This window comes from uncultured Odoribacter sp. (assembly GCF_937966165.1).
GTDB lineage: Bacteria > Bacteroidota > Bacteroidia > Bacteroidales > Marinifilaceae > Culturomica.
This window is the reverse complement of record NZ_CALCLB010000005.1, coordinates 1-115,343: the sequence shown is the minus strand read 5'-3', so window position 1 is coordinate 115,343 and position 115,343 is coordinate 1. Positions and strand designations below refer to the sequence as shown.

Genomic DNA, 115,343 nt, shown 5'->3' with positions numbered 1-115,343 from the left:
TACAAAAAAAATTCCTTATATAAGGGATTCCTCCGATCAGAGGGCTTAATTTACGGGGTTTCAACCCGAATTTTATTTCGTAATGCGGATTGATAAAATAAAATCTCTGGCGTTCTATTTTATAATGATAGCGTTGGAGAAATTTTTTACACCTTTCTATGGTAATTCCACAGCTTTTTATGGATAAAAGTTCTTCAATTGTTCCCTGCTCCTCACCTCCCGCTTTTAGTAAGCTTTTATACATAAAACGGGGAAGTAAATGGAAAAAAGGCAAGTGGGACAAAAAACGACTTTTACAAATTTGCTGATGTCCTCCGAAAGGCATATGCCAGGCCGGAAATCCCAAAAATATAATTCCTCCCGGTTTTAAAAATTCTTTTACCAATTCAAAAAAACGAGCTTTATCCGGTATATGTTCAATGACATCATGTACCAAAATCACATCGAAATGTCCTTTTAAATGTTCTACAGTAAAAATGTCCGCCGCAATTAATTCTACACCAGAATGCCGGGCGGGATCCAGCAAACGGGAGGCCTGTGCAATCCGGTCTTTTCCCAGATCAACCCCGGTAACCCGGCAACCTCTTTCTACAAAAGGCTGCAAATTTCCTCCCATTCCGCACCCGATCTCCAGAATACTCATTCCCGGCACTACTTCACGGACTTCCTCAATAAAAGGCAATAAATATTTTTCAGTCGAATACGCTAATTCTTTAAAGTACCGTTCTCCATCTGTATGTCTTTCCTGCATACTCCTAATTTATTTAAAATTAAATCCGAAACACAAAATATTAAATGTAAATGCTACTCTTTTTGTAATTCATCATAAATAGAAAAAATATTCTGTGTTAAATTCGCCCAGGAAAATCTCTGTTTCAATTTCTGCATTTCTGCCGTAAAAGCAGCTTCACGGGCATTTCCATAAAAATCTACAATCGCATCTGCAATTTTCTCAGCAACCGGCTCTACTACATATCCGGCAAGTTTATCAGCAATAATTTCCGATAAACCACCGACGTTTGTCACCAGCATCGGCTTATTGAAATAATAACCAATTTGAGTTACCCCACTTTGAGTTGCCGATTTATAAGGCTGAACAATAAGATCGGCAGCACAAAAATAATTATTTATTTCTGTAGAAGGGATATAGGCTGTCCGCAACACCAATTTATCATCCAATTTATGTTTATCTATTAATTCCTGATAATAAGCTTCATTTCCATAATATTCTCCCGCCACGATCAATTTTATTTTATATGCATCCAAACGTTTATCAGCCATAGCCTCCAACAATAAATCCAAACCTTTGTAACTCCGGATAAAACCAAAAAACAGGAGATACCGGTAATCCGGGGATAAATTCAATTGTCGTAAAGCATCTTCCCGGGAAATAATATCTCCGTAATGATCATAAACCGGATGAGGAGCATATCTTCTTACCGGTTGACGGACAAATTTCTCCAAATCATTGTAAACTTCCCGGGACATAGCAATAAAACCGTCCACTTTTCCGGCAAAATACCGGGTAAGCAACCGATCCCCTATCCGCTTTTCATGCGGAATAATGTTATCTGCTATACAGATCAGCTTTGTATGGTAATTCTTACGGACAATCCGGCAAATCGTACCCAGGGCGGGAGCCATAAAAGGTAACCAATATCTGACAATAATTAAATCCGGTTTTCGTTTTTTCAGCTCCTTTCCCACCGATAACCAGTTGAAAGGATTTACCGAATTTACTTTCCTTACGTTACGGATATTTTCAGGCGGGGCATCCTCCGTATACTGGGTTTTGCCTGGAAAAAGAAAACCGGGATATTGCAATTTAAAATTATAAATTGTCACCTCGTGTCCTTCCCGTAATAATTGAACGGCCAATCTTTCATTCAATGCAGCAATTCCCCCCCGGTAAGGATGGGCAGGACCCAATATAACGATCTTCATATTACTTCTATTTCATTTTAAACCGATTCTTTTTCCAATAATCAAACTTTTCTTCTCTGCTGATCCACTTCGTCCAGAATAATATCATCGACATCCGGATCAAATTTACGGGCAAAAAGAAAATCTTCCCGAAGTTTACTTTGAGCGAACAACATTTCCTTATCCCTCATTGTAAAAATCTTAGGACTTTCTTTCCCTTCCCCCCAATCGATATACCTCAAATCGCTATTCTGCACATTTTTTGCAATTTCAGGAGCAGAACAAAGAATAGAAGGAAACATAATCTCGTCGGGATTAGCTGTGTACAAATGGTATTTCCAATATTCCGGATGCCCGTCCAGATAATCCAATATATAATTCATGCTACTAAATTTCAATCCCCACCAAAAACTTCCTCCATAGGGTTTTATTCCGGAAGGGTGTCTTCTTTTGGCAAAAAAGAACCGGATGGCTTTGGCGAATAAGCTGGGTTTATAACACAATAGTAACCAGAAATGATAAACATTCCGGAATGTAAAAGCATAAGGTTCAATTTTGACCTGTTTTTTTCCGTCTGTTTTACTTAATCCGAACCGGTAAGCACAAAGTCTGTCCATACCTTTCCGTGGCCATACATCCGAAGGCAAGGAAAAATGAAAGAGGAAATCGGTCGTATCGTATTTTTCCAAAAACGCTGTAATTTCCCGATTCGATTTTAAGGGATAATCTTGTCCGCTCAACAATATAACACGTCCTTCCTCCCCTCCTTTCCTGATTTCTCTCATACAATTTAATACGGCTCTCACCTGAGAAATGGTTCCCCAAAGGATATCTTCCCTTTCGGAAACAAAGTGTATATGGGGCCGGTTTAACTTTTCCTGAAAAGGAGCAATGCAAACCTTGCGGTCGACATGTATATAAAAATCAGTTTGCTCTGTTTCCAGCTGTTCCACTAATCGGCACAGCTGTTCCGGATGCTTATGTACCAAAATTATATAATGTATCTTCATGCGGAATAGATCAAATTGAACAAACCTCCTACAAAAATAAGTTTAATTTAAGTTATATACCTAATTTACTTCAGAAAATTGTTTTTCCTGGCTGTAGACAAAGATTCACACATAATAATCACTATCTTCGCTTATTTAAAATCAATTTGTATGGATATCAGCATTTCCGTTATCATTTGTACGTACAACCGGGGATCCCTTTTAAACCGTACTTTTGAGGCTTTGATCCGGCAAACTTTACCGGTAAATGAGTTTGAGGCCCTATTAATCAACAACAACAGTACCGACCAGACGGCAGCAATATGCCTTCGCTTCCGGCAGGCACATCCGGAATTTCCCTTTCATTATTTTGAGGAAAAACAACAAGGGCTTTCGTATGCCCGGAACCGGGGTATTGAGGAAGCCCGGGGTAATCTTCTCGTATTTTTAGATGACGACGCTTTTGCAGAACCGGATTATCTCCGAAACATACAGCAATTTTTTAAAACCCATCCCGATGCAGCAGCTGCAGGAGGCCGTATTTATCCGGAATTTGAAAACCAAAGACCTTCGTGGATGTCTCACTATATGTTATCTTTAGCCTCCACTTTAAATTTGGGCAATCGCGTTCTTCTGTTCCGGAAAAAATATCCGATAGGGGCCAATATGATTCTCCGCCGTAGTACGGTTGAAAAATACGGAGAATTTGATGTAGCTTTAGGACGCAGGGGAAATAAACTGGAAGGAGCAGAAGAAAAGGACCTTTTCTATAGAATCAGGAGGAACGGAGAAAAAATATACTATCTCCCGGACGCCGTTGTATACCATTTTGTTCCGGACAAACGCCTGGAATTCGACTATTTCAAACGCCAGTCCATCGGTATAGGATACAGTGAAAAAGTCAGAGCGAAACGTCATTCTTCCCGGGAGTATTTTAAAAGTACGATTTTGGAAATATGTAAATGGGGGGCGACTTTTATCCTATGCCTGGGATATATGTTCACTTTCCGTTTCAGGGCAGGATGGCGATTGGTCGTATTCAGGTGGTATGTTTCCCGGGGCCTGTTTTTCATCTCTAAATTATAGCCGCCCATGGACAACCAGCCTTTAATATCCGTAATTATTCCGGTTTACAATACAGCTGTTTCTTATCTGGACAGATGTGTTCATTCCGTATTTTTACAGACTTATACGCATACGGAAATAATTCTCATCGACGACGGAAGTAATTCAGAAACACGACACAAACTCAAAGAATTAAAAGAAAAGGATAAACGCGTACAGCTGCTACACCAAAGCAATCAGGGGGTAGTCGCAGCCCGCAAAAAAGGAATAGAAACGGCAACAGGGACTTACTTATTTTTCCTCGATGCAGATGATTATCTTCATCCCTTCTTCTTTATCAAGCTGATTCAAAAAGCCCTTCAGTCGCAAGCTGAAGTTATCGTCAGCAACCACATCCGGGTATTTGCCAAACGGGAAGAAAAACGGGGAAAAAATTCATTCGATACCCTCTCTCCCGAAGCCTATATTAAACTCCTGATCGAAACCCGGGATTTCTCTATCTGGGGAAAGTTATTTCATCGGTCTCTTTTCGAAAGTTCCCCTGATATGCCGGAAATATTGAAAATAGGTGAAGATCTTTATCTCCTGCTCCAACTACTGTTGAATGCCCGCTGCATTGCTGCCGTCGATTTACCAGGTTATTATTACCTGATTCAAGGGTCCTCGGTTATGCATACCTACACTTCCGAAAAAGCGCTGAACAATCTGTTAGCCGCACAATACATTTCCCAACTTTTAGAGTCCCGTTCCTTTCAGCCGGAATATATTGCAGCAATCAATCTTATCTTACTGAAAGGTTCCTTTTTATCCGGGAAATTAAAAAATCCCCGTCATCCCTTTATAGAACGTGTTTATAAAAATTATTTTTCAGTAACTGTAAGTAACCGGTTTATCGGCAAAGCCGCCACACTTTATTTATTCCTCTTTAAAAAATACATCAATTTATCCCCTTTGGCCGGTTTCCTTCTGAATCAATTAGGGAAAAAGAAAATATAAAACAGCCGGGATATTTATACCCGGTAAAAACAAAATTTTAGTTGTCCGCTTTTAAAGAACAAAACAATTCTGTCCATTGCCTCATAATGTTCTCTTTGGAGAATCTGCTTGTACGATCAGCAGCCCGCTTGCCTATCGCAGCCCGTAACTCTCTGTCCTGCATCAGGAGAGAGAGTTTTTGCACAAATTCTTTTTCATTTCCCTCTTCTATTAAAAAGCCATTTTCACCGTTCTGAATCATTTCCCGGGGACCACATTGACAGGCATAGGCAACAACCGGTAATCCACACGCCATGGCTTCAATCAAAACCATAGGCATACCTTCAAAACGGGAAGTCATGACGTATACCGAACTTTTACAATACTCTTCCCGGATATCCGAAACCGGCTCATGAATTGTCACCACACTTTCCAGACCGCTCTCCCGGACCTGCCGTATCAACTCCTCCCTTTCCTCCCCCTCTCCAAATATCTCCAACGTCCAAGCCGGAAATGCAGCATGGATTTGTTTCCAGATAGCAATCAACCGGTCGTATCCCTTTTGATAATCCAACCGTCCTACCGCAATTACTCTCTTTACGTCCCAATCAGCATATTTTTCCGTTTGAAAATCACAAGCATTATGGATGACACAAATATTACCGGCTTTTCCCCACAAACCACGGTCCTCTTCGGTCAATACCACAAATTTATCATACTTCGAAGCCAGATATTTATCCTTCTTCAACAGTATCTTTTTCCATAAAATCCGCCAACCGGAAGTATGCTGAAGCCGGTAAAAACGGGAAAAATGAAATTCCAGTATTTTTTTACTTCCGTCTTTGATTTTATATAAAAAGTCAGCTTCTTTTTTAAACAAAGAAATAACAATATCCGCCCGTAACTCTGTCAATAATTTTTTCAATCTCTTTCGATGAAGGTGTTTTTTTCTCAAACGGACGCCTAACTTATTACCCGTATTGTCACAATAGTTGATCCCCAGATCAAAACACTTTATGCGCCTGGAAACCGGGTAAAAAGGAGAAGCCCCGCCCTGATCCGTAGTGATAATACTCACTTCTTCCCCTAATATATCCGCTAAATAATTGGCCTTATTAATCAGGACCCTTTCCATCCCTCCTGCCGCTGTCAGCGATTGTATGCAATAGACAATTTTCATATTTACCTGGAATGTAGCAATTTATTTATAATACAACGGATATAAAATAACAGGTCAACCGCTTTCCCTCCTAAAAGGTTAAATAAACAGAGGCGCTCTCTTTTTTTCCAATTTCCGGTTAAAGCCATAGGACGTAGTTTTAATGACCGGACCTGATCCAGAAAAATTTTCCGTCGGGGGTAGAAAGCAGGAGAAATCAAACAAACAAGCAAAATATAAAATACTTCCGACATTTCAGCCTTCACTTTTTTCCGGAATCGCTGCTCCCCCTTCTTCTGCTCTGTATACTTTTTCAGGTTTTCTAAAACAAGTACAATATCCTGCAGCTTTTTCTGATTCATGGTAGCCACTGCTGAGGCCGGATGTTGACGGTAAGCATAAAAAACGACCGGTACATACATTGTCTTTTTTGCAAATACAATCAAGCGGGTTATAAAATCTTCGTCTTCCAGGAAAGCAATACGTTCATTAAAAATAACCGTTGTTTGCTCCAAAAAACTTCGTTCAAACAAAAGCAACCAACAATAAAAAGCTCCCTGAAAAACATTTTCATAAAATGCAAATCCGTCTAATAATTGATTGGCAAAGACTTTCCGCTGTTCAAACCGAAGCGAAGCCCTTAAAAAACGATCTTCACTGTCTACCTCTATCAATTCCCCTCTTACTACTTCCAACTGATTGGTTTCTGCCACAGCAAGCAACTGTCCCAAAGCGGCGTCGACCAAATAATCGTCCGCATCCATAAAATACACATAGGTTCCCTCAGCCCTTTTCAACCCGTTATTTCTGGCTGCAGAAACTCCCTGGTTTTTCTGGCTGATCACTTGTATATTGGAATGAAGAGCAGCAAAATTCTTCATCCGCATCAAACTATCGTCCTGAGAACCGTCATCGACCAGAATAACTTCAAAATCTGTTTCCACTAATCCTTGCCGATAAAGGGATTCTAAACATTTACCAATATACCGGCCTGCATTATAAACAGGTATAATTACAGACAATCTCATCTTTCTTTTTTCTATAATTCCTTCCAGATTTCTCCCAATAACTTTTGTTGTTGCTTCACCATTTCCCGGATTTCCGACTTAATTTTTTCAAAATTGGCAAATAAATACTCTAATTTCTCCTGAACTTCCGATACAATTTTCCCTTTTAGCCAAAGTTCTTCTTCCCCGGCTTCGATAATTAAATCTTCCCTTCTCAAGCTTCCCCCTATTACCCCTTTATACTTTACACTATAGGAAAGACAAATCGCCGGAGTCCCCATTTGAAAGGCCGACACAGCGGGGTGCATCCGCCCGGTCAGTACAAATAAACTATTCCCTAAAATAAAACGGGCCCGGGTCGGCAAAATCCTTGCCCTGACTACAATTATTTTAGACTTCAATTCCGGAGAAAGGAGCATCAGCAAATCTTCTATATAACCCACTTCATCTCCATAAGGAGGAAAAGTATGAGCCAATAATACCATTTTTTGTTTTTTCAGGCAAGGTTCTCTCTCCATCATCTGCAGTATCTCATTGAAACGTCTCAGATAGAGGGCCCTGTCCCGGCAATAATACCCGTCCGACTGCATGCCGGAAACAATAATAGTAACGTACTCTTTTGCCACCAAGCCGTACTGTTGTAATACGGCAGCCTCCATACATTTATCCCCTTGCAAGGGCAAATCCGACAAAGCAATATCTGCCATTTGCCGGACCGGTATTCCAAATTCCTGCCGCAAATAAGTAACGGTCCAGGGATCCCGGGCATAAACCGACAAACGGGGCAATAAATGTTTTATTCCCCATCGGTTCAATTTTAAGTAAAAAGGACCTATTGTTTGTCCCAAAAGTACAACTTTCGTATGAAAAGAATTTCTCCACTTCTCCAAAAGGTCAAAAAATACCGCTTTTTTAAAATAATATTCTGAAAAATCGTCCCCTCCCAATGAAATAACCCTATCAAATTGTTTACTATATGTATTAAAAAGTATGCTCTTCCATTTTAACCATTTTTTTTTCAAACCGGGAGAAGCCTTCTGCCACTTTTCCTTCGCCTCATTTTTGAATTCAGTTAATTGTATACCAGGTTCTAATTCAGATAATAGCAATTTTTTATCCGTATATTCATCCGGATAAAAATAAAATTCTACGTTTTCTTTTCCCCATTGCTCAGCCAGCCGTTGAACCGTCACCAATCCCATCATGGCTGTTCCGTAATTATTCAAATTCGAAAAATGTTCCAGTAATATCTTTTTTTTACTCATATTTTCTCCCCGATTTTAATATCCGGATAAACTTTCGTATAAGTTTTTTCCACTTCCTCTGCGGCAGAGGTTTTATCATTTCTTCTATAAAAGGAATAAGAGATTTTTCTTTCCAGTGAGCAAAAAAATACTGTCGGTTCCGGGGTGCTGTAACAGATACTTCCAAAGATGGATTTTTCCTTACCACCTGTCCGTAATCCGACTGCCTCCAATCACATTTATCCGCAATTTTACGAACGATTTCTACTCCCTTTTCCGAATGTACAAAAACAGCGGAAGTTCCCCGCTTATCCTCCCATTCCGGCATAATCTCCTCTATTCCCCAGAAATCTCCCAACGTCAGGTCGCTTCCGCTCCGGAAAGATTTCACCGGACAAGCATAACAGGAAGGACGCAAATACAAATCCCCCAGAAATCCCTGCATAAAACGATTTTCACTGCCCGGTTCAGATATCCATTCTTTGATTTCGGATTGCTGTTCTTTCCCCTCCGTCCCTGCTATTACAAAGTTATAATTTTTCCACCCTTGCTTTTTGTTCCGAAAAGAAATCTCCTTTATTCTCCCGCCCGGAAGTGATTTCTTTTCCAAAAGTTCACCCAAATAATTATCCCATACCCGGGGGGAAGGCGCTCCGTGACAGATCAAGTCGACAGTCAGCAAATACTCATTTCCTTTTCCAAGGTAATTCCGTAAACCTGCTATCTGGCAAGGAGTCCCACTGAATAGAACAGGACGTCCTGCTTTCAGATAAAGCTCCGCCTGACGGTAACTATTCCCTATCCTGCTTTGCACATACTTACTTCCCAGAAAAGGAGTTAACCCTTCCAGGGTTTCCGTATAATCATGAATAACCTCCCACCGCTCATTAAAACGAGCTCCGAAAACCACTCCTCCCCTTGCCAAAACCGCCGCTGCCAACAAATAAAATATTCCGCCGGAAGAACTCCGGAAACGTATATTCTCATCCCGGTTCCTCATGGCATATATTTTTAAAGGCAGCCTTTTCTCTTTCCGGAAAATCACCGGGCAAACTTTCTCACAAAGATGACAATCTACACAAAGAGAAGAATCTGTTTTCGGGTACAAAAATCCTTCCTCATCCTCCTCCAGCCGGATACACCCCTTAGGACAACGTTGTACGCATGTATTACAGCCTACACATTTCTTTTTCTCTACAAATTGAATCATGATTTTCGAAAACGATAAAAAACTTTTTGTACAGGTGCCCGGAATAAATTTCTTTCGTAATTATTCATAACAAATTTCCATACCACTGTTCCGTATAATAAAATATACAAAAGAATTTTCACACTTAATGAAACCCAATTGTCTTCCCCATACAATCCGCTTAACAAAGCGCTTATTACAGCAATAAAAGCTATAGGTACAGTCATCCGGATAATTTCTCTCCAAAATAAAGGAATATTCAAATGGATTTTTTTATAATAATAAATATTCATGACAATTACATTCCCCACCACTAAAGCAAAGGATGTCCCAATAGCATATCCGACACCTCCGTATTCTTTAGCTAAAGGAATACTTACCGCCAAACTGAACAAGGCAATTACAATATAAACCAAAGACCGGAATTTTTGCTGGTTTCGGGCTTGTAAAATTGTAATCCCCAGATTCTGAATCAACGGAATAGTAAGGGGAATCATTATAATTAATCCTATCAAATAAGCATTTTTAAATCCCGGTCCCACCCATAAATGGATAAACGTTTTTCCAAACAACACAAATCCGCTCAAAATTAAAGCCATCACTAAATACTGTATTCTTCCCAGACGGACAAACAGATCTGAAATTTCAGCATCCGACTGATTTTGAGTAACCATTTTCGTCAGTTTAGGGAGAAAAACCCCCGATACCGCCAGAGAAAAATTCATATAATAATTTGTCAGCTGCATGACAATAGCATAAACGGCAGCTACAGCAGCTCCGGCAATAGAAGCCATTACAAAATTCCCGGATCCCCAGTAAATTTTATCCACAATTATTCCGATAAATACAAAAAAAGAATAGTTGACAATTTCCCGCGTCAGTTTCCACTCTATTTTTTTAAAATAAAACCGGATCTGCAAGCGGAAAAAACAATACCAACAATTCAACAACAGGCAAAATATATTCAAAACAGTGAATACTACCACCATAGCTACTGCTTTATATCCCATCAGTAAAAGAGGAATCATAATACAAGGCTGTAAAACAATGCGGATAATATTTACAATTTTCTGAAATACAAAATTTTCATAAGCAACAATAATCGACCCGAATACCCCTAATGGAAAAGAAACAGCCACATTCAGGATCATCAGAAAAATCATAATCCGGGCCTCTTCTATTTCCTGTAAAGTCAAAGATTTTTCAAAAAAAGAAGTTACATTGAAATAAAGTCCCAGACCAGCCCCAAAAGCAATTAAACCGATCAGGCTATATAAAATAAAGAACATCCCGAACAAGGAATAGACTTTGTCCAGGCGGCCTTGAGACTTGAAACTCACTGTATACCGGACAATGGCATTTCCAAAACCGAAATCCAGTATCCCCAAAAAACCAGCGACATTGAAAACAGCAGCATACAGTCCGTATTTGGACTGTCCCATGGTATGCATCATAAAAGGAGTGTACAGTAATGTAATCACATTACTTAAAAGCAATGAAAAATAAGACAAAAAAGCACCTGCTTTTAACTGATTCACCTTCATACCGACTGTTTCCCTTAAAACATTCCTGCTACCTTCTCCCACCCACTTCTGAAATATTCGTCATTTCTTTTTAAAATCTTCTCTTATTTTTTCTACCTCCCTATTTATACAAAAGTAGGAATTATTTGCTGAATCAGATATTTAATTTCTATTTTTGTTCATCTATTCGTTTAATATAAATTATGGTTGTGAAAAAAATCGATATAAATTCCATCTGGCCTTATGTCATTGCCATTGTATTGTTTATCGTAATTGCATTGACTTATTTCAGTCCTTTACTGGAAGGGAAAGTGATCAATCAATCGGATATTTCTTCCTGGAAAGGAGCTTATGAAGAAATCCGACAGTATGAAAGCCAAACCGGGGAAAATGCTTTATGGACCAATTCGATGTTCAGCGGTATGCCTGCAGTAGCCATAGGTGGAGGAATACAATACACTGTCGTCCAGAAAATTTATAATTTATTTTTCCCGTTAACACGGCCTGCAAACGACCTGTTTTTACTTTTATTTGGTTTTTATCTTCTATTACTGGCTTTCCGGGTAAATCCCTGGTTGAGCATTGTAGGCGCCATTGCATTCGCTTTTTGTTCCTATAATTTTGAAATTATCCAAGTCGGGCACAGTACCAAAGTCAATACGATTGCCTTTGCACCTATGGTATTTGCAGCACTCGTATACGCTTACCGGAACAATTATCTGCTCGGATCGGCTTTATTCGGGCTTGCTATAGCCTTTGAAATCATGTCTGCCCATCCACAAATCACTTATTATCTGATTTTTGTATTACTGGCTTATACCCTTGCACAATTTTATTGTGCACTTCAAACCAAAACCTTATCTAAATTCATAAAGACATCTGTCCTTTTGGTTATAGCAGCTTTCCTGGGAGCCGGTACAAATGTCAGTTATTTATGGCCGACCTGGGAATACGGGAAATATACCATGCGGGGAGGTTCCGAATTGAGTTTACAAAATTCGCCGAATACTACTGTCAATAAAGACGGCTTAGACAAGGAATATGCAACTTCCTGGAGTTATGGAATTGAAGAATCAGCTAATTTATTGATTCCAAACTTTATGGGAGGTTCTTCCGGAGGAGCTTTGAGTAAAAATTCAGAGACCTATAAAACCTTAAGCCGGGGAGGTGTAAGAAATGCCGATCAGATGATCCGACAAATGCCTACTTATTGGGGGCCTCAGGCTTTTACTGCCGGCCCGATGTATATGGGAGCTATTTCCATCTTTTTATTCGTCCTGGGCCTTCTCTTGGTGAAAGGCCCTATGAAATGGTGGATTGCCGGCATTTCCGCCTTAGCCTTGTTATTAGGATGGGGGAGGCACTTCCGCCTGGTATCCGACTTTTTTTTCGATTATGTACCCCTTTATAATAAATTCCGGGTCCCTTCTATGATCCTGGTCATCCTGCAAATAACCATACCTCTTTTAGGTATTTATGCATTAAATAAAGCCTTCAAGGGATGTTATGATAAAAAAACGTTTCTCAAAAATTTTAAAATCGCGTTAGGGATTACAGGCGGATTCTGCGCCCTCTTTCTGATATTTCCCGGCCTGGCCGGAAGTTTTACTTCTCCTCTTGACGTCCAATATCCGGATTGGCTGCAAAAGACTTTACCTGCAGACCGGGAAAGCCTGCTCCGGTACGACGCGCTGAGATCTCTGCTTTATATCGGCCTGGGAGCCTTAACAGTATGGCTGGGCTATATCAGAAAATTAAAATTACCTGTAGCAGTCGCTTGCCTGGGTATATTGATACTAGCCGATATGTGGACGATAAACAGGCGTTACCTGAACGACGAACATTTCGTCACCCCCAGAGAATTCAACAATAATTTTACCCTCCGTCCTGTTGACAAAATAATATTGCAGGACAAAGGGGAAAGCTATCGTGTATTGGATTTAGCTGTCAATACTTTTAATGATTCGCACACCAGTTTTCATCATAAAACGATAGGGGGATACAGTGCAGTAAAATTACAGCGTTATCAGGATTTAATCGATTACCATATCTTACCCGAAATGCAATCTTTCATAAAAGATTTGCAGCAAAGTACCACTTTGGAGAATGCTGAAAAAAGTTTAAGCCAACAGCCTGTACTGAACATGCTGAATGCGAAATACGTTATTATCGACCCGAATTCTGCTCCGATCTTAAATCCCTCCGCCCTTGGAAACGCATGGTTTGTCAGTGATTATCAACTGGTAGACACTCCGGACGAAGAAATTTTGAGCTTAAAAATGATAGACCCGGGAAAAACGGCAATCATCGGGAAAGATTTTGCAGAACAAGTAAAAGGAAAAACATTTTATCCCGATTCCACAGCAAAAATAGAACTACAGAAATATACTCCTAACCAATTGCAGTATAAGTCGCAAGCTGCTACAGAGCAACTGGCCGTATTCAGTGAAATTTATTACCCCAAAGGCTGGGAAGCCAGTATAGACGGGAAATCTGCTGAACTTTTCCGTTCCGATTATATATTGAGAGCCATGATTGTTCCTGCAGGAGAACACACCATCACTTTTGAGTATAAACCGGCCTCTTATTATGAAGGAGCTGTGATATCACGTATTTGTACGGGAATTCTGTTACTTCTGCTGCTTATAGCAATCGTCTTTGCTGTAAAAAAAAGACTGCAGGTTAAAAAACAGTCAGAACTCACGGCCAGGGTTTAAACATCTTTCCCCGTATACACGCTTATTCACCGTTATTCATTTTACGTATCTTAAAATGAATAGCGGTAATAAACAAATTCATTACAGGAGAAAGCAGGTTAAAAAAACAATAAGGCAAGTAATCCAGTGTTGCCACTCCCAGTATTTTGGCCTGGGTAGCTCCGCAACTATTCCAGGGAACTAATACAGAAGTAACTGTAGCAGAATCCTCTAAAGCCCGGCTAAGTACTTCTGGTTTCAGGCCTTTTTCCTGATAGAGTTTCTGTAGCATTTTCCCGGGTACGACAATCGCCAGATATTGGTCGCATGCTGTCAGATTGAAAAATATACAGGTTAAAAGAGTAGAGCCCACTAAAGAAGTCTGATTTACAATAAATTTCAAGAAAGTTTCAGTTACTTTCTTTAAAAAACCACAGGCATCCATCACACCTCCGAATGTCAAAGCTGCTATAATGAGAAATACAGTATTCAACATTCCTTCCATTCCACCGGTCGAAAGTAGCCTGTCTACTTCCCCCACTCCGGTCTCCAGATTCATTCCTCCAAAAACGGACTGCATCAACAATTGATACTTATTCTGAAAATTTTGAGTTATCAGGATACGATCCAATAATTCCGGCTGGAAAATACAAGCAAACACTATACCTAAAACAGTACCGGCCAGCATAGCAGGAATAGGAGGCACTTTTTTTATAATAATTAAAATCAGAAGTGCAGGTACAAATAATAAAACCGGAGTTGTATTAAAAGTAGCGGCAATACCCTGTTTGATAAATTCTGTATTGATTTCAGCGCTGCTATTCACATGGAAAATACCGATTATACCGAAAATCAAAAGCGTAAAGATAAATGTAGGACCGGTTGTATATATCATATAACGGATATGGGTAAAAAGATCTGTACCCGCAATAGCAGGAGCCAGATTAGTCGTATCCGAAAGCGGAGACATTTTATCCCCGAAATAGGCACCTGAAATAACAGCTCCGGCAACTAAACCGGATGAAAGGCCAAAAGCATTTCCAATTCCGATAATCGCTACTCCAACCGTAGCAATAGTCGACCAGGAACTCCCCGTTGCCAGAGACACGACCCCGCATAATATAACCGAAGCAAACAGAAAATAAGAAGGATGCATAATGTCTACTCCGTAATAGATCATCATCGGTATTACTCCGCTAATCATCCAACTTCCACTCAATGCACCGATTAAAAATAAAATCAGTATGGAGGGCATGGCAGCATGAATCGTATATAAAATTTTCTCTTGTATCGTCGCCCAACGTATCCGATTCCTCCACCCGATGATTCCGCCGATTGTTGCAGCAATAATCAAAGCTGTCTGATTTGCTCCTCCCAAAGCCTCTTCGAAATACATTACATTGAAAAACAACAACACAATTAAAACAATAACAGGAATGACCGACTGTAAAAATGTCGGATATTTAAAAACTGTCATCTAAACGAATTTAAAATGTAAAACGTTCATAAAGTTAAAAAAAGAAAGCTTTTAAACTTTACTATAAACCCTTATAAAGCCCACCCGAAACGTAAATGAAATTTTCAGCTCGCAAATTTATAATAATTTCAACCGCTACCCTATAGATACGGAATTCATCTGTTATAAAAAGTAGTATTTTAAGTATTTATAAATTTTATTCCGAATTTAAAACCTAACTTTGCAGCTATAAAAAGGCAGAGTTAAAAAATTATTCAGATTGCTGTTATCGACAGTGAAATTTTCTTATATGGAAAGAAAAGATTTTGAAATTATGGCTCCGGTAGGTTCTTATGAATCTTTATCTGCAGCACTGCAAGGAGGAGCTGATTCGGTATATTTCGGAGTAGAAGGTTTAAATATGCGGGCTCGTTCTTCAGCTAATTTTACGTTAGACGACTTAGAAAAGATTGTAAGGCTTTGCAATAAGAAAAAAGTAAAAACTTACCTGACAGTAAATACCATTATCTATAATACTGAACTGCAAAAAATGCATGAAATTATAGACCGGGCTAAAAAAGCGGGTATAAGTGCGGTCATTGCCTCCGATATTGCTGCCATTCTTTATGCCCGTTCTGTAGGAGTCGAAGTACATATCAGTACCCAATGCAATATTACAAACTACGAAGCCGTCCGATTTTACGCCCAGTACGCGGACGTCGTAGTATTGGCCCGGGAAATGGATATGAATCAAGTTGCAGAAATTCATCGAAGAATTGAAGCAGAAAATTTAAAAGGTCCTCACGGACAACGTATGCGGATCGAAATGTTTGCTCACGGAGCGCTTTGTATGGCCGTGTCCGGCAAATGTTACCTCAGTTTACACGAAAAAAATGCCTCTGCTAACCGGGGAGCATGTTTTCAGATTTGCCGGAGGGCCTATACGGTGAAAGATAAAGACGAAGAAATCGAACTGGAAATCGATAATGAATATATTATGTCCCCCAAAGACTTATGTACGGTCGGTTTCCTGAATAAAATGATTGATGCAGGAGTCCGGGTTTTTAAAATAGAAGGCCGTGCCCGTCCTGCAGAATATGTTTTAACCGTATGCCGGTGTTACAATGAAGCCCTGAATGCGTACCTTCAGGGAAGATATACTTCCGAAAATATTTCAGCATGGAAAACCCAATTGGCTACTGTGTTTAACCGTGGGTTCTGGGACGGTTATTACTTAGGAAAACGATTGGGGGAATGGAGTGAAGTATATGGTTCAAAAGCAAGCCGGAAAAAAATAGCATTGGGGAAAGTAACCAACTATTTTTCCAATTTGAAGGTAGGTGAATTCAGACTGGAATCTGCTGATTTACAAGTCAAGGATGAAATACTCATTACGGGAGAAACAACCGGAGTCATTGAAATGAAAGTCCCTGAAATACGAGTAGACCTGAAGCCGGTAGAAAAAATAGAAAAAGGAACTTTATTCTCCATGCCTGTTCCCCGGAAAATACGCCGGGGGGATAAATTATTCAAATGGGTTCAGACAACACCTGACCTCATGCAATAAATTCTTTTATCTCCCGGTCGTCAATTAACTTTTAGAACAAAAATGGCTTTTAATTCAGCAACACCTGAATTTTCCGGCCTTATTCCGGAAAGTCCAGAATGACTTTTTCCATATTGCCCGGATGAATTACTTTAAATGCTGCGATCGGATATATCCCGGCAAAAGCCGGGGGAGAAAGACTTTTGCAGCAGGATTTCCTTTGAATTCCTATGCATTTAACTGACCGTTTTTTTCTTCCAGGCAGTCTATTTTTTTGTTCTTTCGCACGCCAGAACCAGCCATGATTCCAATGATAAGTGTATTCATTGTATTTCATACGTTCGGCAATGATGAAATTTTCCCAAAGTACCCCGGTATCGGTACGGCTTTCAGTTTGCCGGAAATCGTGAATCAATGTATGCGAACATCATTGTCGAAAAAATAAATCTTTTTACTTTGTTTTCGTTCATTTCTGAGATTTCTGTTAAAAGAGGGCAGGCGAAAAATAACATAGCATTGTTCCTGCAAAAGAATATATTTTTCTACCGTCTCAGAATCTGTTCTGCAAAGCTGGCCCAATTCATGATATGATATCAGATTCCCCACACGATATGCCAGTACTTGTAATAAAAGGCGTTTTTCTTCAAGCAAACCGTGGTGATTCACCATCTCTCCGAATGAAAAAGGATACATACAGTATTTTGGCTTTACCGGAAAAGGATCAGCATTCTTTCCTACAGATCTTCATTAATTTACATCAGGCTTCCGACGAAATGCAAAGCATTAGAAGATTCCCTGCCTTTGGAAGGATATAGTCTTATTCTTTCCCCTTTATCTTACAGCTAATTTTTACAAAAAATTTATCAAAAAGAAAGGAATAATTGGGATAACTTTAAATTTAGTTCTATTTTTGAATCACTGTATCTTTATTTCATATAGGAAACATCTTTAAAGCCGGAAGATGAAGGAATAACAAACGTATAAATTAAAATGAAAGAACTAACGCGGGCAGAAGAACAGATTATGCAAGTCTTATGGGACTTGAAAAAAGCTTTTGTAAAAGAAATTCTGGATAAATTGCCTGACCCTAAACCAGCGTACAACACAGTTTCTACGATTGTCCGCATTTTACAGGACAAAGGTTTTGTCAGTCATGAAGTCTTCGGGAAAAGCCATCGCTATTTTCCCCTTATAGATAAAGAAACATACACTCACAAATTTTTGCGGAATTTTGTAGGTAACTATTTTGATAACTCTTTTTCCCGGATGATTTCTTTTTTTGCAAAAAAAGAAGATATTGATTTACAGGAATTAGACGAGATTTTGCAAAATATCAAAGATCATCCACAAGACTAATCCCTTCGTATGGCATTTATTTCCTATATCGTCAAATCGGAAATTATTCTGTTTTTCTTATGGGCTTATTATGAATTAGTATTGAAGAAACAAACTGCTTTTCAACTCAACAGGATTTATCTGCTGGGAGCATTATTATTCGCAGTAGGAATACCTTTTATACACCTTTCTTACCCATTTCTTAATAAAGTTCCTCCCATTTATTTCCTTTCTTATCCGTCAATAAATGTTTTAGAAGAAGGCGGGATAAACGAAACTTCTCCTACTGCCCTCTTGTCCGGCCCTGTCTTCTTCCGTTATTTATTTTATTTTTATTTATGCGGAGTCATCGTTTTCTCTATCCGCTATCTAAATTTTTGGGTTCAGATTTTTAAGTTTTCTTCTCTTTTACCCCATAAAAAAATTCAGGGTTTATATATTTATTTGCTTCCCGAATCCGTTCCGGCCTTCTCTCTTTTTCACCATTTATTTTTTAATCCCCAAGGATTAGATAAAAAAAGTAAATTGAAAATTATCGAACATGAAAAAGTCCATATCCGGCAATTACACAGTCTGGATATACAAATAAGCGAAATCATTTGTATGCTGAACTGGTTCAATCCTTTCGTCTGGATTTTCAAACAACTTATTCTACAAAATCATGAATACCTGGCCGACCAGAAAGTAGTACAACAATTCCAAACCTCCAGCTATCTGCAATTACTTGTATCCCAAACCCTAAAAGGCAAAGCACCCTTCCGGAACTATTTTTCCTGTTCAAATTTAAAAAGAAGAGTACAAATGATCACACAGGCTAACTCTCACAGATACAAACTTTTTAGTTATGTCCTGTCTATTTTTCTCGGCGGGATTTTATTTTTCGGTTCGACTTCCCTTGTCATAGGGAGAGCGGAATCCGGTCCGCTTTCTGCCGTCCCGTTTACAGAAAATCAACTATTTTCAACCTCGTTTCCGATAGAAGAGAATACTATAGGGCCTGTTTCCCTGATCAAAATGATACGGAATGGGTTAACAGAAAGTCTCTCCTTATCCACCCCTGCTTATTCCCAGCTTATTCCCACACAATCTTCAGACATATCTTTATCAAAAGAAAAAATGCCGCAATTCGGAGAAGATATTATCCAATGGATAAATGCCCGCATCCAATACCCGGAGGCAGCACAAACAATGGGTTTGAAGGGCAAAGTATACGTCCATTTTATCATAGATGAAAATGGGGAAGTCAAAGACGTAACTTTAGTCCGTAAAAGTCCTTATGAGATTTTTAATACGGAAGCTCTCCGCGTCATAAAATCGATGCCGAAATGGAAAAGTCCCGGAAAAGTAAATGGCAAACCTGTACATGTATCTTATACGATACCCATTAACTTTATCTGACACATTCAAACATCCTTAGGGAAAAGGATAAAACAAATTTTCCATTGTGAAAAAAATTTCTATCTTTGTTTTGTTTGACAAAGAAATCCGTTTCTTTTAAAATCATTCTTTTAGATTCTTATTTTAAGGACGTTAAAATTTGTAAGATATCAATTTATAATCATCAACAAAACAAATATATGAACGAGGAAGTAAAATTATTCATGGATGATGCCAAAGAACAAATGGAAAATGCATTAAATCATCTGGAAAATGAACTGGCTAAGATCAGAGCCGGCAGAGCTAATCCCAAAATCCTGAACGATGTGTTAGTCGAATATTACGGTACTCCTACTCCTTTAGCTCAGGTAGCCAATATTACTTCGCCCGATCCCCGGACCATCACTGTACAACCCTGGGAAAGACAAATGATCAATCCTATTGAAAAAGCCATCCGGAATGCTAATCTTGGTTTTAATCCGGATAATAACGGTGAACTGATTCGTATCAATGTTCCGCCTTTAACGGAAGAACGCAGGAAAGATTTGGTAAAACAATCCCGTACTATTGGAGAAACAGCTAAAGTGAGTATACGGAACGCCCGCCGGGACGCCATCGACCAATTCAAAAAAATGACGAAAGAAGGATTACCGGAAGACGCTGCCAAAGATGCTGAAACAGACGTACAAAAATTAACCGATACTTACAGTAAGAAAATCGAAGACATGCTCTCGACAAAAGAAAAAGACATTATGACAATCTAGTTTTCTGATTTTTTTAAAAGTCTATTCGTTTCAACAAATGAAAACAGAATTTCTGAAGGATCCGGATCTTGGTAGCCCGGATCCTATTTTTATTTCTGATAAATTTGATTGGCTTTTTCCAAATCAGCAGGTGTATCAATGCCTAGAGATTCGTGTCCGGTTATTTTTACAGCTATATTATAACCGTTCTCCAACCATCTTAATTGTTCCAGAGATTCCGCTTTTTCCAATTTACCGGGGGCTAAGTCCGTAATCTCTTTCAATATTTCCGGACGGTAAGCATACATGCCGATATGTTTATAAAAATCGACTTCCGTCAACCAATTTTGCTTCTCGGTTCCTCTACAATAGGGGATAGGAGAACGCGAAAAAAACAAGGCTTTCCCGAAAGCAGAAAACACCACCTTTACCTTATTCGGATCAAAAATATCTGCACTGGTCTCAAATCGTTTTGCCAATGTCGCTATCTGTACTTCCGGATTTTCAAAACAGTCTGCCAACGCCTGAATCTGCTCTGGCTGTATAAAAGGTTCATCTCCCTGAATATTGATAACTACGTCATACGGGCATTTCTTCCCTTCCGTAATTTTACAGTAAGCTTCAAAACAGCGGTCTGTACCGCTTCGATGAGTAGCAGCCGTCATGACAGCCTTTCCACCTAAAGCAACAACTTTATTATATATGCGTTCGTCATCTGTTGCCACATATACATCAGTACTCACCGCTACTGCCTTTTCAACGACATGTTGTATAACCGGTTTCCCCCCGATTTCAGCAAGGGGTTTACCGGGGAAACGTGTAGAAGCATAACGGGCCGGAATAATAATCAACATTTTCATAGTCGTTATTTCTGAATTTCTTTCGATTCGCGTACTTCCTTTTTAACCATCTGACATTTGCCATCGAAAAAAACACCTTGTTCTACAGACAAAACAGCGGAGACAATATTACCGACAATCCGGGCCGGGGCTTTCAATGTCACCGCAGCTTCTGCGTTTATATTTCCCATCACTACGCCCATCACATCGATATTCGTACATTCAATATCTCCTTCTATTTTTGCAGTATTTCCCACTACTAATCTGCCGGTAGTATGGACTTTTCCTTTAATGCTTCCATCAATCCGGATATCATTTTTAGTTTTAATATCTCCTACAATACTTGTACCTTCACAAATCAGATTTACAGCATTACTGTTTGGTTCTTTCCCCATATTTCTCTATTTTTTAGTTCACATTCCCTCTTTTTAACTTTACGAACAGTTTTATCCTTTCCGCTGCAGCTTTCCTATCCTCAGGACCTTGTAAATCCCGTTTTTCCAGGAACTTATTCTCACTGTCCTATCGGATTTACTACCGTTTCCTGTCCTGCAATTTCAATCCCTTTTCAATAATTGTCTGTGGATGCAAAAGCAAACAAGAAGTTATCAAATACCCCTTTATCACAGCACTCTCTTTTAAACAAGCCTTCCCAATAACCTGTACATTCCCTGTAATCAGACCCGCAGAAAACAAATTAGCACAATAAACATTCCCCTCTATCTTTGCCCCCGCAGGGAGGAATAAAGTAGCTTTACAGTGAATATTCCCTGTCAATGTACCTCTTAAACAGACATCTTTTTCTGCAAAAATATCTCCTTTTACAACCGTTTCCCCGAGGATCGATGAACCCTCATTCCCTATACTAAAATCCATTTGACTCATTTCTACCTCAAAAATTAAATACGAATTAACTAAAAAACCCCTGCAAATCCAAATAATTAATTTAAAGATTTACATTCCGCCCAAATAGGTGACAGGGGGACGGTTCTTTTGTCACTCTTTTCACTAAATTTAATCCGCCCCTAAACAGTAAATATTTTAAGGAATGCATCTTTAAAACCTATACATAAAAAAATACAGAATCAAAAATGATCCTGTATTTATACCGTTTTATAAATATCGTTTTACGGATTTATCCCTTTTTGGGGAATCAGCCTTACCTTTTTCCAATCTCCTTAAAAAAAACAATAATATAAAATATTCCTGTTAATTTTTAAGTCTACCGGCTTATTCACTATTTTTTATCATCTTTTAAAAAAGGCAAACACGATCCCCGAAATTATAATTCATTTTGACCGGTTACTTATCATAAGCCCATTTCAGATAGATAGATCCCCAGGTAAATCCGGCACCGAAAGCCGATAAAATCAAATTATCGCCTTTATGTAATTGATTTTCCCATTCATAAAGACAAAGAGGAATAGTTGCCGATGTAGTATTTCCAAACTTATGAATATTAATCATCACTTTCGAAGGATCCAGTCCCATGCGGTGAGCTGTAGCATCAATAATTCTCAGATTAGCCTGATGAGGCACCAACCAGGAAATATCTTCTGCTGTCAGATGATTTTTTTCCATAATTTCCGCTGATACATCTGCCATTTTCGACACAGCATGTTTAAATACATATTGTCCGTCCTGATAGATAAAATGTTCCCGGTTCGTAACCGTTTCGATAGAGGGTGGATTTAAAGATCCTCCTGCTTTCATAAACAAATGGGAACGTCCGCTTCCGTCAGAGCGGAGAATATGGTCCATCACTCCTAAATTCTCGTCAGAAGGTTCCAATAAAACTGCAGCAGCGGCGTCTCCGAACAAAGGACAAGTTTTACGGTCTGTATAATCGGTAATTACAGACATTTTCTCCGCTCCTACAAAAATCACTTTTTTATACCGGCCTCCTTCTACAAACTGGGATGCGGTCACTAAGCCATAAATAAAGCCTGAGCAACCAGCATTTAAATCAAATCCAAAAGCATTTTTTATACCCGCCATATCAGCTATTATCTGGGCATTTGCCGGGAAATGCATATCTGGGGTGACTGTAGCACATATCAGCAAATCCACTTCATCCGGACTTGTACCTGTTTTTTGCAATAAATCTTCTATCGCTTTACTTCCCAGATAAGCACTGCCTTTGTCCTTATCTTTCAAAATATGCCTTTCTTTGATTCCGACCCTGGTCATAATCCACTCATCGGTAGTATCCACCATCCGACTTAACTCATTATTATCCAAAATATAGTCGGGATAATAGGCTCCCACTCCTGTTATTATTGCTTTTGGCCTTTCCATAAATTTACTTTGACTTTTGACATCTTATTTCCAGAGAACGTAAAACGTCAGATTCCAATTCTCTAAATCAACGATTTTATTACATCAACGGATTTGGTGTAAACAGACATAGCCTCCTACACTATAGGAGGCTTTGTTATCATAAAACAATCCCGTATAGCGTAAAATTATGCAACTACTGATTTTTCAATAGCCAATTTACCTCTGTAATATCCGCATTCCGGACATACGGTATGATACTGTACAGCAGCACCACAATTTGAACACTTGGCAACTACTTTTACAGTAAGTGCATCATGAGTTCTTCTCTTATTTCTTCTCTGCTTAGAGATTTTGCGTTTAGGATGTGCCATTTCTCTTCTTTATTTAGTTATTAATTAATTTTTTCAACTCATCCCACCTTGGATCGGCAGGCTTTTCCTTTTCATCCGTAATATATTCATCCAATACTTTTTCCATCTCTGCGTCACAATGACCTTCCTGGTGCACAACCCGCATCGGATAATTCAGCATATAGATTTCGTAAAGGTAAGAACTTAAATCTAAAAAATCGTCTTCCGGAGCCAGGATAATAAAATCGTCTTCATTATCTGCTTCTCTGCTCCCTTGCTTCACATATAAATTCAGTTCTCCTTTTATCTGAAGATCGAAAATTTCCAAACATCTGTCACAAGTTGCTTTTACACTCCCTTCGATTTTCATATTTACTTCCATCAAAAGCGAACTTTTGATGATTGTCACCATAGCTTCTAACCTTCCCTTTGTGCCTTTTGTCGCTTCAAAACAATTGAAAAAAACATCATCCAACACAAAATGAAAGATATGTTGCCCCTCTCCTAAGCTCCTGTGAGCTACCTTATATTCTTTCAATTTATCCACAATTCTTGAAGTAAAACGGCGCAAAGATAGTACAAAAAGTAGAAAGAGAAAAGAAAAAGAAAAAAGAAATCAGTGTACAAAAAAACCTTCACTGATTACAGAGATAAGTTTTTCCTGAAACTATTTGATTACAAGAATATTTTATGTATTTTTGTCCCTCATTTTGAAGTGGTCTGTGCTTTAAACTGTAAGGCTGAACCTTAGCCATTTCCCTTACAGGCACATTCCGGAATGAAAAAGTTAGTAAGTCTGCCCGACTACCGCGTTTCTTTTAATTCTGTGAAATGCAAGGACATATCGCTTCAGAAAGCAAACAGATGTATAATTTAAATTAAAAAAGAAGTGGATCAAATCAGTTACAAAACGACTTACGTCAACAAAGCCACAGTCAAAAAAGAATGGGTTTTGATTGACGCAGAAAATGAAGTTTTGGGACGTCTTGCCGCTAAAGTTGCGAAACTATTGAGAGGCAAATACAAACCGTCCTACACACCTCACGTAGACTGCGGAGATAACATTGTCATTATCAATGCAGAAAAAATTGTATTGAGCGGTAACAAATTAACCGACAAACAGTACACCCGTCACACCGGATATCCCGGCGGGCAAAGACACACAACACCGGCAGCTGTATTAGCCAGTCATCCGGAAAGAGTGATTGAACATGCCGTAAAAGGAATGCTTCCTAAAAGTCGTCTCGGGAGAGCCGTCATGAAAAACCTTTATGTTTATGCTGGTACAGAGCATGCTCAGCAAGCTCAGCAACCGAAAAAAATCGATTTAAACACACTTAAATAATAAGGTATGGAAGTAATTAACGCAATTGGTAGAAGAAAAGCAGCAGTAGCTCGCGTTTATGTAAATGAAGGAAAGGGTAATATCACGATCAACAAAAGAAGTCTGGAAGAATACTTTCCATTACCTACACTTCAGTATATTGTAAAACAGCCTTTGGAACTATTGGGTGTAAACGGCCAATATGACATCCGGGTAAACCTGGACGGAGGCGGTTTTAAAGGGCAGGCAGAAGCATTGCGCTTAGGCATTGCCAGAGCCTTGGTTGAAATTAATGCAGAGAATAAATCTCAGTTGAGGACAGCAGGATTTCTGACCCGTGATCCACGAGAAGTGGAACGTAAGAAACCGGGACGTCCGAAAGCTCGTAAGAGATTCCAGTTCTCTAAACGTTAATAGCAGTTTAGTATCTAAATTGACGGGACTTCTTCTCAGGACTACCCGGCAATTGCTAAAATTAAGAATGTAAACTTTTAAAAAATTAGTATGTCTACAAATTTTGATGAATTATTAAATGCAGGTTGTCACTTTGGACACCTCACCCGTAAATGGAATCCTAAAATGGCTCCGTATATTTTTATGGAGCGGAATGATATCCACATCATTGACCTGAATAAAACAGCGATTATGTTGGATAAAGCTGCGGCAGCTTTAAAACAAATTGCTAAATCAGGAAGAAAAATTCTGTTTGTTGCAACAAAGAAACAGGCTAAGGACATTGTTGCAGAAAAAATCTCCAATATTAACATGCCTTATGTGACAGAAAGATGGCCGGGCGGAATGCTGACTAACTTTCCTACGATCCGGAAGGCTGTGAAAAAAATGACGACCATCGATAAGATGGAAAAAGACGGAACTTTCGATCACCTGTCTAAAAGAGAAAAGCTTCAGATTGCCCGTCAACGTGCAAAATTGGACAAGAACTTAGGAAGTATTGCTGATTTGACCCGTCTTCCTGCCGCTCTTTTTGTGGTAGATGTCATGAAAGAATACATTGCTGTTAAAGAGGCCAATACCTTGGGTATTCCGGTATTTGCCATGGTAGACACCAATTCTAACCCGGATAACATCAATTTTGTTATTCCGTGTAACGATGATGCTTCTACTTCTATCTCCCTGATTATCGACAAAGTAGCCGAAGCGATTAAGGAAGGATTGAACGAGCGGAAAGCTGAAAGAGAAAAAGAAGGGGATAAAAAACCTGCAGTAAAAAAATCAGAAAAGGTAAGTGCAGAAGAAGAGGAAGAAGAAGTTGTAGCAGAAGAAAAGAGTGAAACAGCTGAAGAAGCTACTGAAGAATAAACTATTTACGATTTGAGATTTCAGATTACAGTGATAATCCAATCAAAAGTCAAAAACTCAAAAACGTATTAAAATGGAAATAAAAGCAGCTGATGTGATGAAGTTGCGTCACGCAACAAATGCAGGGATGATGGATTGTAAGCATGCTCTTCAGGAAGCTGAAGGCGATTTCGACAAAGCAGTTGATATCATCCGCAAAAAAGGCCTTATCGTTGCCAGCAAACGAGCTGACAGAGAAGCAAAAGAAGGTTGTGTCCTGGCAGCAGTTGATGGGAAAAAAGGTGTTTTAGTAAGTTTGAATTGTGAAACAGACTTCGTTGCTAAAAACGAAAACTTTATCAATTTTACAAAACAAATTCTGAACACCGCATTGGAAAATATGCCGGCTGATTTAAACAGCTTACTGGCATTAAAAATAGATGGCAGAAGTATTGCAGACCAAATAGCAGAACAAACCGGTGTTATCGGAGAAAAACTGGAATTGAGTTTTTACGGAAAATTGGAAGCCGAAGACACTGTAGCTTATATCCATCCGGGAAATAAGCTGGCAACTATCGTAGGTTTCAACAAACCGGCTGAGTTGCAAGTGAAAAAAGACGTAGCTATGCAAGCTGCCGCTATGGCTCCTATTGCTATCGACAAAAACGGTGTTCCTGAAAGCGTAATCGCTCATGAACTGGAAATCGGTAAAGAAAAAGCCCGTGAAGAAGGTAAACCGGAAAATATGCTGGAAAAAATCGCTCAAGGCCGCTTGAATAAATTTTTCCAGGAATCTACTTTACTGAATCAGGCTTTTATCAAAGATGCCAAACAAACTGTAAAAGCTTACATGCAAAGCCAGGACAAAGACCTGACTGTTACAAGTTTTGTAAGATATACTTTGAACGACTAAAGTTAGACATCAGTATAACAAAAGAAAAAGCACCTCTTGCGGGGTGCTTTTTCTTTTGCTATATTTTTTACTCAGCTTTTTCCACTTTTGTTACATAACGTACAAACAGATCGGAATACCAACGGGTTCCTTTCGGCCGGTGGTTATCGTCATAAACATCTATTTGCTTTAATTTTAACTGATTTTTCACTTCTGCATCAAAAGTAATTACCGCCGGAGCTTTGGAAACCAATACAAACGGAATACGCTGTTTCACAACAGTGTCATTACTTAAATCCAAAGGTAAAATACGCCTTCCCGCTTCATACACCAATTCTATCCTCAATTCCTCTCCTACAGGATAATAAAAAGGCAATGCCTGTAATTCCCCGGCTTCACGTACTCCCCTTATACTTTTCATCTCTCGGTTATTAAACAAATTAGCAATGGAAGGCATCAAACTGGTTTCTACAATAAAGAAAAGAAACACTACTCCCCATAAAAAAGACAAAGGACGTACTTTCCAAGCTGAAAGAATTAAAAACCACAATGCCCAGACAAAAAGTAAAGATACTACGACAAATAAAGCCGTACTCATTAAACCCTTAGAATAAAACAAAACATATACAGCTACCGGCAAAGCAATCACGGCCAAACAGACTATAAATGCATTGGTTTTAAAAATTACTTTATCACCGGCAGATAATAAATGCATCCGGATTTTTTCAATCCAAAAATAGAATAAATGGGCTACCACCATAGCCCCCGGAATCAAAATCGGCAACAAATAACGACTTTTCTTTTCCGGCAAAAGAGACAACAAAATCAAGACAGCCAAGGTCCAGCTTACCGTAAGTGTATATTCTTTTTTTAAGCGTATCCGCCGCTTCCAATAAGGCCAGATTAAAGCAGTCAATAAAAACAAAGACCAAATACCCGATTCCAGAAAAAATTTCCAATAATAATACCAAGGCCGTACATTGTGCTGCAACCAGGCAGTACTCTCTTTATTGGCAATATAAAGCGCCATATCCTTATGATACAAGTATAAATAAGCGGGCCACCAAAGGCTGATGACTAAACAAATGAGTACCATCACCAAAACAGGGCCTCCTTTTTTCCGGACAACAGGCCGGTAAATAATAAAATAGGAAAGTAAAAAAGGGAGGAGTAAAGCATAAAAAGATACAGGGCCTTTCCCCAAAAAAGAAAGTCCCATAAAAATACCTGCACCGATAAAATCTTTCCACCGACTACCTTCCTCTTCAAAGCCCCGAAATAAAAAATAAATGGCTCCCAGCATAAAACTATGACAATAGATATCCCAGGTTGCTGTCCGCCCCATAAGAATAATATTGACAGAAGTACACAAGACCAATGCTGCCATCAAACCGTAAAGCCGGCTACGGGTAAGCTTTACGGATAAGAAATATAAAAAAAAGACAAGTAAGGTAGCCATAATCCCCGCCGCTGTCCGTTGTAAAATAATATTACCGGGAGAGATCCATTCGACAACAGCAGCCACCCATGTAGGTAAAGGCGGTTTTTCCAGCCTTAATTCTCCATTCATCGTCGGCACTAACCAATTATCATATTCCACCATTTCACGGGCTGTAACTAAATTCCGGGATTCCATAATATCCGGATAAATGACCGGATTATGAATAAAGAAAGTAAAAAAACAAACAATCCCTAAAAACAAAAAATGAAAACCCTTTTTGTTAAACATACTCAATGCCTTATAAATTTTTCATTCACAGTTTCTATTCTTCCCGATAGAAAAAACAAAAGTATAAAAAATCTGTAGTGCTACAAATAATTATTTTGAAGCCTCAAAAGCCTTCAAGGAAAACAGTCTGTCGTACCGTAAAATTAATCCCTCTTCCTGCCCCATGAACTACAATAGGCCCATGAAGCATTTCAGGTCATTATTTTGTAACATTTAGGCGATGGTTTCGTTAGTCATTTACATGGATTATCACCGGAGAGAGCAATCAAAGATACAGAGATAAAATAAATTCATTAAAAACGGAGTAAACCTGAGGAGCGATAATACTGATTCCTGATATTTTGCTACCGAACGATCTCCTTACTCAAATTCGATGCGAAAGGAATGAAGAAAATTTCGAAATATATTTTACTGATTATTATATTTTTACCATTACTTTATTTCAGAGATTTCACTCCGAATAATGAACTTAAATATTTGAGTATTGCTGACGAAGCATTAAAATCAGGAACTTATTTAACCTTCACGCATGAAGGTACGATTTATGCGGACAAACCTCCTTTGTATTTCTGGCTGATCATGCTTTGCAAACAGTTACTAGGTTATCACAGTATGCTGCTTCTCAGCTTATTCTCTTTTATACCGGCACTTTTTATATTATACACTATGGAGAAATGGCTATCTTCCTATGTTCCTCAAAATTATCTGCTTACGTTCAGTTTAATGCTTATCACAACCGGATTATTTGCAGGTTCTGCTATTGTTCTCCGTATGGATATGCTGATGGCTCTATTTATCCTTCTTTCCCTGTATACTTTTTACCGTATGTATACCGGACATGCGGGTAAAGGAGCAAAAGTACTTTTACCTCTTTATATCTTCTTAGCATTATTTACCAAAGGTCCCCTCGGGTTAATCATACCTATCCTTTCCATTTTAGCTTATTTATTATTTCAAAAAGAAGGAAAAACTTTTTTCAGATACTTTGGCTTTTTCCAATGGTCTATTCTTTTAGGGATGTGCAGTTTATGGTTTTTAGGAGTATATTGGGAAGGCGGGTCTGCCTATCTTTACAATCTTATTTTTCACCAGACATTAGACCGGGCAATGGACTCTTTTCATCACAAAGAACCATTTTATTATTATTTTACCACCATTTGGTATGCTCTGGCCCCCTGGTCACTGCTTTATATCTTTGTTCCGCTTATAGCTCTTTGGAAAAAACAAGTGAAAAGCAGTATCGAAAAATTTTTTCTAATTATTATCGTTGTAAATTTTTTCCTCCTTTCCCTGTTTAGTAGCAAACTGGATATTTATCTCTTACCTATATTTCCTTTCTTTGCCGGATTAACGATTTTATTGTTAAAACGTTTTCTTGAACAGTCTGTCGCCTTTACTATTGCCATACCGGCTATCCTTATAGCTCTTTTCCTTCCGGTATCCTATTTTTTTATTTCACGAACAGAATGGAGCTATCCGTTTTCCTTACAGATTGCCGTATTCTTATTATCAGCTGCTGCTGTCCTGTCTTTGGGTTATCTTTACCGGAAGAATCTACAACAGGCTATCAGAAGTCTGGCAGGAGGAATTTTTATAGTTATTTTTATCGGAGGATTTTATATGCCGAACTTAAATCCTTATATCGGATTCCGGGAAGTATGTCAGGAAGCAGCAGAAATTGCAAACCAGCAGAAAATCGAGCATTACTATTATTACAATTTCCGCAGCGGAGAAAATATGGATATTTACCTGAATACAGAAGTAAAAAAAATAAAAATTCAGGAAATCCAGGAAACGGCGCAGAAAGAGGATTTTATTCTATTTCTCCGGAATAAAGACATACGCCGCGACCCAGCATTACCCCTTCTGCTTCCCAAAGACTATACCGTAGATTGCGGCAATTACCGTATTGTACTTTTCCGTAAGTCCCAGAAAGAAAAATCTTCCTAAAAAAAGGTGCCTAAAAAAAGTCTTCAGGCACCTTTCGTTTCTAAAAGATAAAAATCAATACATTTGAGTAATATCCCAGACAAAAGCCCGGATACCGTTTTCTTTATTCACATTATCTAATTTCTCCACATACTTTAGTATCAAAGGGACCATATCTTCTTCTACTATTGTCATAGTAGCAGAGTTCATTTCCGGCCAGGTATGAGACCCCATCCGTGGTTCTCCCGTTACAGTCCCAGCTCCGTTCACCAAAGGCCATTGTGTAAAGCCTTTGATCTGAAGCTGATCCAATATGTAAGCTACACGTTCTGTAAGGGCCTGATTATATACAATAAATACTGCTTTCATATATTTAATAATTTTCATTTCAGGAATATTATAGAATGCATTTTATCTCCTTTCTATAACTCTTTCCTGACAGCGTTTTTCACCTAAGTTTTCACAATTCAAGATTCCAGAAATCTGAAATGCAGAAACATTTACATTTCTGCATTTCATTTATTATTTTACTTTTTTAGGAAGATCCCTCTCTGCATCAAAATCATTCATAAATTTAAATTCCTTGCTGAAAGCTTTCTTTTTATTCCGGCTTCCACTCTTATCCATACTTGCATATACCACCGGTACAATCAGCAAAGTAATAACAGTAGAAAATATCATACCTCCGATTACAGCTATACCCATCGGACGCCAGGTCTCTGAACCTTCTCCCACGCTCAACGCCATAGGTACCATACCTAAAATTGTGGTTAAAGAAGTCATCAAAACCGGACGTAAACGAGAACGGCAAGCCTGTGCAATAGCATCGTAAAGCCTTACACCGCGCTCCCTCATCAAATTGATAAAGTCTATCAACACAATACCATTCTTTGTAACGATACCAATCAACATAATTGCACCCAAGGCAGCAATCACGCTCAATGTAGTATGTGTCATCAATAAAGCCAGAATAACTCCGGAAAACGCGAAGGGAATGGATAACATAATGATAAACGGCATTTTAAACGATTCAAACTGAGCCGCCATCACAATATATACCAGCATCAGCGAAAGTAACAATAACATTAACAAAGAACTGAACGATTCCTGCTGATCTTCGTATCCTCCTCCAATATACAATGTTACTTCCTGAGGCACGTCTTCCAAATTATCGATTAACTGTTGAGCAGCTCCGGCAATTTCTCCCATAGCGACACCAGCCTTGGGACTGATAGACACTTTCAGCATCCGCTGTTTACTCTTGCGTTCAATATTGGGTGGAGAATAATATTCCTTGATTTCTCCTAATTCTTTCAGACGTACTTTTTCGCCTTTATTGTCGGTAATCAAAATATTTTCCAGTTCAGTCAAAGAAGAACGGTATTTTTCTTCAAAGCGGACAATAATATCATATTCTTCCCCGTCTTCTTTGAATTTACTATTCCGATAGCCATAAATCCGGTTTCTCAAAGCGTTCCCGACTTCGGTCGTCGTTAAACCATGACGGGCTAACTTGTCCCGATCCAGATACACCCGCATTTCCGGCTTATCATTATCTCGGCTAATCTTAATGTCTTCAGCTCCCGGAATCTGACGTGCTTTATTTGCAATTTCATTTGCCAAACGACTTGTCATATCGAAGTCGTGACCCATAATTTCTATATCTACCGTATTACTGGTCATAGAATTACTGGAAGTAGATACCGTATATTCCAGAATATCGGGAAAACGTTTCAGGATATCCCGCAATTGGTCGGCAATTATAAAAATATCCCGGTCTCTTTCTTTTACATCTTTCACCCTTACCCGCATATTCAGAATGTTATTACCGGTAGAGTTCATCATAGAAGCAAAAGAAGCTTCTTCTTCACTACCATAAGAAAGATTGATAATGGTTATTTCGGGGATCTCTGTCCGCATGACCGAATCGATCTCCAAAGCAACCCGTTTTGTCTCCTCTACCCGCTGTCCTGTCTGCATTTTTACATATATACTCATAGATCCCTGGTCGTTCTGAGGCATAAAGTCTGTCTTGATATACCGCATCATACTACAAGAACCGACAAATATTCCCAGCATCACTGATATGACAAATATTTTATGTGTAAGTGCCCAGCGTATTAACCGTTCATACCAGGAATCCAGTTTGTCTAATGTACGTGTTACAAATACATAAAAACTAAACTTTCCGTCATTTTTTAATTCCTGGATTTTCAGCAACTGCGAACACAACATAGGAGTTAAAGAAATAGCCGTAATAGTAGAAGTACATACAGTGATACATACAATCCATCCCAACTGCTTGAATAAGATACCTGTCATCCCGGTTACCAGAGTCAGAGGGAAAAATACAGCTACTGTTACCAGAGTCGTTACAATTACGGACAGCCATACCTCATTGGTACCGTATTTAGCAGCTTCCCGCGGACGACTTCCCCGGTCGATATGTTTCGTCACATTTTCCAGCACCACAATGGCATCGTCCACCACCATACCGATTGCAATGGAAAGCGATGAAAGGGAAATAACATTTAATGATTCCCCGGTAGTAAACAAATAAATAAATGCCACAATCAACGAAATCGGTATTGTCAAAGCGATAATAAACGTAGCCCGCCAGCGCCCCAAGAAGAGGAATACAACCAATACCACAAAGATCAAAGCATACATCAAAGTGTCCTGCAGATTATTGATGGATTTCACAATAAAATCAGAATTATCTACAATAATCTCGAAATTAATATCGGTAGGCAAATCTTTTTGTGCAGCAGCCAATTCTTTTTTCACTTGTTCTGCAATCTGTACCGCATTGGCATCCGTCTGCTTGGTGATCAGCAATACACCTCCCCTTCCCCGGTTGATAGACTGCTCCAGCGTAATATCCTTTAACGTATCCCGTACTTTCGCAATATCGCTTAAATAAATGGTTTTATCGTTTTGAGTGCCTAATACGATATCTTTGATCTGATCGCTTTCATCAAATTCACCTTCCACCCGAAGCGTATAATCGGACAATCCCATTTTTACATTTCCAGAAGGCACATCCTTATTTTCAGCTAAAATTTTATTTCCAACCTGTTCCAGTGTCAGATTATAAGCATCCATCCGATTCGGATCGACTTCCACATATACAACCCGTTCCGGTGCCCCGGCTAATGTAACTGAAGCTACCCCATCCACCCGGTTCAGACGAGTCACCAGCTTATCGTCCAGAATCTTATTCAAACCCGGGTATGACTGCTCAGCTGTCACAGCATAAATCAAAATAGGCATCATAGACGTATTGAAACGCATAATGGTCGGGCGATCAATATCATCGGGCAAATTAGTCATCGACTTATCGACAGCATCCCGCACATCATTAGATGCTTCGTCCAAGTTGGCTTCCCACTCAAACTCCAGTGAAATGACAGCCAGATTATCATAGGAAGTAGAAGTCAATTCTTTCAGGTCATCTACAGAGTTTAACTGATCTTCCAATATCTTTGTCACATTCTCCTCAATATCCGCTGCATTTGCTCCCGGATAAGTAGCCATTACCGTAATATAAGGCGGATCCATCTTAGGGTACTGATCTACAGGCAGCTGCATATAGGAGAACACTCCAAGCACCAGTATAGCCAAAAAAACCATTAAGGTAGAAATAGGCTTATTTACCGCTGTATTATATATACTCATGTTTTTGTATTAAAATTTAAAATTAAAGATTATTCCTTCTATTCAACAATAGAAAGTAAACTACCATCGACAAGCCGGCCCTGTCCTACAACGACCAATTCATCACCTTCCCGGATCTCATCACTGATTACTTCCACCTGATCTTCAAAACGCCTTCCCAATGTAACTTCAACCCGCTTGGCTTTTCCATCCTTATTCAAAAATACGTACCGGTTATTCGCTCCCTGCAATTTCAATACAGCTAAAGCAGGAGCAACGACTGTTTCAGTCTGGCCGATAAAGAAATTTATTGTCCCGTACATTCCCGGACGAAGAGCTTCATCCTTATTCGGGATTTTTACTTCAACCGTAAAAGTACGGGAAGAAGGATCTATGGTTGGATACACAATACTGACAGTCCCCTCAAAAGTACGATCAGGAAAAATATTACTCTTTAATTCCACTTTCGTACCTTTTTTTACTGAAAGAAAATATTGTTCCGAAAGATTTACATAAGCCTTCAAAGGATTGATTTTTTCAATAGCTATAATTGAAGGTTTTGCAGCTCCTCCGGTAGCAACCCCTGTATAGAGTTCCCCATTCTCAAAATATTTTCCGGTAACAATTCCGTCAAAAGGGGCCAACATTTTGGTATTCTCATTTAAGAAATCAAAATTGGATTTAGCAACCTCATAATTTGTCACTGCAGCATCATAAGCTTGTTTAGAAATACTCCCGGTCTCATTCAACTTGACTGCCCGGTTATATTCCGTCTCTAAATTTTTTAACTGTACCTCTGCCTGACGTAAATTCGTAGGGTCCATTTCCACCAACAATTGTCCTTTTTTAATCCGGTCCCCCACTTCAACATATATTTTTCCAATACGCCCCGTTGCCGCAGGAGCATAATAAACCTGCTCATCCGCCTGCAATGTTGCAGTATAATCCAATGTTTTCGCAATATTCCGTTTCTCTAATTTCATTACTTTCACGGGGATAGTTTCTGCAGATTCCTGCTTTTGCATGTCTTTCTTTTTCGACGAACACCCCATCAGTAGCGCAATGGCCAATAGTGTAAAAATGATATTTCTTATCATAGTATTTATAATTAATATTTCTTTTAATAAGCCAGACTGTTATATAATCTCTCTAATTGCGTCTGAGCCTGTAGTAAGGTCAGGCAAGCATTGGTATAATTATTCTCTGCTTCCAGATAATTATTATTAGCCTGCGTCAGGTCCAAACTGGAAACAGCTCCATATTCATATTTTCTCTGAATATTCTCCAGTACCCGTTTGGCAACCTGAATATTTTCCTTCTGCAAATAATAGTTTTCAGTAGCATTTTTCAATTCATATTTATACTGTTTCTCATTTACATTCAACTGATCTTCCAACAAACTTTTATTGAGAGAGGTTTGTTCCAATTCTATTTTAGCCTGTTCCAACTGAGATTTACGTTGCAAACCCGAAAAAATAGGAATATCCATCGAAATCACAGCAGAATGTTTAGGACTCATATCAAAATCCGGCTTCAACAATTTATAATTATAAGAATAAGAACCGGAAATTGTCGGAGCAAAAGTCCATTTCTGCAGTCCTACCATCTTTTTACTCAGTTCTTCCTGAGTTTGCATCAATTGAAATTCCGGATTATTATTGATCTCAAATTCTTTGACAGCTAATTTAACATAATCTTCTTTCCCCAGAAAACTCTCCAAAGGATCTGTCAAGCGGATTGGATTCTCAGCCTGTAAACCCAATTGCAAACGTAAAAGATTATAATTCACTTCTACATTCCGATCGAGTGCCAGTAAATTATTTTTCAACTGACCGACATTGATCCGGATCTGATCAACGTCTGTAATCTCTACAGTACCAGCATTATACATATTTTTTGTATGCTGATAAATCTGATCCATATTCTCCAGATTCTGCTTGATAATATCCCGTAAACGCTCACTCACTAAAATCGCATAATACGTATTGAAGATATTCTCCTTAATATCCAATTCCGTAATGCCCACTTGCTGATTGGCAACCTGTTCAGCAATCTTACTGGTCTGTATACCCAATATCCACTGACCACTAAAAATCAGCTGTGAGAGGGTTGCTCCTACATTGGACTGATCTTTCATCTTAATAGCAGAACCCCCAAAGTCCATTTTATATCCGAAATTCGTACTATAATCCAAACTACCATTTATTTGAGGAAGTCCCTGGGAGACCGATTCCCGCACTTTCTGTTTATATAAATCGATATCTTTCCGGGAAATCTGCAATTGTTTATTATGCTCCACTGCATATTCTATCGCTTTCCGAAGCGATAATTCCTGTACCTCCTGAGCTCCCGCTAAAAAAGGTATCATAAAAACAACCATTACAACTAAAATAAATCTTTTCATTTCACCAATTTATGTTAATTACAAGCAAACGCAAAACTTTCAAAATTTATGACAAAATTTATGCCAAGTTCCGATAACCTCTTTCTTCTTACCTCATACACCTTCATTTTTTAATTTCTTTAAATTTTTTCTTCTTTCTTTATCTTTTCAAATTCCTTCCTTCCTTGCTCTGTAGACATTGACAAAATAAAATTATCCACAATAGTAGAAATCAATAAAGGAACAGGATAATCCGCTTCTAAGGGTCTTTCCAATTCCTCTAAAAAACTCAAGGATCTGTTCAAAAGAAAAATTTGTAATTCCAGATCCGCCTCTCCTCTAAAAAAACCTTCTTTTACTCCTACAGATAACACTCCTTTCAGAATAGATTTCATGATTTTATCTTTTTCCGCCCGGATTTTTTTATCTACCTCAGGATGATATTTTTTTAAATCAAAATAATTCGCAGGTATACGACTATTTAAATTTTCTAAAATATGCTTCTTCATATCGTATAGAAAAAGAACCGGTCCGATTTTCGAAACTTCTGCCGGAGTAGTTTTCTTTCGTATATATTCAAGACGATACCACATCACCTGTTCTACGACATCGTCTTTATTTTCAAAAATATGATACAGCGTTTTCTTCGATATTTTCAGATAGTTGCATATATCATCCATAGAAGTACTGCGTAAACCATAAGTCAGAAACAAATCTGAAATGTTCGCTAACAATTCTTCTTTGGAATAATTCATATTGTATCTCCTTTCTTAACTGAAATGAAACATTTTACATGTGGAAACGTTTTTATTTCTTTTCGTTTCCAGCGCGCAAAATTAAAGAAATTCAGGAATACTATATTATATAAAGTGTTAAAAATAGCTATTACTATAAAGAAAAATAATATATTACGGGTTTAAGATTTCATTTCGTAATAATGCCCGGGTATATAAATACTCAAAAAACAAGTATTCAAATCATTAATCCTCTTCCGGAAAAATCGATACTGTTCTAATAATCTGTCGGTTAATAGAGCCAAAATACCAACGAACGAGCCATTATTTGTATATTATCAAAAAAATAATCTGAGAATTACTCTCCCTTCTCATTTTTACCTGCAAATTCCAGAATTTTTATAATGAGTTTAATCCTGATCTGTTAGGAGCAAAAAGTCCTTTCACTTCATAAATATATTTTATTCTGAATTCCGGATTTACTAACGTTTTTTTTAATACGTTTGTTTTCCACCTTACATTCTGGATTTACTAACGTTTTTTATTTTAAATTTGCATCATGATTGATCAGGCGACCATACAAAAAATTTTCGATGCAGCAGACATCTATGAAGTTATTTCAGACTTCGTTCACCTCAAAAAAAGAGGTGTGAATTATGTAGGCTGTTGTCCTTTCCATAATGAAAAAACAGGTTCATTTACCGTATCTCCGGCCAAAGGTATTTATAAATGTTTCGGTTGCGGCAAAGGAGGTAATGCCGTAAACTTTATCATGGAACATGAACAAATGTCTTATGTAGAAGCTTTGCGTTATCTGGCAGCCCGTTATAACATCACTATAGAGGAAAAAGAACTCAGTGAAGAAGAGAAAAAAGAAAAAAGTGAACGGGAAAGTATGCTGATCGTCACCAGTTATGCAGAAGAATTTTTTGTCGATCAGTTACTTCATACGGATGAAGGAAAATCCGTAGGTTTAGGTTATCTGCATAAACGAGGACTGGACCAATCTGCTATAGAAAAATTCGGTCTGGGATACTGTCCTGAAAAATGGGACGGTCTGACTCAATCTGCCCTTTCCAAAGGATATAAAAAAGAATACCTTGTCAAAACAGGCTTGACTATTGAATCTGAAAAAGGGCTTTTCGACCGTTTCAGAGCAAGGGTTATCTTTCCGATTCGGGATATTGCCGGTAAAATTATAGCTTTCGGGGGCAGAATCATGACGAATGATAAAAAAAGTGCCAAATATCTGAATTCCCCGGAATCTGAAATTTATCATAAAAGCCGGACACTTTACGGGATTTATTTTGCGAAAAAAAGTATTGTCCAACATAACCGTTGTTATTTGGTAGAAGGTTACCTGGATGTTATCTCTTTTCACCGAAAAGGAATAGAAAATACCGTAGCTTCTTCCGGTACTTCCCTGACTATAGAACAGATACGGCTTATCCGCCGTCTCACTCCGAATGTCACCATCATTTACGATGGGGATGCCGCCGGAATCAAGGCTTCCCTAAGGGGAATCGATCTGGTCCTGGAAGAAGGCTTAAATGTCAGAGTTGTACTTTTGCCCGACGGGGAAGATCCGGATTCTTTTTCCCAATCCCGTTCACCACAGGAGTTATCTGAATACATTTCCCAGCATGAAACGGATTTCATTAATTTTAAAACCCGATTACTTTTAGGGCAGGCAGAAGACGACCCCATAGAAAAAGCCCGGCTCATTACGGATATCGTCCGGAGTATATCCCTCATACCGGATAATATTACCCGTTCCGTTTATATTCGAGAGACAGCCATCCAAATGCAAGTGGAGGAAAATGTATTATATAACGAAATCGCCCGGATCAGAACAGGTAAAAATGCAGAAGCAGCACACTCCCATTACACTGCCCGTCACGGGATAGATACGACTTCTAAAAAAACACCGCCAAGTCCTGCCACTAAAGATAATTTGTGTGAAACGGAAGAAATGGTACTGATCCGATATTTGCTTCTTTTCGGGAATCAGGAATTTTATGAAGATACCCGCAACGGATTTCCCTATTCCGTCAGTGTAGGAGAATATATTATAGAAGAGTTGGCTGAAGATGAACTGGAATTATTCACCCCCAGTCTATGTGAAATCCAAAAGGAATACCGGAATCATTATAAAACAATCGGATTCCACCCAGCCAAATTTTTCACCGGACACCCCAATCCGCAGATCAGTAGTATTGCCGCCAATATTCTCAGTGAACCCTATGAACTAAGCAAAATGTGGACAGGAGACACTACCGTCCTCAAAGAAGAAACGGTATTATCCGATATATTACCCAAAGTGATTGATAATTACAAAATGAGACGCCTGGAAATTTTGACCCGGGAAGCCGATAACAAAATACTGGAACTGCAAAATAGCGGAAAAAGTAATGAAATACTTCCCTGGATTATAAAAAAGAACACCATCAACCGGATCCGGGCTAAACTCAATGAGAAACTCGGACGCACAGGGATAAAATAAAAAATTGAAAAGAAGGAAAACGTTTAAATGTTCAATTTCTAATCGTCCAGGGATTTAAGTATAAAGTTGATTGCTATCATTTATGGCAAATTCAGCCTCATTTGTAAGTTCTTAAATTTACGAATCTTAGATAAATTTCTCCCGATGCTGAGTATTATAAAGTCCAGCCACTAAAAAAACAAGGGAAGCTAATCCTAAAATAATCCGGTTATACAAAAGAGTTTGGAAAAATATAACCGGATTTTTATACAGGGGAATATCAAAAGGATTCAGAAATACATTCCACTTACTTACTTCCAATAGGTTATCTAAAATAAAAAAGATTAATCCTAAGATAATGATAATAACTGCCGTACCATTCCCGTTTTTCACAATAGTACTCAACATAAAACAAAGCATTCCGATAAAGAAAACAGGAACCAGCACCTGTGAAGTTAATTCTAAAGGAGCAACTTCCACCAATAACCAATCGGTCAGCAAAGCCAGTCCCATCGTAATACCAAAACAGATTACATAAGCTACTAATAAACGAAATAACCAAACCTTATAGCGATAATTCGGTATCCCGAATATAATTTCTATAATTTTAGCATCCTGATCATTCTGAATCCCAAAACACATCGGATAAAAAATCAACAATATGGAAGGAATTAACAACATATTGTATGCAGTTGCTTCCGTTACTTCTGAATCTGTCAATAAATTAATAAATACAGTCAGTATATAAAACAATACTGCGCTGAGTATAAAATACACAAATTTATTTCCAAAAATAATTTTGACATTATAATAGGTTAAACGGACCAGATTATTCCAAAAATTTTTCTCCATCTTTTTCTAAATAACAGATTACCTTTCTGAATATTTCCTCATTGTGTGATGATCTCCTCATGATTAGCTAATTTTACCCCTCTCAACAGCCATAAATATGAATCCTCCAGAACCGGATTTGTATGTACAGCATTCGGAACAGGCTGCGTCTCAGAAAGACATCTGACCCGGATATTCTCTCCCAGACGAATATGGTGTACAATCAATAAATCCGACGGCAATTGAGCGAATTCCTCTGTAGAAATTTCAAATACCCAGGTTACATCTTTTGCAATTTGCAACATTTCCGAAGGGGTTCCGCAATATTTTAAGGAGCCTTTATTAATCACTCCCACCTGATTACAGGAACTGGCGATATCCTCAATAATATGAGTAGAAAATATCACAATCCGGTTTCTGGATAACTCTACCAATAAATTCCGGAAGCGTATTCTTTCTCTGGGATCCAGTCCGGCAGTAGGTTCATCCACAACCAAAATCCGGGGCAAGTGGAGCAATGTCTGAGCTATACCGATCCTTTGCTTCATCCCTCCGGAGAAGCCGGCAATTTTCTTATCCCTGTTTTCATACATATGTACAGCTTCCAATACTTCCTGAATACGCTTTTGCCGGACATTTTTATCATAAATTCCTTTTAAAAGGGCCTGGTATTCTAAAAATTGCCAGGAAGTTAAGTTCTCATATGTTCCGAATTCCTGAGGCAAATAACCGATCAATCCCTGTAATTCTTCCCGCTTTAACTGTGTATCAATACCATTGATAAAAATCTTTCCGTAACTTTGTTCAAAAATACCGCAAATAATACGCATTAATGTCGTTTTTCCTGCCCCATTCGGGCCCAATAACCCAAACATCCCTGTATGAATATCCAAAGATACCGCATTTAAAGCTTTAAACGGTTGTTTCCGGTATCCGATCCAGGGAACCTTAGTCGCCATACGGTAAAATCCCTTCCGAATACCCCTGAAATTTCCTTCTATCAAATCAATATTAATATTATATTTATGAATACGATCGGATAAATGTTTTACCAGAATTCCGGCATACCATAACATTCCCAATAAAATGACCTCACCCCTGTCCTGAAATTTTATGATAGCCCAGCACAAGGTTATAAAAGGAGAAAAATAATACCAGAGAAAAAGGAAAATATCCAAAACACGGCCGATTTTCTTTAAGGAATGAAAAGAAACCATTTCTTGAAACATACGGCCGATTTGAAGAATCAATAGCCAAGTCAATACTGCAAAGAAGAGGACCCAGAACGCAAGGACCTGATAGACATAAACAAAATAGAACAGGAAAACACTTAAAGGCAATAGCCAGATCAAAGCCCGCATGTCTTTCCAATGCAGAAAATGCTCCTCCAATCCTAAGCGCTGGCGGATGCGTAAACCCGAGGTCCATTCCCTTTTAAATTCTCCCGCTCTCCCATATATTTTTACCAGATTCCGGATTTGTATCCGAATTTCCTCTTTCTCCGGAAGAATATGACTATTTGCCCTCCTCAAACTGGTCTCCATAAACCACGTAATGCCCGGGACCAGAATCAGTGCCAGGAGCAAATAAGCAACACGCCACAATAAGGAATCTGCAAATAAATAAATGACAACAACAGCACTTATAAACATTCCTCCCTGTAAAATCTTCATGCTCAAACGCTGTTCTCTCAGACGTCGTAAAGCATCTTCCAAACCGGAATAAAAAGTAGGGATAATTACTAAAGTCAATAAAGTACTCATCGTCAAGCCTCCTATAACAGTAATGGCAAAAGGAGCACCTAAACCGGCCACAAATTCACCTTTCCCCAGCGCTAAAGGTAACATGGCCACAATAGTCGTGATAGCAGTAATCAAAATAGGCCGCAAGCGGGAAATTCCTGCAATGATCAATGCCCTTTGCCTGCTGTTTCCCTGCCGTCTCAGCAAAGAAGTATAATCAATCAATATGATACTGTTATTCACTACAATGCCGATTAATATAATAAAGCCCGTCATGACATTGGCATTCATTACCGAATTATTGGTAAAAAGCAAAGCCAGTAAAGAACCAATTGCAGCTAAAGGAATAGAAAACATTAAGACTACAGGGGCACTAAGTGATTCGAAAACGGAAGCTAATATCATGAATATAATGACAAAAGCCGCGAATATCAGAAAAGTAAATTCTTGTGTATCCTCTTCTTCGTGTACGACTTCTACTGCCAAACCCGTTGGAATATCCGTCCGTTGTATCAATTCATCAATTTCCTGGCGGGCAGTTTCTAAAAATTCTTTGGATTCGTTTACATCCGACGAAAAACGGTAGCTGACTTCTATTTCTTTTTCCTGATTTACCCGGTTAATATTACCATGTCCACGCGTCAGATTAATGCTCCCGAAATTTTTTAATTCGATTAAAGAACCTTTCTCATTCCGAACGAACAGGTTCCGAAGATCTTCCAGCGTTCGTTCTGTTTTTTTATCTTCTTTTTCAGCCTCTGCATACTGTTTGTCTTTAATCAAAACATCATACTCTTCTTCTCCCGCTTTATATTTTATTTCTGTCGTATTTTCAGGCGCAAAATTAGTCAGTTCCGTCATGACATTGGCAGGGGTAAGATCGTATATCCCCATCAAATACTGATCAAATTGTATTCTGGATTCGGGTTTCCCCCGCGAAGTATTCACCCATGCATTACTTACATTCTCCAAATCATGAAGCTGATATTCCAGATATTCAGCTAAATTTTCCATTTTTTCAAAATCCTGTCCTTTGATGACAATCTTTTCGCTTTGGGTTCCCAATCCCATAAGCTTCAACAATTCTTGCCCTCCCCCAATCATAGCATTTCCGCCATCTCCCCTGAAATTTTCACTTCCGGTTTTAGCTTCCAGACTGATATCCCTTATCCGAAGCTGCCTGGCCTTAGCTAAAACTACATTCTTCAATTCAGTGAGATCTCTGTGATCCAGTTTTTCAAAATCCTCTCTTAATTTTATCGTTATATTAGCTTCTGCTGCATAAATTTTTGCTGAGATCTTTTCAACTTCCGGGATCTCTACCAAAACATCCTCATACCGGCGGATCATTTCGTCCGTACGTTCTAACGTATATCCCCCCGGAGAAGTGATATAGACATCAAAAGTATCTGTCTCTATCTCTTTTAAAGTGTTTAAAGTCAGCGTCAGCGATAATGCAACAGCAACCGCCAGTACAAGCAGGGAAATCAAAACAACCTGCGTTGGTTTGCGTAAGCAGATTTTTAAAATAGCAATGTAAATCTGTACGGGACGGCTATGTATGGAAAGGGTACTAAAATTTACCCGGTCTTCTCTCCGGGTCATAAAAAAATGAATCGCCATGGGTACCAGCAACAATGCTACTACCAATGAAACGGTAAGGGTAGCAATAATAGAAACTCCCACATGCTCACCTATCAATTTGATCATAAAATTATCGGCAAACAAAAAAGGAAGAAAAACAGTTATCGTCGTGAGCGTGGCTGCTAAAACGGACTTCCACACTTCTTTCGTCCCTCTGATTACAGCCTCTTCTTCCGAAACTCCGGTAGCCCGAAGCCGAAAAATATTTTCCATGACCACCACAGAATTGTCTAACAACATCCCTACAGCCAGGGCAATTCCTGTAAGAGTCAGGGTGTTTATAGTAATGCCGGCTAAATAAAAGAAATAAAAGGAAGAAAATACTGATATGGGTATCGCAAAAGCGATAATTGTAACAATCCTGAAATTACGCAGAAATAAATAAAGAATAAATATGGCCAGAATAGCTCCTGTAATTCCCAGATTTACAATAGTGTCTATATTATTACTCATCGTCTCCGCCACGTCCATATCCACCTGAATACTGACTCCTTTAGCTTCTAATTCTTTATTTAGCTGATCTATTTCCTTCCGTACCTTTTCAGAAAGATCGATGACATTTACCTGAGGGGATTTAGCTAAAATACATGTAATCTCTTCTTTACCATTTATACGGGAATAAGCCTCCTCTTCTTTAATACCGAAATTTATCTCAGCAATATCTTTCAATAAAACAGGTCCCTGAGCAACTACAATATTTCCCAAATCTTCTGTCTTTAGATATTCTGCAGTGACGTTGACAAAATACCGTTTATTATTTTCATATACCGGACCAGCAAATGTTTTTTCTGCCATATTTTTGCTGATAAGCGTACGAATTTGAGAACGGGTGATTTTCAAAGCTTCACATTTATCCTGATCTACAATAATTTCTATACTTTTCTGACGCCCTCCTATAACGGTCACTTCAGCTACCCCGTCAATATTTTCCAATACAGGAACAATATCGTGATCTGTAATATTCCGGACATAATCCACATCCTCTTCCCCCAGTACAGACAAAGACATAAATTGTGAGCTGACCATCCCGCCAGACATTTTATTGACAGTCGTCCTGAACTCTTCAGGTATATTCTTCGAAATTGTCTTGATTTTTTCTTCCAATTTCAGATAAGCATACTTTATATCGGTCCCTTTTAAAAAAGTAACCCTGATTTCTGCATTCCGGGGAGAAATACGCGTCTCTATCTTTTCTACACCCTCCAAAGTACTGATTACGCCCTCTATCGGAATGACCGCCTGATTTTCAATATATTTCGGGTCCAATTCTGTATTTGCACTAACATATACGCTTAATTCCGGTAATTCAGCATTCGGATATAATTCCATCGGAAGAAAACGATAAGAAAAATATCCCATCAGCGTTAATCCGATGAAAAGCATAGAAATCAGAACCCGGCGTTTTATTAATCTATCCATATTACATATCAAAATATCGCAAAGCCATAAAATCAGACTTCCCTTTTATCCCGAGACTTTGGTTTCCGATCAAAAATATAATATACACAAGGGATAACGATTAAAGTCAATACAGTAGAAGTCAGCAATCCTCCAATTACAGCCAAAGCCATGGGAGAGCGGAGAGAAGCTCCCTCTCCAAAACCGAAACACATGGGCAATAAAGCTAAAATTGTCGTGAGACTTGTCATGATAATGGGACGGATACGCTGTTGGGCAGCCTGCATAATAGCTTCGTTTAAAGATAATCCCTGATCCTTCAACTGATTGATACGGTCGACCAAAATAATCGAGCTGTTTACAGCTATACCAGCCAACATAATAATCCCGATAAAAGCCATCATATTTAAAGTCTGACCCATCAGTAAAAAGGCCAGTATACTTCCTACCCCCGCCAAAGGAATTGTCAACAGAATGGTAAAAGGATGCCTTAAAGATTCAAATTGTGCAGCCATAACCATATAAACCAATACAATGGATAAAATCAAAGCAAATCCCAAACCGTTGAAGGACTCTGCCCGCTTCTCTTCTTCCCCTGTTATTTTAGCTGAATATTTCGCCGGAAATTCCATTTCTGCAATACAAGCGCGTACAGCCGGAGTAACGTCACCTAAAGAATATTTTTTCTCCAGCATAGCCCTCACTTCTCCTACCCGGCTCTGATTATTTCGGATAACTTCCTTAGGAGCCGTCGTCACTAAAATTTCTGCAATTTCTCCCAACCGATATTTTTTTTCTCCCTGGTAAATTTCCATATTTTGTAAATTGGCCAAAGGGGTTTCCGGTACACGAATCCCAATATCTACAGGTTCTCCCTGAACATCATAGCTTCCTGCGCTTTTACCATTCAACTGATCATTGACTTGTTGAGCCACTGAGGCAATATCCACTTCATAAATACCGCTCCGCAGACGGTCTAAAGCAATATTCACTTCAGGAGAACCTTTCTCCATCGAAGTATTGACATCAAATAAACCTTCTACTCTTCCCAGCTTCAGTTTCAGCTCATCACACAATTGCTCCAGGATTTCGATATCATCCCCCCGGATTTCCACCACTAAAGGAGATCCCTCCGTCCCCAGAGCCGTCTGTAATGCAGATTGCTCTTTCTCATAGGTAAGTTCTACCCCTTCAGGCATATTCACATTTTCCCCCAAAGCCATAACCAAATAATCAGCATCTATTTTTGCCTCTGATTTCAGCTTTATCTTAATCTCCGCCTGATTTTCTTCTTTCGTATTTTTTCCGGATTCTGTATCCGTATGCGAGGGACCTACTAATGTATACATCCACTCAATGTCTTCTCCTCCCAACTCTCTAATCGTCTGCTCAATGGACTCAGCAGCATAGTCCGTACTTTGCAAACGGGTGCCCGGTTCCAAGGTAAGTTTCACATTCAATTCCCTCGAACCGGCTTTGGGCATAAATTCCATACCGATTAAAGGCAAGGTAGCATAACTACAAGCAATTAATATTACTGCCCCAAAAACGACGCCGTACCGATGTCTTAACAATTTCCCTACAAAATGCCCGTATCCTTTAATCTGAATAGATTTTATTTCCTTTTTATTCTGCCGGACAAAACAAGAAGATAGCATCGGTATAAATAACAGCGCTACAAAAAGCGAAGACAATAAAGAGAAAGTAACCGTCCAGGCTTGTTCTTTAAACAATTCTCCGGCAGCTCCCTGTATATAAACAATCGGGAGAAAGACGACAATTGTGGTTAAAGTAGAAGATGTAATAGCCCCCGATACTTCCGATGCACCCCGTATTGCAGCTTCTTTAGCCGTCAATCCATTTTCCAGATTCCGGAAAATATTTTCCATTACCACAATCGCATTGTCCACCAACATACCTGCTCCCAAAGCCAATCCTCCTAAAGTCATAATATTCATGGACAATCCGTTAAAATACATCAAATTAAATGTTGCAATAATCGAAATCGGGATGGAAACACTTACAATTAAAGTTGTATTAATACGGCGTAAAAAGACATATAAAACGATAACAGCCAAAAAGATTCCGATCAGCGCAGAATCTTTTACCTCACCTATAGAAGCTCCGATAAACTCTCCCTGATTACTGATAATACTGAATTCATATCCAGGCATACTTTTCCGTAATTCGGCTAATTTATCCTGAATATTTTCCACCACTTTTACTGTATTGTATTTGTTTTCTTTATAAATACTTATTCCCAGACAGCGGTTTCCGTTAAAACGGGTGATATTATCCGGTTCTTTATTTACCGAACGTATTGTAGCGACATCTTTTAAATAAACCGGAGCCTTGACTGCAGCAGAAGTCTGTATTTCTTCATTCTGACCGGTAGATGATTGTTTGAATGCCACGATGACATTACCGATATCTTCAATGTTTTTAAGTAAATGGACCCCCTTTATACTGTATTGGATATCTTCATTCACTATTGTTCCTCCGGAGACATTTTGATTGACACTTTCTATCTTACTGGCAATTGCATCTGCAGTAAGATTAAAAGCCTCCAGCATATAAGGATCAGTTTTTATTTCTATATAAGCATTTTCCTCACCGTTTAACTGAATATCCGCCACACCGTCTAAACGCACTAGTTCACTTCGCATATAATTCTCAGCAATTTTGCGGAGCTCATTCATATCGCTAATCTCATTGTGAGTCAACGCTATTGTCATCACCGGCGCAGCATTCACATCATAACGCGAAACATTAAAAGAAGTAATCTCCGTATTCTGGGAAACCGACGATAAACTACGCTGTAAATCCAAATATGCGGCATCCATATCCTGATCCCAACCGTATTCTACGGTAACCGTAGCCGAACCCGCCTTGCAAACACTGTTCACATTTTTTACCCCGTCCTGACGGGCAGCCAAAGCTTCTATATTTTCAACAAACTGTTTTTCCATTTCTTCAGGAGGTCTCTCACCTGCCTGAAGGTCAATATATAAGGCCGGATTTTTTAAATCCGGAAACAAGTCTGTCCCCAGTTTATTATAAGAAATGATCCCCAACAGACAGACTGCCAAGGTAATCATCAATACACTCACAGGATATTTTACTGCAAATCTTGTAATATGATTCATCGTCCAATACTTACTTTTACAGGGAGATATTTTATATTTCCTACCCTTCCGGTCTCCACATAAAAACTCGTTTCCCCTATTATTTCATAACTTTTACTTTACTTCTGTTTCTCAACCATTCATATCCTTTGACAACTACCTTTTCTCCCTTATTCAAACCTTTTATCACTTCTGTAAACTGATCATCGCTAATACCTGTTTCAATGATTTTCTCTTCTGCAGAAGAGCGATCTACTGTAAATACAATTTTATTTCCACGCCGGGTGGTAATGATTTCCTTGGGCACGGACAGAACCGAGTCCTTTTTTACTGTAACAACATCTGCTTTAGCAAACATTCCCGGACGTAATTTCAAATCCGGATTCTCGATTTCAATAAATCCGGCAAACGTACGGGTTTCCTCATTAACAGCAGGAGAAAGCTGCGTCAGCTTACCTTGCAAAGTATCCGCCTTGATATTATAATTAGTCACATTTACCTTTTGCCCTACTTTAACTTTCGTCATGACATTTTCCGGAAACTGGGTCTCCATATACATCTTACTGTAGTCCATTACTCCCAACATTACCGAACCGGAAGCAACTTCGACATTTTCAGTATAATAAGGCAAATTGACTATTACTCCCCGGAAAGGGGCTTTGATTTCCATCTTTCCCAGAGTAATGTAAGCATTTTCCAGCTCCAGCTTAGCATTGATAAAAGAAGTCTTGGCATTATTCACCTCTTTTTCGGTCGTCCCCCCTTTCTCCAATAAACTTTGCTGTCCTTCCCACTCCTTTTCGGTAATCTGGATCTGCAATTTTTTACTTTCCAATTGCACATTATTCTCGTATTCCTTATTTTCCAGACGAATAATGACAGCACCAGCTTCTACAATATCTCCCAGACGGTAAGGCTTTCCCGTCACCGGATTTTTCTGTAAACGATATGCACCGTTCATTTCCGATTTTATTTCACCGGTCTTTACGGCCTTAGCCGTTCCGGTCGTAGTAACATACTCTTCTATTGTCCGCGGGCGTACATCTTCTACCCAAACAGGAGTTGTGGTTTCTGACGATTGATTACTCCGGTCTCCCCCACAAGCATAGCACACAATTAGTAAAGCAATAACACCCACAAGGTTAGAATAACTATTCATATTATCTTATTTTTATATCGTATTGTAATTTTTTACTCTTTTTAAAACAAACTTCCCCTAAAACAACAGGTTCAACGCCTGCTACAAACGCCTCTATCTTACCAAGTTCATCGGCAAATAAGACCTGTTCGTCTCAAAATCCCAGAGAGTCTGTACCTTTAAATTCAATAACTCCAGTTTATACTGAATCAAGGCATTGGTATATTCCTGTTTCGCCTGAGTCAGCTGGGACTGATATTGCTGCAGATCCATACCGGACAGATTCCCGTTTCTGTATTTTTCCAAATTAATTTCATAAGTCCGTTCTGCATTTTCTATACTTTTTTTCTTGATATTAATCTGATTAATCAAAGTCGGTAAATTACGGCATATCTGCCGGATATTGATCACAATTTCCTTTTTCTGTTCTTCTAACTCGATTTCATCCGACTGCATAGCCAGTTTACTGGATTCAACCCGGGCTTTTTTAGCCCCCCAATCAAAAATCGGTATTGTCAAAGTCACCCCTATTTCTTCATTATCGGTCGGATTACTATATACATTATTAATTTTATTCCCTAAAGCATTTAATCCCACCCGGGCAGAAATATTTCCCTTAAATTCATTTTCTGCCTTTGCTTCTATAATTGAAAAGACATCCCGCTCCAAAGTTATTTTCCTTTCCCGCAATTCCATCCGCTGGTCCAATCCATATTTCACAGCATCATTTGTATTCACTGAAATAGGCGCAATTTCTGTATTAGGAAGTACTGCTATATCTTCGTCCAAAGATACTCCCAATAAAAGCTTAAAATTGTCTTTCGCATTTTCGTATGCGATCTCGGCAGAATAGACAGACGATTCACTATTGGCCATATTGACTTCTGCTTGAAATAATTCCTCTTTAGCTACTAATCCAGCCTCAACTTTATTTTTTATAATTTCATAATTCTGTTTTTGATTGGCATACTCATCCCTTGCAATCGATAAATCTTTAAACTTCTGGTATACAGAATAGAAATCATCTGTTACACTCTTTTCTATATTCAATTGCTTCATGGCATAGTTTAACCGGGCACTCTCCAAACTCAATTCCAGTTCCCGAAGTCTCATTTTAGTCCGGTTATAAGTAAAAATCGGCTGTTCTATCCGCAAAGAAATATCATGATTAAAAGCCGTACTTTTCCCTCCCGAAGAACGGTTTGAAGCATCCTGCCAGGAAACATTAGTAATCAAAGAAATGGTTCCGTCTGTCCATTTCACAGGCTGCACAATTCCTAAAGAAGCAGAAGAAGACATGGTCTTACTATCATACCATTTACTGTTATAACCATCATACCTATTACTCCGTGAATAAGAAAACGGATTCACATCCAAAGAAAACTGAGATTTTAAAGAAGCTTTCTGCGCCTGCAAGTTCAACTCATTCTGCTGTAAACTCAATTTACTTTGTACCAAAGTAGGACTATTTTCAAACGCAATTTTCAATGCCTTATCCAATGTCAATACCTCCTGTGCAAAAGCTAAGCTCCCGCATATCAAAAAAATGGCAATAAACAAAATGTATCTGTACATCTCAATTCTTATTAAACTTTATCATTATTTCCCAGGCATTATTATTTCACCTCTAGCACTATTATTCCAGACAATTATTCCTTTTTTATCAAAGTAAATTTTAAAGCGTCCGCCATAACAAAAAGAGCGGAGACATTATCTGAAAGCGTCACAGAAACTTCCCCGGCCGGGAAATAAAAACTCCCTAAAGACACCCATCCTTTTTCCTCCTGCCCCAAATCCACTGAAATTTCTTCTTCCTCTTCCTCGTATCTGACTACATAGGTCTGGGTGTGACCTTCATGCCCCCGGTTTCGCCTTCTCCAATTCCAGGTCTCAAACTTTGGATTCCATATAAATACTTCATAATAATTGTCTTTCGGTATATCCGTTACCCATTGTACTTTATTTGCCCCGGAACCCTTTATTTTATATACGGCGGAATGCACCGGCTCTCCGTAACAATTGCTACCTATTACAGCTGTCCACTTCGTCGGAGGCCGCCAGGGAAAGAAATTTTTATATTTATCCTCCTCTTCCCGTTTAAACCAATCTTTTAATTTATGCCGGGTATTCGCTTCCAAAATACGGAATCCGGCATCTTCATTATCTACAATAATTTCCCCCGGACCTAAAGTAAACGGAAGAGTGTCCACCGGGAATAATCCCGTCAACGTATCTTTTACTTCCTGATCTACTTTCGAAAAATTAAAATCATATTCGCTCGGTAAATTAGCCGAAATATTTGTATTTATACTTACACGCCCCGGACGCTCATCGTTTATTATTTTCACCTCCCAGGCACTCTGACCCGGAATAATATAATTATGAATAGTATTACTTGTTTCCGTGTTTCCCCTGCCCGGACGGAAGCCCCCCGGACGGCCACCGCCTTCCTCAATCTTTACCGTTACTATTCCGTCAACTTCCGAACGGTTATATACTTTAAAACGTACCTGATATTTTGTAAAATCATCCACTACCACACTGCCGACCTCTACGTCATTTAACTTCAGCTCAGCCGGATGATCCCCGGTATACCACTGATGGATAAAAGGAAGCAGATCGATTCCAAACTGCTTTTGAAATAAACAGGTAAATTCTGTAAGGGTAACCTCTTTAAAAATATGATTTTCATTAAATGATTTTAAAAAAGTTTCAAATTCCCCGACCGGAACCTGAGCCGTAATAAAATACTTTAAAGCATTACTTTTTAATTTCAATATTTCATAAAGTACCTGAGGTTTCAGATTTTTATCCGATAAAGCCGTCTGAAAATTATGATCACGCAAATAAATAACAGCCCGCTGCGGATCTGTAATAAAAGGACCGAAAAACCATCCTTTTTGCGTATTTTCAGTTATATTCTGCATGATATTAAACGCAACATTCATTATCGGGTAATCTGTATCCGACAAAAATCCCGAAAAACCATAAAACATTGGTCCTATATTCCACTCATTAACTTCCGAAGATTTCATCCAGGCATTCCCCTCGGAGGCATTCGCATTTATAAAAGTTGTTTTGACATAATTTTTCAACATTCCTGCCTGAATATCCTTTTTATCCAGCAATTCTCCTTCCTCCCGCCAATCCTTCAACCGATGCCCCATTGCCCGGAAATCCGCCTGCGTCCTCAGACCTCGTTCAGGAATAAATACGATCTCCGGCACAAGGTACTCGGTATTGCTTTTCCAGTTCCGGACATACCCGGCAAACGATAGAGGAACCTCTGCAATACAAAATTTCCTGAAAGGATAATTTCTATTTTTGGCTACTTCCAAATCGGCGCGAATTTCACGAATCACGGCAGGCAATGTATCTTGTACGGCATCAAAATAAGTCATAAAATCATCATGCCCGCGGAAATAATAAAGTTCATAATCTGTAGAATCGACCGTAACTGCCTTTGTCTCATAATCTCCGATTGTCAGACTTATCCCAGGAAAAGGTACAGTATCTTCAAATATAATTTTTCCTTTTTCATTATTCATCTTCTTTCCCTGAGACAGAACAGCTTTTTCTCCGCTGTAATAAACTGTAAGCTTATATTTAGTAAAATCTTTCCGGATATGATAAGGTTTAGCCGGAGACACCGGAGACTCTGCAACCGGATACCAGATACATTCAGGAGTCAACAGGACATAATTATTATTTAAAAAAGCATATCGTTTACCGTAACGGAAATAAAAGGTTTTTCCCGCCGGATTACTAAAATAATCTTCCTGTCTGATATCCGTGTAACAAATATTTTCTGTTACCGGCCCTTCATATTTCAATGTATATTCAGCTTCTTCCCCGGGTTCTAATTTTTGAAGGATTTCTATAACTTGCTGTTCCCGTCTAAAATTTATTTTTTTTCCTTCCTGCTCAATAACGGTAACTTTTAAGCCCGGATTCAAAAATAAAATCACCGACTCTATACCTTCTTTTTGCTTATTGCGGACAAACAGTTTACTTTCCGCCTCTAAACGTTCCCCATCGGGAGTAATATCGATTTCGTGAGTGATTATATCCACTTTCGGCCGGTCCGCATACGCGTTAAAGAGGGAAGCATATTCTTCTCTTGCTACTCCTATCCGTTTAAAATGAAGCACATATACAACACCTGAAACTCCCCCTGCCAATATCAGCAATACAGCAATCAAATTTATCATAAGCGTCTTCCAGGGACGATGAGGCAGGCGTTTTACCAAAGTAATCGTCAGACAAATAAAACCAATAGCCACTAATAAATAAACCGATCGTTGTAATAAAAATAAGAAAAGAGAAGGATGACCCGTTATGTCTGAAAAAATTGTAGGAAGAGATATCCCGAAAAAATCAAAAACACCGTATAACCGGTCCTGTAAATAAAAGAAAACCATACCCGTAATTCCTAACATTACCATAAAAGTCACGGCCTGATTTTTTACTACGCACATCACTGTGAAAGAAAGTCCCAATACAAACCATAAAGAAGGGATAGAAAGGGTAAACAGGTAAAATAAGTAAGGAAATATACTAAAAGGAGAACGGCTAATGACTAGATTAATAAATAAAGCGATCAACAAGGTGATTAAATTTAATCCAATAAAAACCCGGGTAATTCCCCATACCTTTCCTATAATATAATCCGCATTACTCATAGGACGTACATAGATTACCTCTGCTGTATCCAGTTTTTTATCCCGTTTTAAAAAATTCCCGGCTAAAAATATTACAATTACAGACTGGGCAATATTATAGAGGTAAACGGTATAGAAAGGAATCAGTGAAGTTGCTCCTACATAATTCCAGGTTTCACTGTATTTCCAGAATAAAAAAGTAAAATTACTCAATTGAGCTATTGTGAGAATAAACAAAGCCAATACTGCGAATATACGAAATAACCAACTCCTCTTCAAGAGCTTTACTTCATATCTGGCAATCATATTTATGGCATGAATATTCATAATCAATTCATTCAATATCCGGAGTCCGTAATTTTATCTTATTTCAAATAATTTTGTCAAAACCCACTCCCCCCAATGTGAATCTGAGCTTACAAGTATTTTTACTTAAATAAATCTCCCCCTTCTTCCCGGTCCGCGTACATATCCATTTTATCCTGCAAAAGATAATCCATAAAATAAACATAAGCATGCTCGATATTCGGAGGAACCGTTTTCCCCTCAAAACCTTCCGGAGCCTCAGCCACAATTTGTATATCCCAACCTCCGTCGGAAGGAATGGTTGAAATAATCGGATATTTCTCTTTGATTCCCTTAAATTCCAGATCGGTTACAAAGATTTCCCATACTTTCCCTTCCGTCATTTTAATCATTTCATCCGGAGAACCTTCAAACCGGAGTTCCCCTTTGTTCAATAAAGCCAGTTTTTTACAGGTACTGGAAATATCACCTACAATATGGGTAGAAAGCAGGATAATGACATCTTTATCACTGATATCCGACAAAATATTCCGGAACCGGATTCTTTCCTCGGGATCCAAACCCGTAGTCGGCTCATCTACAATAATGACTTTCGGATTTCCAATAATAGCCTGAGCAATCCCCAAGCGTCGTTTCATTCCACCAGATAATTTATTCGCCCACCGGTCGCGGACTTCAAATAAACCTACCTTTCGCAGCATCTCATCCACGATTTCCGCACGTTTTCTCTTTCCCCGCATACCAGCCAAACCCGCTCCGTAATCTAAAAACTCCCACGTTTTTAATTTCTCAAAAAAACGAAAATCCTGTGGTAAATATCCTAAAACAGAACGAATGGCTTTTCTATCCTTCGCAATATCGTAATCATCAAAATATACCGTACCCGAAGTAGCACTCTGCAGTAAAGTCATAATCCTCATCAGAGTCGTCTTTCCTGCACCATTAGGGCCCAGCAAACCAAACATCCCCGGCTCAATCTCCAGATTCAGCCCGCTCAATGCTTTATGCCCATCCGGATAGATTTTGGTTAAGTCCTTAATTTTTATTCTCATTATTTAGCACTACCTCATTGAATGCCATAAAAATAGCAAATTACAAATCATATTCTGCCACTTTTACGTCTTTTAATATTATAATAACATTTTGACATAAATTATACACCAAAGTTTATCTACATAAAAAGAGAATGTAAAAATATCAGCCTCAGATCCCCTTCCCGGAAAAAAGAAACACTATATGAGGAAGAATTAACCGAAAACTTCCCGAATGACTCTTATGCTTTTAATATTAAAATCAGTATTCAGATGGATGCTGAGAAATAACAAAATAATATCCAAAAGTATACTTCGGCTTTTACGGTCCAAAGGGATATCCCCTAATTCTTCCACCTGACAAGTACATAATTTATGAATAATCTGAGCTGCATTAGGACCAGAAACATAAGTATCCCTTCCGCCAGAAGGAATAAAAATCCCACCGTTTATATCCAAAACATACCCTTCTTCATATGTAGAGGTATCTATTTTAAAACCAATTAAAGTTGTCAAACGATACAAAAAAAATAAATTAAAATTAGCAACATCTTTCGTTGCCGTATTTAAATATTCCAAGGATCGGAAAATGAAATCAAAAAGATCTGTATTTTTTTGCTCATTCCTCAAAATCAGATCCAGAACTTCTCCCCATAACAAGGCAATATTCATTTTATAAACATCAAAATATACGGCTGAAAGATTTGCCAGGGAAGTAACGGATTTCAACTTATACAAACTCGACTTTTCTGTATAAAATATCTCAGCTTCAACAACTTGCATCAAATGAACAGTACAATTTTTTTTCTTGAAAAAAGAAGAAGGTGTGATGAAGGAAAGGTATCCTTTCTCTTTCGAAAAAGCGCGTACAATTTTCTGATTATCTGAAAATTGAAACGTTTTCAACACAATTGCCTGAACGACCTCCATCCCTACTGTTAATTTTTTATTTTCGACTGAGAAATTCTGCTAATTTACTGACAGCCCGTCCCCGATGACTAATTTGGTTTTTCTGATCCATAGGCATTTCAGCAAAACTTTGCCGGGATCCCTCCGGACAAAAAATGGGGTCATATCCGAATCCGATTTCTCCTTGCTGTTGTTTTAAAATTTTGCCTTCCACTCTACCTTCAAAAAAATGTTCTTCTCCGTCTAAAAGTAAAGCAATCACTGTTCGGAACCGGGCTTTCCGGTTTTCTTCCCCCTTCATTTCATCCAAAACTTTACGCATATTGGCTGCTGAATCTTTCGCAGGCCCGGCATAACGTGCAGAATATACACCCGGGCGATTCCCCAAAGCCTCTATTTCCAAACCGGTATCATCTGCAAAACAATCGTATCCGTAATGCTCTTTTACATAACGGGCTTTTTCTAAAGCATTCTCCTGCAGGGTTTCGTAATCTTCCGGTATTTCTTCCCGGCAACCAATCTGTTCCAAAGAAACAATTTCGTATTTATTTCCCAGCATTTGTGTAATCTCTTCTAATTTATGCCGGTTGTTTGTAGCAAATACTAATTTCATCTGTACTCTATTTTCATACAAAGATACGAAATAATAGATTGAAATTCGTTCAAAAGTTAAAGGTATAAATATCATCTTTTAAGGAACAAAAGTTAAATGCTCCGCCGATCACTGAAAGTGTGGATCATTATTCGTATTCTGGCTTCCCGTCATACTTTTATAATTTCTGAACAATCTTCTGTAATATCTTCTAAATCCTTTATCTTTGCAGGATTCAAAATGATCGGAATGGAAAAAGGAGTTGTGATAAAATCGACAGGGAATAATTATTGGGTAAGGAAAGAGAATGGTGAATTGGCAGAATGCCGCATCCGGGGGAAATTCCGTCTTCAGGGCATCCGCACCACCAATCCTATTGCTGTGGGAGATGTGGTAACGTTAGAAAAAAGTAATGAAGGATATGTTATTACTCACATCGGCGAGCGCCGCAATTATATTATCCGGAAATCGACAAATCTCTCTAAAGAAGCTCATATTATTGCTTCTAACGTCGATCAGGCATTTTTAATCACCACAATCAATTATCCGGAAACATCAACTGTATTTATTGATCGTTTCCTGGCCACAACGGAAGCTTACAATATTCCCGCTCTGCTCCTTTTTAATAAGGTAGATCTTTATAACGAAACAGACCGGGCAAAACTGAATTATTACACAGCTGTTTATACCCGTATCGGTTATACCTGTCTGGCAGTCTCTGCAATTACCGGAGAGAATATGGATTTGCTAAAGCAATTATTACAAAATAAAACCAGTGTATTTTCAGGAATATCCGGAGTAGGAAAGTCTACACTTATTAACTCTATAGAGCCGGATTTGAATTTAAAAACAGCCCTTATTTCAGAAGCCCACCATACAGGCAAACACACTACTACTTTTGCAGAAATGTTTCCTTTGTCAAATGGAGGATTTATTGTCGATACTCCAGGTCTGAGAAGTTTTGGAATGATCGATATGAAAAAAGAGGAAATTTCTCATTTTTTCCCGGAAATATTCCGCATCTCGGCTAAATGCCGTTTTTATAATTGTACACATATTCATGAACCCGGATGTGCCGTTTTGGAAGCTTTGCAAACCGGAGAAATCAGCGATAGCCGGTACTGGAGCTATCTGAGCATGATGGAAGAAAACGGTGAAAAATACCGATAGACTTTATTTATAAAGTAGAATACACAAAAAAATCCGTCTTTTTCGGTTTCCCGATAAACGTAAATTCCTGACTTATTTTTCCACCCCTGGACGAATAACAATTCAATACCATTTTATTTTCCTGATTCTGCAAAGGTATCCGCCGATAAGAAACTGTATAAGGAAGCGTTTGCCAATTCCGGGTATCTGCCTTTTCTGTCGCCGCATTGGCTAATCCGACAAAAAATCCGATCCATTCGTTTTGCTTGGAAGCCGCATACTGTATTCCCTGTTTAGTCGCCACCCGTAGCAAAGAAGTAGAAAATTCCCTCAACATTCTATCGTGTAATGTCTTAAACGCAATCTGGTTAATATCTTCCGCTATTTCTAAACCATAGTTTTGTCCTTTATAATTTATATCAGCCTGCGTATACTGAAGAGGTCGTTCTACATATTTCGGAAAAACAGCCCGGACAATTTTTAAATCTGCCAAGGAATTCTGTTCATCAGCAGAATATCCAGCCCCCCAGAAAAATGGGAAAGTCAGTCCGTATTCAGCATTGTGAAATACAATTGCCCCGTCTCCTCTCTTTTCTTTTACAAAATTAATACCCCATTCCGACTTTACAGGTCCCAATCCATTCAGCCAAAAGAAAATCAGTTGTCCGTAAGGCGGCGGAGCCGTATACCGGTATTGCTCTCCAAATTCAGTTTCATACTGCTTTAACTCGCTGGTAAAACCGCACAAATAAGCCGTTCTCATCAAATCCTGCTTCAACTGTTCAGGGGCTCCCAACCCAAAATTCTTCTGATAATCCGTTTGATACGTCTCAAAAGCATTCCGGTAGGCAATAAAAGCATCATTATAGTTTCCTGAAGCATCGTAAATCAGTCCCATTAATAAATGAGCAAAAGCATCCTGTTGGTAGCGATTTTTATGATCCGGATATTTATCATTCAATTGCTGCAATTTAATATTGATCTTCCTCACTTCTACCAAAGCGCCTTCCATATCCCCCATTTGAAGATAATTCATGGATTTATAAAAATTCACCATGATTACTTCAAAATCTTCCGGTTTATAAGGAAGTATCTCCGGATTACTCAAAAGCACTGCTGCCTGAAGGGCCGGATTTCTTACCTGCTCATCTATCAAGTTTTCCGCCGTCTCAAAAGCCTGATTACTTTCCTTCGGATGACCGGCCATAAATTCCACATAGCCCAAATTCAAATAAAAGAGAATTTTATTTTTCCCTCTTGCCATCTTTTTGTCTTTCCGCAACAACTTATCTGCTTTTTCAAAATTTCCGGTCTCCACCGTCTGTTGGAATTCCGATGTCCTTTCATACCAGGTTGCACAGGATGAAAAAAGAAATAAACTGCATATAACAACAACAAAAAGACGTATCATACCTCAAAGCTATTTATCTGTATACTGAAAGTTTCTATTCCGTTATTATACAGGCCTTTCAACTCCTTCGTTTTCTTTTCCAATCAGATTTATGGAGAACGTACAGATGATAATGTGACTTCCTTCTGTAACAATCTTCAAAGCCCTTAACATGCTCAAAGGTATTTAAAAACGGTCGGACACTGTTTTCTTTATCTTTTTGTCACCCATCCACACGATTTCACTAGTCTCTAAATCCGTTAATTCCAAATTAATCTGGTAAGAAACAACTTTATTTTTTTTGTAAGAATCGACAATACTGTTAATAGTCCCCTGAAGCATAAAGTCGGCTCCCAATTCACGGCCCCATTTTTTTGCAGTTTCCAAAGATACGTACCCTTTATTCTGATCTTCCCGTTCTGCCCTCAATTCCTCCCGCTTCGCGCCAGCCTGCACTAAACGTACATTACCATTATCCAAAATAGCTTTTTCAATATCTTTAATAAAAGTTTCTGCATCTATATGTTCATGGCTTTTATTCTGTATGGTCCCAACGACAACGACCGGAAGTTTTCCACTATGCGTACTCTCGTAATTCAAAATCCACCTCCCGGATAATAAATCCTGAATCATATTAGCAGATACCAAACGGGAATCAGTATCATTCCATCTTCCGCTTAAATCCACCACTTCGTTACTATCAATACGGACTACTTTCCGATTAGAACTACAACTGATAAACGAAAATAAAAATCCCCATGCCAAAATTATAAATACTATTTTTTTCATATACTCTGTTTTAAATAAGTTTATTTTTATACGTTTATTTCTGATACTGTTACCGGAGTTTTACAGCTATTTTCTATTTTACAACTTTTATGCCAATCATCTGTCGACAGTACCGGAATCCGATCCGAACCATCTATAAGACCCTCCCTATCATAATTCCGGTCTGACTGGGAATTTTTTTCATGTACGCCGACAAAGGCAATTTTGATAAAATTACTTTTCCCATACTGCTGGAAGCGTGTAAAAGATATACTTTATCCCCTTTTTTTACAGCTATTCCTACATGTGAGGTATCCAGTCCCTTAATACCGGTAGTAATTAAAATAATATCTCCGGACTGTATGTTATCTTGAATCTCCTCAATAGTATTCTTAGGTATATAAAAATACGTCCTTTTACAAATAGACTCCTCTATTTGTTTCATTTGAGGTATTAAAAGCGAATCCCGGAGAAAAGCCGGATACCTGAAATAGTTTTTCGTCATAAAAAAGATATTCAGCGGATAATCAATCCCTCCGCATTCCCGGGTAATATCTTTCAAATACCCCTGCCGCTGCATTTCATATAACCAATCACCCGAATAATGAAGTCTCGAAGCATATCCATCTATTTTTCCATCCCGGTACCGTATTTTCCTTAGATTATCTATAAATAAAGGAATAGCTGATTCTTCATAAACATCTAGAAAAGCCAGAGCTAAGGTATTCTCAACAAAAGTCACACAATCCAGTTCCCTTAAATTAACAATCAGTTCTTCCTGTAGCTTTCCCTCTAATGTCCCAGCCCGATAAGGTCTTTCTAAAAAAAATATCCCGATTAAAGGAATCCGTTCATGGACCGGTAAATGAGCCAGGTTCCGGACACGGGCATAACTCCAGAAATCTTTCAGGACCAAACTGTCCGCTGCTTGCAAAGGATTAGCTTTTAATCCTATCATTCCGCTGATCCACAAAAGCAAAAATAATCCAATCGTTCTCATCGTTTTACTGATCCTTCCACTTTACAAAAGGAGATTTTACCAAAAAAGAATTATAATAACAAGGGTTTCCTGTGACTTCTTTTCCCAACCATTCCGGTTTTATAAAAACCTCATCTTCCGATAAAAGCTCTATTTCTGCAAGTATCAGACCTTCGTTATCCCCATGAAATTCGTCTACTTCATAAAGATGATCTCCTGCCCGGACGAGATAACGGGATTTATCGATTACTCCCGGTTCACAAATTTTCAACAGTTCCCGCGCTTCTGCCGGTAAAATTTCCTTCTCCCATTCAAAGCGGCTTACCCCTTTTGCATCCGACTTTCCCTTTATCGTCAGATAAGCTTTTTCTCCATACAGCCTTACCCTTACAGTCCTTTCCGGCAAAGAAGACAAATACCCCTGCACAATAGGCACAACCTGATAAGCAAAAGATTTAAATTCCCCTTTCACCAGAAACTTTCGCTCTATCTCTTTCATTTTCACTCTTTTTATAAGCTTGAACTATTTTACAAATATAAAGAAAAAGGAAATGCTCCCCAAGTTCCCGGTCATTTTCTAACTGCAAATAACGAAAGCCCTAAAAGGTATCTTTTTTCAGACATAAAAAAACTGCCAGAAACTAAATTCTGGCAGCTTATTTCTATTATAATATCCTAAGTTAAATAGCCGTACTGAATTGTTCCAGAAAACGGATATCATTTTCAAAAAACAGACGTAAATCTTTTATTCCGTACTTCAACATTGTAATACGCTCAATTCCCATTCCCAAAGCAAAGCCTGTATATTTTTCTTTATCAATACCATTGAGTTCCAATACATGGGGATCCACCATTCCACATCCCAAAATCTCTAACCAGCCGGAACCCTTACATACGTTACATCCCTGCCCGTGACAAAGCGTACAGGATACATCCATCTCTGCCGAAGGTTCCGTAAAAGGAAAATAGGAAGGACGAAGACGAATCTGTGTATCCGGACCAAAAAGTTCTTTGGCAAAATAAGTAAGCGTTTGCTTTAAATCGGCAAAAGATACATTTTCATCGATATAAAGTGCCTCAATCTGATGGAAAATACAATGAGCCCGGGCAGAAATAGCTTCATTTCGGAATACTCTTCCCGGAGTTACCAAACGGATAGGCAATGCATGAGTCTCCATATCCCGGACCTGTACAGAAGAAGTGTGTGTATGCAAAACAATGTCAGGATGTTTTTCTATGAAAAAAGTATCCTGCATATCCCGGGCAGGATGTTCTTCCGGAAAATTCAATGCTGAAAAATTATGCCAGTCATCTTCAATTTCAGGACCTTCGGAAATAGTAAATCCTAATTTATCAAATATAGATAGAATTTCATTCCGTACGATAGACAAAGGATGCCGTGTTCCCAAATGTATAGGATCGCCCGGTAAGGTAAGATCTAAACCTGACTTTCCGCTATCAGAATCGCAAAGCTGCTCTTTTAATTCATTAATTTTATTCAAGGCAACCGTCTTCAGTTCATTGAGCGCCTTCCCGATCTCTTTCTTCTGTTCCACAGGCACGTTCTTAAAATCCTCAAATAAAAGAGCAATGGTTCCTTTTTTACTCAAATGCTTGATCCTGAATTGCTCTACTTGCTCAGGAGTTTCCGCCGTGAAAGCATTTATTTCCGACGTCAGTTCTTTAATCTTATCTAACATTTGTATCTTCTTTTAATTACCGAGGCTACAAAGTTAGAAAAAATATGGAGATTGTACTACTCTGAATCAAAAGGAGCCTCAAAAAGTCAGCTGAAGTTTAGTTGTTGTTTTGTTTTTTTAATCTGTTTCTCCATTGTTTTAATTGGGGATAAACCAAACAACCGATAATAGCCCCCAGAACATCCGCCAATAAATCCAGCATGTCTCCGCTCCGTTTGAAAAAATACTCCTGCAATAATTCGATGATTCCTCCATAGATAAATGCAATACTAATCGTGATAAGATATATTTTTCTCCATGTCAAACGGGTTTGATATTCTAATTCACCGCATAGCAAAATAGCCATAATGAAAAACAGTCCAAAATGAACAATTTTATCAAGGTGTGGAAAACTCCATTGAGGATTAGGAATATTCTCTCCCGGAATAGCACACAAAACAAAAATAACTAAAGCCCATATTATATTACGGAATAATAGAATATAGTTTTTCCTTGTCTCCGCCATATCATTCATTCAATATCATTATTTTCATTTTTACGTCTTTAAAAGGACGATTGTTTTCGTCAGTCGGTAAAGCTGCTATTTTATCAATGACATCTAACCCTTCTACAACTTCCCCGAACACTGTATATTCTTTGTCTAAATGATGCACTCCCCCCAGGTTTATATAATCCTGTTTTTTTTGCTCCGACATATATATTTTATCCGGATTGGCATTCCATTCAAAAGCAATATCTTTTTTTATCTTTTCTGCAATTTCCCGAAATTCTTTTACTTTATTTAACTTACGAAGGGAATCCAGAATTACTTTTTTCTCAGGTGTATAATATTTACGGTTTATCGCATTCTTTATAGGAGCATTAACCGATTTTTCAATCAGTTCTAACTCCTTTTCAGTGTATTTTTTCCCTTGTACAATGTAAAACTGGGAAATGTCAGATTCCTTAAAAAAGTTTTCCCGGTCAGGCTGGCGAGGTGCAGCCAAAGCACCTTTTTTATGATAATGTTCCTCTTTAATTTCCGCATCTATAGTCATTGGCTTTCCAAAACCGATAAATTGACCGGCGATTGCATTCCGGCTGTCTGAAGATCCTCCCTGAATCATAAAATTCCGGATCACCCGGTAAAACAAAGTTCCGTCATAATGACCTGTCTTTGCCAAACGAACAAAATTATCCCGGTGTTTAGGAGTATCGTTGTACAATTTTATTTTCATATTTCCCAGATTGGTTTCTATCAAAGCCATTACTTCTTTTTCCTGAGCATACAAGAAAAGGGGAAATATAAATAAGAAACTGAATATCCATCTTTTCATAACTTATTTTTATATGTTCTGATCTCTGAATTGAATTTACATTCCTTACACTAATTTTTTTATCAAATATTTAACCGGGAAATAGGATGCAATATAACCGATCAATAAAACAGTCAATAAAATAAAAGCAATGTCTCCGAACACCAATTTGACCGGATAAGCTTCTATTATATAATTTCCTTCCCCCAGTTTGATAAAACCAAATGTCTGCTGTAAAAAACAAATCAATACCCCTAACACCAATCCGACAAAGGCACCTACATAAGTGATTAAATTTCCTTCTGTCCGGAATACGGAAATAATTTTTGGGGAAGTCATCCCCAAAGCCTTATAAGTTGCCAGATCTTCTTTCTTATCTAAAATGAGCATTGAAATTGATCCGACAATATTAAAAGAAGCAATAAACAGTATGAAAAGTAATATTAAAAATACAACCAGCTTTTCTGATTTCATCATTGCGTAAAAAGAACGGTTTATTTCATACTTATCTTCTACTTTAAAATTTTCTCCGCTTATTTTTTGTAACTGAACTTTTATTTTCTTTAAAATTTCCGGATTTTTTAATTTAATCTCTATTTTTGAAATCTGATGATCTAAACGAAATAACTTGCGGGCAAAATTAATATCAGTGAGAATGTATTTACTATCAACTCCTTGCTGTGAAGAAAAAAAACCAGCAGGAAAGACAGATTCTGTATTTAAAGCAGCATTCAAAGAAGAAGCTTCTTTATTAGGATAATAGAAGACCAGAGGAGTTAAATAATTCAGTCCGATTCCTAATTCTGCAGCTACCCCCTGCCCTACAACAGATGTGTAGAGATCCCCTTCCCGCAAATGAAATTCCCCTTGTATTATGTTTTCCTCTAATCCGGTCACTATCCCGTAATCCGGTATAACCCCCTTTACAACTACCGGCTTCAGACGATCCCCATATTTTAATAAAGCATTTTCTTCCACTACCGGATTAAAATAGTCAATATCGGAATGAGCAAGAAGAGCCCGATAAGCCAAACTATCAAAATTCGCAAATTTTCCTTTTACCGGAGAAATAATCAAATCAGGAGTCATACTGTCTGTACTTTTCTGTAAAATCAAATCAATTCCGTTAAAAACAGAAAGGATTACAATCAAAGCCGTCGTACCAATTGCCACTCCCGCTACACTGATAGCAGAAATAATGTTTATAGCATTTTGCTTCTTTTTAGAAAAAAGATAACGACGGGCAATAAAAAAGGACAGCTTCATTTATGCTCTTTTTAAATGAGTTTGATTTTAAGACCTCTATTAAATTAAAACTATTTTTATTCCTGCTATGCCCCGGTCCGGAAACAATCTATGTCCAAAAATCGCAAATTATTTCAAAAGTTCGTCTATTTTTTCAATATAATCCAAACTATCATCTACAAAAAAACGCAATTCAGGAATAATCCGCATTTGTTTCCCTACTTTTTTACCCAAAATAAACCGGATCATTTTATTTTTTTCATTCAGATTGTTCATTGTCGCTTCTACACTCTCTGAAGGAAAAATACTTACGTATACCTTAGCATACGAAAGATCGGGACTCACTCTTACTTTAGTAACCGAAACCATTGCTCCCGCTATTATCTCCCTGCATTCTTTTTGAAACATTTCACTTAAATCCCTCTGTATCAAACGGGAAACCTTATTTTGCCTGATCGAATCCATCACTTAATTATTTTATATGATAAAAATTTCTACAAATATACTATAATAAATTCATTATTTTATTACATTTGCATCCGCAAACAAACGAGATGTAGCGCAGTTGGTAGCGCGCCACGTTCGGGACGTGGAGGCCGCTGGTTCGAGTCCAGTCATCTCGACCAATTAAAGGCAATTGACAGGTAACGTGTCAATTGCCTATTTTTTTGTAGAAAACTTTTAATACATTCGGGATAAACTGACTGAGCTAAAATTTTCCTAGATTTGTAGAGTTAAAAACAGTCGGCTAAGCTATTCTAAGGAATATGTCGAAGAAGCCGAGGAATCCTTAAACATATTCAGAGTAACATATCGAAAAAATCCGGAATCTTTAAGTGTATCACTGGTAATAATGTCTACACAAATTAGCAATAACGAAAGTTATATCATCAAAATCTTACAATAACGTCAAAATTCCAGACATCCCGGTCCAAAGCTGGAGACACTGATAATCAGTGCATTTTTGTTTAAAGTTGACAAATTTGTAAGAAGTGGACAAAATTGACCTTTGAAACACATGTCCTCAATAAGGAATAGTGTTTCAAAAAGAAAAGGTTTCCCGAAAACGAGTAATTCCCTATTTTTGTTATTTTGTAATGAATAAATCAGAAATAAAAGCGTCATCTGATAAAGGCTTCTACCCGAATAATACAAATTTTTTTCAGTGGTAATATACTTTAAACGGAATATGCTATAATTTCAGCTGATTATCCAAAATCCCTTTAATAAAAGCACTAATAAAAATACCTGCCTTAAATTAACCTTCAGTTTTTCCGGATTTCGTTTTTCATAAACATTTAGAGCCAAATCCCTTACTGCTACTTTTCAACCTCATAATCGTTCGTAGCCCTCTATTTTTTGTTCCCGATAATTTCTATTTTAAGTAATCCATAATTATTTGTTCTAAAGCCTATTAAACCGATGTTTCACTTTTTTTCTGTGGAGAGTAAATGAAAATTACACAGTAGGGCACGTCCCTAGTGTGTAGTTTTTTTTGTGGGAGAAATTTTGTAAATTTGTATATACTGTGCGGGAGTGAGAAGACGACTTTTCCATTTTTTCGAAAGGCCTTCCGGTATGAATGATCGTATCGTCAAATTCTAAGAGTAATTTTATGGAATATCATCCTATCTATAATTATTATTGTGACGAAAGCTGTCATCTGAAAAACGACGGAAAGCAATATATGATCCTGGGGTATATTTCTGCGCCATACCAGCGGATAAAAAAATTAAAAGAAGATATTAAGGAACTCAGAAAAAAACATAAAAATTCACTTGAAGTAAAATGGAGTAATCTCAATGCCTGGAATTATAATTTTTATGCCGACTTGGTGAATTTCTTTTTTGACCGTTCGGATATCCGTTTCAGGGCTATTATTGTAGATAAAAAACGGTATATAGCCGCTAAATGTAACCACGACTACGACCGTTTTTATTATCTGATGTATTATCAGCTTATCTACCATTTATTAGATACAACTTCTACTTACAATATTTATCTGGATATAAAGGACGACCTCAGTTCATACCGGATTGAAGAACTGAAAAAAATTCTAAACGTACATATGGGAATTATTGAAAAAATTCAGCACGTCCGGTCACATGAAGTGGATTTACTCCAATTGTGCGATTTATTTATCGGCGCCTTATCTTATAATTTAAACAATACGGTAAAAGAAGCGCTTCCCAAATTGCGGTTAATTGAAAAAATACGGCAACGTACCGGAGCTTCTTTGGAAGAAACAACTTATAAAAGTGTTGCTAAATTCAATATTTTCAGAATACAGATTTAAAATTAAGATTTTATTCCGCCATCATGCCCCTGAATTTACTTAAAACATATAATTCATTATTGGAATTAGATTCGTTCAGTGAATCCGAACGGAATATTTCATTAGGCAGAATTTTCCATAGGGATTTTATAGAAACCGATAATTTTTTCCGGAATAAAGCGGTAAAACCGACTCCCCAGGAAGGGAAGACAACCATAGAAATCCTCTTTCATCATTTGACAACCCACTCAGAAGGGAAATACCACCATCGGGTATACGACCGGGATCGTTCCATGCGGATTCACTGGATAAAATTCCACCTTCAGGAAAAAAAGGCAGATACTATTGAAGTTTTTTCAGTCAAAGATAAACAAGCGGTCAGGACTTATATTTACAACGAAAAAGAGTCCTATATCGTCGTACTGGAGCCCAAAACACCTCAATATTATTATCTGATTACAGCTTTTTATATCAAAGGCAGAAACCGGTATAAAATCGAAAAAAAAAGAAATAGAAAATTAGAAGGGATCTATTAAAGCAAAAAGCGATAAATACTGAAGATTTACCGCTTTTCGATTTCCTTTCCCCTTTGGAGAATGAACTTTATACAAAAATAACATTATTTATTTAGAATCAAAATAGCTCTTCAGAAGGCAATATCCTTATTCGAATAAAGAAAAACGAAAAGACATTCTTTCTATGCTTCTTAAGAAGTATTCCAAACAGTTACAGAAGAATTTATAAGAAATTAAATAAGCCTATTTTTACCCTATATATTTTTACTTTCATCTTTCAATTTTCAATTAATTGCCGTAGCTTTGCAGGCGAATATAAAACGCTATAATATCGATATCAATAGACAGAAATGAGAAAATGGAGTATTGAGGATTCAGCAGAATTATACAACATCAATGGTTGGGGGCTGAACTATTTTTCAATTAATGAAAAGGGACACGTAGCAGTAACTCCTAAAGCCGACGGCCCCTCTATCGATCTGAAAGAATTAATGGAAGAATTACAAGTACGTGATGTAGAAGCCCCTATGTTGTTGCGATTCCCGGATATTCTGGACAACCGGATAGAAAAGATATCCAACTGCTTTGAATTTGCAGCCCGTGAATACGGTTATACTGCAAAAAACTTCATTATTTATCCCATTAAAGTCAATCAGATGCGTCCTGTGGTAGAAGAAATCGTCAGCCACGGAAACAAATTCAACATTGGGCTGGAAGCCGGTTCCAAACCGGAGTTACATGCTGTTCTGTCCATCGATATAGACGACGACGCCATGATTATTTGTAACGGATATAAGGATGAAAGTTACATAGAATTGGCATTACTGGCTCAAAAGATGGGGAAACGTATTTTTCTGGTCGTCGAAAAATTAATGGAACTCCGTAATATCGCCAAGCTGGCTAAAAAGATGAATATTCGTCCGAATATCGGAATCCGCATAAAACTTGCCAGTTCCGGTAGCGGAAAATGGGAAGAATCAGGAGGGGATGTAAGTAAATTCGGTGTAAATTCCAGCGAATTACTGGAAGCGTTGGATATTCTTGATAAATACAAAATGAGGGATTGTCTGCAGCTCATTCATTTTCATATTGGCAGTCAGGTTACAAACATCCGCCGGATCAAAACAGCCCTCAAAGAAGCTTCCCAATTTTATGTACAACTCCAAAATATGGGATACGAAATAAATTTCGTAGATATAGGGGGAGGATTAGGCGTAGATTACGACGGAACCCGGTCTTCAACTTCAGGGAATAGTATGAATTATTCTATACAGGAATATGTAAATGATGCCGTATCTTCTATTGTAGATGCCTGCGAAAAGAATAATCTGCGACAACCCAATATTATCACGGAGTCCGGGCGTTCGCTTACAGCACACCATTCAGTACTGGTATTCGAAGCATTGGCCAGTACCCATTTACCGGCTTTTGATGAAAATGAAGAGATTTCCAAAGATGCTCATGAATTAGTAAAGGAACTCTATGAATTATGGGAAAACCTGAATCAACCCCGTTTGCTGGAGACCTGGCACGACGCCGTACAATGCAGGGAAGATGCATTAGGACTTTTCAATTTGGGATTGATTGACTTAAAAACCAGAGCACAAGTAGAACGCCTGTTCTGGTCCGTTGCCCGCGATGTTTATCAGATGGCCGAAGCGACAAAACATGCACCGGATGAATTAAAGAAAATTTCTAAGATGTTACCGGATAAATATTTCTGTAATTTCTCTTTATTCCAGTCTCTCCCGGACTCCTGGGCCATCGATCAGATTTTTCCCATTATGCCTATCAGCAGATTAAATGAACAACCCACAAAATCTGCAACCATTCAGGACATTACGTGTGATTCTGACGGGAAAATAGATAATTTTATCTCTACCCGCAATTTCTCTTACCACTTACCCGCACACGAACTCAACGATAAAGAACCTTATTATTTCGGTGTATTTCTGGTCGGGGCTTATCAGGAAATCTTAGGAGATTTGCATAATCTTTTCGGCGACACAAACGCTGTACACATTAAAGTGAAAGGAAATGAGTATGTTATCGATAAAATCATCGAAGGAGAAACAGTAGCCGATGTATTGGAATACGTACAATTCACACCTAAAAAAATGGCCCGTACTGTAGAAGTTTGGGTTACTGCCTCTGTAAAAAAAGGTATTATTTCAGCCGAAGAAGGAAGGGAGTTTTTATCGAATTACCGTTCCGGACTTTATGGCTATACTTATTTAGAATAGATACTGTACATTTTATTAAAGTCCTTAAGCATTTTGCTGAAGCATACTATTTTCCGGTAAACTCCGAAAAAAACACTTCAGTAATCCCTTAAAATGCTTAAGGGCTATTTTATTTACAGGAGTTGAATCGCTTAAAAATGATCTAAAAACACTTGTAATAACCGGGGTTCCAAAAATACAGGATAGATAAAACCAAATACGGCCCCATAAAAATGGGCATTGTGATTAATATGCCCCCCTCCGCGTTTAGCCATATACTGACAATAAATAAGATAAAGAACCCCAAATAAAATTCCGGGAACAGGTACTACTGCAAACAAAAGAATTTTATCCCAGGGATTCAAAAATATACAACTGAACAGCACAGCAGCCACTGCCCCGGATGCACCAATAGAAGAATAATAAGGCTCATTCCGGTACCGGAATAAATCGTACAGAGAGGCGACAATCATTCCTCCGAAATACAATATAAGATAAGCCCATGCCCCAAAATCGTTGTATCGGAAAACAGATTCTATATAAATCCCAAACGACCAATAAGTAAACATATTGACAAATAAATGTGTCATATCCGCATGTACAAATCCATGGGTAATCAACCGGTACCACTCTCCCGCGTGTATGACTCTATAAGGATTCATAGACAGTTTCTCTAATAAAGCCCGGTTATTGAAACACATCAGAGAAATTACAACTGTCAATCCGATAATGACATAGGTTATCATAATTCAATTGTTTTTAAAAGAATTTTTCAAAGCCTTCCGCATACTTTGTCAATGAAATATCGATGATTTCATAATCAGCAATACCTTTAAAATAGAAAGGATCTTCTTCAATAATTGCATTTACTTCCTCTCTATCCGAAGCATTACATAAGATACATCCCCCTGTACGGGGATTCCGTCTTCCGGAAAAAATAAATTTTTTCAATGCATAATATTTGTCCAGATATGCCCGGTGAGCCCCCAGATTTTCTTCCACTTCTTCAAGCGGCCTTTTGTAATTTACCAAAAATATAAACATAAATACTTTTCAAAATTCACAAATTAAGTCCATAAAGTCCTGTGAGCTTCTCTATTCAGTTGGAACCAAATAGGTTGGAAATACAACAGACTTTATGGACTTTTAAATATTCACTCCGGTAAATACTATTTCTTTTCGTACAATTTTACCCAGTTTTTATATTCTCTGTTTTTCCATGCATTACTATGATATACATAACTGGCAATCAGAGGAATTACTGTAGTACCTTCGGCATATACCATTTGTTCATACGTCACATCTACCTTACCCCATGAACAAGCTTCTTTTAAAGTAGAAGAAGAACAAGCTCCGTCCCGTACATCAGCTACTGTAATCTGTATGGCATATTTATGCATAGGAACCTCATGTCCTAAAATTTCAGCGCAAACGACCGTATCCTGTGCAAAATTCTTAGGGGTCCCTCCCCCTATCATAAATAAACCGGTAGTCGGGGCATTCATTTTGATCATGGTCAATTCGATAAAGTCTTTTACAGAATCGATAGAGACATGTTTATCCGGATGTTCCCACTGGTGTTTTCCAATACCGAATCCGGCACTGCAATCTGAAAAAGCCGGACAGAAAATAGGCACTCCACATTCATAACACGTCTGGATCAAACTATCTTTTTTCACCGAATGTTCTGTCAGCCATTTTCCGATTTCCCAAATAAACTCACGGGAAGAATAAGGACGGGGTTCCAGGGCATTTGCTATCTCATACGTTGTATGATCACAAATCTGCAATTCTTCTTCATCAATAAAAGTATCGTAAATACGATCAATATATAAATCTCTCAATTGCATATCCGGAACGTCCTGACGGCCTTTATAATGCTTGAATCCTAAAGCTTCAAACAAATCCATATCAATAATAGATGCTCCGGTCGCTACAACGACATCGATCATCTTATTGCGGACCATATCCACATATACCTGCATACATCCGGCAGCACTTGTACTTCCAGCAATGGTAAGAATATTCGTACACTCTTTTTCCTTTACCATTTTCATTAAAATATCAGCTGCACGGGCCGTATCGCGTGAGGTGAAGGACATATCGCGCATAGCGTCAATCAACTGGGTTGAATCGTAAGACTTGATGTCGATGTGTTTAATTGTGTCTTTTAATAAATCTTTCTTTTCCATTTTTTAATATAAACAATGTAAGGTACAAATATGAGGACCCCACTGACTCAGTCAAATTCATTTATAATCTATTTTATTTCCTAAAAAACATCTATCCCTGCACAGGATTGAATTTCATACTCAATATTTGATAAATCAGTTTCGATGCCAGAAAATCCGGAGCTTTATTGACTTCATTGGGACAAAGTTCTACTACATCCAATCCGATAATATTATGTCTTTCGTTAATCAATTTCAGAAAATTAATTACTTCCCGGTAAGCCAAGCCGTCCGGTTCAGGAGTTCCGGTAGAAGGCATATAGGCAGGATCAAATACATCCAAATCAATCGTAATGTATACATTATCATTCAATTTTTCAGAAACCTCATACATCCAGGTCGGAGATTCTTTAATTTCATGTGCATAAAAAATCCGGTCGGGATCAATATTGTGTTTTTCTTCTATACAGGAACTCCGGATTCCCACCTGAGCAACAGTTGCCATTTCTTTCGCCCGGGCCATAACACAAGCATGATTATGGTCTGACCCCTCATAACTGTCCCGCATATCCGAATGAGCATCTAACTGAAGTACAGAAAAATTTTCATAATGCTTTGCAAAAGCACGGATTGAACCTATACTGACAGAATGTTCCCCTCCTAAAAGAACCGGGAATTTTTTATCATTTAAAACGGAATCTATCTTTTTCTCCACAGCATCTGCCATCGCCTCCGGTGACTGATTTTCAGTTACGGCGTCCAAAGTCGCAATCCCCTGTGTATAAACTTCAGAATCTGTTTCAATATCGTAAAGCTCCATATTAGCCGAAGCTTCCAGAATAGCCTGCGGCCCTTTATCGGCTCCCTTCAACCAAGTGCTCGTACCATCATACGGAACAGGTAATATAACTATCCTGGCATTTTCATAAGCCGTAAATTCATTATCTAATCCTCCGTAATTCAATTTTTCCATACTTAGCGTTTAAAAAGTTTAATAAAGACTCTCTTCTAACAGAGAGGTAAAGTTATGAAATTTCCCGAAATACTTATCCCTCTTTCAAATAAAAACATCTGTAAATCCTGCTGATCAGACAAAAACGAAATACTGAACTGCTTATTCAAACCTCAGAATAGCCAAACAACTGAACGATTGGGTTTCCAACATTTCGTTTTTCTATTTCAGTTCATTCTATCTAGTACAATTTCCCTGAATTTCTATTTTCCATGTCGGCAGCGATACGTTTTATCCCCTCAACAGTTTCGTCTTTATTGATGTGAAGTACGACACGATCCCGCATAATCCATTCCCCTTCTACCATGGAAGAACGGATATTTTTACTATTCATAGCATACACAATAGCTGAATAAACGTCATATTGAGGTACCATATTGGTGGCTTCAGCGTGTACTATGATCAAATCAGCCCGTTTCCCTTTTTCAAGAGAACCGGTAATCTCTCCCAAGCCCAAAGCCCTGGCCCCCTCAATTGTAGCCATTCTCAACGCCATTTTCGCATTTACAGCTTCCGGGTCGGAATGCACTACTTTCGGTAATAAAGCTGCAAAACGCATCTCCTCAACCATATCCAAAGAATTATTACTAGCTGTTCCATCCGTTCCCAACCCAACTGTGATATCAGCTTTTATATAAGTATCTGTATCAGCAATACCACTGGCAAGTTTCAGATTACTTTTCGGACAATGCCCAATCGAAGTACCCGTCTCCGCTAACAATTCCACTTCTTTTTCATTCAGCCAAACGCAATGGGCAGCAATCACATTCCGGTCCAATAGACCTATAGAATAAAGGTATTCAGCAGGAGGCACTCCTTTCTCTGCTGTAATATCTTTCACTTCTTTACGCGTTTCAGCCAAATGAATCTGCAATAAAGCCGAATATTGATCTGCCAGTTTTTTCGCTTCTTGTAACGTTTTCTGAGAACAAGTATACGGAGCATGCACACAAACCGACGGATGAATGGAAGGATCTCCTGCCCATTTCCGGATAAGTCTCTCTGTTTGTTCAAATCCTTCCCTTACCGTTCGGAAACTGGCTGTAGGAAAATCAATCACAGACTCATTCATCACTCCCCTTAAACCTGCTTTTTTGGCTTCTTCAGCAATAATATCTTCATAAAAATACATATCATTAAAGCAGGTCGTCCCGGATTTTATCATTTCTAAAAATGCCAGGCGGGAGGCAATTCTCACATTTTCCGGACGAACCAGTTTTGCTTCTGCCGGGAAAATATATTCTGTCAACCAGGTATGTAACGGAAGATCATCGGCATATCCCCGAAACATCGTCATAGGGACATGGGTATGCGTATTCACAAAACCGGGAATAATCCACATTCCTCCGGCATCATAAGCCACTCCGGAAGGATGAATATTCCTCGTTTCCCCATCCCCTAATTCTTCCATCGCCCCTATTTCCTTAATTTTTCCCTGACTTATCCGGATATATCCCTTCTCAATAACTTCCATACTCCGGTTCATTGTCACAATCCGTGCATTATAAATCAATTTCTCCATAAACAAGTTTTTAGTTTTGTAAAGATAAAGATATTGCAGAATTTCCGGTTTATTCCAAAGGAATAATCTCTTCCGGAAAATAAGTCAATTTTTTAAGACCGTTTGCAGTCACTAAAAAAGTATTTTCTATTCCGACAGCTCCCACTGAAGGAATAACAAATTTTGGTTCAAAAGCAAATGTCATCCCTATCTGAAGCACTTCTTTAGAACGGGAAGCTAAAACAGGCAATTCGTTGATTTGCAACCCTACCCCATGTCCCACAAAATGAGCTTGTTGACGGGTCCCCATAAAATAAGCTGATAACCCCGCTTCTTTTATTCTTTTTTCCACTTTCCGGTAAACTTCAGCACAGGCAGTTCCCGGCCCAACTGTATCTATAATTTCCTGATGAAGCCAGCGGGATATTTCATGAGTTTTATAAGCTTCGGAAGATAGCTTTCCGATAGCGTATATACGGGTCATATCCGTCTGATAAGCTGTATAATTACCAGCCATATCTATCATCACGGAAATCCCTTTTTTTAAAAGTGTTCCGTTAGCTCCCAAAGGGGAAGAAGGATGCATCCCGCCACCCCCTAAAGCAAAATCGAAGGGAGAGGGCACTTCAGCATTTTCTCCCGCCAACACGCTTCCCATAAAAATTTCCATGTGGCTCCCAAAAGTCCTGAAAAAACCAATCGACCCCTCCCGGCGCATTCTGTACTCTATTTCATACTGTAATTCGAGATCCGTCATACCCGGCCGATAGCATTCCGGAATCTGACTGTAGACAAAGCTCTGTTTTTCTGCAGTCTCCTGCATTTGCTGAATCTCCCAAGCAGATTTTATCATCCGCATCCGGCGGATCCAAGGCGTAATATTACCCGTCCCCTGAAGTTCAAAAATATGTTGTAAACGAATGGTTTCACTATAAGTCAATTCATCCTCCTCCAATAAAAGCCTTTCCGGAAGTTTCCATCCGTTCTCCCGAAATAAATCCGGAATCTGTTCCGGTTTTCTTATAAAATGAACATTCCTCTCCAATAAATCAACCGGACGTTTTACAAACAAATGCGGTTCCCCTTCTACAGGTAAATAATAATAACCGTTAAAAACATATCCACACAGATAATACAAATTCAGGGGTATTGTCAACAGACAGGCTTCCATGCCCTTCTCATCCATCTGTTTTTGTATATTTTTGCGCCTTTGCAGTAAATCCGCTTCCAGTGACATTTTTTTCTTTTTATATGCGACAAATATAAAAATAATGCTTCTATAACAAATCCTCCCTTACGGCGAAAATATACCGGGCAGCCTTAATCTGCCTCTTCCCATTTCCAGATATTGGCTTCATAGGGACGAAGTTTTATTTTCCTGCAAACCTTTTCTTTTTCCCTTTCTTTGTAATTACTTAAAAAAAGACGAGCCTGACTCATGTCCATACCGGGAATAACACAAGCATTTTTCGGAGAAAAATTTAAGGTGACCAAAAACCTTTGCTGTCCTTCCTCTCTAAGGTAAGAAAACACCTTTTTATTCGCTGCATCTAATAATATATATTTACCATACACGAAAGCCCTGTAATTTTGTCGCATCTTTATCAATTCCCGGAAATAATTTAAAACTGAAAAAGGATCTTTTTCCTGATTTTCCACATTTATTTGACAATAATCAGGATTCACTTTTAACCAGGGTTTAACTGTACTAAAACCGGCATAAGGAGATTTATTCCACTGAAAGGGGGTGCGGGCATTGTCCCGGGCAAGTTGTTTTTGTTCCTCCAAAAAAGCCGGAACATTTCCACCTTTTTCTTCTATTTGTTTGTAAAGGTTCTTTGTATTTATATCCTTATAGTCTTCGATATGATCGAATTTTATATTACACATCCCGATTTCATCCCCGGCATACCAATAAGGGGTTCCCCTCATTGTAAGCAAAAAAGTCGTCAACATTTTTGCCGAGATTTCCCGATATTCCCTACTATCGTTTCCAAAACGGCTGAGCATACGGGGCTGATCGTGATTCCCCAGGTATACAGCAGGCCATCCCTCTCCTACCGCTTTATCCCAGAGGGTAAACATTTTTTTTAAAGCGATTAAACTATAGGGAATACCGGTATAAAGAGAATCCGGTTTTGTCTTATTTCTCACCTGCGAAGGTCCGAATCCGTATAGCATATCCAATTCTTCCCGTGCCGGTTCAACAAACAGAGCCAGTTGTTCAGCAGTTTCTCCGGAACCTTCTCCTACCGTCATAATATTGTATTTACTTAACACCGCCCGGTTCATTTCATGCAAATATTCGTGCAGGTAAGGTCCCTGCGCATAATATTCAAAAATCCCGGGATATTGGTTAGGGTCGATTTCAGGGAAACGAATATCTTTTGATATATAAGTAATCGAGTCCATTCGGAATCCGTCAATCCCTTTATTCAGCCAAAATTTCATCATGGCATATATTTCCTGGCGTACTTCCGGATTTTCCCAATTCAAATCCGGTTGTTTACGGGAAAAGTAATGCAAATAATAAGATTTTGTCCGGGGATTATAACGCCAGGCATCTCCTTTCTCATCAAAAAAACTCAGACGTAGTGGCGGTTGCCCTTGCTCTGCAGGCCACCAATGATAATAGGAGTAATAAGCATTAGAACGGGAAGTCCGGGCTTCTATAAACCAGGGATGTTCATCGCTGGTATGATTGACAACCAAATCCAATATTAATCTCAAATCACGGGCATGGACTTCCTGCACTAAAAGATCGAAATCTTCCATTGTTCCAAAATCTCCCATAATCTGCCGGTAATCACTAATATCATATCCGTTATCATCATTGGGAGAAGCACATATCGGATTTAACCAAATTACATTTATCCCCAAGCTTTTGACATAATCCAAACGGGAAATAATGCCTTTTAAGTCGCCAATTCCATCCCCGTTACTATCCTGAAAACTCCGGGGATAGATTTGATAAACAATAGATTCTTTCCACCATGCAGGCCTGTTTTCCGATTGTTTCATATTGAAAAATTCCGTTTTTACTTTATTACGCCGTAAAAAAATATAAGTTCAATGCCAATTACTTTTTCTTTTCTATCCAAACTTAATCCCATTTAATAACGTTTTATAAAAGAAATAAAAATACAAAAAAGCTATGAATAACGGGGTAATGATGCAATATTTCGAATGGAATCTGCCGAACGATGGTAAACTTTGGAAACACTTAAAAGAAGATGCTGCTCATTTACACGAAATGGGTATAACAGCCGTATGGATTCCTCCCGCTTACAAGGCTTCCCAGCAAAACGACCAGGGTTATAGTACTTACGACCTCTACGATTTAGGAGAATTCAATCAGAAAGGGACAATACGTACCAAATACGGAACCCGTCAGGAACTGCAAGAGATGATAGAAGAGCTACATAAATATGAGGTTAATGTATATTTAGATGCCGTAATGAACCATAAAGCCGGAGCCGATTATACCGAAAAATTTATGGCCAAAGAAGTAAATCCCGAACAAAGAGAACAAGATATCAGTCAACCTTACGAAATTGAAGGCTGGACAGGTTTTAATTTTCCCGGAAGGGGAGATAAATATTCTCCTTTTAAATGGCATTGGTATCATTTTACAGGGACAGATTACAATGAAGCAAATCATAAAAAAGCCATTTATGAAATTGTAAGCGACGGAAAATCCTGGAGTAAAAATGTCGACAGAGAAAATGGGAATTACGACTATTTGATGTTTGCAGATATCGACTTTGACCATCCGGAAGTAGTAAAGGAAATGACTCAATGGGGCATTTGGGTTTCCCGGGAATTAAAGCTCGACGGGATGCGATTGGACGCCATTAAACACATGAATGACCAATTCATCAAACATTTTCTGGAAGTTGTAAGAGCCGGCCGGGGGGAACAATTTTATGCCGTCGGAGAATATTGGAAAGACGATAAAGATTCCTTGGAAAGCTATCTCTCCAAGGTCGATTATAAGATCGATTTATTTGATGTTCCTTTGCATTTTAATTTATTTCAGGCTTCCCGGATAGGTAAAAACTACAATTTACAAGACCTGCTGAAAGATACTTTGGTACAAAACCATCCTGAACTAGCTGTCACTTTTATAGATAATCACGATTCTCAAAAAAACAGTTCACTGGAGTCACAGGTAAAAGATTGGTTTAAACCGCTGGCATATGGATTAATTTTATTGATGAAAGAAGGTTATCCGTGTATTTTTTATGGGGATTATTACGGTGTATCCGGAAAAAATTCTCCTCATCGGGTCATTCTGGATATTCTATTAGCAGCCCGCCGAAAATACGCTTACGGAGAACAAAAAAATTATTTTGACCATCCCAACACAGTCGGTTTTGTAAGATCGGGGGATAAAGCGCATCCGGATTCCGGCCTCGTCCTTTTGCTTTCCAACGGAGATAACGGAGATAAGGTCATGAATGTCGGGAAAAAACACAAAAACGAAATCTGGCATGAAATTACAGGCAATCGTCAGGAAGAAATTAAAATCGATGAAAACGGAAACGGAAAATTTCTTGTATCCGGAGGCAAAATTGCTGTATGGGTAAAAAAATAAAGGAAATCCGGGTTTATATATTTTTTGGTACACTGTGAGAAAATTCCTTTCTCTTTTAAAGGCATCTATACAAAAATAAGACCTTATCGGAAGGTCTTATTTTATGTGGGCGCTGAGGGATTCGAACCCCCGACCCTCTGGGTGTAAACCAGATGCTCTAAACCAACTGAGCTAAGCGCCCGGGACATCTATCTGATGCGGGTACAAAAGTAGCGCTTTTTTTATTCCGACCAAAAAAATCTCTTTCTTTTTTCAAAAAATTTACAAATCTTCAAAAAATCCGGGCTTTAAAAATTTATTTGCCCGAAAGGAATGCCTTTAAATGAACAGATACTGCACTTCCGATATTCAAAAGTCTGCCGTACACCAATTCTGCTGACTTTTCGAATATTTTTCATTTTATAATCCTAATCGCAATGTTGTTTTCCGGCGTTCACAAAAAGATTTTTTATCCGAAAGAAAGCAATATTAATCCTAAATGTTTAAACACTTTTACATTTTCAGATTTATACCGAAGTTTTCCCCTTCAAATAGGAAGCAAAAATCTCATCAAATAATTCTCCTCTCGTCAACCGTCCCTTTTCAACACAAACAGATTCCACTTTCCCTTTTGCACAGAGTTTATTATCCGGTAACCGGTAAATATCCTGGAAAAATACCAATTTTACTCCCGAACGGACAATATACAAACGTACTGCAAAACGGTCTCCACTAGTCAATGAAACTTTGTAGTCGATTTCTACTTTTGCTACAACTGCATCTATTCCCTGCTTATGTAAATTTCCGAAATTAGCACCGCTTTTCTCCAAAAATTCATGCCGGGCGTGCTCCATATAATGCTGATAATTTGCATTATTTACAATTCCTTGTAAATCACATTCATAATCCCGGACTTTCATTTCCAATTCAAAAATATATTCTTTCATATACTTCAATATTTTTTACTATTCCGGTATAAATTTACATAAATTATTTAATCCTATCCCCTGACTATTTCTTCCTTTTCTTTATCCCAATACATGGTACGGCCTTCCAGATAAGCCCGGGTTCCCATATGGGCACTCATTGCTTCCTCAAAGGCCCGGTCGATATTGCAACTCGGAGTCAATCCCCTCCGGATACATTCCAGCCACTCCCGTATATGTAAATAAGTTGTATTATACCGCTGCCCGTTCACATAAGTATACAATAGCCCCCTTTGGGCAAAATAGAGTTCAGTAGCCGAAGTAATCGCATCTACATCATTGGAACCCGGAATATAATTATAAAAAGGAACATCCGGTTGTATTATGCCTTCTTCAATTTTCTTTTTATAACGGGTAGAGTCACCGTCTACCTTTATTGTAAGGGTATTCCCCAGTTCCATGCTAGCATCATGTCCCATAATGACTTTTCCTCTCTGCCGGCTACTGGCCTGTGTAGCGCTATAAAGTAAAGTCAAATTCTTATCCGGAAATTCAAAAGTCGTTTGTAACACATCCGGTACAGTACGTCCGTCTTTAAAAAAATAAATCCCGCCCGAAGAGGTCGCCGAATAGGGTATGCCTACTTCCATAATCTGATTAATCGCATCATATTCGTGAGTCAATAAATCACCACTCAATCCGGTACTGTAATCCCACCAGCATCTCCAGCGGAAAAAACGTTCCAAGCTAAATTTTTCATAAGGATCCGGTCCCAGGAAACGGTCCAGCTGATTGGCTTTCATATAGGCGTAATATTCTTTCAAACGCCTTTCATCCGGAATAAATTGCTTCCAGTCGATCGTCTGCGGATTAGCAGATTCTTCTATATCATATACCCAGGCTCCGTTCGGATCATTCCGGTTTGTACATACTTCTATCAGGTTGACAGGACCCAGATATCCTTTGTCAATAATTTCTTTAGCTCTGACATAGCTATCTGTCTGACGTCCCTGATGTCCTAACTGAAACACAATTCCGCTTTGCCGGACAGCTTCCCGTACGGCATAAGTTTCCGGAACCGTCCAGGTCATCGGTTTTTCCAAATAAACATGTTTTCCCCGGAGGGCCGCCTCTATAGCCATCGTCCCATGCCAGTGATCCGGAGTGGCAATAATAACAGCGTCAATTTCAGGATCAGAAAGTAAGTCCCGATAATTCCGGTAGCGTTTGGGAAGTTTGCCCAATTTGCCATTAGCCCCTTCCCTACTCCCATTAGCAGCTGCCCGCATAGCTGCTTCCGCATGCGTATCAAAAATATCACAGACAGCAGCAATCTCAATATTCAAATCCTCCTGATTACAAAACATCTCATAACGGGTATCTTTAGGATTTAAACGGGCCTCTTCTTTCAATTTCTCAATGTATTCGGGTTCTGCAAAACCGCAACTCCGCAGTAATAGCTTGCCCCGTATACCGAAACCTATCATCCCCAAGCGTATTTTTTTTCCTTCCGGCTGTATCGGCAATATCTGCGGAGAATATCCTTCCAATTTAAATACATCACTTACATTCCGGCGTACACGCTCCCGGTTTACTTTCTTATAAACACCATAAGCCATTGCCCCTAACAAAGGAACTGTAGCCAAAGATTTCAAGAAATTCCGTCTTCCTTCGTCCGGAGCCGTATTCAGCGGTTCTCCACTCTGAGTATCATCTACCATATCGATTCTTTTTCCAATATCTGTTCAACAATCTATCCAAGCCGATAATGCCGGATGTAGGAAACACCATCAGCAAACACAAAGCACATATCTCTATTATATTTTTATCTATCCATAAATAAGACCCTTCGGAAGGGAAAAGATATTCTGCCCCGATATAAGGAATATGGGACAAATAGTAAAGAGCCAATAAAAAAATACCGCCGATAAGTCCGAAACGAACAGCAATGCCTATAATAAGAGACAATCCAACCAGCGTCAAACCGATCGGATTTAAAAAATCAACGATCTCTAAAGAAGCCGGATGATCCGCTAAAGAATGAAAAAAATTACCCAAAAAACCTTGTGCATCCATTAAATAACCATAGGAAGTCCATTTGGGATTAAAAATTTTACTCAACCCTTCATATAAAAAATGCCACCCGATCAGAATACGTAGAAGTACTAAAAAAAACAATTGTGCTCTGCTATATAAAAACTGCGTTCTCTGCCCCATAATTTATTTTATTTGTCCGGCGGCCAGTCCATCAGCCCATCCGGATTCAATGTTCCAAAAATTCAAATGAATTAACATTTCGCTGATTAACAGAACTAACATTTCCGGTTAAATTTCTTAATCAGAACCGAAGGTTCGTTAATCAGCGAGTCGAAAAGTGAGCATTTATCTGTTTTCGCATTTAAATGCCTGCGTATTTTTTATTTTAATTCTTTAATCCGTATATTTTTAAATTTCACAACCGATCCATGCCCCAGGAATCCGATATGTCCTTTTTTATTAAACAATCCCGGATGTTCACGTTTATCCATTGTACCGTTAAGAGTTGCTTCTTTAATGTCCCCGTCCAGAATGACTTCTCCATTCAGAATGACCTTGATCCGGTTACCCTTTGCTATAACTTCCTCATAATTCCATTCTCCGACAGGTTTTAAGAAACCTCTGCGGGCAGGAATAATACCGTATACCGAACCATGATACTGATATTTTTTCAGATTTTTATAAATCGGATCTTCATTGTCCAATATCTGAAGTTCCATACCGACATAAGCAGCATCTCCTTCGGTGGGGGTACGGATACCCAAACCGTTGTTTGCGCCGGGCGTCAGCATAAATTCGAAACGGAATACGAAATCGGAAAATTCCTCTTTGGTATATAAATTACCTCCCCCTCTATTTTCCGGATAAAGCACTATACATCCTTTTTCCGCGACATAATCTTTTGTATTTCCTGTCCAATTGTGCATGGAAACTCCGTTAAATAAAGCACGGAAACCTTCTTTTGCTTCTTCGGCAGACACTTCATAGGGTTCTACCCTCGGAATCTCCCGCACAAAAATATCCCGATAAGCCACTTTACTTCCATGCGCCTGTAATTCGATTTGTTCCATAAAAGGAACAGGCTGGGTTCTGTCCCAATAATTTTCAAAAATAACATTATCGACCACTTTAATTCCGTTCAACCATACAGAAACCCGTTCCCCAATCATCCGGATAAAGAAGCTATTCCATTCTCCCAACTGATTGTCTGCTACCAGAAGCGGATTCCGCAAATTTATTTCATTATTGTAGAGGCCTCCTGAACCCACCTGAGCACCGACATCACGACGGGCAGTATCCCAAATTTGTACCTGAGGTGTACCACGCAAATAAATACCGGCGTCCGCCTCTTTGCCTTCCGGATAAAGTTTCCAATCGACATACATTTCAAAATCCCCGTATTTTTTTTCCGTACAAAGATTATCTCCCTTGCCGTTAAATACCAGTATTCCATCTTCCACACTCCAGGATTCTCTCATCAATTTATCTGCCTTTTTTTGTTCTGCAGCCAAACGGGCAGCAGGCATTTTCGCCCGGGTCAGCGGGTTACCGACCAGCCCTTTCCACCCTTCCAAATCCTTTCCGTTAAAAATACGTATAAATCCTTCTCCTTCAGGTAATTCAGCCAAATGTTTCCGAATCGCTTGTTTTTGATAATCACTATCCGTTCCGCTCAATACTTCCAACACCCGGTTTAACAACCGATTTACGACTTCCCCATAATAAGCTTTATTTCCCAAAGCAATATTCATTATAGTCTGACAAGCCGTTTGTTGTAAATCTTTATCTTCCAAATATTCCCCAGCTGTAACTAATCCCAGGAACGTTCCGGTTTTCTGGATTTGTTCCAAAACAGCCTTTTTCTGGGAAGTATTTTGTGCAATTTTCAAAGCTTTACGCAAAAGCAATAATTTCTGCTCTCCTGCCAGAGCAGTTCCGGCTATCTTATTTACATACGCTTCAAAAGCTGGATTAAAATATTTTCCATTCCCATCATTCTTACAAATGGTATACAAAGCCTCTGCAGACTCAAAACCCGGCCACAAAAGTAAAGCTTTGAATGCTTCCTGTTGGGTCCCTGCATTTCCTTCTGCAAATCCTTGGCGGATCATTTCAAAAGCAGCAGGATCTCCGGTTGCAGCTAAAATACTAAAATACCGGTCCCGGATATTACCGGTTTCCTTTTTCATCTGCCCTGCAGCCGAAGCATAACGTTCCCTTGCCGGAAGCATACGTAAAGCAGCAATAATAGCCTGCTGGACAGCATCTACTTCTGTAGAAGATACATTTTTCAACAGCTCATATAACTGAGGTAAATTTTCAGCCGTAACCACTTCTTTCAATACAGCAAGAGCTGTCTCTTTTACCCCGGGTGCTGCATTTACAGAAAAATTCAGCATATCTTGCGCATACTTATCACATCGCCGGCTACCTATTAGCAGCAAAATCGTTTTTTGACCTTCTTCAGATGCCTTGTCAAATAAATTCATTAAAGGAGCTGCAATATCTCCCGGCATTGATTTCAATACATAAGCGGCAGTTTCCAGCTGATTTTTATCCCCGGAAGCCACCAGGCCCGACAAACAGTCTATAGCTTCGTTTCCCCCTATACGGGCGACCGCATTTATGGCAGTCCGGCTTAATTCCGGATTCGCGTTCTTCCCATAAGGTATAATTTCTTGCAGAGAAGCTTCCACTCTATTCTTTCCCAACCAATTGATAATATCGATCTGAGTCTCTATGTCAGCCTTATTTAACTTTCCGGTAATCTCCCTGTTCAAAGCATCATTTGTGTATTCTTCTGCACCTAACAATGCGGCATTCCGATACTCCCTTTCGGGATCGTTCAATGCTTTTATAATCCATTTGGCCCGGTTCTTATCATCCGTTTTCAATAAAATCTGTAATGCAGCTATCCGCGTAGCGACCTGATGAGCTTTTAAAGCATTTTTATACAACTCAGAAGCTGCTTTAGTAACCGTTTTTTTCTCACCCTCATCTGCTAATTTATTCAACAAAGTGATATAGGCTTCATTTCCGCTCTTCAGATCCAAAGAATAATGAGCATCCTGTGCCGCTTTTGCCAAAACGGGCAAAGACTTCGTACTCCCGCTCCGGCTAAGTGCAAAATACCACACATCTATATTTTCTGCCGGGAATTTTCCTTCCTGTGCCAACAAAACATCTTCTGCTTCCGGCGAAGCAATTTCGCCTAAAGCATTCATACTATTCTTTTTTAAACCCGGATTAACCTGCATTAACGCTTTTATTAATGCATCAGTTGCTTTTCCTGTTTTTATTTTGGCTAAACCACGGGCTCCATTATCGGAAAGAACGGGATCATTTAAATAAGAGGCAAATAAATCCACAGAAGCATCATCCCCCACCATTCCTAATAAATTCATATAAAATGCCTTTGATTCAGGCCTGTCCAACTTTTCAATGGCTTTTATAAATACCTGTTGTAAATCGTTCCTTAATGCAGGATCCTGTAAAGAGGTCGCATAAACAGTTATACTATTCAAAGCAAAGTCCAGTCTTACCCGCGCTTCCCCGGTAGAAGTCTCCCGCATATCGATTAATTCACTTAAACCAGCTTGTCCCGTAGAAGCAATATCCGCCATCGCCTGATTTAAAACCTTTTCTTTTTCTGCCGGAAGAACAGCTAATGCATCAGCTAATTTTGTTGCTACGGTCCGGTTCACATCCAACTGCCCGTAAACCAGACTACCCAACACAAACAGGAAAAATAGTATTAATTGTAACTTTTTCATAGATTCATTCTTTTATCATTAAATATTCCAGGGAGCCCTCATTGGCTGATTGACCAATAAATTTGCAGCATCATCGTTTATAAATAATTGTTTCACCGGATCAAAATGCAACGTCCGGTTCAAACGAAGAGCAACTATTCCCATATTGACAATTGTAGAAGAACGATGACCGTTCATTTCGTTTAAAGCAAATTTTTGCCGGTTTTTAATACATTCCATAAAATCTGTATGCTGAGGTTCCGGATCAGGGAAACCAGCTAATTTCTTTTCCCAATCAGGGATATCACATACAAAATTTTTATAGACATTTCCTTTAGGACCTGCAATATAAGGCGTTCCCGGATTACCAAAATCCCCTCCCCACAATACAATCTGGCATCCATCGTCATACGTATAAGTAATCGAACGCCATGTACCGGCAGCATCGTAATGTTGTTGAGGAGCATCCACTTCTACTTTCACAGGGCTTGTTTCATCTTTTCCCAGTATGTACTGTACCGGATCGATATAGTGTTGTCCCATATCCCCCAGTCCTCCGCCATCATAATCCCAGTAACCTCTGAAAGTCTGATGAACCCTATGTGCATTATAAGGTTTGTAAGGAGCCGGTCCCAACCAAAAATCATAATCCAATTCAGAAGGTACCGGCTGAGGATCCAAATTTTCCTTTCCGACCCAATAAAACTTCCAGTCAAATCCAGTATGTTTACTGATAGTCACTTTTAAAGGCCATCCCAACATCCCGCTTTGAACTAACTTTTTTAAAGGCTTAACCGGGCTCCCCAAACCATAGAAAGAATCTTTAAACCGGAACCACGTATTCAATCTGAAAATACGTCCGTAATGGTTCATTGCTTCTACCACTCTTTTTCCTTCTCCTATCGTTCGGGTCATCGGCTTCTCACACCAGATATCTTTTCCTGCTTTCGCAGCTTCTACTGCCATTATAGCATGCCAATGAGGCGGGGTAGCAATATGTACAATATCTACATTTTTATCCAGAATTAAATCTCTAAAATCATGATATTGAGCTACCTTATCCGGCACTAAACTAGCTGCCTGCTGAAGATGATTTTTGTCCACATCACAGATAGCTACTAAACGGGTATTCCCATAATTGATATGGCCTCTTCCCATAGCTCCAACACCTATGATTCCTTTTGTAAGTTGATCACTAGGAGCAACAAACCCTCGTCCCAATACGTGACGAGGAACGACAGTGATAGCTGCCAAACTAGCCACTGTTTTTAAAAATTCTCTTCGAGTTGTCATATATGTTTAAATTAGAATGTCATATTGAAAATACAAATTAAAGCCTGATATAATTTTAACTTTTCCCACAAAAAAGTATGATCTGAATTTCTATTTTACCCCATTATACCCAAACACAAAAAGGTTGCTTCTTTTCTATTTGACTTAGTAAAACACTACCTTCCGAGATTCTTAACAAAGAAATTCTTTTCTCACCACTTCCTTAAATTTGCAGTTGTAAAGATAAAAAAAAATTAAAAAGGTCAAAATAACCTTTTTTAAGTAATAGCGGCTATTACCATTTTTTAAAAGTTTATTTTTTGAAGCTATATTTATATAAATATCAACTATTTAACACAAGCCTTCTCTTCTAAATCAGGAATAACATTAAATTTAAAAAAGCAATTTCTAATTATTAATCAAAAACGGGCAGAAAAATGAGTTGAAATTCCGGGTAAACGTTAAAGGCAATCCAATTTGAAAAACCATCTTTCGTATCTGACGGTAACATAAATCTCCCGGTCTTCACGAAAAGTCGTATGCAACTTATAAGAAGCTTTTCCCTAAAAATTATACAACTTGTTAAACAGTGGCCCTAACATTAGCCAGGGGAAGAGACTGTCTGCTCCCAAATGCATGGAGGAAAGGAATTATTAAAGAATCAATTTCCGGCCTCCTATCAGGTTTGGTGCCAAATCTTTTCCGGCATCTTCCCGTTTTTACCTAAAAAGCAGTCAGAAAATACAAGAGGAGAAAATTAGAAAGCATAAGGAGAAAATTGTTTTATATATACTTTATAGGCATAAGGAGATAACGTCATACGACGGAGATTTTCAGCCTTTTCATCATCAAAATATTCCAAAAAGGTTCCCGGTAAAACGCTTTCTAAATGTAATTCTTGTTTTTCTGCGGAAAAATTCAAGATGACAATAACATGACTATCTCCTTTAAATCTTTCAAAAACAAATATTTCTTTTTCATTCTGGTGCCGGATAATGTGAAAACATCCTCTATTCTTTCCTGTCAGCAAAGCAGGATTTTGGTGTTTCAAGTCATTTAGTTTTCGGTAAAAAACGGATAATTCCGGATTTTCTTCCCATTCTACCACATCTTTTTCGAAAAAAAGCAAACGTTTATTAAAGCAAATCTCTTGCCCCGTGTATACCAATGGCATTCCTGGAACAGTATACATTAAGACAGCGTAAAGCCGGAAAGCTTCTCCTAAACGTTCCTGAATATGTCCTTGCCATGAATTTTCATCGTGATTATCGATGAAATTCATAATAATGGTTTCCTCGGAATAAAGTGTTTTTAATTTATGAAAATAGTCGGGTAAAGAAGTTCCATCCTGTTTCCGCTGTGCGATATTATTCATTAAGTGATGCAAATCCCATCCATAACAAGCATCAAAAGCCTTTTCCGTCAATACCGGTTCCCAAGCTTCAGCCAGCATGAATACAGGTTTTACTTTTTCTAACGCCTCCCGGGCTTCTTTCCAAAAATCCGCGGGAACTAGAGCAGCCATGTCACAGCGATAACCATCAATATCCGTCTCCCGGATCCAATAGATCATACTTTCGATCATATAATCCCGCAAATCCCGGTTATTATAATTCAATGCTGCCACATCACTCCAATCTTCCACAGGACTTACAATTTCCCCATTCTTCTGAATATACCAATCCGGATGTTCCTCTAGCAGAGGATTGTCCCAGCCAGTGTGATTCGCTACCCAGTCCAGAATTACCTTAAATCCCAACCCATGCGCCTGTTTCACCAAATTTTTAAAATCTTCCAGTGTTCCATAGTCCGGATTTACTTTCCGATAGTCCTGAACAGCATAGTAACTGCCCAAACTCCCTTTTCTGTTTTTCCGGGAAATGGGGGTAACCGGCATAAACCATAGGATATCCAGACCCAATTCTTTTAAACGGGGCAAATGAGACATAAAAGCATTAAAAGTACCCTCCGGAGTATATTGCCGGATATTTACTTCATACATAGAAGCATTCCCTGCCCAACTTACAGTTTCCCATATTTTTTTATTTCCCTCTATTTTATATTCTCCTTTTTCCATAATGCCATCTAATAACTAAAATCCATGCAAAAATACCAGCTGATTCTTACAGTAAATAATACTTTCTATCATTCTAATTCTATCACCATAGCCGTTTTAGCCGGAATAATCAAAGTAGAATGCAGCTCTTTTATTTCCCGCCCACTTAAAATATCTCTTCCCTGACTTACATCAGACAACATTTCGGAAAATCTCTTCAAATCAAGGGCTTTTGATTCTTCATCTGAATTATTGAGTATAACCATTACTTTCTTATCATCGTTATAACGGAAAAATACATAACATTCATTTTCCGGTATAAAATGTTTTAAAGCTCCCGTATGTATAACGGGATTATCTTTCCGCCATTGCAATAAATTTCTCATAAAATCAAATACTTCATTCTGTTCTGCAGTCCGCCCTTCAGCAGTAAAAGCACTAACTTCATCTCCCGGCCAACCTCCCGGAAAATCTCGTCGGATATCTCCATCCCCTTTTTGTTTTTCTCCCCGCATCATAATCTCTGTACCATAATAAATCTGAGGAATCCCTCTGGCTGTCGCAAGCAAAGTAAATACCAATTTAAATTGATTGATATCCCCGTTTAAAGCTTCCCATATTCGTTCTGTATCATGATTATCAGCAAAAATCAATAAATTGTAAGGATCCGGATATAAATAATCCTGAGCAAAAATAGAATACGGACGCATAATCCCTTTGTCCCAACCTTGTTTCTCCTTGGTAAAAACGATTAAAGCATCCTGTAAAGGGAAATCCATAACGGTTGGTAATTCCGAATTAAATCCATCTGAATTGAAGGCATCTTTTTGCCAATATGCAACCTCAACGGGTTGATGTACCCATGTTTCCCCCACTATATTAAAATTCGGATATTCAGCCATTATTCTCTCGTTGAATTCAGCCATAGCTTCCTTATGATTATATGGATAAGTGTCTATACGCAAACCACCCAAGTCCGCATATTCGGTCCACCAAATCGCATTCTGAACCAGATAATCCAATAATAAAGGATTATTCTGATTCAAGTCGGGCATAGAAGTATCGAACCATCCCTCCGTATTCAATTTCCTATCTGCATCCGCTGCATAAGGATCCTGTACGGTTCCTATCCGGAAATTAGAACGGGTAAACGTATCGTGCTGATGAATCCAGTCGTCTGCCGGTAAATCTTTCATCCACCAGTGAGCTGTACCATTATGATTCGTTACAACATCCATAATAAGCTTTATACCCCTTTTCTTTGCCTCTGCAGCCAATCGCTTATAGTCTTCATTTGTTCCGTAACGGGGATCAATTTTATAATAATCAGAAATGGCATAGGTATGATAAGAAGTAACCGGCATATTATCCTCCATTAAGGGAGTACTCCATAAAGCCGTAATCCCTAAATCTTCCAGATAACCCAAATGATCGATAATTCCTTGTATATCTCCCCCGTGCCTTCCATTCATATCGTTTCGGTTTACCTTTTCGATGGTTTCCGCATGGCTGTCATTATTCGGATTTCCATTTGCAAACCGGTCGGGCATCACTAAATAAACTACATCAGCACTGCTAAAACCTTCCCGTTCCCCGGATCCTTCCTGTCGGTTCTGCAAAAGATAGGGATAATTAAAAATCTCCCGGTTCCCCTTCCAGAACTCTATTTTCATTTCTCCGGCAGCTGCCGTTTGGTCTATATGCAAATAAATGAATAAATAATTCGGGTTAGTTGTGGTCACTACCCCTTCAATTTTCACTCCTGCATAATGGATCTCAGGCCGATAAGTAGAGATCTGAGGACCATACACCATAAGCTGGAGTTCCGGGTTCTTCATTCCCACCCACCAGCTAGGAGGTTCTATCCTTTCTACAGGGATTTTCGGATTTTTTTTATTGGGTTGAAATGTCTTAGCGGAAACACTAAGGGATATCATCAGCAATATCATTATTCCTATTATTCTCATATCGCATTAAATTAAAAATACAGCTTGCAGATTTTGTCTCGTTATTGCTATTATTTTCTAAATTTCTATTTTAGAATGTTCCATTACTTTATATTTTTTCCCGTACATTAATAATTCAATATCTCCGCCTTTTTCATTGAAAATTAAAATTTTTGAATGTTCTACCCTTATATTTAAAATATTATTCCGAAACATGACTTTAAAGGAATAAGATTTCCAACTTTCCGGAATGGCGGGTTGAAAACTCAGTATTCCTTCTTTTATCCTCATTCCTCCAAAACCTTCTACTATAGACATCCAAGTCCCTGCCATAGAAGTAATGTGTAACCCTTCACGGGCTTCTTTATTGTAATCATCCAAATCCAGACGGGCTGTACGCAAATAAAGATTATAAGCTTTATCCATATCACCGATTTTTGCCGCTAAAATAGAGTGTACACAAGGGGAAAGGGAAGATTCATGTACGGTACGGGATTCGTAAAAATCAAAATTACGTTTTATACAAGTTTCATCGTATTCCTTTTCAAAGAAGTAAATACCCTGTAAAACATCTGCCTGTTTTATAAAACAACTCCTCAGAATACGATCCCACGACCAATGCTGATTCAAAGGCCGGATCTCAGGATTTAAATCTGCAGCGAGTATTTGTTCTTTATCCATATATCCGTCCTGCTGCAAAAAGATTCCCAATTCCTTTTCTTCGGGAAAATACATCTGACTGATAATTTCCTGCCATTTCCTGGTTTCCGTTTTATAATCCAATTCCATTTTAGCCACCAATTCCAGGAAACAGTCCGCACTACGTGATTTTACTTTTTCCAGACATTCTATGGCGTATTCCATACACCAGGTGGCTATTTTATTGGTATACCAATTATTATTGACATTGTTTTCATATTCATTCGGACCGGTTACTCCCAAAATGACATATTTTTTCTTTGCTTCCGAAAAAGTAGCTCTCTGCGCCCAAAAACGAGCAATAGCTGTAAGCACTTCCAAACCATATTCTTCCAGATAATGCTCATCTCCGGTATAATTTATATAACGATAAATGGCATAGGCAATCGCTCCATTCCGATGTATTTCTTCAAAAGTAATCTCCCATTCATTATGACTCTCTTCCCCATTCATGGTTACCATAGGATAAAGAGCCGCGCCACCGGTAAAGCCTAATTTAAGACCGTTTTCAATTGCTTTATCCAACTGCTTGTACCGATAAATTAATAAATTCCGGGTTACAGCAGAATCAGCAGTCGAAAGATAAAAAGGCACACAGTAAGCTTCTGTATCCCAATAGGTACTCCCGCCATATTTTTCACCTGTAAAACCTTTCGGCCCGATATTCAACCGGGCATCATCTCCCGTATAGGTCTGGTTTAACTGGAAAATATTAAAGCGTATCCCCTGTTGCGCTTCCACGTCTCCTTCAATAACAATATCAGAATGTTCCCATATTTTCTTCCAGACCAACTGATGTTCTTCCAATAAAGTATCAAAGCCTTTGGTACAGGCATCGTTTACCAGAATTTTGGCATTGGGCAATAAATCAGAAACACTGTGATTCATAGAACTCAAAACAGCCACATATTTATAAAAGCAAACCTGCTTTCCTTTTTCAACAAATACAGATACTTTATTTGCCACATAGTTTTGATCCATAATCGTATCATCATCCGAAGTAGGATATTCATTACCCTCCAATGTAATTGTATATTTGATCCCTACTCCAACCTGAAAATTGGTTTTTTTGGTCTGTGAACGTAAGTAGGATTCCCCGTGTAAAGAATCTGTCTCTAAAATATCCCAGAATTTTTCATTATAATTGGCATCTTCATTTTTTACGTCTCCGTCAATATATGAAGTAAACAATATATCTCCGCTGAAATTCAAGGGGGTAATGGCATACTGTATGGCGGCGATTTCTTTATTGGCCATACTGATAAAGCGTCTGGTGTTCACTTTAACTTCATCTCCATTGGGCATAACTGCAATAAAAGAACGCTCCAGATACCCTTCTTTCATATTCAGAATACGGATAAAGTCTTTTACTTTACAAACCGCTAAATCCAGTTGCTCACTGTTGATTTCCACATCAATTCCATTCCAGTAAGGAGCATTTAATACTTTCGCAAAATATTCCGGATATCCGTTTTTCCACCATCCCACACGGGTTTTATCCGTATAATAAACTCCACCGATATAAGTACCTTGTAAAGTACTCCCGGAATACTTTTCTTCAAAATTGGCTCTTTGTCCCATTCTTCCGTTTCCCAGACTAAAAATACTTTCGGAAGAACGATGATTTCTGGGATCAAATCCTTCTTCAATAATACACCAGTCGTTTACTTTCAGATATTTATTCATAGCTTTAAAATTACAATGTTAAAAGCAGTCAAACCGCTTCCAAGATTCAAAAGTTTATTATTTCTCCATTTATTACCAATTCCCCATTTTCTATTTTTATCTGTGTAAAATCCGCCATAACAACATCAGCCGTTCTCAAAATTTCCCGATTTCCCACCCCTACACATTTCATTCCTGCCTGATGGGCTGCTTCTATTCCCGCAACGGCATCTTCGAAAACAATACAATCTTCGGACGATAATCCCAATAGTTCAGCCCCCTTAAGGAAAACTTCCGGATCCGGTTTAGCCTTTGTCACATTGGTCCCATCCGCTATGGCATCGAACATTTTCTCAATGCCAACTTGTTTTAAAATAGTTTTCGCATTTTTACTGGCTGACCCTAATGCAACCTTAATTCCATTCCGATGTAGGGCATTTAAAAAATCCCGGACCCCCGGTAAAACTTCGCCGGAAGTCATCTTTGTGATATAACTCAAGTATATTTGATTTTTCTTATCTGCTAATTTCAATTTCTCTTCCTCGCATAAATCAACTCCTCCAATACTCAATAATATATCCAAAGAAGCCATGCGACTTACTCCTTTCAGTAATTCATTGTCTCTTTCCGTAAATTCAAATCCTAATTCAGCAGCAATTTCTTTCCATGCCAAATAGTGATATTTCGCCGTATCGACAATTACTCCGTCTAAATCGAAAATACAAGCTTTCATGATTCTCTTATTTAATTTATTTTTTATTTTCTATCCCCTCACATTCCTCAGTATGGTGAGAATAAGTCTCTTTAATAATAAATACGCAAACAGCTCCTATCACTAATAATACACCGGCTAATACCAGCATCCCAATCTGTTTTCCTCCCACAACATGTAATAAAAATCCTCCGGCCAGGGCTGCAACAATCTGTGGTACACATATCGTCCCATTGAATAACCCCAGGTAAGCTCCCATATTTTTACCAGAGACAGAATTGGTCAGAATTGTAAAAGGCATAGCCAGCATAGCAGCCCATGCAAAACCGATCAAAACAAAAGAAATGAAAAGTATATACTGATTGTGAATAAATAAAGTGGAAATAAAACCAAGTCCGCCTATTAACAAACTAAGGGAGTAAGCCCATTTACGGGAACGGAATAAAGGCAAAACAACTGCCCAACAAACAGAACCTATTGCCTGGACAGCAAACAAAACCCCGACCCAATTCCCGGCTTCCTGATAACCGGCAGAGGCTGTATCTCCGGTTCCCCAGACATTTTGGGCGATAGCTCCATTGGTGTAAGTCCACATATACATAAATGCTGCCCAACAAAAAAACTGCACTAATCCCACCGTCCAGAATACTTTGGGAGCATGAATCAATAAAGAAATAAAGTCACTCTTTTCTTTTTTTTCTTCAGCAGTAATTCCGTGAAACTCTTCAAATTCTTTAGGAGGCATTTCTTTTACTTTTACAGAAGTATAAATCACACATAAAATCAAAATAATAGCTCCCACATAAAAAGAATAAATGACTGTATCCGGGATCATCCCCGGAGCAGCAATATTTTGTATTCCCACTAATGTGAAAAAGAAAGGAAAAAGATAACCGACTAAACTACCGGCATTACATAAAAAACTCTGAATAGAATAAGCTAATCCTTTTTGCTCCTCATTTACCATATCCCCGACCAGCATCTTAAAAGGCTGCATCGCCATGTTGATAGAAGTATCCAATAACATTAAGGCAATAAGTCCAAACAACATGGCATTCATATAATGAGTGAAACTCCCTGCATTGGGCAACAAAAACATGACAATCACCGCCAGTAATGAACCGACAAACAAATAGGGAATACGGCGTCCGAAACGAGTCCAGGTGTGGTCACTGAGCGAACCAACAATCGGCTGTACAATAATTCCGGCCAAAGGAGGCAATATCCAGAAATAACTCAAAGTATGCGGATCTGCCCCTAAGGTTGCAAAAATACGACTCACATTAGCACTTTGTAATGCATAAGCAATCTGTACGCCAAAAAAACCGAAACTAATGTTCCATAAGGTCCAGAAACGAAGTTGCGGTTTGCACTTCAAATTTGTATTTTCTACCATAAATTCATTTATTACATTTCTGACTGATCAGCCTACAATCCATAAAATGATACAAACCGATTTTTATTTATACGGAGATTTTTTATATCAGTTAAAAAGAAATCTGAAATTCTAAGCCGTTTTACATATCCCCTCTCCCACGCATCATTAAAATATTTATAATCAAATGATTATAATTCATTCTTGCGCAAAAGAAACATTTTACAATCTTTAGAAACAGTCAGAAAAATGATAAACAATTGCGATTCAGATTAAATCTAAATAATAGAGGAAAAGATGTCCGGGGAACCGTAAGCCGGGAAAGAAGAGCATGTATATAAAGCGCAGTAATAATAAAAAACAATAAATCCCTTGCGGATATATGAATACATATTACCTAGCGGAAGCATTCATTAAGCAAAGATGCTATTTAACTGCAAGGGATTTACTAGCTTCTATTTTTTCAAGAACACCTTATACTCTGTGGACTGCATTTTGAATGGAGTGGATAAGGCCGCATCCTTTCCCGTAAAAGCGTCCACATATGAATTTAAAGGCATCTCTTCAAATTTAAAAGAGACATTTTTCCGGCTCAAATTGAGGATAACCAATAATTCATTATCCCCATTGGTACGGGTAAAAGCAAAAACCTGTTCAGGAGCAGTTGTATGTAAAATACGCATTTTTCCGGCCTCTATACCTGCCCATAAAGCCGGATTCTGATGTTTTAATTTATCCAGCTGTGTATAAAAAGCTGTCAATTTTTTATCATCGCTCCATTTGATTTCATCTTTTTCGAAGAATTCCAGCCGATGATTCAATCCTACTTCCTGTCCGCTATATACCAAAGGCATTCCCGGTACCGTATAAGTTAATACAGCAAATGCCTTTTGCATATCTCCAAAACGTTCATTAATTGTACCATTCCAACTGTTTTCATCGTGATTTGTCAAAAAATTCATAAGAATTGTACGGGGAGCATACATACTATCCACTTGGTGAAAATAAGCCGGTAAAGCAGCAGCCGTTTTTTTACCAGCCGCGATATCATTCATCGTATGTAATAAATCCCAGGCATAACAAGCATCAAAAGCAGTAGCTGTCAACTCCGGCTCCCAGGCTTCTGCCAACATAAATACCGGTTTTAAACTATCCAGCGCCATTCTGGCTTCTTCCCAGAAATCGGTAGGGACCATTGCTGCTACATCACAACGATAACCATCGATATCCGCTTCTTTTACCCAAAATTTCATACTTTCAATCATATATTGACGCAAGCCCGGTTGTTCATAATTTAAATCAGCTACATCCGTCCAATCAGCTACAGGGGCTATAACGGAATCATTGATTTGCGTATACCAATCTTCATGTTCTACGATCAACCAATTATCCCAACCTGTATGATTTGCAACCCAGTCCAGAATTACTTTAAATCCCATCTCATGAGCCTTTTTGACTAATGCTTTAAAATCGTCCATCGTCCCAAATTCAGGATTTACTTTCTGATAATCCTGAACAGCATAATAACTCCCCAGCGATCCTTTTTTATTTTTTTCGGAAATCGGCTGGATAGGCATAAACCAAAGTATATCTACACCTAACTCTTTTAAACGGGGCAAATGATCCGCAAATGCATTGAAAGTTCCTGCCTGAGTATATTGACGGACATTTACTTCATAAATCACCGCATCTTTAGCCCAAGGCACAACCTGAGGGGTTTTAAATACAGGCACTGGCGTAGCAATCTCTTTATTCCGGTTTTTTTTGTCTTTACAAGCCGTAAAAGCAATCATTAAAACAAAAAGTACAAATAAAAATTTTCTCATACGTTCTAATTTAATATTATAAATCAATAAATTATAGCAATCCGGCACCGCTATCTCTTTTAATTATAAATAATCTCAATCCCATTCGCCGGTACATCGACAATTAATTTCGAATTATCATAACTGAAACGTCCTCCGAATAAGGCTTTAAATTGCTCTTTCCTACTCCGTTGGGGAAGATCAAGTTTCAAAGTCACCTCTTCCGTTTCTTTATTAAAAACCACAATAACATCCTGCCCGAAATACGAGCGTAAATAAGCATAAACTTTACTCTCCACCCGTAGAGGTATAAAGTCGCCATACATCAGCGCCATACTACTTCTTCTGAATTTCATCAAAGTAGCTGTCTTTTCCTTCACCATTTTTTCTTCTTCGCTTAAATTTTGAAAACGCATCATCCGGCGGTTGTCCGGATCATTCCCTCCCGTCATTCCAATTTCATCACCATAATAAAGTACGGGTATACCCGGTATGGTAGCATTGAAAGCAATAAGTTGTATCAACTTGTCGTAAGCAGTTTCATCCGAAGGCCTACGCTCCCCAATGCTACGGGTCCAGCCGGCAACTTTGCTGTCTTCTTCAAAAGTAAGATCCCCTGCAGCATAAGAAATAAAACGAGCTCTGTCCTGATTTCCAGAAATATACGACATGAGATTGTGTACCCCATAATAATGAAAACTTTCTTCCAAAGAGTTATTCAAACGCTGAAAACCGACATCAGGACGGGCAAAAGTTGCAACAGCATCATCGTAAACATTAAAGTCAAATTGTCCATCCATCTGTCCCGAACCAATATAAGAAGCAATTAATTCCCGGCTTCCATAGGTTTCCCCTACCTGATAAATAGTAATATCCCTGGGAAGCATTATGTCTTTTTTCAATTTATATGTCAATGTTCTCCAGAATACTTCCGGGATATGTTTGGTCGCATCATGACGGAAACCGTCCAAATTATATTCTTTTATCCAAAATAAAGCTGAATCTGTCATTGGTCCATACACCTCAGGATTTTCCAAATTCAGTGTGGGTAAAAATGTATCGAACCATGTTGTGAGGCGGTGTTCGTCCCAACGTTCGGTATTCAGAGAGCCGTCAGGCAAATAAAGGTCTGTTGCCCACTCCTGATGTTGTTTATAAAGCGGATGTTCCTCGTGTACATGATTCGCCACATAATCGAGAATTACATTTATATTCCGTTTATGCGCTTCTTCTACCAGCTCTTTCAATTCTTCTGAAGTTCCATAGCGGTAATCGACTTTAGAAGAAGAAACCGGCCAATAACCGTGATAACCTGAAAATTTCGTCTTCGGATCTTTCCAAAATCCGTAAGCTCCTTCGGGATTTTGCGTAATCGGAGATAACCAAATTGTATTCATCCCCAGGGAATCGAAATATCCTTCTTTTAATTTTTGTGTAATCCCTACTATATCTCCCCCCATGTAATTGGCAAGAGGTAAAACTTCTTTCGGATCCAAAGGATGATTATTTTCTCCCTGAGCATCATTAAAACGGTCTACCATCAGAAAATAAAGGGTAGAAGCCCTTTTATCAAACCGATTTAAGAGAGAAGCTTTTTCTATTACTTTCCCTTTATCAAGAGGAATAAAAATGTCATTGGAAACGCCATATTTATTTATAGCCCATACCCTTAATTCAGAACGTTTTAATTTACGCGCTTCTTCAGGAATCACAATGCCTGTAACAGAACCGGACTGAATGATGCTCCTTTGACTGAGTAACTGATTCTGAATATATACGAGCCATTCTTCCACCGGATTTTGACTCGAAAGAAAAACAGTGTCCCCACTTACTCTATCCGTAAAAATTTCAGGGGCTTTTTCAACTTCTTCCCCCACTTTCAATACAGAATTATATCCTCCCATATTATTATCCATCCGCTCCTTATTGCCCGGGTCCAATTGTTTGCTGCCGTCCAGAACTAATAAATATTGATATTGCCCGGGTGCCAGATATAAAGTGGTTTGCCACAACCCATCCCTTAATTCTAAATTTGTATTGTCCGGATTCCAAGCATTCATTTCTCCTGCCAATTGTACTTTATGATATTGTTTCCCCTGAGGATCAAAAGTATATTTCACAGGCTTTTTAACACTCCGGAGCACCGGAATATCATAAGTATAACCTTCATACCGAAAACGGATATTTTCCATTGCTTTCATCCCTTTTTCCGGAAGAAGTAAAATTTCTTTCTTTTCTTTTTCCTCTATTAGTTTTACATTCGAAGGCGGAATAATCTTTTTGATCTTTTCCGGATAAAGAAAATAATCTGTCAAATGGACACGGGTGGTATCAGTATTTAATTGTATCGGCGTAGCTAAATCATATACCGCAGAATGTTCAGGTATACGGACAGCATCTCTTTTACACGTCCAGAAAGACAAAAGTAAGAGCATTATTGTAATAATTTTAAATATCATTCTTTTTACTATTATAGCTTTATAATTGAAAATTATAAAATTAATAAATCTTTCTTTAGCCCCCAAACACTAAATATATTGCTGAAACGATCAAAAACAAGTTTCCGACAAAACAGCATTTATGTCAAATGACAGATGTACCGTCTTCAAAATTAACGGCTGGTACTAAATACTTTTCTGGTAAACATTTAACGTCCCAGTTGTTCAGAAAGTTTCAAAGAGGAAAAACACTTGTCTTTAAAAAGCTTTTTCCGGGATTCTGTGCTTAAAAAGCCTGCTATCCGCCATTTAATCAAATATTAATATTTTTTATGTAAATAATACCAACGTCTTTCAATAAAGTTTACGTATACAGCCTAAAATGTCTTTCTATTTTCGGACAACTATACCATGTAAACCTGATGATTATGAAACGAAAAAAACTGACGAGAACTTTGTTTCCTATTTTATCATTTATTCTTTTACTGAGCCTGAACAGTTTTGGTCAGGAAATAAATCTTACAGGAAAAGTGACAGACGCTGCTGACGGCCAACCTTTACCGGGAGTAAGTGTCGTCATAAGAGGCACGTATACAGGAACAGCCACTGATCTTGACGGCAACTATAATTTAAAAGTTAACCCGGGAGATGTGCTGGAATTTTCATTTATTGGTTACAGACCCCAGCAGGTAACGATTACAAACCAACGGGTACTGGATATTGCCCTTCAGGAAAATTTGCAGGAACTTCAGGAAGTTGTAGTCATCGGTTACGGACAAGTCCGGAAAAATGATGCCACTGGTTCTGTTGTAGCTATAAATGCGAATGATTTTAATCCGGGGGTAATGTCATCTCCTCAGGATCTTCTGATCGGGAAAACGCCGGGGGTACAAATTACGACCGGAGGAGGAGCTCCGGGAGACGGAGCCACAATCCGTATCCGGGGAGGTTCCTCCATGAAGGCCAGTAACGATCCTTTGATCGTTGTAGACGGAGTACCTTTGGATAATTCTAATATTTCGGGTATGCGAAATCCCTTAAACTCCATAAACCCGGCTGATATCGAAACGTTCACTGTACTGAAAGACGCCTCTTCTACGGCTATTTACGGAGCCCGTGCTTCTAACGGAGTGATCTTAATTACGACAAAACAGGGTAAAAAAGGCCAACCTTTCCGGGTCAATTATTCCGGGCAAGTCAGTATTGGCTGGAAAGAAGGAAAAATTGATGTCATGAACGCTGACGAATTCCGGGAAACTGTAAAAAAACAATTTGCAGGAAATGCAAATATTATAAATAACCTCGGTACAGACAATACCGACTGGCAAAAGGAAATTTATAGGATTGCCGTTAGTAACGACCACAACCTGGATTTTTCCGGATATAAATACAATACCCCTTTCCGATTATCTTTAGGTTATACTAACCAACAAGGTATTTTAAAAACAACCAATCTGAAACGTTTTACAGGGGCCTTGAACCTGAATCCTTCCTTTTTTGACGATTTCCTGAAAATTAATATACATGCTAAAGGAATGTATATTAAAAATAACTTTGGAAACTCAGATGCGATCGGAGAAGCCTTACTTTTCGACCCGACCCGGCCCGTAATGGACGGAAATGAAAGATTCGGCGGATATTTTACCTGGACACAGGCAACTACCGGCAACCCTAATATTATTGCTACCAAAAATCCGGTAGCTCATTTAAAACAACACAGTGATAAATCAAAAGTAAAACGTTTTATCGGAAATATTCAATTTGATTACCGCTTGCATTTTTTTCCGGATATGCGCGCCAACCTGAATTTGGCTTACGATTATTCTAAAAGTGACGGAAAAGTGATTGAACCGGAAGATGCTGCCTGGACTTACGACGAAATACACGGAAGCGGTTATCACAAAAAATATAACGAAAAAAAACACAATGAATTGCTAGAATTCTATTTGAATTATAACAAACAGGTAGAAGAAATTTACAGTACTTTCGATGTAGTTGCGGGTTATTCCTGGCAGCATTTCAAAAAAAGCAGTTATTCTTATGCGACCAATACAGCCGGAACTTATGTAAAAGAAAATAATGAAGATGCGTCTGAAAATTATCTTTTGTCTTTTTTCGGTCGTCTCAATTATACTTTTATGGATAAATACCTATTGACCTTTACGTTAAGAGGAGACGGATCTTCCCGTTTTGCCAAAAATCAACGTTGGGGGACATTTCCTTCATTAGCCCTTGCCTGGCGTATCGACCAGGAGGACTTTATGAGTCGCTTTGAAAATCTCTCCACTTTAAAACTACGTTTAGGATACGGTATCACAGGGCAACAGGATATTATTGGGAATGATTACCCTTATCTACCCAATTATACGATCAGTAATGATAAGGCCCAATACCAATTCGGCAACGACTTTGTATATACTCTTCGTCCCAACGGTTATGATGCCCATATTAAATGGGAAGAAACAACGACCTGGAATGTCGCTGTAGATTTTGGATTTTATAACAACCGGATCAATGGTTCCATCGATTATTATTACCGTAAAACCAAAGACCTGCTCAATGAAATTCCTATAGCAGCCGGATCTAACCTGACAAATAAATTGACTACAAACGTCGGTGACTTATCCAATCAAGGATTCGAAATTACCTTGAATACTGTACCGATTACGAACGACTCCTGGCATTGGGAAGTAAATGTCAATATGTCTTACAATAAAAACAAAATTATCAAGCTCATCCGGAATAAAGACCCTAATTACGTAGGTGTTTTAACCGGAAGTATTGCCGGAGGTACAGGTACTACGATACAAATTCACAGCGAAGGGCATCCTTCCAATGCTTTCTACGTTTATCATCAGGTATACGATGAAAACGGAAAACCTCTGGAAGGAGTGTATGTTGACCTGAATGGAGACGGTATCATTAACCAACTCGACCTTTACCGTTATAAAAGTCCAGCTCCCAAATGGCTGGCTGGCTTTTCTTCTTACCTGAAATATAAAAACTGGGACCTTAATATTGCTGGTAGGTTTAGTTTTGGCAATTATGTTTATAATAATGTCCAGTCCAATGGCGCTTTATACAGTCGTATGTATGATAATACAGGTTTTTATTCCAATATTCCCACTGCAGTAAATAAAACCAATTTTCGGGAAGCTCAGTATTTTTCCGACTATTATGTTCAAAATGCTTCTTTTATGAAACTGGATAATATTACGCTGGGATACAATTTTCAGAAATTATGGAAAAACCGTATCGATTTAAGAGTATTCGCCATTATGCAAAATGTATTTACAATTACCAGATATAAAGGTCTTGACCCTGAAATATTCAATGGTATCGACAACAATATTTATCCCCGTCCCCGTACTTTTTTACTGGGAGTCAACCTGGGTTTTTAAATCGTAATTTGTAAATCTGTATATTATGAAAAACTATATTCAATATCCGAAATTCCGGTTTTATACGATCTGGCTTTTGTTCGCCTTCGGTGCAGGTTCCTGTATAGGAGATCTGAATACAACTCCTATTGATAAAGACATCATTAGTTCTAAAAATGTATATGACAATCCGGAAGCCTATCGCCAAGTCCTGGCAAAAATCTATTCTGTTTTTGCCTTAAGCGGTCAGATCGGCCCGGATGGCAATCCGGACTTATCTACAAACGATGAAGGTACCTCGAACTATCTCCGTCAGCTTTGGAATCTTCAGGAACTTACTACAGATGAAGCAATTTGTGCCTGGAATAACAGTGGACTTCCCGATTTACACAACCAAAGCTGGTCGGCTGCAAATGACTATATCACCATTACCTATGAACGTATTTACTATTTGATTTCTATCGCAAACGAATATTTAAGAGAAACCACGGACAGCGAACTGGATAAACGGGGGGTCAGCGGACAGCTTCGTACGGACATCGGATTCTATAGGGCTGAAGCCCGTTTCCTCCGGGATCTGGCTTATTACCAAGCTTTAGATTTATATGGAAATGTCCCTTTTGTGGAAGAAAGCAGTGGAATAGGTACCTTTAATCCGGAGCAAATCAAACGTACAGATCTCTTCACCTGGCTTGAAAAAGATCTGATAGAAGTTCTTCCCTTGCTCAAAGAACCCCGTACAAATGAATACGCCCGGGTAGACCAGGCTGCAGCCTGGACTGTTTTAGCCAAACTGTATTTAAATGCTGAGGTATATACCGGTTCCCCGAAATATACAGAAGCCATTACGTATTGCAATAAGATTATCCCCTATTACCATCTGGAAGATAATTATCACCATCTCTTTATGGCAGACAACCATACGGCTGAAGGTATTATTTTTCCGATCGCTTTTGATGGAACTCATACCCAAACCTATGGAGGTACAACTTTTTTAATTTTTGCTGCATTAGGAGGTGACAGTATTGTTACCCAAGACTACGGAGCAAGCGGAAGCTGGGCCGGAAACCGGACAACAGCCGAATTTATGGCAAAATTTGATCCGGGAGACAAAAGAGCTTTATTTTTTACCAAAGGACAAACCAGTACCGAAGTGAATCTGCAATCAGATTTCAAGCAAGGAGTTATTGTCACGAAATTTACAAATATGAAATCCACGGGAGAACCCGGTTCAAATTTAAATTTTGTGGATACAGATTACCCCATGTTCCGCCTGGCAGATATTTATCTCATGTATGCAGAAGCCGTATTGAGAGGAGGCCAAGGAGGCAATTTAGGTACAGCTCTCGGTTATATTCAAGATATCCGGCAAAGAGCTTATGGGAATACTTCCGGTAATATCTCCGCCGGAGACTTAACTTTGGATTTTATTCTGGAAGAAAGAGCCCGCGAATTGTATTGGGAAGGACACAGACGAACAGATTTAATCCGTTTCGGCAGATTCAGTGAAACAAGCTATACATGGCCCTGGAAAGGAGGGCTCAAAGAAGGGCGGAGCGTAAATGCTTATTATAATCTCTTCCCTTTACCTTCCTCCGACTTAGGAGCCAATCCTAACCTGAAACAAAATCCGGGATATTAAAACAGAATTTAATTTGAAACAAGAGGAATATGAAACGAATATACTACATCGGAATTATACTTATCCTATTCGCACTTCAGGCCTGCGAAACAGATAACAAAAAATATTATGCCGGAGATTATATCTCTCCGAAAATTGACCTGCCTGTAACAGGAAGCCGTATTACTTTGACTGAAGCTACAGCCAATGATTCGGTTCAATTTAAATGGGAAGCAGCAGCATTCGGTTTCCCTGCAGCAATAACGTATACGGTACAAATAGCTATACCGGACACCTATTTTGAGTCTGCAGTAAAAATAGCGGAATCAAAAGGTACTTCTGTAGCCGTTACCCAAGCTACTTTAAACAATAGTGTCCTCATTGCTGGCCTGGTACCGGAAACACCGACTGAAGTCGAAGTCCGGGTCAATGCTTCTATCAATAATAATATCCGGACACTTTATTCGGAACCGATACGATTGATGATTACAGCCTATAACGTAGAAGTTGTTTATCCCATTCTTTTTGTCCCGGGTAGTTATCAAGGTTGGAATCCTGCAGATTCATCCACCGTTGTAACCTCCCCTAAAGCGGACGGTACTTATGAAGGCTATTTCTACTTCCCGGCGAATACTGAATTCAAATTCACAGGCCAACCGGACTGGAATCCACTCAACTGGGGAGAAGGAGGAGGGGGCAAACTTCAAGCCGGAGCGGGTAATATTAAAGTCACTACAGCCGGTTTTTATAAAGTTATTGCCAATATCAATAATCTCACCTATTCTCTTACACCTGTAAGCTGGAGCATTACAGGCAGTGCAACCTCCAATACTCCTATCGCCCTTATTTATAATGAAAGTAAACACGATTTGGAAATTACCACCCACCTGAATCCCGGAGAATTTGTATTCAAAGAAACAGGGGCCGGTAATCGGGTTCTGGGACTTTATTTCGGAAATCAACTTACAGATAATGGAAGCCAAATTATTGTAGAAGAAGGAGGTAATTACACTATTTCATTAAATCTACAAAAATACCCTTACACATTCTCCATAAAATAATTTTTCAACTTCCACATTCCTTCATTTCCGGACAATCCAAAAGAATAACAAATATGATTGGATCGTCCGGAAAATTTTAATAAATCCCTGTCAGGATACCATCGAAACAATTAAAATCTTTTTTCCATACCTTTTATTTTTTACTTTAAAATATATAACTTTGCGCCTCAATATTTTAACGACATAAACAAATCAGATATGGGAAGAGCGTTTGAATACCGTAAAGCACGGAAATTAAAAAGATGGGGCAACATGGCCCGTACATTTACCAGAATAGGAAAGGAAATCGATATAGCTGTCAAAGCGGGTGGACCGGACCCGGCGAATAATACACGCCTGCGTATTCTGATCCAGAATGCTAAAGCTGAAAATATGCCTAAAGAAAATGTCGAACGTGCAATTAAACGGGCTGTTTCCAAAGATACTTCTGATTATAAAGAAATCGTATACGAAGGTTATGCCCCCTACGGAGTTGCTATCGTGGTAGAAGCTGCTACCGACAATAATACCCGTACCGTTGCCAATGTACGGCATGCGTTTACGAAATTCGGTGGTTCTTTAGGTACGACAGGTTCTTTGGATTTCTTATTTGAAAGAAAATGTGTATTCAAAATCAATAAACCGGAAAACTTTGATATCGAAGAATTTGAACTGGAAATGATCGATTATGGTGCGGATGAAATCTTTGAAGACGAAGACGGGATCATTAATATTTATGGTTCGTTTGAAGCCTACGGAAACATTCAGAAATATCTGGAAGAACAGAAATACGATATTGTCAGCGGAGAATTTACCCGAATCCCTGTAGACACCAAAGAATTAACTGCGGAACAAAGGGCTGAGGTGGATAAAATCCTGGATAAACTGGACGAAGATGATGACGTAACCAATGTTTATCACAACATCAAGGAAGATTAATCTCTGATTTTTTGCAGATTCAAAAATATAATTGCATATTTGCACCCGCAAAAGAAGTAAGTTAATTCTTCGAAAAGATGACTTCGTAGCTCAGCTGGTAGAGCAATTGACTCTTAATCAATGGGCCGTGGGTTCGAGTCCCACCGAGGTCACTAATTAAGAAAAGCTGTCGGAAAAATATTTCCGGCAGTTTTTTATAGATTTTACAACAGGCTTTTTTCCAGTGCCTTCACGGACTTTGTTAAATAATAATTGTAATCAACAACAAAAGTTTTTCCCGGTCTTCGTCAAATATATTTACCCTCAATGTTAAGAGAATAAGTTTATCTTTTTACGCATCTTTACCTATATTTCCAATGTATTTCTTAAATGAAATACAAATGCCTGTTAAAATAATATTTTAAGCTACTTTTACCCTTGTCTTTTCGTCTATGAACGAATTATCTGGTATTTTTCTAATCCTGTTATGCTTATATTTCGATAAATACAGCTTATACGTTTCCGCGTGTTTTTGCAAAAGGACAAATTAAAATTACCCCTGAAAACAATGTTCCAAGGGTAATTTTGTATTAAAATACTTCTTAATTTACTTTTCAGCTATAGCTTTTTCTACGGAAACTGATCGTGTATTTTTTCCAGAAGACATTGTATTTATTCCGCTTGTGGCAGAAGAAATTCTGGTCATTGTCATATCTGTTGTTACAGGATCTACATTGTAAGAATACCAGCTATCCGGCTTTTTAAAATGGTATCCTACACCGATAATATCGTCCTGTGTTATCCAGGTGACAATATTGCCTTTTCTCTGACTAATCATACAGGTATATTTTCCGAGACTAATACTATAGGCTTTTGTAGCACCTGTAAAGGCAACCTGATTCCCATCTTCGTCTGTACCTATATTTTCCTGGTTTTCAACCCTAATCGTACCATCTGCTGCGGTGAAGTTCATGGTAAAGGGGAAATTCGTAGCCAGATCGGAACCACCCCAACCATATACCAAATAAGAAGTCCCTGCCACTTTTTCAACAATTTTCACTTCAAGGGTTACGGCACTACCGTCTTTCCTGGATTTTGCATTCAGTCTCCAGGTTCCCAGATAGTCTGTGTAAATATAAAGTCTTTGAGTTACCTGGATCTCAACATTATAACCGTCCAGACTAAGGGTAACTACAGCTGTACGGGCAGCAGTTCCTGGATTCTTTTCAGCTGTAATATTTACATAATTGCTGCCCTTGCTAACACTTAACCAGGATGCACTGGATTTAGCCGTAAATGTTCCGGAAGCTTCTACTGGCACTTTCAGAGTTTCTCCGTCATTGGAAAGAATTACGTCCGTATTTTCAGGTATTAAAACAATACCGTCCTGAGTAACAGTAACAGGTACATTAAAAGTTCCCGACGTAAGCATTACAGTCGTTGTCCGGATAGGATGACCACTATTATCGGCAGTTTTGAGTACTAACGTATCCCCCATTACCCGGGTCGTCAGCCAATCTGCCTGCGATGTTGCCGTAAACGGTATTTCACAATCCACGAAAATAAAAGCTTCACTGGCTTTAATAGGCATCATAATCTCTGTTACTTCCGGAGCCGGAGCTCTATTACCACTTTGTGTTACAGGAACAACTCTTTCTAAACCGTTTTGTTTAATAAGTACCAATCCTGTACGTCCATTTACTGTATTATTCGGAGAAGCTGTAACGGTGATAGTCTTTCCGGAAACGGATACCGTAAACCACTCCTGATCAGCAGTAGCAGTAGCCCCGGGAGCTTTTAGTTCGATGGTTCCCGTTCCTCCGAGTACTGAAAATATTACCCCGGAACTTTCTATTCCCAGTTCTGGAACTGTAGTATCATTTTCTCCATCAGAACAGCCTATTGCAAAGGCAAGCAGACAAAGAGAAAATATATAAAATAATTTTTTCATAGTCATAAATTTTATTGCTTTACAAATACAACATTGGTAAACCGGCCATATTGGCTGGCATAACTGCTGACTCTAGTCCCTGAATCATCGAAAGAATAATAATAGAAAGAGTCTGCTTTGTAGTCAACCCACATCTTATCATCTATCATAGTAATAACCATTTTACCATTTTCTTCAGAAACGACTCCTTTTAGTCCGGCATCGCCCCATGTTAAATAATTGGTGGATGAATCAAACATAACAATACCCATATACAATCCTTCTGAAATAAGCCCTAATCTTTTTTGAACTTTCAGACCAATTATACCTGCTCCCAGATCGTATTTCAATTCTAAATCATAAGGGAACACACTACCGGAAAGAGTATACGTTTTTTTACTTTCTTTCTGACTTATCGTAACTGTTGCGGTTTTACCACCAGTATATTTCATTGTATAATTTCCCAGATAATCATTATAAAAATGGAAACCTTCAGGCATATATACGGCTAACTTCGCATCTACTCCTGCATCCGTACAAATAAAAGATTTTTGTTCTTCATCCCACTCGAAATTTTCCATGGTTACTTGCTGATTATTTCTGTCGTCTCTCGTATAAACAAATGGTTCGTACAGTTTTATTCCTGTAGGGGTACAAGTGAAAGCTAGATCCTCTTCACTTACAACCGTCTCTCCCTCTGCATTAATTTCATTATAAGAAACTGTCAAAACCCGACCAGAACGATTTGCAATACAAATCGTATCTTCATTTATCAAGAAGTTATAATTTCCATAAGAGGAAGCTTCTTCTGCTACTAATACTTTCTGGAAATATTCTTTTGCATTCAATGGTCCATCCAAACGGGTCATCACCAGTTTATTGCCATATTTCTTCCCTTTCAGTACGATTTTACTGGGAGTCACTTCCATAAATACAAATTCATAATCCCCGCACATACCGTCTACATCCTGAGAACCTTTGGGTTCTGTAAAGTAATGGATGATTTCATTGTAGGTATTAAAAGTCAATACCGGTCCCATATCAGAGATGATATCGTATTCAGAAGAAACAGTATCTCCCATTTCATAATGCGTGGTTGCTACCTCTGAACATAAGGTTACATTTCCGTCTGCCGTAAACTTAGCAATCATGTTGTATCCTCCGATGGAATGATTTTTCTCGGGATAATAAACCAGCAACCAGCCGTTTTCAGCAGCGGCAATTGTAGCCCTGTATTCCTTCATGGCAGCCGCAATCCTTTCGGCCGCAGAAGTGTCAAATATATCTTTCTCGTCTTCAATGCAGGATTGCAAAGAAAAGAACGGGAGAAGAAGGATTAGATATAGTATTTTTTTCATAATATACTTTTTTAAATGTGTGTTAAATCCAATTGATCAATACTGTTACCACGTTTCAATACGACCTCCCGTAGCTTGTAAATATCGATATTCCAGGAATCTTTCAGATAATTTTTTACAATTTCGAATTTTTGTTCAATAAGCTGCTTACCGGTTTTTTCATTTCCTGGTGCTGTCGTGTTGGCCGATTCCAACAGCACATCCCAGGTTTCTTGATCCCGGGTTACAAATATTGAAATAATCTCAACGAAATCTTCGCTATCATAACTGCGGGCATACTGACTTACAAAACCCTTTTCTTTAGCCTCAGCTAAAGAGGCCGAGTTCCAGTCGTCCCCGATATAATCATTCTGAGTAATACCCAAAAAATCTACCGGATAATTTTTGATCTGATTCAGGATATGACCAAACTCATGATGCATGGTTTTTAAATAGGCATCGTTCAATTCTGCAGCCGTTATCGTTTGGGGATTGATATTATTTACCCGATAAAGCGTAATTTTTAATCCCCCTTCTGCTGTACCCAAAATAACAGTATTATTACTATTATATGCACCGGAGCCAATCATATGAATAATTCTCGGCACATAGGTACGGGTAAATTCCAAGCCTGCAACTTCATCATAGGCTTCCAGCCATAAATATTTGATTAATTTAGCTAAAGCCATACATTTATCTGGCATAGCCGGGGCCAAAGTATAATCCATACTCGATTCAATATCTTCCATCTTGTATTTAACCTCTATATTATAAGGATAAACATAATTAGAAAGTAACCATTGGTCAAATGCAGTCCCGGACTCATCTGTTGTATCAAAAATACTATGACTGCTGGGTTCATTTTCATCACAGGACCAGAGAGATCCTGTCAATGTAAAAGCGAGCAGATATATTACTATTTTTTTCATATTTCTCTTTTTTAATTACATAAATATTACCTTGGATTCGGAGTCATTCCGGCACTGATTACATCGTATGGAAGCTGAAGTGCCCGTCGCGGATCGTCTACTTCCAGGGAATCTGTAACTGTCACATCATTGTTTGGATTGACATAACGACGGTATATTTTTATACCGAAACGTTTAATATCGAACCAGCGTAATCCTTCGTGTATAGTTTCAATGCGGCGGAAGTGTAATAAACAATGCAAGAAATTTTCTTGCTCTTTGGAAACAATGGGTATGGCCGGATTTAATTGTTTCTTTACCGTTGGTTCATAAGGCGTATAATCAGCCAAATCCGAATAATAACTATTAATCAATTCCCTTGTCAACTTTATAGTAGAAGTGGTATGCCGGGACATCCAAATCGCTAAATCATTGGTTGCCCCACTGTAATCCTGAAGCATTATATAGGCTTCAGCCCGGCAAAGAAGTAATTCATCGGATTGAAAAGCAGGTAAAATAGAATGAACATATCCTTTTTTGGCTACAGGATCCGTATATTCAAAATAGTAAGGCAATTTCGGCGTACAAAGATAACCTGCTGAATAGTTCAATGCTGGTAAATAGAATAACTCGGCATTCCATTTGCCCCAAGGTCCTTCTGACTGTACAGTTTCTAAAGCTGTGAACTTACAATGCTGGTATTTCTTTCCACTGTTATAATTCCCAAAAGCTACAGCAATATTAGAATTTAGTGAAATAAGCATTAGATTTGCCTGGTGTTCGGTCTTTACATAATCCTCCGCAATAGGCCCGTATTGCGCAGACCGATCAATAGCGGTCATATCCCGAAGAATATTTTCAGGATTACCACCAAATACTAGATTTGCACACTCAATTACTTTATCGTATTTGTGTATATAGAGATAAAACCGTGCAGCAAAAGCATAAGCTGCTTTCTTATTAAAATGATATTTCGGTACCGTGTAAATGTTATCGTCTACAAGTGGAAGAGCTTCCTCTAAATCCTTTTGTATTTTTTGATATACTTCGGCCACTGTACCTCTTTCATAATAAGGACTCACGGTCGTTTCTGGTATTTCCATATAAGGAATTCCCAAATCAGAAGTACTGGTTTGTTCATTATATTGTTTACAAAAGACATTGACCAAAAGGAAATGATGATAAGCCCGGATCAACAAAGCTTCCGCTTTTTGCGGATTCAATTCTTCCGGGTTTTCATAATTTTCGATAGCTTCTAAAGCATGATTGGCCGTAGCAATAGCCGCATAACAACTGGCCCAAAAACTTTTAGGAGAATCTGCCCCCTCTTCCTGAGTATCTTCCCAAGCATAAGTTTGTTCCTGAAGCCTGCCCAAAGAAGAATAACCATTATTACCGCGGTCATCTATATTATCAGACATAAACTCTGTAAGGTAAACATAAGACGACGCAGCATATCCCGTTACAAGTAATTTTGTTATATTCTGCTTTGTATCAAGCTCGGTCCGATTATCAGGAGTAGTACTCAGATAATCGTCGCACGAAACACTGAGCAATGCCAGCGCCGTGATAAATAGTAATATAATATATTTCTTATTCATAATCATTAATTTTTATAAGCCTAACCTTAAAGTGAATGTGAACTGCTTGGGCACAGGAGCGGCAACACCACCGGAACGGAAAAATTCTGGATCCTGACCATTCAGCTTATCGTCAGCATAAATCAGGAAAAGATTAGTCCCCTGTACTTTCATGGATAGACTGTTAAAGCCAATCTTGGTAAGAAGTCTTTTAGGGAAATCGTAAGATAAAGATATTTCCTTCATCCGGATAAACCCACCGTCAGCCGTACGTACATCAGAATAATTATAGGTATTATAAGCATAATTCAATTTTGAATTGTTTTTATGCTGACGTTGACTGACAATTACAGGTACATGGGTATATTTTTCATCTCCCGGTACCATCCAACGATTTTTGAATTCTTTCGGCATAGCATCCAAATCAGAATATCTTCCTTTAAAAACCGGATCCAGACGGATCTTATTACCAAATGAATAGGTCATAAATACATTCAGCTTTAATCCTTTATAAGAGAATGTATTTCCAAAACTACCCGTAATGGTGGGTTCACTTGAACCTTCATATTTCAAAAAGCCTAAATCGGTAGTTTGAAAATAAACATCCGTTGAAGTAATGTTCCCGTCCTGATTCAGAAATACAGGAATACCGTCCTCATTCAGTCCCCGGAAAGGAATTGAAAATAACGAACGCACCGGATAACCTTCCAAACCAAATCCGTTACCGGTAATCATATCGATAGCCCGTTTTCTGGTTTTCATTTTGCTAATTTCATTCTTAGCATATGAAAAGATTAAATCAGTAGTCCACCGGAAATTCTTCAAGTTGATGTTTGTTGTAGATAAAGAAAATTCTACACCATGAGCTTTCATTTCAGCTACATTAGCCATTTTATCAACTACACCGCCAACCCCTACAGTCGTAACCGGGCCAATTAAATCATAATTGTTACGTTTATATCCGTCAATTGTAAAATTGATCCGGTCATTTAAGAAGCCCATATCTACTCCTATATTCAGCTCATGTTTTTTCTCGTAAGTCAGTTCGCTGTTTTCTATATCATCTAAATAGATCGCTGTCTCTTTTGCATTCGTTTCCGGACGGAAAGGCGTACCACTAAGATACACAGGCTTAGAGTTTGTCACACTTGATGGTCCCCGGTCTGCCGTCAAACTATAGGAAGCTCTTACTGTAAAATGAGTAAGTGCAGGTTCCAAATTCTTGAAGAAATCTTCTTCATGCATATTCCAAGCTCCCGATATATTCCAGGTTGGAATCCAACGGGATGAATGACTTTTACCTAATTTATTGGTTCCTTCATAACGGCCAGTTCCACTGACGGTATAACGCCCCTTATAGGAATAGGTTGCTGTTCCGAAGAAAGCAGCTAAACGGGAGCGGCTATTGTCTACTGTAAAATAATCGGAATTATCTTCTACGCCTTTTTTAAATACTTCATAAGCATAATAAGAAATGTCTCCCATAGAATACTGACGACCCCAACCACGTGACCAGTTTTTTTGACGATCAACGGTTTGCAACAACATACCACCGTAAAAATTCACAATATGGATTTCATTAAATACCTGATTCCAGGACAAATCTGCACGGAAGTCATAACCGAGCATCTTATTGTCGGTTCTTT

At 38.6% G+C, this 115,343-nt stretch carries 85 protein-coding genes and 3 tRNA genes (1 of these 88 running past the window's edge); 24 read left to right on the top strand and 64 right to left on the bottom strand.

The features are described from left to right. The 3 genes in view from Q0465_RS01520 to Q0465_RS01510 are tightly spaced (at most 53 nt apart) and all read right to left on the bottom strand, a layout consistent with a single transcriptional unit that may run on beyond the window. Positions 1-751, bottom strand: partial view of a bifunctional 2-polyprenyl-6-hydroxyphenol methylase/3-demethylubiquinol 3-O-methyltransferase UbiG gene (locus Q0465_RS01520; RefSeq protein ID WP_298611832.1) — the 5' portion only. Its footprint begins 35 nt before the window's first position; only the first 751 of its 786 coding nucleotides appear in the window; it begins with the start codon at positions 749-751; its stop codon lies off the left edge, out of view. 53 nt (positions 752-804) lie between these two features. Continuing rightward, a complete protein-coding gene (locus Q0465_RS01515; protein ID WP_298611829.1) occupies positions 805-1,944 on the bottom strand; it encodes a glycosyltransferase in 1,140 nt (379 codons plus the stop codon). Between the two features lie 41 nt (positions 1,945-1,985). Beyond that, a complete protein-coding gene (locus Q0465_RS01510; RefSeq protein ID WP_298611827.1) occupies positions 1,986-2,933 on the bottom strand; it encodes a beta-1,6-N-acetylglucosaminyltransferase in 948 nt (315 codons plus the stop codon). Between the two features lie 150 nt (positions 2,934-3,083). Here Q0465_RS01510 and Q0465_RS01505 point away from each other — a divergent pair, with 150 nt between their 5' ends. Both Q0465_RS01505 and Q0465_RS01500 read left to right on the top strand, forming a co-directional pair. Next, positions 3,084-3,998: a glycosyltransferase gene (locus tag Q0465_RS01505; protein WP_298611824.1), complete on the top strand. Its 915-nt coding sequence runs from the start codon at positions 3,084-3,086 to the stop codon at positions 3,996-3,998. Positions 3,999-4,004: 6 nt separating this feature from the next. Continuing rightward, a complete protein-coding gene (locus Q0465_RS01500; protein WP_298611821.1) occupies positions 4,005-4,973 on the top strand; it encodes a glycosyltransferase family 2 protein in 969 nt (322 codons plus the stop codon). 37 nt (positions 4,974-5,010) lie between these two features. On the opposite strand, the gene Q0465_RS01495 is transcribed toward Q0465_RS01500, so the two are convergent. The 5 genes from Q0465_RS01495 to Q0465_RS01475 are packed head-to-tail and all read right to left on the bottom strand — an operon-like array spanning position 5,011 to position 11,095. Beyond that, positions 5,011-6,132, bottom strand: coding sequence for a glycosyltransferase family 4 protein (locus tag Q0465_RS01495; RefSeq protein ID WP_298611818.1), 1,122 nt, complete (start codon positions 6,130-6,132; stop codon positions 5,011-5,013). A gap of 2 nt (positions 6,133-6,134) precedes the next feature. Further along, the gene (locus Q0465_RS01490) at positions 6,135-7,139 is read right to left on the bottom strand and encodes a glycosyltransferase (RefSeq protein WP_298611815.1); all 1,005 of its coding nucleotides are present in this window, start codon (positions 7,137-7,139) and stop codon (positions 6,135-6,137) included. 11 nt (positions 7,140-7,150) lie between these two features. Next, on the bottom strand, positions 7,151-8,383 hold the full coding sequence (locus Q0465_RS01485) for a polysaccharide pyruvyl transferase family protein (RefSeq protein ID WP_298611812.1): 1,233 nt from the start codon (positions 8,381-8,383) through the stop codon (positions 7,151-7,153). Continuing rightward, positions 8,376-9,572 carry a Coenzyme F420 hydrogenase/dehydrogenase, beta subunit C-terminal domain gene (locus tag Q0465_RS01480; protein WP_298611809.1) on the bottom strand — a complete coding sequence of 399 codons (1,197 nt, stop codon included), beginning with the start codon at positions 9,570-9,572 and terminating at the stop codon, positions 8,376-8,378. The genes Q0465_RS01485 and Q0465_RS01480 overlap by 8 nt, the downstream gene beginning before the upstream one ends. Beyond that, entirely contained in the window at positions 9,569-11,095 is a 1,527-nt protein-coding gene (locus tag Q0465_RS01475) for an oligosaccharide flippase family protein (RefSeq protein ID WP_298611806.1), read from the bottom strand. The genes Q0465_RS01480 and Q0465_RS01475 overlap by 4 nt, the downstream gene beginning before the upstream one ends. Before the next feature lie 182 nt (positions 11,096-11,277). Between Q0465_RS01475 and Q0465_RS01470 the strand changes: the two genes are divergently transcribed. After that, positions 11,278-13,791, top strand: a complete 2,514-nt coding sequence (locus Q0465_RS01470) for a YfhO family protein (RefSeq protein WP_298611803.1) — start codon at positions 11,278-11,280, stop codon at positions 13,789-13,791. Between the two features lie 22 nt (positions 13,792-13,813). Here the strand turns inward: Q0465_RS01470 and nhaC are convergent, their stop codons facing one another. Further along, complete coding sequence (gene nhaC / locus Q0465_RS01465; protein WP_298611800.1) at positions 13,814-15,247, bottom strand: Na+/H+ antiporter NhaC; 1,434 nt, start codon at positions 15,245-15,247, stop codon at positions 13,814-13,816. Between the two features lie 289 nt (positions 15,248-15,536). Here nhaC and Q0465_RS01460 point away from each other — a divergent pair, with 289 nt between their 5' ends. The 4 genes from Q0465_RS01460 (at position 15,537) to frr (ending at position 20,248) form a co-directional block, all read left to right on the top strand. Next, positions 15,537-16,793, top strand: coding sequence for a peptidase U32 family protein (locus Q0465_RS01460; RefSeq protein WP_298611797.1), 1,257 nt, complete (start codon positions 15,537-15,539; stop codon positions 16,791-16,793). Positions 16,794-17,762: 969 nt separating this feature from the next. After that, complete coding sequence (locus tag Q0465_RS01455) at positions 17,763-18,128, top strand: BlaI/MecI/CopY family transcriptional regulator (protein ID WP_298611793.1); 366 nt, start codon at positions 17,763-17,765, stop codon at positions 18,126-18,128. Positions 18,129-18,137: 9 nt separating this feature from the next. Beyond that, positions 18,138-19,505: a M56 family metallopeptidase gene (locus tag Q0465_RS01450; RefSeq protein WP_298611791.1), complete on the top strand. Its 1,368-nt coding sequence runs from the start codon at positions 18,138-18,140 to the stop codon at positions 19,503-19,505. 179 nt (positions 19,506-19,684) lie between these two features. Beyond that, positions 19,685-20,248 (top strand): ribosome recycling factor, encoded by a 564-nt coding sequence (gene frr / locus Q0465_RS01445; protein WP_298611788.1) that lies wholly within the window; start codon positions 19,685-19,687, stop codon positions 20,246-20,248. 89 nt (positions 20,249-20,337) lie between these two features. On the opposite strand, the gene kdsB is transcribed toward frr, so the two are convergent. The 6 genes from kdsB to Q0465_RS01415 all read right to left on the bottom strand — a co-directional run bounded on the left by kdsB (position 20,338) and on the right by Q0465_RS01415 (position 24,243). Then, on the bottom strand, positions 20,338-21,087 hold the full coding sequence (gene kdsB / locus Q0465_RS01440; RefSeq protein ID WP_298611785.1) for a 3-deoxy-manno-octulosonate cytidylyltransferase: 750 nt from the start codon (positions 21,085-21,087) through the stop codon (positions 20,338-20,340). 5 nt (positions 21,088-21,092) lie between these two features. Then, positions 21,093-21,461, bottom strand: coding sequence for a polymer-forming cytoskeletal protein (locus tag Q0465_RS01435; RefSeq protein ID WP_298611783.1), 369 nt, complete (start codon positions 21,459-21,461; stop codon positions 21,093-21,095). Between the two features lie 139 nt (positions 21,462-21,600). Beyond that, positions 21,601-21,951, bottom strand: coding sequence for a polymer-forming cytoskeletal protein (locus Q0465_RS01430; protein WP_298611780.1), 351 nt, complete (start codon positions 21,949-21,951; stop codon positions 21,601-21,603). A gap of 417 nt (positions 21,952-22,368) precedes the next feature. Continuing rightward, positions 22,369-23,364: a beta-ketoacyl-ACP synthase III gene (locus Q0465_RS01425; RefSeq protein ID WP_298611777.1), complete on the bottom strand. Its 996-nt coding sequence runs from the start codon at positions 23,362-23,364 to the stop codon at positions 22,369-22,371. 167 nt (positions 23,365-23,531) lie between these two features. Next, entirely contained in the window at positions 23,532-23,717 is a 186-nt protein-coding gene (rpmF, locus tag Q0465_RS01420) for a 50S ribosomal protein L32 (RefSeq protein ID WP_298611774.1), read from the bottom strand. Between the two features lie 13 nt (positions 23,718-23,730). Next, positions 23,731-24,243 carry a DUF177 domain-containing protein gene (locus Q0465_RS01415; RefSeq protein WP_298611771.1) on the bottom strand — a complete coding sequence of 171 codons (513 nt, stop codon included), beginning with the start codon at positions 24,241-24,243 and terminating at the stop codon, positions 23,731-23,733. A 342-nt stretch (positions 24,244-24,585) separates the two neighbouring features. On the opposite strand from Q0465_RS01415, the gene rplM reads away from it, so the two are divergent. The 4 genes from rplM to tsf all read left to right on the top strand — a co-directional run bounded on the left by rplM (position 24,586) and on the right by tsf (position 27,232). After that, a complete protein-coding gene (gene rplM / locus Q0465_RS01410) occupies positions 24,586-25,041 on the top strand; it encodes a 50S ribosomal protein L13 (RefSeq protein WP_298611768.1) in 456 nt (151 codons plus the stop codon). Positions 25,042-25,047: 6 nt separating this feature from the next. Next, positions 25,048-25,434, top strand: coding sequence for a 30S ribosomal protein S9 (gene rpsI / locus Q0465_RS01405; protein ID WP_298611765.1), 387 nt, complete (start codon positions 25,048-25,050; stop codon positions 25,432-25,434). A 90-nt stretch (positions 25,435-25,524) separates the two neighbouring features. Beyond that, a complete protein-coding gene (gene rpsB, locus Q0465_RS01400; protein ID WP_298611762.1) occupies positions 25,525-26,340 on the top strand; it encodes a 30S ribosomal protein S2 in 816 nt (271 codons plus the stop codon). A gap of 73 nt (positions 26,341-26,413) precedes the next feature. Next, positions 26,414-27,232 carry a translation elongation factor Ts gene (tsf, locus tag Q0465_RS01395; protein WP_298611759.1) on the top strand — a complete coding sequence of 273 codons (819 nt, stop codon included), beginning with the start codon at positions 26,414-26,416 and terminating at the stop codon, positions 27,230-27,232. Positions 27,233-27,299: 67 nt separating this feature from the next. On the opposite strand, the gene Q0465_RS01390 is transcribed toward tsf, so the two are convergent. Further along, positions 27,300-28,940 (bottom strand): glycosyltransferase family 39 protein, encoded by a 1,641-nt coding sequence (locus tag Q0465_RS01390; protein WP_298611757.1) that lies wholly within the window; start codon positions 28,938-28,940, stop codon positions 27,300-27,302. 384 nt (positions 28,941-29,324) lie between these two features. Between Q0465_RS01390 and Q0465_RS01385 the strand changes: the two genes are divergently transcribed. Then, on the top strand, positions 29,325-30,890 hold the full coding sequence (locus Q0465_RS01385; protein WP_298611754.1) for a glycosyl transferase: 1,566 nt from the start codon (positions 29,325-29,327) through the stop codon (positions 30,888-30,890). Positions 30,891-30,944: 54 nt separating this feature from the next. Here Q0465_RS01385 and Q0465_RS01380 read toward each other — a convergent pair whose 3' ends face one another. The 5 genes from Q0465_RS01380 to Q0465_RS01360 form a co-directional block, all read right to left on the bottom strand. Continuing rightward, positions 30,945-31,238: a PG0541 family transporter-associated protein gene (locus Q0465_RS01380; RefSeq protein WP_298611751.1), complete on the bottom strand. Its 294-nt coding sequence runs from the start codon at positions 31,236-31,238 to the stop codon at positions 30,945-30,947. 153 nt (positions 31,239-31,391) lie between these two features. Next, on the bottom strand, positions 31,392-34,547 hold the full coding sequence (locus Q0465_RS01375) for an efflux RND transporter permease subunit (RefSeq protein WP_298611748.1): 3,156 nt from the start codon (positions 34,545-34,547) through the stop codon (positions 31,392-31,394). A gap of 38 nt (positions 34,548-34,585) precedes the next feature. After that, positions 34,586-35,623 (bottom strand): efflux RND transporter periplasmic adaptor subunit, encoded by a 1,038-nt coding sequence (locus tag Q0465_RS01370; protein ID WP_298611747.1) that lies wholly within the window; start codon positions 35,621-35,623, stop codon positions 34,586-34,588. A gap of 23 nt (positions 35,624-35,646) precedes the next feature. Then, positions 35,647-36,930 (bottom strand): TolC family protein, encoded by a 1,284-nt coding sequence (locus Q0465_RS01365; RefSeq protein WP_298611745.1) that lies wholly within the window; start codon positions 36,928-36,930, stop codon positions 35,647-35,649. 119 nt (positions 36,931-37,049) lie between these two features. Next, on the bottom strand, positions 37,050-37,664 hold the full coding sequence (locus tag Q0465_RS01360) for a TetR/AcrR family transcriptional regulator (RefSeq protein ID WP_298611743.1): 615 nt from the start codon (positions 37,662-37,664) through the stop codon (positions 37,050-37,052). 538 nt (positions 37,665-38,202) lie between these two features. On the opposite strand from Q0465_RS01360, the gene dnaG reads away from it, so the two are divergent. After that, the gene (dnaG, locus tag Q0465_RS01355) at positions 38,203-40,146 is read left to right on the top strand and encodes a DNA primase (protein WP_298611740.1); all 1,944 of its coding nucleotides are present in this window, start codon (positions 38,203-38,205) and stop codon (positions 40,144-40,146) included. A 126-nt stretch (positions 40,147-40,272) separates the two neighbouring features. Here the strand turns inward: dnaG and Q0465_RS01350 are convergent, their stop codons facing one another. The 9 genes from Q0465_RS01350 to Q0465_RS01310 form a co-directional block, all read right to left on the bottom strand. Beyond that, complete coding sequence (locus tag Q0465_RS01350; protein ID WP_298611738.1) at positions 40,273-40,977, bottom strand: hypothetical protein; 705 nt, start codon at positions 40,975-40,977, stop codon at positions 40,273-40,275. 38 nt (positions 40,978-41,015) lie between these two features. Continuing rightward, on the bottom strand, positions 41,016-45,761 hold the full coding sequence (locus Q0465_RS01345; protein WP_298611736.1) for an efflux RND transporter permease subunit: 4,746 nt from the start codon (positions 45,759-45,761) through the stop codon (positions 41,016-41,018). Positions 45,762-45,793: 32 nt separating this feature from the next. Next, on the bottom strand, positions 45,794-48,886 hold the full coding sequence (locus Q0465_RS01340) for an efflux RND transporter permease subunit (protein WP_298611733.1): 3,093 nt from the start codon (positions 48,884-48,886) through the stop codon (positions 45,794-45,796). A gap of 79 nt (positions 48,887-48,965) precedes the next feature. Then, positions 48,966-50,024, bottom strand: coding sequence for an efflux RND transporter periplasmic adaptor subunit (locus Q0465_RS01335; protein WP_298611730.1), 1,059 nt, complete (start codon positions 50,022-50,024; stop codon positions 48,966-48,968). Positions 50,025-50,117: 93 nt separating this feature from the next. Next, positions 50,118-51,578, bottom strand: coding sequence for a TolC family protein (locus tag Q0465_RS01330; protein WP_298611727.1), 1,461 nt, complete (start codon positions 51,576-51,578; stop codon positions 50,118-50,120). Positions 51,579-51,652: 74 nt separating this feature from the next. Beyond that, complete coding sequence (locus tag Q0465_RS01325) at positions 51,653-54,991, bottom strand: hypothetical protein (protein ID WP_298611724.1); 3,339 nt, start codon at positions 54,989-54,991, stop codon at positions 51,653-51,655. Between the two features lie 101 nt (positions 54,992-55,092). Continuing rightward, positions 55,093-56,022: an ABC transporter ATP-binding protein gene (locus tag Q0465_RS01320; protein WP_298611722.1), complete on the bottom strand. Its 930-nt coding sequence runs from the start codon at positions 56,020-56,022 to the stop codon at positions 55,093-55,095. Positions 56,023-56,217: 195 nt separating this feature from the next. Next, complete coding sequence (gene recO, locus Q0465_RS01315; RefSeq protein ID WP_298611719.1) at positions 56,218-56,931, bottom strand: DNA repair protein RecO; 714 nt, start codon at positions 56,929-56,931, stop codon at positions 56,218-56,220. Between the two features lie 16 nt (positions 56,932-56,947). Continuing rightward, positions 56,948-57,523, bottom strand: coding sequence for a non-canonical purine NTP diphosphatase (locus Q0465_RS01310; protein WP_298611716.1), 576 nt, complete (start codon positions 57,521-57,523; stop codon positions 56,948-56,950). Between the two features lie 228 nt (positions 57,524-57,751). On the opposite strand from Q0465_RS01310, the gene rsgA reads away from it, so the two are divergent. Further along, a complete protein-coding gene (rsgA, locus tag Q0465_RS01305) occupies positions 57,752-58,672 on the top strand; it encodes a ribosome small subunit-dependent GTPase A (RefSeq protein ID WP_298612105.1) in 921 nt (306 codons plus the stop codon). A 7-nt stretch (positions 58,673-58,679) separates the two neighbouring features. On the opposite strand, the gene Q0465_RS01300 is transcribed toward rsgA, so the two are convergent. The 9 genes from Q0465_RS01300 to rbfA all read right to left on the bottom strand — a co-directional run bounded on the left by Q0465_RS01300 (position 58,680) and on the right by rbfA (position 66,493). Further along, positions 58,680-60,062 carry a hypothetical protein gene (locus Q0465_RS01300; protein WP_298611713.1) on the bottom strand — a complete coding sequence of 461 codons (1,383 nt, stop codon included), beginning with the start codon at positions 60,060-60,062 and terminating at the stop codon, positions 58,680-58,682. Positions 60,063-60,227: 165 nt separating this feature from the next. After that, complete coding sequence (locus Q0465_RS01295; RefSeq protein WP_298611710.1) at positions 60,228-60,830, bottom strand: penicillin-binding protein activator LpoB; 603 nt, start codon at positions 60,828-60,830, stop codon at positions 60,228-60,230. A gap of 133 nt (positions 60,831-60,963) precedes the next feature. After that, on the bottom strand, positions 60,964-61,809 hold the full coding sequence (locus Q0465_RS01290; protein WP_298611707.1) for an N-acetylmuramoyl-L-alanine amidase-like domain-containing protein: 846 nt from the start codon (positions 61,807-61,809) through the stop codon (positions 60,964-60,966). 4 nt (positions 61,810-61,813) lie between these two features. Further along, complete coding sequence (locus tag Q0465_RS01285; protein WP_298611705.1) at positions 61,814-62,287, bottom strand: CYTH domain-containing protein; 474 nt, start codon at positions 62,285-62,287, stop codon at positions 61,814-61,816. Between the two features lie 181 nt (positions 62,288-62,468). Next, positions 62,469-63,488 (bottom strand): phenylalanine--tRNA ligase subunit alpha, encoded by a 1,020-nt coding sequence (pheS, locus tag Q0465_RS01280; RefSeq protein WP_298611702.1) that lies wholly within the window; start codon positions 63,486-63,488, stop codon positions 62,469-62,471. A gap of 97 nt (positions 63,489-63,585) precedes the next feature. Next, positions 63,586-63,993, bottom strand: coding sequence for a VanZ family protein (locus tag Q0465_RS01275; protein ID WP_298611699.1), 408 nt, complete (start codon positions 63,991-63,993; stop codon positions 63,586-63,588). 1 nt (position 63,994) lies between these two features. After that, entirely contained in the window at positions 63,995-64,804 is an 810-nt protein-coding gene (locus Q0465_RS01270; RefSeq protein ID WP_298611696.1) for a peptidylprolyl isomerase, read from the bottom strand. Between the two features lie 45 nt (positions 64,805-64,849). After that, positions 64,850-66,049: an ABC transporter permease gene (locus Q0465_RS01265; protein ID WP_298611693.1), complete on the bottom strand. Its 1,200-nt coding sequence runs from the start codon at positions 66,047-66,049 to the stop codon at positions 64,850-64,852. 108 nt (positions 66,050-66,157) lie between these two features. After that, positions 66,158-66,493, bottom strand: coding sequence for a 30S ribosome-binding factor RbfA (rbfA, locus tag Q0465_RS01260; protein WP_298611690.1), 336 nt, complete (start codon positions 66,491-66,493; stop codon positions 66,158-66,160). Between the two features lie 85 nt (positions 66,494-66,578). Here rbfA and Q0465_RS01255 point away from each other — a divergent pair. The 4 genes from Q0465_RS01255 to speA all read left to right on the top strand — a co-directional run bounded on the left by Q0465_RS01255 (position 66,579) and on the right by speA (position 71,061). Continuing rightward, positions 66,579-66,654: transfer RNA gene (locus Q0465_RS01255), tRNA-Pro, on the top strand. Between the two features lie 989 nt (positions 66,655-67,643). Further along, on the top strand, positions 67,644-68,324 hold the full coding sequence (locus Q0465_RS01250; protein WP_298611687.1) for a DUF3800 domain-containing protein: 681 nt from the start codon (positions 67,644-67,646) through the stop codon (positions 68,322-68,324). 23 nt (positions 68,325-68,347) lie between these two features. Beyond that, the gene (locus Q0465_RS01245) at positions 68,348-68,839 is read left to right on the top strand and encodes a hypothetical protein (protein ID WP_298611684.1); all 492 of its coding nucleotides are present in this window, start codon (positions 68,348-68,350) and stop codon (positions 68,837-68,839) included. Positions 68,840-69,168: 329 nt separating this feature from the next. Beyond that, entirely contained in the window at positions 69,169-71,061 is a 1,893-nt protein-coding gene (speA, locus tag Q0465_RS01240) for a biosynthetic arginine decarboxylase (protein ID WP_298611681.1), read from the top strand. A gap of 131 nt (positions 71,062-71,192) precedes the next feature. Here speA and Q0465_RS01235 read toward each other — a convergent pair whose 3' ends face one another. The 7 genes from Q0465_RS01235 to Q0465_RS01205 all read right to left on the bottom strand — a co-directional run bounded on the left by Q0465_RS01235 (position 71,193) and on the right by Q0465_RS01205 (position 78,745). Beyond that, the gene (locus Q0465_RS01235) at positions 71,193-71,786 is read right to left on the bottom strand and encodes a rhomboid family intramembrane serine protease (protein WP_298611679.1); all 594 of its coding nucleotides are present in this window, start codon (positions 71,784-71,786) and stop codon (positions 71,193-71,195) included. 13 nt (positions 71,787-71,799) lie between these two features. Beyond that, a complete protein-coding gene (locus Q0465_RS01230; RefSeq protein WP_298611676.1) occupies positions 71,800-72,084 on the bottom strand; it encodes a YciI family protein in 285 nt (94 codons plus the stop codon). Between the two features lie 125 nt (positions 72,085-72,209). Continuing rightward, complete coding sequence (locus tag Q0465_RS01225) at positions 72,210-73,232, bottom strand: deoxyhypusine synthase (RefSeq protein WP_298611673.1); 1,023 nt, start codon at positions 73,230-73,232, stop codon at positions 72,210-72,212. A gap of 91 nt (positions 73,233-73,323) precedes the next feature. Next, entirely contained in the window at positions 73,324-74,184 is an 861-nt protein-coding gene (gene speB, locus Q0465_RS01220) for an agmatinase (protein ID WP_298611670.1), read from the bottom strand. Between the two features lie 220 nt (positions 74,185-74,404). Next, on the bottom strand, positions 74,405-75,745 hold the full coding sequence (locus tag Q0465_RS01215) for an amidohydrolase (protein WP_298611667.1): 1,341 nt from the start codon (positions 75,743-75,745) through the stop codon (positions 74,405-74,407). A gap of 49 nt (positions 75,746-75,794) precedes the next feature. Then, on the bottom strand, positions 75,795-76,961 hold the full coding sequence (locus tag Q0465_RS01210; RefSeq protein ID WP_298611664.1) for a Xaa-Pro peptidase family protein: 1,167 nt from the start codon (positions 76,959-76,961) through the stop codon (positions 75,795-75,797). Between the two features lie 83 nt (positions 76,962-77,044). After that, the gene (locus Q0465_RS01205) at positions 77,045-78,745 is read right to left on the bottom strand and encodes an alpha-glucosidase (RefSeq protein ID WP_298611661.1); all 1,701 of its coding nucleotides are present in this window, start codon (positions 78,743-78,745) and stop codon (positions 77,045-77,047) included. A 133-nt stretch (positions 78,746-78,878) separates the two neighbouring features. Here Q0465_RS01205 and Q0465_RS01200 point away from each other — a divergent pair, with 133 nt between their 5' ends. Then, positions 78,879-80,321, top strand: a complete 1,443-nt coding sequence (locus Q0465_RS01200; protein WP_298611658.1) for an alpha-amylase — start codon at positions 78,879-78,881, stop codon at positions 80,319-80,321. Positions 80,322-80,427: 106 nt separating this feature from the next. Here Q0465_RS01200 and Q0465_RS01195 read toward each other — a convergent pair. From Q0465_RS01195 to Q0465_RS01135, 13 genes are all read right to left on the bottom strand, one after another. Beyond that, positions 80,428-80,502, bottom strand: a tRNA-Val gene (locus Q0465_RS01195). Positions 80,503-80,827: 325 nt separating this feature from the next. Further along, the gene (locus Q0465_RS01190; protein ID WP_298611654.1) at positions 80,828-81,247 is read right to left on the bottom strand and encodes a thioesterase family protein; all 420 of its coding nucleotides are present in this window, start codon (positions 81,245-81,247) and stop codon (positions 80,828-80,830) included. A gap of 53 nt (positions 81,248-81,300) precedes the next feature. After that, the gene (locus tag Q0465_RS01185) at positions 81,301-82,947 is read right to left on the bottom strand and encodes a Gfo/Idh/MocA family oxidoreductase (protein WP_298611651.1); all 1,647 of its coding nucleotides are present in this window, start codon (positions 82,945-82,947) and stop codon (positions 81,301-81,303) included. After that, positions 82,937-83,443, bottom strand: coding sequence for a DoxX family protein (locus Q0465_RS01180; RefSeq protein ID WP_298611649.1), 507 nt, complete (start codon positions 83,441-83,443; stop codon positions 82,937-82,939). Before Q0465_RS01180 ends, Q0465_RS01185 begins: the two co-directional genes overlap by 11 nt. Before the next feature lie 200 nt (positions 83,444-83,643). Continuing rightward, a complete protein-coding gene (locus Q0465_RS01175; protein ID WP_298611646.1) occupies positions 83,644-87,036 on the bottom strand; it encodes a DUF1080 domain-containing protein in 3,393 nt (1,130 codons plus the stop codon). An 18-nt stretch (positions 87,037-87,054) separates the two neighbouring features. After that, positions 87,055-88,308 (bottom strand): Gfo/Idh/MocA family oxidoreductase, encoded by a 1,254-nt coding sequence (locus tag Q0465_RS01170; protein WP_298611643.1) that lies wholly within the window; start codon positions 88,306-88,308, stop codon positions 87,055-87,057. A 736-nt stretch (positions 88,309-89,044) separates the two neighbouring features. After that, on the bottom strand, positions 89,045-90,364 hold the full coding sequence (locus tag Q0465_RS01165; protein WP_298611640.1) for an alpha-amylase family glycosyl hydrolase: 1,320 nt from the start codon (positions 90,362-90,364) through the stop codon (positions 89,045-89,047). Positions 90,365-90,432: 68 nt separating this feature from the next. Then, positions 90,433-92,310, bottom strand: coding sequence for a glycoside hydrolase family 13 protein (locus tag Q0465_RS01160; protein ID WP_298611637.1), 1,878 nt, complete (start codon positions 92,308-92,310; stop codon positions 90,433-90,435). 57 nt (positions 92,311-92,367) lie between these two features. After that, positions 92,368-94,674 (bottom strand): glycoside hydrolase family 65 protein, encoded by a 2,307-nt coding sequence (locus tag Q0465_RS01155; RefSeq protein WP_298611635.1) that lies wholly within the window; start codon positions 94,672-94,674, stop codon positions 92,368-92,370. A 46-nt stretch (positions 94,675-94,720) separates the two neighbouring features. Beyond that, positions 94,721-95,386 (bottom strand): beta-phosphoglucomutase, encoded by a 666-nt coding sequence (gene pgmB, locus Q0465_RS01150; RefSeq protein ID WP_298611632.1) that lies wholly within the window; start codon positions 95,384-95,386, stop codon positions 94,721-94,723. A 16-nt stretch (positions 95,387-95,402) separates the two neighbouring features. Continuing rightward, entirely contained in the window at positions 95,403-96,743 is a 1,341-nt protein-coding gene (locus Q0465_RS01145) for an SLC45 family MFS transporter (RefSeq protein ID WP_298612101.1), read from the bottom strand. A gap of 452 nt (positions 96,744-97,195) precedes the next feature. Beyond that, positions 97,196-98,566 carry an alpha-amylase family glycosyl hydrolase gene (locus Q0465_RS01140; RefSeq protein WP_298611629.1) on the bottom strand — a complete coding sequence of 457 codons (1,371 nt, stop codon included), beginning with the start codon at positions 98,564-98,566 and terminating at the stop codon, positions 97,196-97,198. Positions 98,567-98,625: 59 nt separating this feature from the next. Further along, positions 98,626-100,980, bottom strand: coding sequence for an alpha-amylase family glycosyl hydrolase (locus Q0465_RS01135; protein WP_298611626.1), 2,355 nt, complete (start codon positions 100,978-100,980; stop codon positions 98,626-98,628). A gap of 431 nt (positions 100,981-101,411) precedes the next feature. Here Q0465_RS01135 and Q0465_RS01130 point away from each other — a divergent pair, with 431 nt between their 5' ends. The 5 genes from Q0465_RS01130 to Q0465_RS01110 all read left to right on the top strand — a co-directional run bounded on the left by Q0465_RS01130 (position 101,412) and on the right by Q0465_RS01110 (position 108,115). Next, positions 101,412-104,384, top strand: a complete 2,973-nt coding sequence (locus Q0465_RS01130) for a TonB-dependent receptor (RefSeq protein ID WP_298611623.1) — start codon at positions 101,412-101,414, stop codon at positions 104,382-104,384. Positions 104,385-104,409: 25 nt separating this feature from the next. Continuing rightward, positions 104,410-106,005, top strand: a complete 1,596-nt coding sequence (locus Q0465_RS01125; RefSeq protein ID WP_298611621.1) for a RagB/SusD family nutrient uptake outer membrane protein — start codon at positions 104,410-104,412, stop codon at positions 106,003-106,005. 29 nt (positions 106,006-106,034) lie between these two features. After that, entirely contained in the window at positions 106,035-107,045 is a 1,011-nt protein-coding gene (locus Q0465_RS01120; protein WP_298611618.1) for a SusE domain-containing protein, read from the top strand. A gap of 198 nt (positions 107,046-107,243) precedes the next feature. Continuing rightward, on the top strand, positions 107,244-107,963 hold the full coding sequence (locus tag Q0465_RS01115; protein ID WP_298611616.1) for a YebC/PmpR family DNA-binding transcriptional regulator: 720 nt from the start codon (positions 107,244-107,246) through the stop codon (positions 107,961-107,963). A gap of 79 nt (positions 107,964-108,042) precedes the next feature. Next, a tRNA-Lys gene (locus Q0465_RS01110) sits at positions 108,043-108,115 on the top strand. A gap of 434 nt (positions 108,116-108,549) precedes the next feature. Here Q0465_RS01110 and Q0465_RS01105 read toward each other — a convergent pair. The 5 genes from Q0465_RS01105 to Q0465_RS01085 all read right to left on the bottom strand — a co-directional run. Beyond that, a complete protein-coding gene (locus Q0465_RS01105; protein ID WP_298611613.1) occupies positions 108,550-109,893 on the bottom strand; it encodes a BACON domain-containing carbohydrate-binding protein in 1,344 nt (447 codons plus the stop codon). 11 nt (positions 109,894-109,904) lie between these two features. After that, entirely contained in the window at positions 109,905-111,230 is a 1,326-nt protein-coding gene (locus tag Q0465_RS01100; RefSeq protein WP_298611610.1) for a DUF4302 domain-containing protein, read from the bottom strand. A gap of 11 nt (positions 111,231-111,241) precedes the next feature. Next, the gene (locus Q0465_RS01095; RefSeq protein ID WP_298611607.1) at positions 111,242-112,138 is read right to left on the bottom strand and encodes a putative zinc-binding metallopeptidase; all 897 of its coding nucleotides are present in this window, start codon (positions 112,136-112,138) and stop codon (positions 111,242-111,244) included. 26 nt (positions 112,139-112,164) lie between these two features. Then, entirely contained in the window at positions 112,165-113,718 is a 1,554-nt protein-coding gene (locus tag Q0465_RS01090; protein WP_298611604.1) for a RagB/SusD family nutrient uptake outer membrane protein, read from the bottom strand. Between the two features lie 12 nt (positions 113,719-113,730). After that, positions 113,731-115,343, bottom strand: a 1,613-nt coding sequence (locus tag Q0465_RS01085) for a TonB-dependent receptor (protein WP_298611601.1), incomplete at its 5' end; no start/stop codon positions are given.

Excerpts from the sequence above, each read along its gene's own strand:
- dnaG (WP_298611740.1), top strand. The coding sequence starts at position 38,203 with ATGATTGATCAGGCGACCATACAAAAAATTTTCGATGCAGCAGACATC.
- Q0465_RS01470 (WP_298611803.1), top strand. The coding sequence starts at position 11,278 with ATGGTTGTGAAAAAAATCGATATAAATTCCATCTGGCCTTATGTCATT.
- Q0465_RS01165 (WP_298611640.1), bottom strand. The coding sequence starts at position 90,364 with ATGGAAAAAGGAGAATATAAAATAGAGGGAAATAAAAAAATATGGGAA.
- Q0465_RS01265 (WP_298611693.1), bottom strand. The coding sequence starts at position 66,049 with ATGAAGCTGTCCTTTTTTATTGCCCGTCGTTATCTTTTTTCTAAAAAG.
- Q0465_RS01365 (WP_298611745.1), bottom strand. The coding sequence starts at position 36,930 with ATGAAAAGATTTATTTTAGTTGTAATGGTTGTTTTTATGATACCTTTT.
- nhaC (WP_298611800.1), bottom strand. The coding sequence starts at position 15,247 with ATGACAGTTTTTAAATATCCGACATTTTTACAGTCGGTCATTCCTGTT.
- Q0465_RS01225 (WP_298611673.1), bottom strand. The coding sequence starts at position 73,232 with ATGGAAAAGAAAGATTTATTAAAAGACACAATTAAACACATCGACATC.
- Q0465_RS01505 (WP_298611824.1), top strand. The coding sequence starts at position 3,084 with ATGGATATCAGCATTTCCGTTATCATTTGTACGTACAACCGGGGATCC.
- Q0465_RS01180 (WP_298611649.1), bottom strand. The coding sequence starts at position 83,443 with ATGGGGCAGAGAACGCAGTTTTTATATAGCAGAGCACAATTGTTTTTT.
- Q0465_RS01455 (WP_298611793.1), top strand. The coding sequence starts at position 17,763 with ATGAAAGAACTAACGCGGGCAGAAGAACAGATTATGCAAGTCTTATGG.
- Q0465_RS01360 (WP_298611743.1), bottom strand. The coding sequence starts at position 37,664 with ATGAATTATTCCAAAGAAGAATTGTTAGCGAACATTTCAGATTTGTTT.
- Q0465_RS01510 (WP_298611827.1), bottom strand. The coding sequence starts at position 2,933 with ATGAAGATACATTATATAATTTTGGTACATAAGCATCCGGAACAGCTG.
- Q0465_RS01480 (WP_298611809.1), bottom strand. The coding sequence starts at position 9,572 with ATGATTCAATTTGTAGAGAAAAAGAAATGTGTAGGCTGTAATACATGC.
- Q0465_RS01345 (WP_298611736.1), bottom strand. The coding sequence starts at position 45,761 with ATGGATAGATTAATAAAACGCCGGGTTCTGATTTCTATGCTTTTCATC.
- Q0465_RS01120 (WP_298611618.1), top strand. The coding sequence starts at position 106,035 with ATGAAACGAATATACTACATCGGAATTATACTTATCCTATTCGCACTT.
- pgmB (WP_298611632.1), bottom strand. The coding sequence starts at position 95,386 with ATGAAAGCTTGTATTTTCGATTTAGACGGAGTAATTGTCGATACGGCG.
- Q0465_RS01375 (WP_298611748.1), bottom strand. The coding sequence starts at position 34,547 with ATGAGTATATATAATACAGCGGTAAATAAGCCTATTTCTACCTTAATG.
- Q0465_RS01230 (WP_298611676.1), bottom strand. The coding sequence starts at position 72,084 with ATGTTTATATTTTTGGTAAATTACAAAAGGCCGCTTGAAGAAGTGGAA.
- Q0465_RS01130 (WP_298611623.1), top strand. The coding sequence starts at position 101,412 with ATGAAACGAAAAAAACTGACGAGAACTTTGTTTCCTATTTTATCATTT.
- Q0465_RS01185 (WP_298611651.1), bottom strand. The coding sequence starts at position 82,947 with ATGGTAGATGATACTCAGAGTGGAGAACCGCTGAATACGGCTCCGGAC.
- speB (WP_298611670.1), bottom strand. The coding sequence starts at position 74,184 with ATGGAAAAATTGAATTACGGAGGATTAGATAATGAATTTACGGCTTAT.
- Q0465_RS01190 (WP_298611654.1), bottom strand. The coding sequence starts at position 81,247 with ATGAAAGAATATATTTTTGAATTGGAAATGAAAGTCCGGGATTATGAA.
- Q0465_RS01320 (WP_298611722.1), bottom strand. The coding sequence starts at position 56,022 with ATGAGAATAAAAATTAAGGACTTAACCAAAATCTATCCGGATGGGCAT.
- Q0465_RS01370 (WP_298611747.1), bottom strand. The coding sequence starts at position 35,623 with ATGATAAGAAATATCATTTTTACACTATTGGCCATTGCGCTACTGATG.
- Q0465_RS01095 (WP_298611607.1), bottom strand. The coding sequence starts at position 112,138 with ATGAAAAAAATAGTAATATATCTGCTCGCTTTTACATTGACAGGATCT.
- Q0465_RS01135 (WP_298611626.1), bottom strand. The coding sequence starts at position 100,980 with ATGCTCTTACTTTTGTCTTTCTGGACGTGTAAAAGAGATGCTGTCCGT.
- Q0465_RS01340 (WP_298611733.1), bottom strand. The coding sequence starts at position 48,886 with ATGAATCATATTACAAGATTTGCAGTAAAATATCCTGTGAGTGTATTG.
- Q0465_RS01290 (WP_298611707.1), bottom strand. The coding sequence starts at position 61,809 with ATGAGAACGATTGGATTATTTTTGCTTTTGTGGATCAGCGGAATGATA.
- rpmF (WP_298611774.1), bottom strand. The coding sequence starts at position 23,717 with ATGGCACATCCTAAACGCAAAATCTCTAAGCAGAGAAGAAATAAGAGA.
- tsf (WP_298611759.1), top strand. The coding sequence starts at position 26,414 with ATGGAAATAAAAGCAGCTGATGTGATGAAGTTGCGTCACGCAACAAAT.
- Q0465_RS01270 (WP_298611696.1), bottom strand. The coding sequence starts at position 64,804 with ATGAAAAGATGGATATTCAGTTTCTTATTTATATTTCCCCTTTTCTTG.
- Q0465_RS01450 (WP_298611791.1), top strand. The coding sequence starts at position 18,138 with ATGGCATTTATTTCCTATATCGTCAAATCGGAAATTATTCTGTTTTTC.
- Q0465_RS01235 (WP_298611679.1), bottom strand. The coding sequence starts at position 71,786 with ATGATAACCTATGTCATTATCGGATTGACAGTTGTAATTTCTCTGATG.
- Q0465_RS01090 (WP_298611604.1), bottom strand. The coding sequence starts at position 113,718 with ATGAATAAGAAATATATTATATTACTATTTATCACGGCGCTGGCATTG.
- Q0465_RS01170 (WP_298611643.1), bottom strand. The coding sequence starts at position 88,308 with ATGACAACTCGAAGAGAATTTTTAAAAACAGTGGCTAGTTTGGCAGCT.
- kdsB (WP_298611785.1), bottom strand. The coding sequence starts at position 21,087 with ATGAAAATGTTGATTATTATTCCGGCCCGTTATGCTTCTACACGTTTC.
- Q0465_RS01380 (WP_298611751.1), bottom strand. The coding sequence starts at position 31,238 with ATGAAAGCAGTATTTATTGTATATAATCAGGCCCTTACAGAACGTGTA.
- Q0465_RS01335 (WP_298611730.1), bottom strand. The coding sequence starts at position 50,024 with ATGAATAGTTATTCTAACCTTGTGGGTGTTATTGCTTTACTAATTGTG.
- Q0465_RS01515 (WP_298611829.1), bottom strand. The coding sequence starts at position 1,944 with ATGAAGATCGTTATATTGGGTCCTGCCCATCCTTACCGGGGGGGAATT.
- Q0465_RS01350 (WP_298611738.1), bottom strand. The coding sequence starts at position 40,977 with ATGGAGAAAAATTTTTGGAATAATCTGGTCCGTTTAACCTATTATAAT.
- Q0465_RS01140 (WP_298611629.1), bottom strand. The coding sequence starts at position 98,566 with ATGAGAAAATTTTTATTTGTACTTTTTGTTTTAATGATTGCTTTTACG.
- Q0465_RS01210 (WP_298611664.1), bottom strand. The coding sequence starts at position 76,961 with ATGTCACTGGAAGCGGATTTACTGCAAAGGCGCAAAAATATACAAAAA.
- Q0465_RS01115 (WP_298611616.1), top strand. The coding sequence starts at position 107,244 with ATGGGAAGAGCGTTTGAATACCGTAAAGCACGGAAATTAAAAAGATGG.
- Q0465_RS01215 (WP_298611667.1), bottom strand. The coding sequence starts at position 75,745 with ATGGAGAAATTGATTTATAATGCACGGATTGTGACAATGAACCGGAGT.
- Q0465_RS01475 (WP_298611806.1), bottom strand. The coding sequence starts at position 11,095 with ATGAAGGTGAATCAGTTAAAAGCAGGTGCTTTTTTGTCTTATTTTTCA.
- Q0465_RS01160 (WP_298611637.1), bottom strand. The coding sequence starts at position 92,310 with ATGAGAATAATAGGAATAATGATATTGCTGATGATATCCCTTAGTGTT.
- Q0465_RS01500 (WP_298611821.1), top strand. The coding sequence starts at position 4,005 with ATGGACAACCAGCCTTTAATATCCGTAATTATTCCGGTTTACAATACA.
- Q0465_RS01435 (WP_298611783.1), bottom strand. The coding sequence starts at position 21,461 with ATGGGGAAAGAACCAAACAGTAATGCTGTAAATCTGATTTGTGAAGGT.
- recO (WP_298611719.1), bottom strand. The coding sequence starts at position 56,931 with ATGGAGGTCGTTCAGGCAATTGTGTTGAAAACGTTTCAATTTTCAGAT.
- rpsI (WP_298611765.1), top strand. The coding sequence starts at position 25,048 with ATGGAAGTAATTAACGCAATTGGTAGAAGAAAAGCAGCAGTAGCTCGC.
- Q0465_RS01295 (WP_298611710.1), bottom strand. The coding sequence starts at position 60,830 with ATGAAAAAAATAGTATTTATAATTTTGGCATGGGGATTTTTATTTTCG.
- rsgA (WP_298612105.1), top strand. The coding sequence starts at position 57,752 with ATGGAAAAAGGAGTTGTGATAAAATCGACAGGGAATAATTATTGGGTA.
- Q0465_RS01430 (WP_298611780.1), bottom strand. The coding sequence starts at position 21,951 with ATGAGTCAAATGGATTTTAGTATAGGGAATGAGGGTTCATCGATCCTC.
- Q0465_RS01325 (WP_298611724.1), bottom strand. The coding sequence starts at position 54,991 with ATGAATATTCATGCCATAAATATGATTGCCAGATATGAAGTAAAGCTC.
- Q0465_RS01200 (WP_298611658.1), top strand. The coding sequence starts at position 78,879 with ATGAATAACGGGGTAATGATGCAATATTTCGAATGGAATCTGCCGAAC.
- Q0465_RS01125 (WP_298611621.1), top strand. The coding sequence starts at position 104,410 with ATGAAAAACTATATTCAATATCCGAAATTCCGGTTTTATACGATCTGG.
- Q0465_RS01105 (WP_298611613.1), bottom strand. The coding sequence starts at position 109,893 with ATGAAAAAATTATTTTATATATTTTCTCTTTGTCTGCTTGCCTTTGCA.
- Q0465_RS01275 (WP_298611699.1), bottom strand. The coding sequence starts at position 63,993 with ATGGCGGAGACAAGGAAAAACTATATTCTATTATTCCGTAATATAATA.
- Q0465_RS01330 (WP_298611727.1), bottom strand. The coding sequence starts at position 51,578 with ATGTACAGATACATTTTGTTTATTGCCATTTTTTTGATATGCGGGAGC.
- Q0465_RS01425 (WP_298611777.1), bottom strand. The coding sequence starts at position 23,364 with ATGGAAAGGCCAAAAGCAATAATAACAGGAGTGGGAGCCTATTATCCC.
- Q0465_RS01485 (WP_298611812.1), bottom strand. The coding sequence starts at position 8,383 with ATGAGTAAAAAAAAGATATTACTGGAACATTTTTCGAATTTGAATAAT.
- Q0465_RS01390 (WP_298611757.1), bottom strand. The coding sequence starts at position 28,940 with ATGTTTAACAAAAAGGGTTTTCATTTTTTGTTTTTAGGGATTGTTTGT.
- Q0465_RS01300 (WP_298611713.1), bottom strand. The coding sequence starts at position 60,062 with ATGATACGTCTTTTTGTTGTTGTTATATGCAGTTTATTTCTTTTTTCA.
- Q0465_RS01245 (WP_298611684.1), top strand. The coding sequence starts at position 68,348 with ATGCCCCTGAATTTACTTAAAACATATAATTCATTATTGGAATTAGAT.
- speA (WP_298611681.1), top strand. The coding sequence starts at position 69,169 with ATGAGAAAATGGAGTATTGAGGATTCAGCAGAATTATACAACATCAAT.
- Q0465_RS01460 (WP_298611797.1), top strand. The coding sequence starts at position 15,537 with ATGGAAAGAAAAGATTTTGAAATTATGGCTCCGGTAGGTTCTTATGAA.
- Q0465_RS01175 (WP_298611646.1), bottom strand. The coding sequence starts at position 87,036 with ATGAAAAAGTTACAATTAATACTATTTTTCCTGTTTGTGTTGGGTAGT.
- Q0465_RS01495 (WP_298611818.1), bottom strand. The coding sequence starts at position 6,132 with ATGAAAATTGTCTATTGCATACAATCGCTGACAGCGGCAGGAGGGATG.
- Q0465_RS01155 (WP_298611635.1), bottom strand. The coding sequence starts at position 94,674 with ATGAATAAATATCTGAAAGTAAACGACTGGTGTATTATTGAAGAAGGA.
- Q0465_RS01385 (WP_298611754.1), top strand. The coding sequence starts at position 29,325 with ATGAAGAAAATTTCGAAATATATTTTACTGATTATTATATTTTTACCA.
- Q0465_RS01285 (WP_298611705.1), bottom strand. The coding sequence starts at position 62,287 with ATGAAAGAGATAGAGCGAAAGTTTCTGGTGAAAGGGGAATTTAAATCT.
- frr (WP_298611788.1), top strand. The coding sequence starts at position 19,685 with ATGAACGAGGAAGTAAAATTATTCATGGATGATGCCAAAGAACAAATG.
- Q0465_RS01250 (WP_298611687.1), top strand. The coding sequence starts at position 67,644 with ATGGAATATCATCCTATCTATAATTATTATTGTGACGAAAGCTGTCAT.
- Q0465_RS01490 (WP_298611815.1), bottom strand. The coding sequence starts at position 7,139 with ATGAGATTGTCTGTAATTATACCTGTTTATAATGCAGGCCGGTATATT.
- Q0465_RS01100 (WP_298611610.1), bottom strand. The coding sequence starts at position 111,230 with ATGAAAAAAATACTATATCTAATCCTTCTTCTCCCGTTCTTTTCTTTG.
- Q0465_RS01310 (WP_298611716.1), bottom strand. The coding sequence starts at position 57,523 with ATGAAATTAGTATTTGCTACAAACAACCGGCATAAATTAGAAGAGATT.
- rpsB (WP_298611762.1), top strand. The coding sequence starts at position 25,525 with ATGTCTACAAATTTTGATGAATTATTAAATGCAGGTTGTCACTTTGGA.
- rbfA (WP_298611690.1), bottom strand. The coding sequence starts at position 66,493 with ATGGATTCGATCAGGCAAAATAAGGTTTCCCGTTTGATACAGAGGGAT.
- Q0465_RS01205 (WP_298611661.1), bottom strand. The coding sequence starts at position 78,745 with ATGAAACAATCGGAAAACAGGCCTGCATGGTGGAAAGAATCTATTGTT.
- pheS (WP_298611702.1), bottom strand. The coding sequence starts at position 63,488 with ATGTTAGATAAGATTAAAGAACTGACGTCGGAAATAAATGCTTTCACG.